The following is a 112232-nucleotide window of genomic DNA, read 5'->3' on the forward strand; positions in this document are numbered from 1 at the left end:
TGTCCGGTTTTTTTATTCTTCCTTTCAGTTATGCCGACTGAATGGCAGCGAACTTTTCTTCCATTCCCTGTGCAGGAATCGCTCCTTCGACACGGGAGCCATCAGCAAAATAAATGGTCGGGGTAGCCCTGACCTTCAGCTCCGCCCCCAGCTCCAGAATCTTGTCATTCGGAAAAACGCATTCGGCAGACGGCGCATCCGGACGTTCCTTTCTCAGCATCCAGTTTTCCCATGCCTTGGCCGGATCGGGTGAACACCAGATAGCATGCGACAAATGCATCGAATCAACCGACAGAATGTTATAGGGAAAAACATAAACCGTAACATTGTTCACATCTTCCAGATTCTTTTCGAACTGCTGGCAGTAATGACAGTTCGGATCGGCAAAAAGCGCAATGACTCTTTTACCGTCTCCCTTGACAATTTTGATAGCCAGTTCTTTTGGCAAACCGATTTTTTCCATATCCATCCTCTTTCTCGACAGTATTTAACATGAACCCGAAACAGGATAGCCGACACGAGCGGCTTATTCCGGAAAGACCTGCGAAACTCTTTCAGACTACCGGGAAAGCCGAATAGAACGCTGATATGACACAAAAATAACCTTAAAATACGCAAATTGCTTTTTGGGAAGCATAAAAACCATTGCGGTCGGCCACTTCGCAAAGCGTCCCGTTTTTTAAACAGCCGTGCCTGTTATAACAGACAGGAAAGAAACCGCCATTTCAACTGAAAATCAAAGCGACCGGACTTTTTGAATACTCCAGGTTTGACTAGAATAGCAGCTTACGATCCCAAACTGTAAACCACGGACACCATGCCCACTTCCACCAACAAGCGTTCCGCTCCGCCAGAAAACGGTACCCCCCGCCGCACTCTTCGCTTGCGTGAAGCCGTCACCCTGATTGTCGGGCTTGTTATCGGAGCGGGTATCTTCAAAACGCCCGCCATCGTTGCGGGTATGACAGGCAACACGACCATCATGTTCGGCGTCTGGATTTTAGGCGGTATCATTTCGCTGATCGGCGCGCTTTGTTATGCCGAACTTGCCACAGCCTACCCCGATGCAGGCGGCGATTACCATTTTCTCCAGCGCGCCTATGGCCGATCGGTTTCTTTTCTTTTCGGATGGGCACGTCTTTCCGTTATCACGACCGGTTCCATTGCATTGCTGGGCTTTGTTTTCGGAGACTACATGAACCGGATCTTTCCCCTGGATTTTTTCGGGACCGGCTCAGGCCCCTTCCTCTATGCCGTTTCGATCATTCTCATCCTGTCCTGGCTCAACCTGAAAAATATCCGTACCGGCATGAAAACGCAGACCCTTTTTACGGGGCTTCAGATCCTTTGTCTTCTGACAATCGTCGGAACAGCGGCTTATCTGTTTTTCTCGGGAACAGCCGCGAATCCGGTTCAGCCTGTGACAACAAGTCCATCCATCCCGCTTTCGTCCGGCTTCGGTCTTGCGATGGTATTCGTTCTCCTGACTTTCGGCGGGTGGAATGAAGCGGCCTACATCAGCGCGGAACTGAAAGACGGTCACCGTAATATGGTGAAAGCCCTCGTTTTTTCGATTGCCGTCATCACATCACTTTATCTGCTCGTGACCTGGGCGTATTGGGAAGGGCTCGGATTTGTCGGTATGACGTTCTCGCAGACCATTGCGGCCGACCTGATGCATATGGCCTTCGGTGAAGCCGCCCAAAAAATTATTTCTCTGATGATCGCCATCTCCGCATTGACTTCGATAAACGCCACGATCATCGTGGGGGCGCGGACCAGTTACGCGATGGGAAGAGATTGGCCGGCGCTGCGAAAACTCGGCGTCTGGGACACAGCCCGTGACACACCGGTCAATGCCTTGTGGGTTCAATGCATCGCGTCTCTTTTTCTCGTCACGCTGGGCACATTGATCGGAGGCGGCTTCAAATCCATGGTCGAATTTACCGCTCCGGTATTCTGGCTGTTTTTTCTTCTGGCCGGTATTTCCCTGTTCATCCTGCGTCATCGCGAACCGTCGGCGCCCAGACCGTTCAAAGTCCCCTTCTATCCGATACTGCCTTTGATCTTCTGCCTGACATGCGCCGGTATGCTGTGGTCTAGCCTGTCGTACGTTTACGATCAGTCTCTGGGAGGAATAAATGCCGCCTGGATAGGTGTAGCCGTATTGTTGCTCGGTGTCCTTCTTCTGTGGATAATTAACCGCATCCATCCGGAACGGAAACACCCTGCCCCTTCTGTCGATACTTTATAGAGACCGCTTCATGAGTTCAAAAAAAAATAGACTGACCATCGCCGCCTTCCTGTTCGTTGCTGTCTTAATTCCCGTTTTCATCGTTATTTCCGCAAAATCCCAGTTCGGCCTGGACGAAATGATGGGGCCCGAACTTGACGCCGGATTCATCACGACCTGGCCTGAAACAGTCGACGGCATGCTTAAAGTGGCCGAAGTCACCAAAGACGATCTTGTTTACGACCTGGGTTGCGGTGACGGCCGTATCGTGATTGCCGCTGCCCAAAAATATGGCGCAAAAGGAGTGGGAATCGACCTGAATCCGAAACGTATCGAAGAAGCGAACGCCAATGCCAGAGCCGCCAAGGTCGAAAATCTCGTGCAATTCAGGCTGGGCAATTTTTACAAGGTGGATTTTTCGGACGCCACCGTTGTCGCGCTTTATCTGCCTCAAACGATCAATTACGAACTGCGCCCGATTTTATGGAAACAACTGAAAGTCGGTTCCCGCGTAGTTTCCAACGAATCGGACATGGGGCCTGAATGGCCGGCTGAAAAAATCGAACAAGTCGGGACGAAAACCGTTTATATGTGGACAATCACTGAAGAAGAAAAACGAAAAGCGGCATTGATACCGGATCGGGACGATACCTGAACAGAAAACACAAAAGACCGCTCAAAAAACGGATAGAAGAAACTGTCCACTATTTACGGGCTCGCTGCGCTCTTTATGAATTTCGACAACTGTGCTGTGTCCAGAATGAATCCCGATAATTCCTGCGGACAACAAACCGCATCAAATGGTGAAACGACTGGAACAGTCCAATCCCGCAACTGGCGGATTGATGTGTTCAGATTGATGTGTTGTGTCTCTTGCCGATAACGGTTTCATCCACGCGCAAAGAAGCGACTACAGTCTGCCGGGATTGGCAGTCCCAGATCTAAACCTGTAAAAACATTCAACGAAGAACAGCGGTCTTCAACCCTGTCTTTTTCGGTGAAGGATGTCGAACAAAACCTGTTTCGGAATTAAGGCCTCAACATCAGAGGGCGACAATTCATCCATTCGATACACAATCCGTCCCTGTCCCTTTCCGTTCTTGTCGTAAATATACTTTCTGATACACAAGCCATTCTGGCGAATCATCCCTAGGGAAGCATACTTTTTGAGCATGTCCTGACATTTTTCCCGATCCTGCGATACACCGTTCCGGTCAATTGCCTGCTCGACCCGATTCACAACCTCTTCCTGCATCAGGGTACCCTGGCTGTTAAAAGCAGCCGTGTTATAACGATATGTCCACCTTTCGTCTTCCCATCCAGCTGCAGCATTACAGATACTCTGATAATGATTGACGAACTCGTCTTTGGTCATAGCCCGCCTTGAAGCCTCGTTCGCTCTTCTTTCCTCATTGTCCAGACCGTCGCCAAATTCCCAGACGCGCCGATCGGCATCGGCGGTAAAAACATAACCGTCAACATAAATATTGACATAATTTTCAAACCGTTCCTCGACTATCATTTTTACGTCTCCCATTTCCGATATCAGTCACAGCTTCCTTTTCCCCACTGTTAAAAATATCATGAAAATTATTCACTTAACGAAATTTTCCAAGACAAATGTGAAAAACGATAAATTGAATAATTGAAAACTGCCCGTACAGTATCCACCATCATGCCTGTCTTGCAGACATAAAAACCGCTGATTTTCTGAAACGGATGTATCTCCACCTTCTCCCCTATACATTTCATTTCTAAAGACCCATTTTTCTCCCAATCAATTAAACACTCATAAACAAATTCGGGGCTTTAGCATCGCTCGCCCTTTTTGTTCCCTCCGAATCCTGACGACCCAAGAGCGAAGTGATCCTCATGGCACAAGCCCTCTCATCACACCGAAATGGTAGTGTTTGGATTCGCTGTTATACACCGTTTTTACGGCTCAAACCGAGAAGCCGGAAACAGCGCAACAATATACCTGTTTTCCATTTATGTTCTCTGTCTCAAACGCTGTCTTTTAGCAGCCTGCCGGAAAGCAAGAAAATGTTTGACTCGACATCCTACAAACAGGGGCCATGATGTGTGCCAAAAACCGTTCTTGCCAGTAGCGCGAACTGCGTGAAAAGATATGTGTTTCACATTAAAGAAGAGAGGTCGAAAATGACGAAAACGCCTCCACGAAATCCTGCTTCCCATTATGCCGGCAACGACCGGCTGACAACCGAAGGGCGTGGCGAATTGACCGATTCAGAATTCGGTATCCCTGAAAAACGGGCATTTCCCATGCCCGATGCCAAACATGTTCGTGCCGCCGAATCGCGCTTTCACCTGGCCGCCGATGATGGCACACCGGAACTGGCCCGACAAATCCTGATGAAAGCAAATGAATTTGGCTTAGACGTGAAAAGCACGAATGTACTCGAATGGGCAAGAAAATGACTTTATTGCCTGGTGAAACACGGAAAACAGAAACAGTGGATATCCAGAGTCGGCAGAAGACCCTATTTAATGCTGTAGACTTTTTCAAACCCATGAACCCACGCACGGCAGAAGCATGTACGTGTCAATCTGGACAAAGTCAAATTCGGTTACGTTACAGCTGCGTTCGGAGAAAAATGAGAAGGAAATAATGACGTAAGCAACTGATTTGAATGGCCTGCCCTAGTGGATTCGAACCACTGACCTACGGCTTAGAAGCATCAGAGGCAACATTAAAAAACATATAATTCAATAACTTATTGCATCGGCAAGCAAACTTAACGTGCCATCAATGGACACATCCTGATGTAATACTGTCACAGTAAGTCACAATTTTGGCACACACAAATATTTCTAACTTCTTATTTTTGATCATAAGATGGATAATCACTTAAAATCCTAAAGCAATCTCATCAATAATCTAACAATTCATTTATGTCTGATTCTCCATGGACTTCAGAACACATTAAATGGCTCGTGGACACCGGCGAAAGAATTTCGACGGTTGATGGCAAAAAGGTCAAGGTCTTGGAGTTATGTCATAAAAAAGACGAGGTAGTGCTCTCCGCATGGGCAAGGCACTTTCGAAATCACTACTGTCTTGACTCCGAAATTGATTATTGGCGAAGAGGATATAAATACTCTCCACAAGAATATCTCAACACCATAAAGTTCCCCAGCCCAAAAGATGCACCAGGACCCAGTATCCGTTCTGGCGACTTTGGAGAAGTGCTCGTTGCCGATTATCTTGAATACCTGCTTGGCTACTGGGTTCCACGCACTCGCTATGGTGACAAAACCATTCGGAACGAGTCGACAAAAGGTAGCGATATCATCGGCTTTCATATCGTCAAGGATGGTAAAGCTTCTTTAAAGGATAGGCTGGCAATCTTTGAAGCAAAGGCGCAATTCTCAGGGAATAAGGCTAAAGCGAGACTTCAAGATGCTGTAGATGGCTCGGCTAAAGACATTGCACGGAAGGCAGAGTCTTTAAATGCGATCAAGCAAAAGCTATATGGTCGCAATGAGCTTGATAATGCTGAAAAAATTGAACGTTTCCAAAACGAAGTTGATCACCCATATAAAGAAGTTTATGGGGCTGTCGCGCTTTTTGAGAATCCACTTTTTGACGGCCACCTGATATCCTTGACCAATGCATCATCTCATCCACGTTCAAGTGACCTTGCGTTAGTAGTTATCAAAGGGGATCAAATGATGGACCTTGTCCATGAGCTCTACAGGAGGGCTGCGGATGAGGCCTGAAAGAAAATCCCATCGTCTTTTGGGCGTTACTCGATCAAAAGCTAAGATGATCGAGTACAATGTACCTGAAGAATATCAGGATATTGATTTATCAGTACATCCAAATAAACTTTTCACCCTTACGATTGGCCTGCTGGGTGACCTTGCCGTCGCTATCAACCGCGAGGAGCCGGATTCAGACTCCCTGTCTAAGCTGAGAACCAATCTGCTTTTCTCTGCCCGTTTTTTCGACTCCTACCTCCAATCAAAGCTGAATGAGACACTTGATCCATACCTAGTGCTTCTTGGGTCGGCCTCCTATTATCTGTGCGATCTTCCCGGGAGTGCTTCAGTATTGGCGAAACGCATCGATGGCAAGTGTCCGAATCTGGATAGCGATGGTTTGGAAGATTTGTTGCTCTGGTTACTGCAGGCCGATCTGAAAACCTATTTCAATGGAACTAAGGGCCCCTTCAGCAAATTCATCGATGGGATTTCAAAAGGGATTCTCCAGTTTTTCAGGAATGGTAATGGCGAAGATAACCTTCTTAACTTAGCCACAAAACTGAGAAACACCGTTTATGAATTCTGCACACCGAGGCAACTTCTGTTTGGTGATGTGATCGCGGCAGTTCTACGGAAAAAATTGCAGAATTCAACCTGGAAAGCTCTGCCGTCATATTCAGGTTTACCCCGAGAAAAATGGCTCCACGCACTGCAAAAAGATTCTTTTATCAAGGAACTATGGCCTGCACAACACCTGTTGGGCCAAGCGGAGGTTCTCAAAGGCAAGTCTGCCATTGTTCAAATGCCTACCAGTGCTGGAAAAACGAAGGCAACGGAACTGATCATTCGAAGTGCATTTCTAGCCGAACGTGTGTCGCTGGCCATTATCGTCGCACCGTTCCGGGCGCTCTGTCATGAGATCAAGAACAGTCTCGTCGAAGCATTCCACAATGAACACACCAAGGTAGATGAATTATCCGATGCGTTACAGACCGACTTCGAGATTGACGATCTTTTGGGAGAGCACCAACAGATTCTGGTCATAACGCCAGAGAAACTTGTATATATCCTTCGGCATGAACCGAGTCTGGCCAACCAGGTGGGATTACTGATCTTTGATGAAGGGCACCAATTTGACAACGGTATTCGAGGCATCACATACGAGCTACTCCTGACATCGTTACGTTTCATGATTCCAGAAAAAACCCAGAAAGTGCTAATTTCAGCAGTTATCACCAACGCTGAGTTTGTCGGAGAATGGCTGAACAGCAATCCCAATGTCGTTAAAGGCACAACCCTTATTCCGACTTTCAGGTCGGTCGGGTTCGCGAGCTGGCTCGATCAGTTGGGAAGGATCGAATATGTCGACAACCGTGACGTTGAACAAAGCGAGTTTTTCGTTCCCCGAGTAATTGAAAGATTCAATCTCGGGAGAAGAGGCAGAGAGCAGAAAGATCGCCACTTCCCAGAAAGAAATGATGGCCAGGCCATTGCACTTTATCTCGGTATAAAACTGGTTCCTAACGGAAGCATCGCCATCTTCTGTGGCAAAAAATCAACAGCGACAAGCATTTGTGAAAAAGCGGTGGAATTCATTAATCATGGTATTCCGCTTCCACTCCCACAAGTATTCTCAGACCGAAGGGAGGTTGAACGGCTCTATTACCTCCATGTTGCGAATCTTGGAACTGATGCATCGGCCTCAATGATTGCCGAGCATGGCATATTTTCTCATCATGGCAATACACCGCATGGAATCCGCCTTTCAGTGGAACACGCTATGCGTGAGAACCTCGTTCGGTTCGTTGTTTGCACCTCCACACTAGCGCAAGGCGTAAATCTTCCAATCCGGTATCTCATTGTTACCAGTGTCTACCAAGGCATGGAGCGCATCAAAGTTCGGGATTTTCATAACCTCATCGGCCGAGCGGGTCGCGCCGGGATGCATACTGAAGGCAGCATTTTGTTTGCAGACCCTATTGTATATGACAAGAGACGCAACCGAAAAGACGGCTGGCGGTGGGATATAGTCAAGGAGCTGCTTGATCCAGCCAAGTCAGAGGAATGCGCAAGCAGCCTCTTTCAATTGATCCCTCTGGTTATCCGGAATGACCGTACCAAGTCAAAAGACAAAAAGAATCATACGCTGACATGGGACATCCTGTCTTTTGCCGCAGCTCATATAGCTGGATGGGATTCTCTGAATGAAATTATCAGCAAGATTGCTAAACAAAACGGTGGAAACGGTTTCACGGTCGATGTGGTGAAACCACAATTCGAATTTTTCAGCCTGACTCTCGCCTCCATCGAAGGCTTTCTTCTCTCCAATTGGGATGCTGTTGATAATGGGCTGACGGAGGCAGACATTGCTGATCTCGCGGAACAGACATTGGCGTACTTCTTGGCTGATGATGAGAAACGGGAGCAGATTCAAGAATTATTCAAGCTTCTGGCGGAAAACATATCAAAGAACATTACTGACGTTAATCGGCGGAAAGCATTTGGCAAAACACTCTATGGGGTCAACGATGCTAAGGTGATTGAGGGATGGGTTCAAGATAACGCTGATGAACTTATCGCCGCTCAAGTGGGAAATGAAGTTCTTGACCTCGTGTGGCCGTTAATAATGGGGCATGTACACAACAAAGCTTTCAATAAGTTCGACAAGAAGGACGTCCTGAAAGAAATTACGAAGAAGTGGATTTCAGGAACTCCATTTAATCAGCTTTTCCAAATTGCCGACAATAACAAATGCAAGCTCGGTAGAGGAAAGAGGCCTAGGAAAGTCAAGATCGAAAATATTATTGATATCTGCGAGGGCGGGCTTGCCTATGATGGGGCTCTTCTTGTGAGTGCATTGTGTGAATTTCTAGAAATGCTGGATCGCGAAGGAACAGGTGATCCGATCAGTCGTCTCCAGATTTTCCAAAAGCGGATGAAATATGGTTTGCCCACCGAAACCACCATTGCCCTTTACGAGCTTGGCTTTTCGGATCGCGTCATCGCTCAGGATCTTGCCGCATCCCTAAACCTGGCAGCGCCCCAAAAGAAGGATCTCGTAAAGGCGCTGAAAAAAGATCAGGCTGGAGCCAAGGCGGTGATGGAGAAATATCCAAGGTATTTCCAAACGCGATTGTCTGAACTACTTAGACAGTAATATATCTTGAAATTTTTTATCACCAGATTAAGAATATTCCTGCAATGAGCTAAAAAACCATTATATCCATTCCAAGTTTTGATGAAAATTTGAAACCACTCGGGAAAATGGTAATTTTAGTAATATCAGAATATAGAGATATAAAACTTATTGTTTTTAAATGCAATATTAACAATTAATTAAAGGTAATTATTTAGTAATATTTGGGTAATCAGATTACCGTTTTTATTAATTGCGAATGGTAATTTTCATGATTTAAAGAAGCATTTAAAATCATATACTTATACAAATATTACTTTTTTATTACCTTAAATTACTAATAAAAGGTAACCAAAAATACTATTTACAATCAAATATTTATATATCATATTTTTGATGTGTAACGGATATTACCTTTTTCCCGACTCTGTTTTGAAATTTATTGTTTTACCTCCCTCTTCAAATGATAAATTTTCATTTAAATTGAAAAAAAACATCAATCACACCACTGCGTCATATCGCATCATTCCCTGAAATCCAAAACGGCCCTGAAGGGCTTGTATTCTGGCATCTTCCAAAAATTCCCAAAATGTCAAAAAAGCCAAATTAAGTTTCATCGCAGGCGGGCGGGGAACTGCGAAAAATGCCTCTTGAAAAACTTTTCTTCATCCACAACATTTCGCCAAACCCTATCGTTGATATTCCAAATCGGCAAAGAAAAAGCCGCTTACGCGGCCTTTGAATAAATGATAGAAGTTCTGTCAGTTCTCTTGCTTATCGTTCTCAACATTGTATTGAATGAAGTTGACAACATCCTCCCCTATCCAGTCATTGATCAATCTGAATTTGTCCTGCAACGGTTTCAGTTCATTGCGTGCAAACACTCTGGCTGCTTTTTCGATATCGCCGAAGCCGCCTGTGTTGTTCGGGATGATGCCCAGCAGCTGGGGCGGTACCCGGTGAGCGGCCAGCACATCGTCCCGGGTTACGCCCTTGATATTGAAAAACTCATCCTTGGCAGCAACTTCCGAAACCGGTATCAACTGAATGCCGTCTTTCTTGCCATTCGGTGCATAGATGAAAATATTCCGGAAATTGCCAGGCCCCTTGCTTTCCCGTAACGACTGTCTCAGATCATCAATGTCCTGCTGGCTATGGGAAGCATCCGTCATATACATGATGAATCCGGCATGGGAACCGTTCTGGTAATATTTTCTCCGGAACAGGGTAGCAGCCTCATTGAGCCAGGCGGATTGAAGCGCACTGAGATATTCCGGCAATCCGTATACTTCCTGATTGATATCGGATTCCATCAGTTGAAAGACGCTTCCCTTTTCAAACTCATATTCCTGCTTCCACCCATAAACAAAATAATAACTATCCGGCTTCACACCCCGGCGCGTATATTTGGCCAGAGAATGCCGGAGCGCCAGCACCTTGCCAAACCGGTTCGTTTTCTTTTCCAGATAGGCATTCCCGAAAATCAGGAAATCCAGTGCCACTTTGTTGAACGTGTCCAGCGGGAATTTCGGATGCGGAATGAAAGTGGACGCCAGAATATTGCGCTTGGCATAGATGGCCGAGCTGTGATGCACATTGGCCCGCAGCGATTTGGCCAGACCGTCCGGACTGACCGGCATTTCATACCAGCGGCCATTGGACCAGCATTCGATGTAATCGAGTATTTCCCGGCGGTCAAGCATGGAAACCGGTTCTCCAAACGAAAAAACGACTGCATTTTCCTGTTTTTCCAGCCTCTGTTCCTGTGTTTCGTTCATTGGAATGTCTCCATAAATGATTGTCTGTTTTCCGTATTGCCTGCCAATGGTTCATGATCCAGCGCGTGCATGACCGCCCAGGCCAGATCGGCATGACCGGTTGTCTCGGAACGGCCGGCATCGTATGTCACCTGCTGTCCGCTGACAGTCAGCGTCTTCCTGATCGACATGAAGGACTGCGCAATGTCGGTACTGCCGGCATCGAATTCAAGCCGGCCGTTCCGGATCACATCCTGCGCTTTCAATACCATGCGGCCCTTGCTTTCCGGGTTGTACAGAATCTTGGTCACAGCCGGATAAAACTGCCGGACAATTTCATAAACGCCCAGTCCCATCCCCGTAGCGTCGATGCCGATATATTCGACGTTATATTTCTGCGTGATCTGCCGGATCTGTTCAGCCTGTGCAGCGAAATCCATGCCCCGGTACTGGTGTTTTTCGATGATCCGGAACTTCCCGGGAAACGTCAGCGGCGGCGCCATCACGACACAACCGGCACTGTCACCCGAACGGGACGGATCGTAACCGACCCAGACAGGACGGTTGCCGAACGGCCGTGCCGTAAACGGTTTGTAATCGTTCCATGCTTCCCATGAATCGACCATGCAGCGTTGCAGTTCCGACAGCGGGAAAACGGATGCCGTATCGTCAATGAAATTGCACATCAGCAGGTTGTCGAACTGGTCCGGGCTGTATTCGTAATTCCGCAGTTCATCAATGTCGAAAAGATCGCAACCGCCCTTTTCCGCATCTTCAATGGTGACAATCTGCCGCCAGATCCTGTCTTCACACAATCGCCCTTCCGCCAGCCATTTGTGACTGACATCGATCCGGACCTGCTCTTCTTTTCTGCGCCGTTTGTTAAACGCATCGCCCGTCCAGAACGGATAGGCTTCATGACTCATGGCCGATGGTGTAGAAAAATAGGTTTTCCGCCAGCGTTTGTGCAGCGCCATGCCGGAAGCGACCTTGTTGAGCTCCTCGAACTTGAATGTCCAGAAGAATTCATCAAAGTAAAAGTTACCGTGATAACCCTGAGCTGTCCGGGCATTGGTGCCGAGAAAATACAGATGCGCGCCATTTGACAGCACAATCGGGTCGCCTTTCAGTTCAACCCCTGTGGCTTCTTTTGCGAATTGCACGATGTATTGCCGGAAAACATAAGCCTGTGCCCGGGAAGCGGAAAGAAATATCTGGTTTCCGCCAGTCAGTACGGCATCCATCAGGGCTTCACGTGCGAAATACCAGGTTGCGCCGATCTGTCTGGACTTCAAAATGGCCCGTGTCCGGCTGTTGCGACTGTTCCACCACTCTTTCTGGTAATCGAACAGCGAATCCAGAAAGGCTGTTCTCAGCTTTTCAACCTGCTCTTCGGTGAAATGGTTTTTCGCTTTCTGCCGCTTGCCCTCTGCATTCCGGTTCGCAATGTTTGGATTGAGATCCGTTTCATTGCCGCCTGGCGCTTCATAACGCCGGATTCTGGCCAGACGTTCCAGCTGCCGTCCCAACAGGTCGATTTCCTTGTAATCGGAACCGGTTTTCACATCCTTGGCAATCAGCTGGACCAGCCGGGCTTCAAGCGACGTTTCCACCCGTTCGATAACAGGCGCCTTGTCCCACTTGTCCCGCTGCCGCCAGGAATCCACAGTCGTGCGCGGGATGGCGAGATGTTCCGATATGGACGTGACCGTCCATCCCTGCCAGTACAGGCTGCGGGCTCTTCGTCGGAAATCGGTCGGTGCGCTTGTTTGCATGCAGCAAGCGTATGCGTGTTATCCCTGCATTTCTCTTGTCTCAGGGTTACTTGCGCGCCAATCAACCTGAAAAGCATTGAGAGCCTTGACGTTGTCGTTAAACATGAGCGGTAACCTGCAATTGACAACAACCTCTCAGTGAGTCGGGATCATGTTAAAAACACTTTCCAAATTTTTCCGTGTTGCGCTGGAAGGCGCAACGACCGATGGACGGAACATCGAGCGCGACCAGATTATCCAGATGGCCAGAAACTTCAATCCGGCGAAATATGGCGCCCGTATCTGGCTTGAGCATATCCGCGGCGTTCTTCCGGAAGGCCCTTTTCAGGCATATGGCGATGTCGTCGCTCTGAAGTCCGAAGAAGTGGACATTGATGGCGTCAGAAAAATGGCCCTTTTCGCCCAGGTTGAGCCGACACCGGAACTGATTGCCATGAACCGGAAAAAACAGAAGATGTACACCAGCATCGAACTCGACCCAAAATTTGCCGACACGGGTGAAGCCTATCTGGTCGGCCTTGCCATTACAGACAGTCCCGCCAGTCTGGGAACGGAAATGCTCTGCTTCGCCGCCCAGAAAACGCCTGAAGAAAACCCGTTCAGTACGCGGAAACAGCGTCCGGAAAACCTGTTCAGCGAAGCCATTGAAGTCGAACTGGAATTTGAAGAAGTACAGAACTATAGCCAGCCATTGCTGGATAAAGTCAAGGCACTCATCAAGAAATTTTCCGGCAAGGAAGCGTCAGACGAATCCCGCTTCAACGACATCCATGCTGCCACCACACTCCTGCTCAACCACATTGAAAATCAGTCGGAAAAACTGGAACAGGCTTCTGACCGTATGGATGAAATGCAAAAACAGCTGCAAGCCCAGGAATCCGCGTTCAGCGCACTGAAGCAACAGCTTGATAATGAACAGACCCAATCTGACAGGCCCATAGCCACCGGCAGTGCCGGAGAGTTGCAAACAGATTGCTGACTTACGAAACCAGCCAAAAACACCCATACGACTTTCAAATATCCGTCCCGGAGACAAACATGTTAAAAGAAACCCGTATTGCATTTAACAAATATGCGGCGCAAGTAGCGAAGCTCAACGGCATCCCGGATGCAACGGAAAAATTCGCTGTCGAACCCGGTGTCCAGCAGACACTGGAAACGAAGATCCAGGAATCCAGCGAGTTCCTTAACCGGATCAATGTCATTGGCGTCAAAGAGAAAAATGGCGCCAAGCTCGGCCTCGGTATTTCCGGCCCTTCCGCTGGCCGTACCGACACCACGACAAAAACACGCCAGACCCGTGACCTGTCCACACTCGATGAAAACGGCTACAACTGTGTGCAGACCAACTTCGACACGCATATCCGTTATGAAAAACTGGATGCCTGGGCCAAGTTCCCGGATTTCCAGACCCGTATTCGCGATCTGATCATCCGGCGTCAGGCGCTAGACCGTATCATGATCGGCTTCAATGGCACCAGCGCTGCTGCCGATACCGATATCACGGCCAATCCGCTGCTTCAGGACGTCAATAAAGGCTGGCTCCAACACTATCGGGAAAACGCTGACGAACGTGTCATGACCGGCGGAAAGACGGACAGTGAAATCCAGATCGGAACAGGTGGTGATTACAATAATCTGGATGCACTGGTTTTCGACCTCATTAATACCATGGTTGATCCCTGGTACCGTGATGATCCCAATCTTGTTGTCCTGCTCGGCCGTGGTTTGCTGGCGGACAAGTATTTCCCGCTGGTCAATACAAACAATCCGCCTACCGAAATGATGGCAGCCGATATCGTCATCAGCCAGAAACGCGTCGGCGGGCGACAAGCGGTTTCCGTTCCCTATTTTCAGGAAAATGCTGTTTTGGTCACGACATTCGACAATCTGTCCCTCTACTGGCAGGAAAGCGCCCGCCGCCGCCATCTGAAAGACGTGCCGGAACGTGACCGGATCGAAAACTATGAATCCTCAAACGATGCTTACGTTGTTGAAGATTACGGTCGCGGTGCCATGGCCGAGAACATCGTCCTGATCTGATTTTCAGCCCGTGCACTGAAAAACGGTGTACTGGCTGAAAATGCCCCGACACACGGAAAGGAAACCGATCCATGCCCCGAATGACACCAGCGCAACACCATTACGAAAAAGCCATGGCGAAAAAGTCCGAAAAACGGAATGCCGCAGGCAATCTGAAGAAAGGCTCGGCCTACGAACTGATGATGGCCAAACTGCACTCCGACATCCAGCGCCTGAAGGACATCCAGTCCATCGAAAGCAAGGTCAGGGTCAAAGAAGCCATCCTGCCCGACTATCAGGCATGGGTGGATGGCGTACTGGAAAGCGGACAGGGAGCGCAAGACGAAGTACTCATGACGATTCTGGTCTGGAACATTGATGCCGGCCATTATGAAGAAGCGCTTCGTATCGCCGCTTATGCCCTGAAACACAATCTTGTCATGCCTGACCAGTACAGCCGGAATCTGGCTACCGTTCTGCTTGACGAAATTCCGCCTGCATTGCTGAAGAAAAAACCGGAAACCCCGGAAGACCTTGAAAAGGCATTGTCCATCCTGAAACAGACAGAAACCCTGACTGCCGCCCATGATGCACCTGATCAGGCCACAGCCAAACTGTGCAAGGCACTGGCACTGACACTGCTCAAAAAAACCGGCGAAGGTGACATCACGCCCGAAACCAGACCGGACGCCCTGAATGCGAAAACGTATCTGGAACGTGCCTGTGAACTGGATGAACGGTCCGGTGTGAAGTCCGAACTTAAACGCCTTGAGAAACGTCTGGAACAGGTTTCCCAAGGATAACGAGCGCCCCGCGCCTCGACGGCTCAGGTCAATAGTGCCCTGCCCATCTTCCTGACGCACGATTTGACCTGACCACCGTCGAACTTCTTACGGAAGCAACCATGAACGGCCTGATTGCCCTCGAACCTTTTGAAAACGATGATCCGGAAACATCCGGTACCGAATTCATCGTGGCCAACGATGGCTGGTTTCCTGACATCAACCTGAAAGATCTGCGTGATGCCATGCGGCTGGATGGTACCGTCACCTACACACGGCTGAAACAGGCTGTTGTGGCCGCCATCCTTTATGTCAATGCCGAACTGCAATCCTGGAAGAACACATCCGGTGATGGATACAGGAACATGGAAAGCCTTCCCGCCGCCGTTATTAACAACGAAAGCATCCTGATCATCAGCTACAGACGGGCCGTGTACTGCATGGCCAAAGCGGATCTGATCGAACGGTACCGCGATTACGATACGACAGGGGAAGGCAACAAAAAAGCGGAATGGCTGGAATCCTCTCCGGATGAACAGCGCCGGAACGCCCACTGGGCGATTGCCGACATCACCCGGCGCCGTCATCTGACTGTGGAGCTCATCTGATGCAGGTACGGACACAACAGAATGACACGCTGGACCTGATTTGCTGGCGGTATCTCGGTACGACAGCCGGTGTTGTGGAAGCGGCACTGGCACTCAATCCCGGTCTTGCCAGTTACGGTCCCATCCTGCCACAAGGCATCATTATCGAACTGCCTGATCCGGAAACCATTACCGGAATGAACACCACTGAAACGGTGCAACTATGGGACTGAAGGAAAAAACATGGCCGTTACACTTCTGATCATTATCCTGATCGCATTGCCTATTCTGGCCTATGCGGCCACACGGTCACCGGAAACGTACCAGTTCGACACCTATCTCTGGGTACTCATCCTGTCGGTCATGGGCGGCATTGTGTCGCATAAGGAAAAACGGAAAGGCCGCTTCCGGATTTTCAGGACAGAAAACCGTTATCTGGATATTGCCGCTTTCATTCTGGTCAATCTGGCGTCATTCGTCCTCGACATCTTCACTTCTGCCTTTTCGGGAATCCTGACCTTTTACATTTGTGAATCCGCCAACATGGATAGGCTGATTACGGCTGCTTTTGTCGGAATCTCCGGCTTTGCCGGCGGACGCATGCTGAATTTCCTGCTGAATCTCGCCCGTGCCGTTCTGGAAAAGAAATTCGAGGTCAATGTTATGGAAAGGAACAACAGTGAAACTAACTGAACACTTTACATTGCAGGAATTCCTTTATTCCGATACTGCCGGCAGGCATGGCATCAACAATGTTCCGCCGGACAACTCGCCAGTTTATGCCAATCTCCGGAAACTGGCTGAAACGCTGGAACAGGTGCGCACGCTTTTCGGCCTGCCAGTCCATATCAATTCCGGATACCGCTGCCCTGCTCTGAACAAAGCCGTTGGCGGCGTCAGGAATTCAGCCCATCTGGCCGGACTGGCTGCCGATATCCGGATTGACGGTATCGCCCCGCACGACGTCACCCGACGCATTACCGCCTCGGATCTGGCTTTTGACCAGTGCATTGACGAAGGAACCTGGACGCATCTTTCCATTGATCCACGGATGCGCCGGCAGGTTTTCAGGGCTGGATCATGATGGACTGGATCAGAAAAACCGCTTTGGCCCTGCTGGCTGGTCTGGTCATCGGAGCCGGAGGAATGTACTTCATTCTTTCCGGATGCGAAGCCAGAAAAGAAAATGACGTACTGAAAAAACAGGCACAAGACAAAAGCGACAGAGAAGCCATCACTGCCCATGTCGTATCCGGTAATGAACAGACCCGCAGGAGTATTCAGAAAACCATGAAAGTAATCCATGCGAACACGGAAAACTATATTCGAGAGAGTGACAATTTCATCATGCCTGCTGGTGCTGTCCGCCTGCACGACGACGCCGTGTTACAGCGGGTTTCCGGCTCCTCCAGAATCATTGATGCAAAAACCCCGCGAACTGAAACCGGTTCTCGAAAATGACATTCGACGTCCGGTTACCCTCCGGCAATTTGTCCGGCAGGTAAATGAAAACTACGAAACCTGCCATCTCAATGCAGAAGATTTCCGTGCCCTTCAGGAATGGGTACGCAAACAACAGGAAAAATAAACCATGTATAAAGCCGACAGCCTTCGCAGGCATCTTTCGGGCGCAAACCGGATACTGAAACGGAATCCGGAAAGGTTTCATATTTTTGTCGATGAAGGCAATGTCGTGGCAACCGGTACCGGTTCGCTGTCGCATGAATACCAGTACAGACTGAACATTCACATTGAAGACTATGCAGGCCCGATTGAAGCGGTCACAGTTCCAATATTGGCATGGGTACAAATCCATCAGTCAGAACTTCTGAACAACCCTGAAAAGAGAAGAACCGGAATCAGCTTTGACGTGGATTTCAATAATAACGACACCATTGATATGCTGATCCGGCTGACCCTGACCGAAAAATCCATCGTGACAAAAGACGGGAAAGGGCGAATCGATATCAAACATCAGGAAGAACCTCTTCTGACTCCACCTTACGATAACGAATTCTGGAAATTATACGAAGGCGATAATCTGATTGCCGAATGGAACATCAAGAACAATGGATAACGAGCTGCAGCGGATAGAAGACTGGGCAGGTGGACTGCTTGCCAAAGTTTCGCCGGTTGAAAGACGCAGGCTAAGCCGGAAAATCGGCCTGGATCTACGGCGAAGTCAATCTGCCCGGATCGCTTCGCAACGCAACCCCGATGGCACTGGCTTTACCCCCCGGAAAAACCGGAAACGCATCCGAAACAGCACAGGCCGCCTGAAACGAATGCGGTCTGAAATGTTCCCGCGACTGAAAATGGTCAGCCGGATGAATCTTAAAAGCGATCAGGACCAGATCAGCATTTCATTTCTCGATAAAGTGGCACGCATTGCAAACGTTCACCATTTCGGTCTTAAAGATCGTGTTTCAAAGAATGGACCGGACGCACAGTATCCGGCCCGTCGATTACTCGGATTCAGCCAGACAGATGAGCAATTGATCCGTGATTCTGTTTTACGTCACCTGAAAGACTGACCACATTACCTGTCACGCATGATCTTTTCACGCAATATCGAATTGACCGTACTCTGCCAGCCTCGTCCTGTAGCCCTTAATGCCTCGAGCAGATCTGCATCAAGACGGATCGATGTACTTACTTTTGGCTGATCAGCATGAGGACGGCCACGCGGCCGTTTTTCTTTCAATGCCGCAAATTGTTCCGGCGTAAAAAATTCACTGGCCAATTTTGCATTTTTGAACGCGTCATCACTCATTTCCGGATTATCCGGATCGGCCATAATACCTTCATTGATAACTTTGTCTTCCTCCGGAGTCGGCATGATGATTGCACGACCCGATTTTGTTTTAACTGTTTTCGGCATAAATCTTAACCTCCCTTCTGTTGGCTTTTCGCAAGCTGATAACCCTGATCGTCTGGCTATCCGGCATACAAAACACCAGCATGTGCAGCCTTTCCTCTATCAAACCCAGCGCCTGATAACGACGTTCGGGATAAGCCTTTCTGGTATCTTCCAGAATATAGGCCGTCTCCCATTCGAGCCATTGTGCATCCTCAAGCGAAAGGCCATGCTTGATGATGTTGCTCGCGTTCTTTACTGGATCGAATTCATATTTCATGTATTTATTGTATATACAATAAATAATAAGGTCAAGTATTTTTTGTATATGCAATAAATATTTATTCAGGTTATTTGTCCGTCAATCAACCCGCAAACTGATGCATGATTTTTCATGACTGGACATCATTCGGAAATGGACGCTGAATTATCTGAACATCGCCGATTGATTGGAAACATAATCCGGTTCGGAACCATCTCCGGGATCGATTATGCGAATACTGCCGTGCGCGTAAAAACGGGAGAAATAGAAACTGACTGGCTTCAGTGGGGAACCCGACGCGCAGGTAACGTAAAAGAATGGGATCCGCCAAGCATTGGCGAACAAGTCGTGATCGTTTCGCCTGGAGGCAATCTGGCTGCCGGCATCGTTTACCCTGCACTTTATTCTGATGACAATCCGGCACCTTCTTCCAGTCCAACCTTGCACAAGCGCGTTTACCCTGATGGTGCGGTTATTGAATATGACTTCGCAAGTCATCGCCTGCTTGCTTCATTACCTGGCGGCACCGCAACCGTCAAAGCTGATCAGGTCACATCCGATTCCCCACTGACACAATGTACAGGTGATCTGATTGTTGCAGGCAATGTGATTATCGGGAAGACGTTATCTGTACGTGGAACAGACAGTTCCGGAGCCAGCACATCTCTTGCCGGAAAACTGTCTGTTTCCGAAGACGTTGTCGTGAAAGGGATCAGTTACATCCTCCACCGCCATCTTGTTACCGGTATTGGCGCATTGACGGAGAAACCGGAATGAAGGGCATGTGCGCAAAAACAGGCAAGGTTCTGGAAGGAATCGCTCATCTTCAGCAGTCTGTTTCAGACATTCTCCGCACTCCGGTTGGTACCCGAATCGAACGCCGATCCTACGGTTCTGACGTGCCGGAACTGATTGACCAGCCTGATACACCCTATACCCGTATTCGTGTCTTTTCGGCTGCTGCCCATGCACTTGGTCTGTGGGAACCAAGACTGCGCATCACTGAAATAAAGATGATTTCCATGGCGACTGACTCGAAAGGAAAGGCCATGCTGCAAATAGATGGCCAGACAACCGATAACGCTGTTTCCCTTTCTGTTTCCTTCGGAGGTAATGCATGAGCTGGGACGTCATCGATCTTTCACAACTGCCGCCACCCAATATTATTGAAGAACCGGATTTTGAAACCATCCTGAAAAACTGGGTGGCCAAATTCAGTGGACTGGCCCCCGAATTGGTAGCATCCCTGTTGGAAAGCGATCCGGCAATGCGGAACATGCAGACGGGAAGTTACCGGGAACTCCTGCTCAGGCAGCGTATCAACGAAGCCTGCAAAAACCTGATGCTGGCTTATGCCACAGGCGAAGACCTCGACCATATTGCGGCCAATCGTGGCGTGAAACGGCATCTGATCAACCCGGGTGATCCGGACGCCCTGCCTCCTGTCGAACCGGTATATGAAGATGATGAAAGTCTGCGCCGGCGTGCTCAAATGGCGCCGGAAGGCTATTCGACGGCCGGACCGGACGGCGCCTATATCTTTCATACCCTGAATGCCCATCCCGATATACTGGATGCCAGCGTTGATGCTCCGCAATTCGCCCTGCATGAACCTTCGGAAGAAGTCCGTGCATTGTTGCCGGAAAAGGCTATTGTCCTTGTTGTCACACATAATGCCGGACTTGAAAATCCAATGCCCGGCGACGTGACCGTCAATATTCTTTCCCGAACCGGAGAAGGCGTACCGTCTGAAGAAATACTGGCTGCTGTCGACGGGAGTCTGAACTCAGAAGAAATCGTTCCCCTGACCGATCATCCTCATCCATGCGCTGCCGAAATCATTTCCTACGAAATTGAAGCCGAACTAATCTTTTATCCGGGGCCATCTGCTGACGTATGCCTTGAAGCCGCAGAAAAAAGCGCACGTGAATATGCAGCTGCAACGCACAAGATGGGTTACGACGTCACGATATCAGGTATTCACGCTGCCCTGCATCAGCCTGGTGTCCAGAACGTCCGGCTGATTTCGCCAACCACTGATATCCCCATTGAGAAACACCAGGCCAGTTACTGCACTGGTATCACGATCCATAAAGGAGGCACAGATGTTTAAGTCGCTTCTGCCCCCCAATACGACAAAGCTGGAACGTGCGCTGGAAGAAACGGCGGCCCTGATTTCAGATGTTCCGGTACCGATCAGCCGTTATATCGACCCGGCGACCTGTCCTGCCGGATTATTGCCTTGGCTTGCCTGGGAACTGTCTGTCGACTGGTGGGATGAAAACTGGACTGAAGCACAAAAACGGGCGGCCATTGCCGCATCTCCTTACGTTCACATGAAAAAGGGAACGCCTTCGGCTATCCGGCAGGCAATCAAGGCGCTTGGTTACACGATAAAAATATACACCAGCTGGCAAGAAAGACTGGCTCCGCATGCTTTTCGTGTGGAAATTGGTGTTTCTTCGCAGGGCATCAATGAATTTTTAATAAATGAGATTAACCGCCTGGTTCAGGCAAATAAAAACACCCGATCCTATCTCTCGCGTCTGTCACTGGTCGGCGAAACACATGGAAATCTATACCTTGGATCAGCAATCATGAGCGGACTCGAAACCACCATCTATCCATACATTCCAGAAGATTTGACCAGCTACGGATTCGTTTGTCATGCCGGCACCGAACAGTCTGTCGACCGGATTTGTATTTACCCGCTTTCGTAAAGGAACTTTATGGCAAACACCTATTACACTCTCCTGACCACCATCGGACAGGCCAGTATCGCCAATGCCATTGCGTTAAACCAGACAGTCAGTCTGACGCACATGGCTGTTGGTGACGGCAACGGCGTTCCGACTGTGCCGAAAGAATCACAAACCGAACTGGTCAACGAAGTCTATCGAGCCCAGATCAATCAGTTAACGACCGACCTGGATAATCCCAATTACCTGATTGCCGAAATGATTGTCCCCACCAATGTCGGCGGCTGGTCAGTACGCGAAGTCGGGCTGTTTGACGAAGAAGGCTACCTGATCGCGATTGCGAATTTTCCGGAAACGTACAAACCGAAACTGGAAGAAGGTTCCGGCCGGGATCTGGTTATTCGGATTATTTTGCAAGTCAGCAATACCGATGTTGTCACGCTGAAAGTTGATCCGACTGTTATTCTGGCCAGTCAGGCATGGGTTATTGATAACTTCAGTAAAAGCAAACTGTTTCCCGGCGGAGCCAAAGATCAGGTACTGACAAAACTGTCGGACAACAGCGGAGACATGGGGTGGAAATATCCGTCCGGTGTCCCGATCGGAACAGTCGAATATTTTGCAATGGCTACGCCGCCGGCGGGTTATCTGAAAGCGGACGGTGCGGCAGTGGGAAGAGCCACCTATCCTGATCTGTTTGCGGCGATTGGGACGACGTTCGGAGCCGGAGACGGGGAAACCACCTTCAACCTGCCGGACATGATCGGGCGGTTTGCCGAGGGCAGCGCGACACCGGGAACGGTGAAAGAAGCCGGGTTGCCAAACATCACGGGAGAAATTAACGGTCACTTTGGTTCGAGCGTGGCGTTCGGCACCGGATCGTTGTTCACATCAATCGGCGGTTCCCGGTATCGTGCAACGCCAGATGGTACAGGCGGCGAAGCATTTTTTGCGGCATTTATTAGTGCATCGCGTTCCAGCCCCATCTACGGCAATTCCGACACCGTCCAGCCTCCGGCATTGACGCTTTTGCCCTGTATCAAAGCTTTTGACGCGGCAGTGAATCCCGGGCTGATCGACGTAACGGAACTGGCAAACGAAATGGCAGGAAAAGTCGATAGAGTTATCAATGGAAAAAACATTGCCTATATCGTGGACAGCTATAACGATATGCGTGGCAACTGGTGGCGTGAATGGTCTGATGGATGGCTGGAGCAAGGCGGACTGAAAAGAGGAAATGGCGTATATGCAAAGGTGACGATTAATCTTTTACGTCCATTTTCGGGTCCGGACTACACACTGACAACAGGCTCGACCATTGGTGGAGATGCCTGGTATACGCATACTGCTTCGACTGCCGGTCAGGCTGCGACATCGGATCTGGCGGGCTGTTTTACTGATAAAACCATCAACAGTTTCCAGATCCAGGGATTCAGCGATCACTTGTGGTATGCCTGCGGGGCGAAAGGATAAATATGATTGGCAAACAAATCACAAAACCCGTATCCGACTGGGGAGACTACACACAAACCGCCATCTGGTGCAATGACAACAGAGCGGTCATTGAAGACAAGGGTGACTGGTACGAAGTCGTTGCCTTGCCCGAACCACCGAAACCGACACTGGACGAAGCGAGAGCCGGAAAGCTGGTCGAACTGAACGCCGCCTTTGCGACTGCCTCGGCTAATGCCCACTGCCGCTCTTCCCTCGGCTTTGAAATCAATGCCGACGAAATCGCCAACCGCAACATCGAAGGGCTGACACTTGTTCTGCAACCGGGTGAAAGCACGCTGTTCCGTGCATACGACAACACTTTTCATGAAGTCACGAGAGAACAACTCGAGACCATGCGCAAGGAAATCGTGGTCAACAGCCAGAAACTCTATCAGGCAAAGTGGACACTTGAGGCGGCTATTACGGCGGCGGAAACGGTCGAGGCATTGGACACTATTGCCCTTTCGGCGGAAGCGCTGGGCGAACTGGCGAGGGGTTTAAAAGAAACCACAGCAGGAGAAACCGATGGGCAGACGGAGTAGGCAAATCCCGATAGCGGTCGATCAGCTCATCAATACCTTCTTCGGAGGCTGGGCGGACGAGACGATATCGAGTGCAGCATGGCGCAAGCGGTGTGAAAGCAAAGGCTGGGCGCTGTTGCGCAAGATGATCGACGCCCTGTTTTTCTGGCAGACCGATCACTGCAAAACGGCTTATGAATCTGAACTGAAAAGGCGCCAGCTTCCTGAAGAATTAAGATAATTAAAAACGGTGCGACCTCTGAAAGTGCGCCAACACTTTCAGAAGCCACCGCCCGCAGCCGCAACTGCGTTAAGCCGAGGCACCATGCCGTCTAGACAGTGGTATGCAGGCTATCATAACGACTACAAAAATGGAAATCATCCGATGCGGAAACTGCAATAGAAAACTGGCAGAAGCGACATATTTCTGCCTCAAAATAAAATGCCCCAGATGTGGGACATTGAATCAGTTGAAGGCCCCGAGCTTCTTACCCGAATGCCAAAGAGCATCATATGGAGAAGAAAATGGGCCTTTTCAAACGAACTCCTCCTCTTTTATCCCCTGCAATTAAAGCAAAACCGATCATCGCCTGGATGGGTGGCAAACGTCGTCTTGCCAGGCATATCTTGCCTCTTTTTCCAGAACATACCTGTTACGTTGAACCATTTGCTGGCGGCGCGGCACTTTTTTTCATGAAAAAGCCATCCCAAGTTGAAGTGTTAAATGACATCAATGGCGAACTGATTAACCTGTATCGGGTTGTGCAACATCATTTTGAAGAACTCGTCCGACAATTCAGATGGTCACTGGCAAGCCGGGAAATGTTCGCCTGGCTAAAAACTACCACACTGGAAAATCTGACTGATATTCAACGTGCCGCCCGTTTTTACTACCTCCAGAAAATGGCTTTTGGTGGAAAAGCATTCAGCCAAACGTTCGGTACCGCCATTACCTCTCCAGCAAAACTAAACCATTTCCGGATGGGTAACGATCTGTCTGCCGCTCACCGCCGTCTTTGCCGCACCTACGTTGAACATCTGGACTGGAAGGAATGCATCCGGCGTTATGACAGTCCAGGGACACTCTTTTATCTGGATCCACCCTATTACGGAACAACTGGCTACGGGAATGATTTCGCACTTGATGAATATCCAAAAATTGCCGATCTGGCCAAAAGCATTCAGGGAAAAATGATTGTTTCCGTCAATGACATCCCGGAAATGCATGAGGCTTTTTCAGGGCTACCGATGAAACAACTTGAAATCCGCTATACAGTCGGTGGCGTCAAGTGCAGCAAAACCCGTTCATCCGAACTTCTGATCTGTAACTTCGCCTGATCCTGCTGCCGGCGGGTTACTTGCCCGCCAATCAACCCCTCTTTTGATGCGCCTGCATGCGGTAACGGACATCATGCAAAAAACCTCTCATCAAATATCGCTACAGGAGTAGACATGGCTGGTTCTGATTTCCATCATGGTATCCGCGTTGACGAAATCAACGAAGGAACCATTCCCATCCGGACGGTTTCCACGGCCGTTATTGGCATGCTTGCAACCGCTGATGATGCGGATCCCGACGTTTTTCCGGAAAACACCCCCGTCCTTATCACCAATGTCAATGGTGTTCTGGGCAATGCAGGCGATAAAGGCACACTTGCCCGCTCGCTTGAAGCCATCTCGCAGCAGACGAAACCCTATACCATCGTCGTGCGTGTTCCGGAAGGAGAAACCGAAGAGGAAACCACTTCCAACGTCATCGGAACATCAGTGAGCGGCAAATACACCGGCAGCAAGGCTCTTCTCGCCTCCCAAGCCCGTTTCGGAATGAAACCGCGCATTCTGGGCGCTCCCGGTCTGGATAACCAAGCTGTTACAAATGCCCTGGTATCCATTGGCCAACAGGTTCGCGGCTTCGTTTATGCCTCCTGCTGGAACTGCGAAAGCAAGGAAGATGCCGTTGCTTACCGTGACGAGTTCGGACAGCGCGAACTGATGCTGATCTGGCCGGATTTCCAGAACTGGGATCTGGTTGCCAACAAAACCGCAGACATGTTTGCCACGGCCTATGCCCTTGGTCTGCGTGCCAAAATTGACGAACAGACCGGCTGGCAAAAAACGCTTTCCAATATCGTGGTAAACGGTCCAACTGGCATTTCCAAAGATGTGTTCTGGGATCTGCAGGATCCGGCCACTGATGCAGGTTATCTGAACCAGAACGAAGTCACGACTTTGATCAACAATGGCGGATACCGCTTCTGGGGCAACCGGACCGCAGAAAAAGGCGGTTACTTCTATTTTGAAAATTACACGCGGACGGCCCAGATACTGGCAGACACGATTGCTGAAGCCCATTTCTATTTCAATGACAAGGACCTCCACCCTTCGCTGGTCAAGGACATCATCGAAAGCGTCCAGTCCAAATTCGACACCTTCAAAACGGAAAAACGCCTGCTGGGAGGAAGCGTCTGGTTTGACGAGAAATACAACAGCAAGGAAAACCTGAAAAACGGCAAGCTCGTTGTTGACTATGACTACACGCCAGTTCCGCCCCTTGAAAACCTGCTGTTCCAGCAACGCATTACCGATCGTTACCTGCTTGATTTCAGCCAGCAGGTCAATAGCTGACCATGGAACAGATCATCAATACCTTACCGGAGTGAACAATGGGATTACCGCGCAAACTCAAAAACTTCAATCTCTTCAATGACGGCCAGTCCTATATCGGAGAAATACCTTCCCTCACGCTACCCAAACTCTCGCGCAAAATGGAAGAGTATCTCGCTGCCGGCATGAACGGACCGGTGGAAGTCGATTTCGGCAACGAAAAACTGGAAATGGAATGGACTGCCGGCGGCCTGCTAGAAAGTGCCCTGACACAATATGGCGCGACATCACACAACGCGACTGTCCTGCGTTTCGCTGGCGCTTACCAGAATGATGACACCGGCGACGTCTCAGCCGTGGAAATCGTCGTCCGTGGCCGGCATCGCGAAATCGACATGGGTGACGCCAAGGTCGGCGAAGATACCGAACACAAATACACCACGACCTGCAGTTACTACAAACTGGTCGTCGACAATGAAACCCTGATCGAACTGGACTTTGTCAACGCTGTTGAAAACATCGGCGGTAACGACAGGCTGTCCGGCATTCGCTCCGCTCTGGGAATCTGAAACCATCAGGACTACCCCAGCGGCAGGTGGGGCCAATAACCGCCGCAGTACAGGCCTGCGCCTCCTTTCGGAAGTACCCCAAAAAGCAGGTGACTGTGCGGACAGCCGGGAAAGCACCGGAACTGGCGTTGCAGCGGATTGGTCACGCGATCCGCCCCGCCGGGCCTTTTAATCACTTTATCAAAGGAACGGACATGGAAAACCACACGCACATAGACAGCACGCCGGCAGACAAGACAGTTGAAACGGTCACCGGAAATGACCAGAACACTGTCACACTGGACGAACCCATACAGCGAGGCCAGACGATTATCAAAGAAGTGACTCTGCGCAAACCGGTTTCCGGCGAATTGCGCGGCATTACCTTGCAAGCATTGGCTGATCTGGATGTGATTGCCTTGCAGAAGGTTCTGCCGCGTATCACGTATCCGGTACTGACTGCACCGGAAATCGCGCGGATGGCGCCATCCGATCTGATGCAACTGGGCGTTAAGGTGGCTGTTTTTTTGCTACCGAAAGCCGACAGGGCAATGGTCTCCCCCGGCGAGTAGAAGAAGCCATGGCCGACATTGCCGCTATCTTTCACTGGACGCCATCGGCCATGGATGTGTTGTCGCCCAGTGAACTGATGGAATGGCGTGAACGTGCCAGGGTAAGAAGCGGAGCGGAATAATGGCTAATAAGCTTGAACTGAAACTCGTCCTGTCAGCCCTGGACAAGATTACTGCTCCGCTGAAAAAAATCCGGAGTGGATCTGATTCAACCAGCAAATCACTGAAAGAAATGAATCAGAAACTCAAGGATATCACCCAGCAACAAAAAACGCTGGGAGAGTTCCGCGAGCTACATCGTGGACTGCAAAACACCCAGCAAAAACTGAAGGAAGCACAAGGTCGCGTTGCGGCACTGGCCGGTCAGATGAAACAGGCTGAAAACCCGTCTCGTACTTTGGCAAGGCAATTTGAAACTGCAAAACGGTCTGCTGCAAGCCTCAGTAACAGCGTAACCCAGCAAATGGTCAAATTGCAGGGGCTACGTGACAAGCTGAGTGCTGCCGGCATCAGCACAAAGAGCCTTATTTCACATGAACAAAGTCTTAGATCAGAAATAAATTCCACTACTGCCGCTATCTCCCAGCAATCACACAAGCTGGCTCAGATAGCCCAGCGTGATGCAAAACTGCAGCACGTCCGATCGCGTTATGACAGGGGGATGCAATCCACGGCCATGCTTGCCGGCAGTGGCATGGCCGCGCGTGCAACCGGCATGAAAACAGCCAGCGGACTTGGCAGGTTGCTTCATGTTGGTTATGAATTCGACGCGATAATGTCCGAGACACAAGGTGTCACCCGGATCAAGGATAAAAATGATCCGAGGATGAGAGCATTACGCGAGCAGGCCCGAACATTGCCTTTGCAAAGCAAATTCACCGATAGTGAAGTGGCAGAAGGTCAATTTTTCCTTGGTCGTACTGGTTATACACCCGAACAGATTCTGAAAGCGATGCCAGGGATGCTTGACCTTGCTGCGGCTGGAAAACTTGATCTCGGTACTACAGCCGATATTGCTTCCAATATCCAGACGGCCATGCGTATCCCCGCGGAACAGATGGACAAAGTAGCCGATGTCATGACTGCTGCCTTTACACGCAACAATGTCGACATCCGCATGCTGGGTGAATCCATGAAATACAGTGCCGGCGTTGGGCGTTCCTATAACCAGAGCCTTGAGACGATCACAACAGCCACTGCCCTGCTTGGAGGCGCGGGCATTCAGGGCAGTCAGGCAGGGACGACCATGCGAGCCATTCTCTCGCGTATCGGTACCGCTCCTGCCATGAAAAAGCTTGGGATCAGTACAAAAGACAAAGATGGCAACATGCGCGATCTTTCGCTGATTTTTGACGATCTCTACGAGAAAACGAAAAAACTGGGATCCGTCCAGCGCGGTGAAATCTTTACAAAGATTGCCGGTCGTAATGCTGTCAGCGGCTTCATGGAACTGATGAAGGCAGTCGAAGAAGGCAAATTCCGGGAAATGCGTGCCAGCCTCGACAATTCGAAAGGTGAAGCAAGACAGGTCGCTGCAACCATGCTCGATAATCTCAAAGGCGATGTAACCATGTTGCATGCTGGTCTGGAAAACATTTCTGTCGAACTTTTCGAGAAAAACAGTCCATGGTTACGCGAACTGGCAAAAGACCTGCAGCATTTCCTGCATGGCATAGCAGATTTCCTGAAATCTCATCCGACCCTGAGCAAGGCAATCGTGATTCTTCTGGCCGGATTTGCGGCCATTGCCACCATTGCCGGTACAGTAATGATTGCCGTGGCCGGGATGCTGGGTCCGATGATTGCGACACGGTTCATGCTTGCCCAGATCGGGATCAGATTACCTGGCGTAATCGGTCCTTTGTGGAATCTTGGCAGGAACATATTACCCATGCTTGGAAGAGGATTCCTGCTCATCGGACGGGTTTTGCTGACAAATCCGATTATTGCGGCCATTGCAGGCATCGCTCTGGCTGCCTTGCTGATTTACAAATACTGGGAACCTATAACGGCATTTTTCGCCTCATTGCCTGACAAATTCCGCAAATATGGTTCCTTGATCGTCACTGGTCTTATTGAAGGTATTCTTTCCATGACCAAATGGATGATGGAAAAAGTGAAAACGTTCGCAGTGAATATTGCCGAAACGTTTCAGGCCAGTATGGGTATTCACAGCCCAAGCCGTCTTTTTTCGGAATACGGCGGTTATCTCACCGAAGGCCTTGCCATAGGCATCGATCACGGACAGAACCAACCACTGCAACAGTTAAAAACGCTGACTGAAAACATAGGCAAGATCTCGTCCGGCATCTTGTTCGATAAATCGGTCACAGAAGGCATCCGTATCGACAAAAGACCACCCGCTTTTTCCGGTGCGGCACTGGCAGCGGCCGGTACTGGAGAAACCAGAATCGAAATCACGATCAACCCTGCCCCGGGCATGGATCCCAATGCCATTGCCCACGCCGTTGCGCGGGAACTGGACCGCCGTGAACGGGAAAAAGCCATCCGTCAGCGGGGCCGTTATATTGATTATTAGGAGACAGACTCATGATGATGTGCCTCGGCATGTTCGTTTTTTCGCTCTCCACCCTCGCCTACCAGAATTTCCAGCGGCAAACGGAGTGGAAATTCGCCAGCAACAGCCGGGTAGGCGCCCGCAATGCATACCAGTTCACCGGCAAGGGGGACGACACCATCACTCTTTCCGGATGGTTCGCTCCGGAATTCAACGGCTCGCCTCTTGCACTGAACCTCTTGCGTGGCATGGGCGATACCGGTAATGCCTGGATGCTGGTGGAAGGCACCGGACGGATTTACGGAAAATGGATCATTACCGGCATCAGCGAAGGCCGCTCTTATATCGGTAGCAACGGCACCGGGAAACGGATCGAATTCACAGTTAACCTGAAATGCGTCGATGACGATCCAAATGCGGTGCTGGGCAATTTGCGGGACGTGCTGAACCGGTATCTGCCGGACGGATTCAGCTTGCCCGACATTCCCAGAATTCCTGACATGGCGAGCCTGTTCTGATGGATACGGTACCGAGACCTGCCTTTAAAATCACAATCGACGGCAAGGACATTTCCCCTGTCCTGCGCCCACGCCTTGTCAGCCTCAGCCTGTCGGAAAACGGAGAGGATGAAGCTGACCAGCTGGATATCACGCTGGATGATACTGACGGCAGACTGGAATTGCCTGGCATCGGTGTGAGTGTCCAGGTTGCCATCGGCTGGAAAAACGGCCCGATGTATGACAAGGGAACCTTTACTGTTTCCGGCCTCAGCCATAGCGGCGCGCCGGACACGCTGACCCTGCATGCCCGAACGGCAAATCTGACCGACAGCCTGAAAGAACTGCAGGAACGCAGTTACCACAATACTACGCTGGGCGCGGTCATTGACCAGATCGCCAGACGAAACGATCTGAAATCGGGCATTGCCTCCAACCTGCGCAACCGGAAAATAAAACACATCGATCAGACCGGAGAGAGTGACGCTGCCTTCCTGCGACGATTGGGCAAACAGTTTGACGCTGCGGCCACTATCAAGAACAACACTCTGCTTTTCATACTGAAGTCACAGAGCAAAACCGTTTCCGGAAAAGACCTGCCACCGATTACCATTGAACGGAAAGATGGCGATTCCCATACATTCACCGTGGACAAACGGGATGAATACACCGGCGCCAGAGCCTATTGGCATAACCCGAAAAAAGCCCAGCGCCAGAGCGTCGTGGCCGGCTTGACAAAACGATGCAAAAACCTGAAAAACACCTATGCCAGCAGGGAAGAAGCCGAAGAAGCGGCCAGAGCGGAGTGGCAGCGGATCCAGCGAGGTGAATACCGGTTCAGTGTGACGCTGGCCATTGGTCGGCCTGAGCTGGTTCCCCAGTCACCTGTCCGGGTAAGCGGGTACAAGAAGCTGATTGATGGGACGGAGTGGACAGTCAAAAAAATAAATCATCAAATAGGAAAAACAGGATTTATTTCAATAATAGAATGTGAAATAAACATCATTAAGCCGAACAAACAGATTTTTGGTGAATAAGCACATACTCTTTATTCATTGAAGGAACTGCCTTATTATTAACACTAGATGTAACGTTTGGAATACGTTTATTTAATATTTTTCTATTTAAAACAAATTCATTCTTAAATCCATTTTCAACCAAGTAATTCTGAGTAATATCTTTTAGATTAATTTGAACTCCATCTACCGTTCTATTTCCAAGCGTCAAAACTATATATTTTTTTGTAATTCGACAAATTTCATCTAAAAATTTAAAATAATCGTCAAAAAAAATTAATTACTTTCTTTTGTTTACGCAAATCAATTTTTCTTAAATATGGATCAAGCAAATTAATCCCATAATAACTAATATTATTTTTTCGCCTACTTTTACCTAAACTATTAGAATCGATTGCAGAATAACTATTCAATTCCCAACCATCCAACTCTAAATCATTCGGATCAATCCAATAAAGAGATAATGAAGAAAATTGACCATAAGTAACAGTAGTTAAATTATCTCCATATGGCGGAGATGAAATCAATAAATCTATTGAATTATCATTAAATTTCAAAAAATTCTCTAATACATCTTCTTTATAGAGATACGGATCTTTATTAACACATTTAAACATAGGCGCATAGTATCGCAATGTACTCAAAAAATTTTCAATTAAATTATTCTTAATACGCGAAATAGATTCATCTTTCTTTATATGCAATTTAAACGTTTCATTCCTTGTATTACTGTATTTTCTTATAAAACTTGATAAAATACACCAAAAAAATAGCCTATCTTTATTTTCCTTAATTCTAATAATAGCAAATCGAATCTTAGTCAGTATTCTTTTTATATCTGCCCTAAACCATTTATCAATATTACGAAAACCAAATTCCTCAATATTATCATTTGATATATACTTTTCAAGCAAGGAGATATTTTCAAATATATAATCAGATACACCTTTTAACTTTACCTTTGTTATTAAGTTTGCTAAAGGATTAATATCACACCCATACAATTCAATATTATTATCAAGACTAGCAGCTTCATAAAGAGCTGTTCCAGAACCATGAAAGGGATCAAATATAGAATTAATATCTGCATGTTCAAAAAGATACTTTAATACTTTTTTTTGAACTGGCGCCACCATTGTAGCAGGGTACAAGGCTACCCCATGTATATCATCTTTCTTATAATCACTAAATGCAATATCACTTAACATTTTTTGTTTTATACAACATAAATTAATTCATTAACTATCGCCACAAAATAGCTTGCTTTATCTGCAATATCATCTATATCCTTGTCAGTTATATGCTTGGTCGATTTATGCGCACCCATATGAGATTTTCTAACAGCATTGCAAAAATCCATTTCCACTAACTTATTTTTTAAACTGTCAAAGTCTGAACCCATATTGCCCTTAATTTTTTCAATAATATGATTATTACTACGCACGTAATATATTATAGACTTTACACAATCAATAAGTTCTTTCTTATTTTTCAAATCATCATATAACGATTTATGTTTATCATTTTGAGATAAAAAATCACGCAACTCAAATACACTTATATCAAATAATGCCCTTAAAGAACATGCTATTACTTCTCTATAATCGCCTCCAAACTCTGCCAATTTATTTATTTGAGTGATTAAACTTGGCAAAAATTGAATTTTTATCAAATAAGTTTTATTTGGCAAACAAATGAGTGACCTTAACCGATCATCTCCTTTTATTTCTTTTTTGTCTTCGTAAAAATTAAGTATTAAATTTTTTATACATTTACCAGTTTCTACGTCATTATAACGATATTGAACATCTAATCTACACGGAACATTTATACTTTCCAATATACTTTTAGTTCTTTCCTGATTATCAATAAAAATACGAATATCTTCATGAGCTATTTTCTCACCTTTACTATTTATTGCAGATACAATAAATTTATATAAATCAAGCTGAGGAGATGGAACTGGATATCGATAAAAATTTTCAGCAAGATCAATAGAAGCCGGCTTTATCCTAGGTTTGCTACCATCATCTTCATCTTCATCTTCATCTTTTCCGTCGTCATCATCATCTTTTTTTTCTTCTTCAAGTTCATTAATATATTTATCCTTTAACTCAGAACCAACATCTTGTATTGAAATATTTAGTTTTCTTAAATCCTTCTTTATTTTATCTGTTAATTCATTATTTACCAAATTCGTTCTATCAGAATTAAAATCAATATCTTCACTGTCACTTTCAATATTTATATAGCCAATCATTTGAGGTAGCATTTTTGAAGACTTAACACTTCTCATCACATCAGGATCAAATAATTCATAATTACTAAATAAATTAGCATTTATATAAACCAATGGCGTTAAACTATCATCTTTTTCCCGACAAAATAAATCTGATATCTTAGATTTGTCACTCCTTTTATATTTAAAAGTATATATATTCAAATTAATATCAAGATGATATTCTCCAGTTAAAATAAACTCCACCTCTTTAATTTTCTTTCCTCGAAAAAAGAATTTGATTATTTTTTCTGCAGAAGAATATTTAATTTTATATAGAATACTATTAGCAGAAGCCTTCAAGAAGGACTCTTTATTTTTTGTTTCTTTTTTTGCACCAAATTCAAGTTTTATTTTGAAACTCTCATCGTAAAATGAATTCACAATTTTTAATGCATTTTTATCTTGTTTTAAATATTCCAATAAACTTCTTATAGCATACGAAGAAATATCCACATCAATTTCAATTTTTGTTCCTTTATATTCTACTTCTTTTCTTTCTAATGAGACTTCATATTCAGAGATATCTTTTAATTTTACAATATCATCTTTATTTGCAGAAAAGGTCAATTCAATACCATTTTTTGCTGTTATCCATTTTACTTTACTTCCAAATTTGAAAACCGATAGAAATCCCAGACCTTTTGATCCTTGTATTCTTCTATTTATCTTTAAATCTGAATCAAAAACTAATTTCCCATACTGTTTTTTACTTTTAGAAAGATGAAAAAGATTCTCAACATCTTCTTCATTCATTCCTTTTCCATTATCTCTTATTATTAATTTACCATTACTAAGATCTAGAAAAATACTTACCTCAGTTGCAAACGCATCATACGCATTTTTAATAAGTTCATTCAATGCAACTATTTGCGTCGGAATTTTTTCTGAAAGTTCGCTAATAATATTACCTGCCACTTTCACACCTATTATTTTCGGTTCCATATAAATTTCTCTATTATTTTAAATTGCTATGAATGAATATTTATAATTACAATTAAACAAACTCAATACTCAACTCAATTGCGTTCATTTGTTCTCTTAAAAATTTTCATCTACATCACTCATCGAACACATCTCACGAAAAACTTTCTCTGAAACAACCTGTATCCCAAGATCTATGGCTTGCTGTACTTTTTTTGGACCGGCATTGTAACCAGCGACAACAATATCGACTGTTTGGGATACTGACTTTCGAACATGCCAACCGATTTGAGGAACCATCGCTTCCAGTTCAGCACGATCAGCAGCTTTGAAACCAGTGAAAAGTACGCCTTTACCTGACTGAACAGGTCGTCCGAAAAATGTTTTTTTCTGAGTTGAAACAGGTTTACGAGATTTTCTTTTTCTGACAAAGAATTCGGCATATTCAGAAGCATTATCTGGCGAGATTTCTTCCGCCGGAGGCTTATTCTTAGGGGCACTGCCCTGTGATGTGACATACAAGGAAGGATTATCCAATACCCGTTTTAACCACTCTTCAAGTTCTATGATCTCACCTGTTTCAAGATCAGTAATAGTGTCAATAATCCGATCAACCCGGAATGTTCGTATTTGCCAGGCTTGATGGCAAAAGCCTGTCAGATACAAATAACCGTTTTCATGAGGTTCAACACGACGAAACTTGACTACGCGTTCACTTACATCGCCTTCAGAATCTTCGTAAGTGAATCTGATCATGTAAGAAGCATTATCATCTTTCGACATTTCTCCTCCTATTCAGGCACTTTTCTTCCCATCCGTACTGGATTTCGCGAGCGCATCAAGAACTCTGTGTGCAGCCCTCTTTCCACTGTCATCAGCATTCCGATAGTTATCCAGTAATGCCTGCTCTTCTGGTGTTATCTCTTTTGAAACCGTCCTAATGCCCGTTAATAAATAAAGAACGTCTATGCCATTCTTGATTAGATTCATCAGATAGTCTGTATCTGGTGTTCTATGATCATTTTCATAGTTGAATTGTGCGGTCTTCCCGACACCGCCAAGCGCACCAAATTCGCTCTGACTCAGATCTAATCGTTTCCGCTCACTACTTAAGCGGACTGAAAAATCACTCATTTTTCTTTTTGTTTATTCTTTACCATGTATGCTTTTGCATCTTCATGTATAGCTAACGAAGAAAAATGGATATCTGTACCTTTCGACGCCTGAACCATTCCTTTGATAAGACTTATAACTCCTGCCTTTCCTACAAGATCAAGCGCATTAAATCCCTTGATCAGGTCTTTTTCCTCATCAGTAAGTGTCTTATAAGTACGTTGTCCTGTCAGCACATATAAAACATCAACACCTTCTCCAGCGACTGCGACCAGAAACTCCACATTGGGTACGAACTTTCCCTGTTCCCAGTCAATCTGGGAACGCCTCGATGCCCCACCTATCGCAGCAAAATCTTCCTGACTTAGCCCCAAACGCTCACGTTCTTCCCGCAAGCGAACTCCAATTAGTTCACGCAAAATCTCACTCAAATGCTTTACAAGTGCGGAATTTCGCACTATCATTAATAAAAGTTCACAACTGATATAAATAATACCCCATGAAAACACTTGAAACAGTCAATTCACGGGCGCTCTCATCCGTTAAATCGCAATCTGTTGGTTTCCGGTTACGCAGCGAAGACGTGGCCTTGCTTGATCATTACGCCCAACTCGAAGACCGGCCTCGCGCCTACATGCTCAAGAAGCTGTTTTTGAACGGCATGAGGGCATACGAACGTGAAAAAGGTCTTGCTCCCTGAGGAGGATTCCGCCATGTATCCCGATCCGAAACGCATCCGCAACAACCGCCTGACCATTCGTCTGGATGATTACGAACACGAACTTATCCAAGCACTGGCCAACTACACCGGCGAACAACCTTCCACCCTGTTGCGCCAGATGGCCCTGATGCAGGCCGAAGAAACCCTTTGTCTTTCGCACCCTTCCAGCTTATCAACGAAGGCTGCCTGAACGAAGGGTGCAAAAAGCGGATTTTGAGCAGACGAAAACATGCCCGACTATCAGATCGATGTGAGCGATGAAGAAAAGAAGATTTTGGAAACAGTCCGGATCCGGCAAGATCTGGACAGTATCGAAGAAGCGGCAGAGTGGCTTGCCAAGCAGCGGCTGCTCCGCCAAACCAGAAACCTCAGCGGTCGGGGGCGGGCGCTGCAACTTGTCAACAAGAGGAAAAAATGAGCCAGCCCAGTTTTACTTGCCCACATTGCAAATCCCATGCCATCGCTGTCAAATCCCGGCCAATGGGAATTCTGATGAAAGAAACGACTTACCGCTGCAAGAATCTCGAATGCGGCCATGTTTTTGTTTGTACCGTCGAAGTGTCAAGAACGCTTTCCCCTTCCGGCATGCCCGATCCGGATATTCACATTCCCCTGTCCCAACACATGCGTCCGTCCCAAAAACTGGCGGCTTCCTGAGGAGAGAATCATGAGTTACGACTATTTCGCTTTCTGTACTGCCATAAGCTTTATCCGGAACCATATCGGCCAGTTTCTGGCCGGCAGGGAAGAAAAACTGATTGCCTTGTGCGCCGACAGTCTGAAAATACAGTATGACCTGACAGCACGATCGGCAGAACGGATCAGCATCCGTGCTCTGGGAGAAGTACAGGCCGGACGGAAAACTCCCAATCTGGAAATCGCCGACGGGCAGGTCGTTTATGTCCGTGATCCGGAAAAGCGGGAAATCTATGCACTGACCGCTTCCATGCTCCGGAGAATCGCTCCGAAATATGGCGTAACGCTTCAACATCCGTAATCCTTTTTCAATTCTTCTTTTCCGGCGCTGGATATTCCAGTGTAAAGGATAGCCCTACGCCGGAATCGGACTTTTTCAGGAATTTCTGGCATGGACTCATCTCTGCACAGCGACATAACCCTTCGGCTTGCTGAATTCAATTTCAAGCCGAAAGGCAAATGGCTCCGGGAAGGTGTCTGTCCGGGATGTGGCCAGAAAGAGCTTTACACTCATGCAGAATCACCCTGGCTTTTAAAGTGTGGACGCCTGAACAACTGCGGCTATGAAGCGCATGTCAAAGAGCTTTATCCTGATCTGTTCGATAACTGGAGCAATCGATACCCTGCTCTGCCAGCAAAAAATCCGAATGCAACGGCTGATGCATACATGCAGCATGCTCGCGGCTTTGACCTGAAAAAGGTATCGAGCTGGTACACACAGGAAAGCCATTTCGACCAAAGAAAAAATATCGGTAGCGCTACGGTCCGCTTTCCTGTCGGCACCGGCTACTGGGAACGCCTGATCGATCAGCCCCATCGTTTCGGCAGCCAGAAAGCGAAGTTCAAACCGGGCATGACGTATCAGGGTGAATGGTGGACGCCGCCAACCGGCGGGCTGGCCCGGGCAAAAGAAATCTGGCTGGTAGAGGGAATATTCGATGCGATTGCGCTCTACCATCACGACATTACCGCGGTAGCCCTGCTGTCCTGCACAAATTATCCGGACAAGGCGCTGGCCAATCTGATGCGAACACAGGAAGGCCAAAACTGCAAACTGATCTGGGCGCTTGATAGCGATCATGCCGGCAGAGCTTATACCTTGCGGTGGATTGAAAGGGCAACAGAGGAAGGCTGGACTTGCGAAGCCCGACAGATCCCCCAGAAGAAAAAGCACAAGCTGGACTGGAACGACATGCACCAGCGTGACCGGCTTTTTGAAAAGGATCTGGAAACCTATCGTTTCCATGGCGCCATGCTGACAGCGAAGACGCCGGCAGAAAAAGCACTTCTCATCTATGAATATGACGGTAAAAAGTCAGAATTCCATTTCGATTTCAAAAACCGTCTGTATTGGTTCAAACTGGATATTGATGCCTATAGCAAAGCGCGCAATATGCAAGACGACAGCCATGATGCCGACAATATGACAGAAGAGCAAAAACGGCATGCTGCACTGATGGCTTCACATAATGTGCGTCCCATCGCCAACTGCCTTCCAAAGCCTCTTTATTTTCAGGAAAACCGGATTACGGATGAAAGCTGGTATTACTTCCGTGTCGAATTCCCGCACGATGGAATTGCTGTAAAAAACACGTTCACCAGTGCTCATATCGCCAGTGCCGCCGAATTCAAGAAACGGCTTCTGGCCATTGCTCCCGGGGCCATGTATTCAGGCACGAATGCCATGCTTGACCGGATCATGGAAGATGAACTTTACAATATCCGGCGAGTTGAAACAGTCGATTTTATCGGTTACAGCATCGAACACGGCTGTTACGTCCTGGGCGATGTCGCCGTAAAGGACGGCTGTTTTTATGAACTGAACAATGAAGATTTCTTCGATATTGGAAAATTGTCGCTGAAATCCCTGAACAAGTCTGTATCCCTGAGAATCAACCGCAAGGCTGATGAATACCGGCGCGACTGGCTCGATCTGCTCTGGACGGCCTTCGGAGCAAAAGGTCTGGCCGCGCTTACTTTCTGGTTCGGTTCTTTATTCGCAGAACAAATCCGCGCTCTACACAGTTCTTATCCATTTCTTGAGATCATCGGGGAAGCGGGCGCCGGCAAATCCACCTTGATTGAATTTCTATGGAAGCTTTTCGGACGTGGCGGTTATGAAGGCTTCGATCCAAGTAAATCTTCCCTGGCCGCCCGTGCCCGAAACTTTGCCCAGGTATCCGGTCTCCCTGTTGTACTGATCGAATCGGACCGGGAACGTGCAGAAGGGAATAATCCTCATGTCCGTTCATTCGATTGGGACGAGCTGAAAACCGCTTATAACGGGCGCAGTGTCCGCGCACGCGGTATGGCCACAGGCGGCAATGAAACCTATGAACCGCCCTTTCGCGGTTCTGTGGTCATTTCACAAAACAATGCTGTCAACGCTTCTGAAGCCATTCTTTCACGGATTGTTCATCTGAATTTTGACCGGTCGGAGCAGACAAAAGCAACCGGGGAGGCAGCCGACGCACTCAAGTTCATGGAGGTGGATGAAGTATCCGGATTTGTTCTGGCCGCGGCCAAACGTGAGGCTGAAGTCATGGAAACGGTCAAGGAACGGACTCCTGTTTATATCGATGAGTTGCGTCAGGAGGGTACGATCCGGTTTCCCCGCCTGATTGAAAACCACGCTCAAATGTTGGCGCTGGCGGATGCCCTTGAAAAAGTGGTTCGCCTCACTCCGGAACAGAAAAAATCACTTGATACGCAGTTACGACGGATGGCCGTGGAACGTCAACAGGTGATCAATTCCGATCATCCTCTGGTTCAGGAATTCTGGGAAGCGTTCGATTATCTGGACGGAACGGACATGCCAAAGATGAACCATTCCCGTGATCTTTCCCTGATTGCCGTGAATCTGAATCACTTCGTGCAGGAAGCCGCGGAAAAACGGCAACAGGTTCCTCCACTCCGTGAATTGAAGAAATTACTCAAGACAAGCCGCAACCGGAAATATCTGGGCCAGCGCCCAGTCAACAGCAACATCTGGGGCAAGGATGGCGCAGGCAAGACTGTCAAATGCTGGATTTTTGAGAACACGAGATGAAAACACCAAAAACACCTGACCTATCAGACATGAATCCCGGTACTTCAAACAGAGCTGATCCGGTACCACTTGCTTTTCAGACGCTGAATGTCCGGCAGGCCGCTGATTTTCTGAAATGCTGTCCTCAGACGGTAATAAAACTGGTGCGTGAAGGCAAGCTCGCAGGCAGAAAGGTGGGACGGGCATGGGTGTTTCTGATAGATGATCTTGTCATGTTGATACGCAGCGGCAATAATATTGAATGCTTGCCGGTGCCTTGCAGAAAGGAAATAACGCAATGGCATTGTACAAACGTGGAAAAACGTACTGGATCAGTTTTACAGCACCAGACGGAAAAAGAATTAGATGCTCTGCTGGAACCAGCAACCGGCAGAAAGCGCAACAGCTCTTCGACAAACTGAAACATGAAGCCTGGAACCGGAAATATCTGGGAATACCGGAGCGCCATACGTGGGATGAAGCTGCCCTGCTGTGGATCAGGGAAAAAACGGACAAGAAGAGCCTGAAAGACGATGTCAGCATGCTGCGCTGGCTGACACCATTTCTGAGAAGCCGGTATCTTGATGAGATCACCCGCCCCATGATCGCGCGGATTGGCGAGATCAAGAAAGCCGAAAGTACGCCGGCACGCGCCAATCGCTATCTGTCCTTATTGCGCGCCATATTCAACCGGGCAGTAAAGATATGGGAGTGGTTGCCAAAAGCGCCGACAATTACTTTATACCGGGAACCCAAACTGCGTGTCCGATACCTTACACCGGAAGAAATCAGACGGGTATTCGATGAGTTGCCGGACCATCAGAAACCCATCTTTACGTTCTCGATCATGACAGGTTTAAGACGCAGCAATGTCCTTAATCTTCGCTGGGATCAGGTCGATTTCATGCAAGACGCCATTATCATTTCAGGTAATGAGATGAAAGCTGGCAAAACACACGTGGTTCCGATGTCGGCTACAGTCAAGCAGATCCTGATGGATCAGGTTGGCAAACATCCCCAGTACGTTTTTACGTATCGCGGGAGACGGATTGGTGACATCAAAACGGCATTCAGGAAGGCTCTCAAACGTACTGGCATCACGGATTATCGCTGGCACGACAACCGGCATACATGGGCATCCATCCTGATCCAGAATGGCGTTCCGTTGAATGAGCTGCAGGAGATGGGTGCCTGGAACAGTGCCGAGATGGTGAAGCGGTACGCGCATCTGTCGCCACAAAAGCTTAAAGAGAATGCACAGGTCGTGGACAACATTCTGGCCTCTGCTGTCACAACTTTGTCACAGCCAACCCGTACACTCAAAGGAAGGAATTATGAAAATTCTTTTGAATCAGGAAGTTAGTGGCCTGCCCTAGTGGATTCGAACCACTGACCTACGGCTTAGAAGAACTTGGTATAAAAAATAAAATTGTTATAAATCAACGTCTTGTGCGCGCAATACTGATTATATATACAGTTTAACGTTAAGCTACGTTATGTAACATAATTGGTGCGTAGCTACGATTTGGCTACATCACACATCTGGCTTTTTCATTTCAATTCATTGTACTTGTCGATGCACAGGTTCAGTTCCCGGATTGCGGCATCTCCGTCGCTGGCGATACTGATAAGATCGTTAGCAGTCTCCGGGTCAAGTTCGGCTCTCGTTTCTCCAGTCCCAGTTCCGGTATTTTCGGACACTGCACAGCCACGGGCGGGGACTGACAGGCGCACAGTGCCAGCGCTAATGCGACCGCGCAGCCGGTTGATTTCAGTTTTCGCATTCTCTTTTTCCTTTTCGTATTTTTTTGCCAAAGCGTCATGTGCCGCCTGCCATGCCTGTTCTTTGGCTCTGGCCACCTGTTCAGCTTTTTGGAGCGCTTGCGCGTGTTCGGCTTCGGTGGCTTCGATTTGCGCATTGAGCCGCCAGCCGTTGACCATCCAGCCAGCGACAAACCCGACAACAAACAAGGCCACAAGGTTGATGATTTTTTCTTTCATTTTTCATCCATTTATCAACAACTATTCGGAATTTCCGAATAGTTATCAATTCAGTTAGTAAGTTTTTCTTACATACTGTTTATGTTTCTCCCATGCACATCCGATATTCCGCCTCTCTCCTCTTGACCAGTCCGGGCAGCACTTTCCCGCCTGCCTTATTCCAGCGTCTGATTTCTTCGCACGCCCCGGCATAATCTTTGGCATTCAGTTTTTTCACCAGCGTGGAACGGCAGAAGTTGCCCGCCCCGATGTTGTAGGCCAGACTGACGTAAGCATCGAATTCATGCTGATGGAGCGGGACATGGATGCATGGGCGAATCGCATCGGCATGCCGGTTGGCGCTGGATAAAAGCGTCACCAGCGCCCGCTCCGGCGTGGTTCGGTCTCCCATCTTGACCCCGACTGTCTCCCCGTATCCGACGGTCGGCACGCCGACGGCATCCTGATACGCGTCTTCCCGGTAGCCTTCGTGGAGGGCGATGGAAACGAGTACGGTCGCGCTGATGCCCAGTGCGCCGATGCCGAGACGGAGGTTTTTTCCTGCCATGTCAGCCTCCCCTGTGCGGCCAGTTGATGATGGCGTACCAGAGGGCATAGAGGGCGGACGAGAGACTCCCGACCCAGATCAGGAGTTTTCCGAACCATTTGATGGTTTTGAGCGTTCCGTCCCCGGCACGGAAAATTTCGACCAGGGTGGCGGTGTTTTTTTCGATTCTTTCCAGCCGTTCGTCCTGTTTCCGGTTACCTGCAATCAAACTGTTGATGGCAGCCGTATGTTCGTTCAGTTTTTGCTTGAGCAATGCATGTGCCGCTTCCGGTTCGTGCGGCAAGTCTTTCAGTGTCATGGCTACCCCCTCAGTTCCGGCGGACACTGCAAGCGGTTTTTCTCCGATTCCCAAGCCGACCGGCAATGGTTGTCCTGCCAGAAAAACAGCGTGTCGATCAGTTTGCGCAATTTGGCAAACTTTCCGCTTTTCCCCTGCATCCGGTATGCCCTGCTACTGATTGTTTCATCCGCCCAGCCTCCACAGATCGTGTTCACGAGCTGGTCAATGGCGATAGGAATTTGGTCAAGTCGTCTGCTCATAGGGTTTTGTCCACAGTTCGGTTTGTTTCTGCCCGGCCAAAAGCAGGGCTTTGGCAAGCTGGTTGACTGTCACCTGCGCCACGGTGTTGTCTGCCAGTACCCATTCTGTCGTTGTATCTGGCGGCAAGCCGGAACTGGTGAACATGGTGATGGCTCGAGCCATGCGGTCTTGTGCGGTCTCATCGCCGTCAAATACCATACCGTCCACTACAACGGTGATGCGGGAGACAGCGTCAGCGCGATCCGTTTTGGCTTCGGTCATGGCGACTTCTGCCGCCTTGTCTTCGTCCAGTACCCATTGCCCGGAGACGGCCTTGTATGCTGGCCCCGGCTGTTTGCCGGTCATTTCAACCGTACCTTCGGGCGGCCAGTAACCGAAATTCCCGTCACGATCGAATGTCTTTCTGACCTCGATGGCCTCAAACGATCCTTCTTCCGCATAGGTTTTGATGGGATATTTTTCGTCGATTTCCGTCTGTTCCATCCGGATAAATTCGTTATCGGTCTCATTGATCTTGTGGCCTTCCGGCAGTTCAGTAACGCCTTCCGATATCTGTTGCGACAGTGGTTTCAACCCGGAGAGATCGTCTTTCAGCGCATCCCGTTTCAGGCCGACATAACCGGCAAATCCGTCTGGTACGGCAACCGCTCCATCCGGTTTTGATGCGCCACACTTATGCGCGGTAATGAGGCCGTTTTCTATGATGATGTATTCCATTTGTTCTCTCCTTTATGCCGTGCGTTTCCAGATGCGGATGGTGCTGTTGACGGGGCGGAATTCGGGTAATTGGTATTTCGCGTTAGAATTTGCTGCGGAAAATCCGAGAGTGGGGCTGTTCCAGTCACTGCTATCTCCAAAACCGGCATTATGGTTTGCGCCATTGTAAAAACAGCCTTCCCACCAGCCGCCATTGGGGCCATTCCGGTACTGTACATCACCGGTGCGCCCGACAATGTTCGGTGCCCCATCGCCCTGCGTGCTCCCAAACGCCGCAGCAGCTCCGCCTTCGGCACGGAAAAACAGGCCGGCGTAAGAAGCTGACACGTTTTCCCACGTGCCGCCGAAAAGTGTGGTCGGGTCTGTTTGACCGGAAAATTGGACGTAAATTGCCCCAACCGGCATGGTTGACGGGATGACGATGTTGATACCGGTCGCCGGGTTTTGGAGCACCCATTTGTTCCAGGTCGCGCTGTATTGCAACAGAACAAGATAACCTCCGCCACCGATATCTCCGGCCGCCAGTGGCAAATCAGCTCCCTTTACGATCGTCAATGCTCCCAAGTCAGATGCGTTGAACGAGGGGTTTGTGCTTGTGTTGGCAGCCGTCGCACGAAACGAGACCAACAACCCGTCTGTCAGTTCGGTCAATCCTTCAAATGCCGCTGTAATGATTTCGGACGTTCCGCCAGCGGTACCGCCGAATAATATTCCAGATCCAGATGATGCCCCTTCACCTGCCCATGGAAGCCAGCTTGTCCCGATGGATGATGGGTCAATATTAAAGTCCGTGGTGTTGTTGTCCACAATACTGACATACGAGGATTTTCCGTCGTTGGATTGCAAGACGGCACCCAGAGGATAACCGCCAATTTTCGATGCGAATGCCGCATCAAACCAATATTGGCCACCAGCATTGAGATAGGTGAGATGAGTCGTCACATCATACAGGATGCCGTTAAGATCCATGCCTTCAGGTGCGATGCCACCAGCCTCAATCGGTATCATGGTAACCGGTGGAAAACCGATATTGAAAGACGCAAAATTCGTTTTTCCAGGTGTAGTATTTGGCTCGATAGGAATTATATTTTTTGCGCCTGTCTTACAAAAAGGAATAGGTAAAAGATCTGGTTTCTCAATACTCATATTTACTCCACAGACAACAGGTTTAACCCTGCTCCGATTTAAAAAATGTTCCTTGATTAAACGGTGCGAATCCAGGACCGGCTTCGTGAAATCCAAAAACGTTGGGTTGTGGAATTTCAAGAATTTCCCGCCTTACGCCGGACGGCCTAGGGAGAACATTCGAATAAATAATTGCTTTTTCGTATGGCTGGAGATAGAAAGAAAACACATATCGCATCGCCATATTTCCTAAGTCAAGCACATAACACCGACGACCATCAAACAGGTACTGCAACATCCGATTGATTGTCGGTGCATTCGGTCTGACAATATTTGAAAATGCCTTGGTTAAAATCAGTTTTCGATAAGCCTCATCATTCAACCGATAAGTTGTTGTAGTCGGTTCTCCATTTCGAAAAGGAGCAACATTAAATGGTGTAAATGAATTGTTTGCTGTATGGAAGCCAAAATTTTTATCTTGTCTCTTGATGGTCAGATACCGCCCGATACCGACGATTCGTCCCCAAATATCAAGGCCATAACTGTTCGCCGTGTCGATATTCCATATCTGGTCATAAAATGTATCAATCGCCACTTTAGGATCAAAATATGCTTCCAAGTTGGCTACAAGTACTTGTAGCACTGGACTATTGGCATATTGTTTCATTGCAGATTCACTGTGATATTTTCTGCCGAAATGGTGGGATATTGGTCAATCCCCATTTCAACCGTATTCGCCGTAGCTTCGGATATACCAATCAGAACAGACACAATATTCAGCAAATTGCTGATCCCAGAGATAACACCATAGTATGTAGATGCAAAAATACTTGATGCCATACGTTCGCGGTCTATCCCCTGCATTTCGCCGTTGAATGCTGTGATAATCGCCTGCTGTATCTGCTTGGTGATGTCGGACGGTAAAAGATTGTTATTCTGTATCGTTACAGCAAACAGGATCGGTACAGCAGTCGGTCGGTTGAATGTAATGACATACTGAGGATAGGGCGCAGATAAAGCAGAATCGTCATACACCGTTACTGTAGTGTTGCCATTCATATTGCAACCCAAGTCTTTTCTTTCCCAGATCGTTTCAGCAATTTGCATCTCATCTCCACCTACCACACCAACATAAACGGAATGAGGTAAAAGATTATAGTTGGTACTGCCCACTTTTACTGATTCATCTTCTGGATTGTCTATAACATAGCAGTCTGTAACACCAGGAAGATCAAAAACATTCGCTAGAATCGCCTCATTCGTTCCTGTCGCGTTTTTCGCAACCGACTGGTATCGACGGTTCTCGAAGTCTTCGCGGTTCTCTACCGCTGCACCGGGAATACCTGGAACAAGATTCGTGATCGCATCCCATCCCGGGACCGCAATCATGATCTGTGTCAAAGATGAAATTCCACATGGTATCGGACCGGGTATATTGCAAGCAAAAGTGATCGTCGCTTGTCCGGTCTTATCGAACGTTCCGGCAGAAACAGAACTGTAAATATTTCCGTTGGTATCTCTTGCCTGACTTCCGGCAGGAAGAGTTATGCCCGGAGAACCAGTACATAATGCTGAAACAGTTGTTTTCGTTGCCGCTTTCCTAGTAATGAAATAAATACGTGCAATTGCATCCTGCATTCTCCCGGAGGCATATGCTGGATCAACACTGGAAAACAGTTCCGCAATTGCGGCATTAAGCGCTGTGATATTCGCGGTTGTTTCTTGTGCAAGATAACCTTGCGGCGTCGCGACGTTGGAAATGTTCAGATTTCCACCAAATGCCGCGTTATAGTCCTGCAGCACACCAGCAAGAATAGCGGATGTTTCAGGAACCGAGACACCTGTATCGGTAATCTCAATAGATGGTACATTTGTTATCTCAGCCATGATCAAACCACAGAAATAGATATTTCCTCCCCGTTATCTCGGGTAATTTGCAACTGCCCTGCTAAAGTGCTGTGTTGTCTGTCAAGGTACAATACCGGTAAAACACTCCCTACTTCCGGAACAGTTTCTGCCTCATTTTCGAACCACCGGTTTAACATGGACATGGGAGGCATTTGGCCCAAAATAGATTGTTCATAAGGCATCCCCCGTGTCGTGTCATATCTTGCTTCCCCTTTCCATAAACGACATGCTGAGGCGACATCCTGTGCGATAGCATACGAATCTGACGCCATGGCGATATTTCCATCAACATCAACGACCAAATCCCACGTATCAGGATTTAAAAACATGGTATTCATTAAAAATTCTTTTTACATCTGCTCGTTTGGTGTTCCGGTTACGCTTTGCGTTTCATCATGCGTATGGCTGTTATATGTGCTCCTCATGCCAGCCATCGACTTCTGTCCACCTTGATCCATGATGTTGCCGCCAGCCATAACATCGGTCGATGCCGACAGCATGGGAGACTGGACACTCATTGAGACGAGTCGTTAATCGTCACGTTCTGTGCTGTCATCGTGATGCTATTCTCCGCTTCCATCAGGATTTCGGGAGCTGTGCAGGTGATTTTGGTCGGCGAATAAACCTCAATTCCGGATCCGTCAAACTTGATATATTGCTCCGGTGTACCGTTCAAACAGGTATTGACGAAAATAGCATCAGACATCGAGAAAACACGGTGAGAACCAGGTGGCGATGTTTTCTTGCTACGTTTGATTGATGAAATGTCACGCTGACAAAAAACGGCAATACCGATATCATCCGGTTCTGGATCGATAATGACAGCATTTTTCCCGCCCTGAACACGGCAATATGGCACATTCGATATTTTGGGATTGGAAACCGTTTCATTGTTTCCTGTAACTTGAGAAACCAATATTTCAATGGAGACAAACCCGACAGGAGCCAATCCACCCCCGGATACCGTCAGTACTTTCGCGGGAAGAGAAGTATTCTGCTGCATCAGACAGCGACGAATGAAAAATTGCAAATCGTTCCATTCGCTGCCGTTCTCCGCCTTGTATAAGGCACCGTAATTTGTTTTATCCACTGATTTCGTATCCCTCAGGGTTGTATAACAAAAGAAATCTTTCACCCCATTGTCGCCAATCCGGATTGGCTTCACCGTATCGGTCAATTACGATCAGATCACCGATAAATCCTGTATAAGCTGCACGGACAATGGCAGAACGATCTACCAGCAAGACATTCTGGCAAATCGGAACGCCATTTTGTGAAAGAGACAGATAGAGATTTTCGCCAAGGAGCCGGATCACGATAACGCACGGCTGCTCGGAAAGGACACAAGAGACGGACTGATTGGGAACCTTTTGTAACGGTATCTGATAATCAGCCATTCAATACTCCTGAAAGTCCCGATTTCAGTTTCTCGTATTTCCCAACGACATCATTTACTTTGTTCATAACAGATTCCGCAGTATTCTTCGCGTTATAAACAACCGTATCAACATAACTGTTGCCGGATGTTGGCAAATCCTGTGGATCTTCCGCGTTGCTTGTATCCGCCTTCTGCTCGCCATCCTTGTAATAAACAACAGGAGTTTCCCGTATTTCCCTGAAACGGCAATCGGCAATGATTCTGGACACCGTCCCTTGCCTGACTTCTCTTATCGATCCGTATTCAACAAGCGTGACGTTCTGATAGGTTTTTTCGGGGAAAACCGCATCAAAAACTGTCGGATTTTCCTGGTTTGTTTCAACCCATTTCAAAAATGCTTCTTTTTGATCTCTTGATACTGCCAACGTGAAACTGAAATCCCGTGGCATCGCCACCTTGTTGTAAGACGAAAAAGCCCCAGGCATAACACGGTAATCCGAAACTGCCGCCGTAGAGCGGGCAGATGCACCCAGAACGGAATCAATCTCTATCGCTATTTCCCCATCCTTGTAAATGCCCCATTGCGGCTGTAGCGACAAAATATTCCATAATGCTGATTCCGCCTCTCCAAGCAGACCGGTAACAACAGAAGAGGCAGAGATTCCTGCCACGTTAGGAAAACCTGATAATCCAGCCATGATTTATCCATGCGCTCTGTCAAGCCATACTGCCTTGATTTGAGAAAACCAACGACCACCCGGTTGTTCGCTATCCAAGGAATGATTTAATTCCTGAATGAGAAAATTTCCTTCGATAAACGGTATTTCCGGAAAGATCATCCTGATCATTCGTAACGGTGCAAATTCAGGTGAAAAAAGGTGCGTAAACGTAATATACGTGTCTCCCGGAATCGGAGCCCCTACCAGCCCTGTTTCCGCAGAAACGACCAATTCCGGCAGTTGATTCTGGACTACACCATGAGGGCTAATAATGAGCTGATTGTTCGAAACATACGAGATGATATTGGCGTCTCTCGCTACCCGATCAATCATATCCTGCACACTGCCGTTCAATGTCTCATTTTCAAGAGTTGTCGTTACGCCGTAATTGATCAATGTATATCCTGCCAACCCTGCCAACTTTCGCATGATGGATTCAACAGGAACCACGCCTTCAAAACATAAACCGCCCGGTACACTCATCTGGGCTCCCAGCGTTGACAGGCTTTCTATAATCAAGGGTACTTGCGGCATGGTGTTGTAATCCACAATGGCCGACCAGATGCCCCCATGAAACAGTGTATGTACCGTGTTGTCTGTATATTTCAGTGTGACCGTATTGCTGTCGACAATATTGCCCTGTCGCCTGATTTTCAACGTCAACAACCGCTTGATGACATCTTGTGACAACCCGAAAATCTGCATATGGGCCTGCGTCAGATTTTTCGGGAAGCATTGGATATTGGCAATAATGCGTAGACCTTTTATTGATACTTCATCTGCGCCATTTCCAAAAACCCCTGAAGTCAGCCTGAAGACTGCTTCGATTTCACGTTTCTTGAACGTTTCCATTATGCAGCAATCCCTGAATTTGCACGACTGCCAAGCGTTTGTTTTGGAAGCTGCCTTGCCACTTCCGCTGCTTCTTTGGTTGACGATACTTTGATGTTATTGGTGACGTTATTGGTCGTCGTGTTCTGGTTATTGACGATCTTTGTTGCCTGCATATCCTGGTAGGCGGATGCCATGTCATAAGTCGCTTTCCGACGATTGACCAATCCAGGAATGAACTTCCCGCCAGAATAGTTGTAAAGTTTTGTATAGTCCGAACGGGATATTTCTCCCTGTTCAGCCAATTTTGCAAACTGTGTTCCTTTTTGTATCGCTTTCAATCCAGCGTTATAAGCCAGATCAGCTGCAAGCATACGCGTTTTTTCACTGGATCCGGCATACATTTTCAGCGCAACATCAACATGATCCTTCATGTCCTGTTCCAGCAATTTGGCGGCCTGATCTTTCGTGATAGTCATACCGGGCTTGACACCCTTTGTATGGCCGTAACCGATTGTCCACAGGCCCTTGCTGTCCTGATACGCTTTCAGCCGTACCCCTTCCCGTTCCATCAGGTTTTCACGGATCGTATCCCGCAACGTTCCACCTGTCATTTTGATGTTTCCTGATGATGTCGGAACTGACTGAATGGACGATGGCACTGCGCTAATTTTTGTTTCGGGAACGCTTGCTTTCGCTTCGGGAACAACCGTTTTCGCACCATCCTTAAATAGATCGGTCAACCAATCGGTTATTCCGTATCCGTCCTCATACCCACCCGGCGGTGCTTTTTTCGCTGGCGGCTCGCTTCTCCCGGGAACAGAAAGAAATGTGGATATAGCTTCCAGTACCGGATTGATAATTTCCAGAAAACCTCCGAAAACAACCTTGGCCGTTTCTTTCAGACGCTGCAACGATTCGATAGCTTTGCGGGATGATTCAACGGTTTTTTCGTTGATGACCGCCTCTTTTTGTGCCAGATCCCATCGTTTTTGGAAGTTTTCCTGTGTTACCAGAATTGCCTGGGCTTCAGTCAAGCCGAGCTGTTTCAGGGTACCTATTGCATCCTGTAACGTTCCTCCCCGCCTCTTTTCGTAATCAAGAACCGATTCTCCCAAAGTTGAAATGATTTCTTCGGCAGTCCGGAAATCTCCTCGAAGCTTGTCGTAAACGTCAACCCCGTAAGCTTGCAATTGAAACAATGATTCCGGACTTCCGTTTCTGGCCGCATCAACTCTTGATCTCACATTCCGGAAAAGATTATCTCCTTCAGATTCGTCAAATCCTGCACGAGCCGCCATATTGCGCAAGCCCGCAACTTTTCGGACATCTTCACCGGCTATCAGGGCGGTATTTCCAATGCCGATATTCTCCCGATTGAGATTCATCAGCTTATCGAAAGCGATAGCGCCCAATCCCATGGCGAAAACAGAACGCAGCGACATAAAAGTATCACGCACGCCCTTGATGGATTTTTGAAACTCTTTGAACTTTTTCGAGTTCGCATCTATTTCCTTGGACGCCCCGGAAATTCCTTTTCCGGCTTTGGCCGCATCTTCACCGATTTTCTTGGATGCATCCGCAACATCTTTTCCGGCATCCTTGATCGCCTTAGCTTTCGCCTTCAGCTGGTTGAGTTCCTTATCTATCTGCTCCAGCTTCTGCGGTGCATTGCCATCATCGACACGAATGTTTATGACAAGTTCTTCGACATCCATTCGTTTGCCTTTTGTTCGTTATATTGATCAACAGCGATGATTTCAAGGAGGTTCGCCGCATCCTCGCTGTCATAAACGGTTTTCAGTTCATGTAATGTTGCTTTGCCGGTTGAGATAAGTACGGCCATTTCAAGCGGGACGTTCACATAATTTTTCAGGCCAGGAATCGAGTGCGGTCTTACGTCGAGATTGACCCGCCGCCGCCGATGAAATGGGAAATCATCAAAGAAAACGCTTCGGTTTTCAGCCTGAAAATCGTCAATGCTTCTTCAATATCTTCCGGGAAAATTTCTCGTGTATCGCCTTTTGCGTTATAGACCAGTCGGCAACAGTCCAACAATTGACGTCCGAGGTCTTCGCGCTCCGAGCGTTCGATTCTGGCAAGATGCAACATCCCGATATCGGCGAGTGCGGCAACAGAAGGTGCTTTCTCGATTTCGCCAAGAATATCCACTCCCGCATTCACCATACCTGAAATGGCACGTTCCGCCCATACCGCCGCATCCCATGCACTCATCCGCATAATACGAAACTTCTTTCCTCTATCGAGATTTTTTGCCTCAATAACAATATCTTTGCTTTTCATCAGATCACCGCCGGAGAAACATCATCAAACGTGATGGTATAAGCCTGTGGACCAAGCACTCTGGCACCGTCAGGCGCTGTTTTTGCCCGGGTACATACTCCCTTCGACAAAGTGAAAACCTTGTCCAAAGAAGGAACCGACAGAACGCCAGAAATGATGAACGGTTTTCGGGCAGCTTTCTGCGCCTGAAGCAACGCCATCATTTGTGCGTTGAATGGACTATCCGGAGAAAAGTTGATCCGCATATTATTTAAAACAGGTACCCATCCCGCAGACATTTTTCCATCGACACCTTTTTGTGCTACAACATGTTCGGTTTCTTCAAACGACCATGCATCGTCTACAGCGAAGCCTTCGACAGAAACGCTGGCCAGCGCGAAATCGGCACATGACAAAACCAGCGTAGCATTTGCTGAAGTGATATCCATTCGTTATCTCCTTATTCGATCATGATAGAAGCAATCGTGATTTGCTCAATAGAACTGCCATCGCAATAGAAGAAATTGATGGACGGCGAACCACCTTGCGCACGAACGTTTGCAGGGGCATCAACAATCTGCAAATACCAACCCTGCGAATACAACTCATTGGATATGTCAAAGCCGACCTTGGCAATAATCTGTTCTTTCTGCGACCCGGAAAGTGAAATACCTCGCCTGATAACACCATTGTTCAGTCCTGCATCAACAGGACCGTCATCCCCCGAAATGGCATTGCGCAGTCTCGTGTATCCCTCATCATTGTATGGAAACGAATTGAGCGCCAGCATCAGATCAATGACGGTTAGCTTGATCTTGTTGTTCAACCAGACCTGATTGATGAACTTCCCGAGCCGGGAATAGCTCCCCGGCATATTGCCGTTGTAAAAGAAGTTATAGGTGTTGTCCTTCCCGCGGCCACCAACAGCGCCGTAATACGAGTAACCGTTGTCCAGAATGTTCTGTGCGGTTTGTCCGTCCCGACAGGTAGGCGCGAGGCCACTCTGCCGTCTGTAAGCAGCATCGACACGACCGTTCAATGCGTTCCAATCCACAGATGCACACATACCAAGTACAAAAGCCTTCAGTGTCGGATTTTCATTGGCATCGTATACTGCCGCTACACCTTCATATTTCATGTCTCGGGCAAGGAAACCAAAACAGGTTTCGTTATTGGCTATTTCGGCATTGGGGTCATTATCTGACATGATGAAACCCCATCCCTTGTTCTGGTTGTTGGCCCATATAGCCATCTCGGTATTTTCATCCTGCTCAGGCTGCTCTACAGTCGAAAAAAGCGCCCAGTTCAGATTCTGTTTTTTGGCGAAGTTCAGAATGTCTGTTAGCGTATTGACTGCTGCACCTTGTGACAGGACAGCGGATGCCAGTCCGAGCGATTTCGCTGCTGTACCGGTTACTTGCGTGATGGTCGCTTCTGCACCGGTTGCCGTACTGGTAATCGTAAACCGGCTGGATAAAGCATCCCACGTTACCGTACCGGCAGAACTCAAACCAAGATCGGATGTCAAGGCCGTAGCCGCATCAGTAAAACTGGTAACAGCAGACAGATTGATCGCTTCCGTCTTATATTCTGTCCCACCAATAGTCACAGCAAGGCCACCAGTAATTGTTTTCAATGTGGCAAGTGTCATCCCTTTCAGTGACGATCCGCGAGCCCATGCTGCACGTGCTGCAGTGATGTATGGGACAAAATACAGCGCAGACGGGAATTTGGTACAGTTCGTAAAACCGTTGAAATACACGTTTGCCAGCGTGGTTTCGTATGCGTCGGAGCCGAACCAATCACTGACGGCGTCCGCACTATTGAATTCCGTTACCTGTCCAGCCGGAATCAAATTGTTTTTCCCGATAAAAAGGCCGTTAATACCTAAATCACTACTTCCTGCACCGATAACGCTCGGATTGACGGTAACATACAGGTCAACAGGTATGTATGACACCATTTTTTATTCCTCCAAAGGAACAGGTATCAGAGAGATGGAGACACGATCGAAAAACTCCATTGGTGTACTGATAACTGGGTTAAATTGAATTTTTACTTCCGTTTTCCAACGTTCCAGAAATTGCTTTTCGCCAGTAATGAGCGGTAATTGAACAGGATCGGTAACATAGAGAGGCCGAATATTTTTCGGAAAGACATCGCTCCCTGTGTAATCAAAAAAAAGAGCGCAGAATACTTGCGCTCTTTCTCCGGATTGCTTGCCGTAGAAATCTACCTGTATGGTATATTCTGTCGGCATGACAGTATTTTGCGTTTTTTGTTCTTCCGTATTTGTGTACGTTCTCCAGTTTGTCGCCAATCTCCGCTTTCCGACATTGTTCATCGCGATAAACGCGCCTTTCGGCGGAGGATTCCTGTTCTGTTGAGATTGGATTATTTCTACATTCGGGAACAAATACTGCAAAAAAGAACGAAGCGCCGTAAAAACGTCGGAATCAGATATGCTAGGATTCATCATTTTGTAGCACGACAATAACATGCGCCCAGTCGGGCCATGTTTCAACTACTGTAACAACTTTCCAAGTCTGTATTGGCTTATCCGGAGTTTGTGGAAACAGCAATAAATCTCCACCCCGTTCGTCGGAACGCACGACTCCCTGTACGTTCCCGTACATATATACAGAACGCATGACGCCCTGTATATTCAATCCTTCAATGAACGCCAGCGTATCGCCGGAAACGGCTTGAGGATTGATTTCAACAGTCGAATCCTCGTAAACTGGTTCTTGCGTTCCGTCCTCCTTGACCGTATATCCGATAGATTTACGCCATGTCGCCGGAATATTTGGATTGATATTACGGGTATAAATATTCGCTATTTTTCGCAGATTCATTTCTTCACCGCCAATCCGGTTAACGTGGCGATCATATAGCCGGTATCGTTCAAAGGCTGCGTCGATACACCTTCCGCCCGTTCACCACGATGCACGGCCCGAGCCGCTTCCCCGACCGTCCTGCCGGTAATTTCTTTCCCTTCTTTTCTCCACTGCCTCAGTAACAGAGTAATGGGAGACAAGGGGGGAGAATCCACCCGCGAGATGGTCTGCCGGATATCAGCCGCTGCCTTTTGGGCGATAACAGTCATCCCCTGTTCGGCATTGATTTGGCCGGACAGAACGCCTTTTATGACCTGTGCCGCATCTTTTGTCCATTCCTCTTTTTTTTCCGCGATTGTGGGACGTAAAAAAGGACGGGGCGGAATGCTCCGTTCCGGAACACCATATTCCTGCCAGAGGGCGACTTTTGCGACAGGCGTTCCGTCATCATATCGTGCAGACTCGAACCAGCCGGCTCGCGCCTCGACGTTCTCCAGCTCTCCCAGACGTTTAATGACTTCTTTCAGCTTCAAAATATCCCCCCGACATCCCGTATGGCGGATCCTTCCGGTTTACCCCCAAAATAAAATCCGCCGACCGTCAACATCTCGAACAAGGCAAGCAATTCCTGTCCATAGGGCGTTTTCATGAGCCAATACTGCCAGGCATTTTTCAACTGAAAAACCGCCATCGAAACGGAGACACTCCCTTCTGCGGCACTTTGCACCATACCCCCGCCCGGATCATCTCCGATTGCCGACTGTTGGCCGAGTCTGGCGAGATGAGCCGTCATGAGATTAAGTACATATTGCAGACGTTCTCCACATAAAAACCAGTTGTCATAGGGACAAATGCGCAAGGTCGCCCAGTCCCAGTACCGGGAGAGTGTTTCATCCGGATACTTGTCCGTATCAGCAAATTCAGGAAAAAGCTGGCGGAAAGCTGTCACATCAAAGACGTGTTCAGTCATTATCGTCTTCCGGCTTGCCTACTTTTGGCGGATTGGCAAAGTCCAAAGGCGTTTTCTGGGCGGACGCATCCTTTTTTTCCATATCGGACACCACCTTTTCCGGATCCGACTTTTTCTTTTCTACCTTAATGAATCCGGCTTTGACGTGATCGACGAATGCCGTACATTTCTGGAGGGCATCCAGTTCTTCATCCGTCACTTCGGTAACCACGCCCAAGGGGGTGACGAGATTTTTTCCCATTCTCCCGTGACCACCCTTGATCTGTACTTTTTTGATAGCCACATTCGGCTTGCCCTCCTCTTTGGAAGGACGCCACAAAGTGTATATCTGATCGTTTGTCAACGTGGAATAAACGTATGCCATAACCTCTCCTTAAATCCCAGAACCACGATAAACCAGCGTCGGGCGCTTGCAAAGCACACCCGCGCAAGCGTTCGAATAGGCCTCTTCATAGCCTTTTGTCAGTTGCTGGACACCCAACGTCATGAATTTCATCGGCACCAACTGATCGATGGTGTTGCCATTGTCCGTGCTGTCACCCTGATAGTTCGGCGCGAACAGATAGAAGACATTCGCGCTGCCGTTGGCCGCATCCAGTTCAGGTGCAGAATCCAGCGTGACATTCGGATAATTTTTCTGTAACCAGTCATTGGCCGAATAACCCAGTTCCGTTGGCGTGGACAGATAGTCGATACACGAAAGAGCAACGTGCAGTCTAAGCGGCGTTTTTTTGACGTCAATGTTGCCTTGCGCCTGAACACGCAAGCTCTGGAAGGCGGTCAACAAATCGGCGATGATCTCCAGGGTGGTTTTGTCTGCCCATTTGGTCGAACTGCCCGCCCCTGTCGCCACATTCTCGTAGGCCGGCAAGTTCGGATCGTTGAGATAACCATACGTGCGCCCGGTTCCGTCGTTATAACCGTAAAAGCCGATATAGTTACGGTTGATTTCTAACGAAGTGGTCGCCCCCATCCGACGGTTTTCCACGTCCGAATAGTTCATTTTGGCAGCACGCTTTTCACCAAGGCGACCGATACGCATGCCGGATTCGAACCGGACAATCGTGCGCCGCTCGTAGTTCGTGTTCCACGATCCCAGCGGGGTATTGGTTTCATCCCCATACGGCTGTGCAAAGCCGGTGCGTTCCGAAAAGCCCTGGACGATTTCTTCATCTTCCCAATCGCCCAATGTCGTAATACCGATCAGGTCGTCGATCTTTCTGGCCCAGGTCATAAACTGGACAAACCCTGGCATCCATGCTTGCAGGAACTGGATAGCGACCGGAATGGAGGGAGTAGACAACGGAGCGACGATATCGGCATCCAGGGCCATGCCGGCAGACTGCATACGCCGGAACGCCTGATACATGTTGAGGATATCTTCGCTATCTAATGCGATACCGATTTTTTCCAGATCCCGGATATCCTGCATGGAATCGACGCTAAATCCTTCAAGAGGACGCACCTTGCCGGCGGGAATGAACGAATGAATTTTTGATGGTTGCATGTAATAAATCCTTTACTCAGTCAGTTCGACGATCGCTTCGCCAGCCCCGGATGTATTGAAACGTACAATTTTCGAATTTGGGATCAGTGTGTAACCTTCTGATGCGGTTCCCGTGGAATTGGCTTGCAACGTGCCATCAGTCTGGGAAAACTCGATCTTGTTACCGATTGCGGCTGCGCCTTTGAGGTTGACCAGAATACCGCTTGTCAGCGTAACGCCCTGGACTACCGTATTGTTGGGCAGTGCCATGGTCGGCTCCAGTGTCCCGGCAGTCGTCCCGTTTAGCGCGTACAATTTCGAATTGGACAAAATTCCCGCGAAAGCGCCGGTCCCTCCGATCGTGAACTTGCCGTTTTCGCCGGCAACATGTGTCATGGCGCTTCCCACGACGTTCAGGGCTGCATTGGTTGTATTTAGCATGCCTGCCTGTGCCCGGACCGGGCCGGAAAGCACGATATCTCCGACAATACCGGTCGTCTGAAATTGTCTGATTGTTTTCTGGACTGCCATGTTTACCTCAATTCGTAAAATTTGTTGACCTGGTTGATGCGTTTTTTCCCCGGTTCGCTGTCCATTGCCATCGCACGAGAGGATGGAACAGGACGGTTGTGCAAATAGGCTTCCACTGCTGTCACGACTTGTCCCGCATCGGCTTTCAGCCCGAGTTTTCTTGCCGCATACCGGGCGACATCGATGGTCGTCATGGAATCGAACGCGAAAGTACCGATAAACGGCATCACTTTCTCGGCCAGCCGGTTACGCCGGGACAATTCCTCCAGGCTGTTTCGGGTGATTCTGTCCACCAGCTCGGCACTGTCCATGGCATGACGGGCGCCTTCCGATTCATGGAGACGGTCAAGATGTTCCCGTTCGGTTCTCATCTTTTCTTCTCCGTATTTCACGCCTTCGGCGAATGCTCGCTGGAATTCGGGACTTTCCGCATCCAGTCCGCAAGCATCCATCGCTTTTTTCATTCCTTCCGATTCATGTTCACGATCCAGCTTTCTGCGTTCATAGTTTTCGCCAGCCTTGACCGCTTCCCGGACACTCATGGGATCCGCGTCTTTTCCACCCGGTTCTTCCTTGCGCTCGATTCTGTCGCGCTCGACGTTTTCACCGTATTTGAACGCTTCTTTTGCGTTGAAATCATCGTCACCGGTTGGCTTGCTATAGGCCAGATCGGTCAATTCGTCTTTCAGCTTGCCGATCAATTCTTCCGGAACATATTGTGCTAATACATCCAGCAAGCGACCGATCGCCGCATTTTTGTCTTCATCTTGCGTCATGTCTTTGATTTCTCCTGTTTCAGGGTCTTGGATATGGACGCCCGCAATCAGGGACGCCAGTTCTTTGATGGCTTCGGCCGCGGTGACTTCCACAGCCTCTATGTTGGATTCATTCATAAATGCCTCCGGTTCCGCATCAGCAACGATTACATCTGGGCCGGAACGGCCTTTCCGGACCAGTGCTATGTGGTTTCCTTTGATATTTCTGATGATGAAGTCGTACCGAGTCCCGTTGAACTCGCCCGCCGTGAAGTCAGGGTCGTACCGGTATGCGGCGGATATCTGGCGATAGGTGCCGTTCTCAATACCCTCTATTCCCATCCTGTCGGTGATGATGAGGGAATTTTCCAGATACGGCGCCGACCATTCGGCATCCGTACCTGTGTGTCCGACCTGATAATCCTTTGCTGGCGTATCAGGCGTGACAACATGGTGATTCAGCATGACAGGCAACCCGTTGAAGGTGCTGGCAGCCTTTTCGATTTCCTCCGCTGGTCGGTATCCCCAGTATTCCTTCTGAGGGTCTAAGCCGTGTTCTTTCCATCTGGGAATTTCGATGCCGAGATAGTGAACGACCTGCTCTTTGGTGATCGGTGTCAGGTCAACGTGCAAAAAACCGTTCGCGTCGTAGTGACGAGCGGAAGATGCGTCAAGCGCAAACAAGACATCTTCCAAATTGTTTTCACCATCTTTCATGATCTCATCAGAAAACCGGATATTTACAACCTCGTATTTCTTGGGTATAGTGTTATTCAAGCGTTCGGAATCGGACGCGAGCAAGGTCTGTGACCCGGTGCTTATTCGCCGGTTAAGAGCAGACTGAGAAAAACCAGCATCTTCTGCTGGCTTGGAAACTCCCCCCGCTGGGCTTTCACCTGGATTGGCTGGGAGTTTCTTTTTATCCCGATATTCAAATTTCGAACTGCCTTCCCTTGTTACGCTATACGCCGCCGGGTTCGGTGCGCTTCTATTTCTATCCAGTACGTCAACCATTGCAAGCCTCAATCCTTCATTGGTCTCAATGGATTTTCTGAAAGTAAAAACTTCTTTTGTATTGTCGTTTCTGGCGTGATACAGCGGTTCCGCCGTGCATTTTCCCGTTGCAATAATGTCGGGAATATGGACGAGCAATTCGCTTTTAATCGGGTCATTTTTCAATCCCCCTTTGATCTCACGCCATGTACCACCCGTGAAGAAAACAGGACACCTCTCTCCGTCAATCGTCGCAATGACCGCTTTACCCTGTAAAGACTGTTTGAAGAACTCACGTGTTGTCCGGTAATGATCGCCGCTATTGGCCGCCAGCATCTTCTGGTATTCACTGGTTTTAGGTGAAGTATCTTTCAGGATATGCACATCATTTGTGCCATCCAGATCATGTAACCCCTTACCTTGCAAGACCTTTGGGCCGTCAACAATCGTTCCATCTTCAATCCGACAATGAACCCCGTTAGGCAATGTGATCCAACGTTCTTTTTCTTTACCGTTCATGAAAACTTAACAATAGGAATAAACGTGCACCGGCAAAAAGGCTCTTGCGACGGAAAGACATATCCCCCGTCATCCCCTACCGGGGCACCTTTCGCCAGATCAAATTCTTTTCCATTGAACGCTTTGTGTTTGTGTCTGGGGTGCACCGTTCCACCGGTATGAACCCATATGCCTTTTTGGATCCCTGCGTTATCCAGCATTTGCCGGTTGAAGCTCTGGTATGCCTTTCTGGTCTGATCCAGTGCGATATTGTTCGCCCGGCGATAGCTCATTTCACCGTATTTCGCCAGATTCCTTGATAACTCTTTCAGACTGCTCGTCGGTGTGGTGATTGTCCGCATGACATCGCCGGAAATACGCTCGAAATACTGCGACGGGATGGATTTGATCAGATCCACTCCCTGATTGACGGATGCCTGGAAAATTTCTTTCATCTGCGGCGTCATGGCATCCATTTTGATGGTCACTTCATCAAACAACGGCTTGACGGCACTCGTACACGACGCTTTCGATTCTCGCAACAACCGATTGATCAGGGACTGGACTTTCTCACGGGCAACCATATCGAAAAACGCGTTCCATTGCCCCTTTTTGATATCCAGGATGGATTGTGCCGCCTGCGCGATTCCCCCGGTTTCCAGAAAATCTTTTCGTCTTCCGGTGTCGTCGAAAAGGGAAAGGACAGCATCCCTGCTGTCCTTTGTCATGTCCCGAACCAGTCGCCGTAATTCACGACTGTAACGGCGCTCCACCGAAACCTGATAGTTCAGCGCCTTGCCCTTCTTCTTCCGCATAGAAATCGCTTTCCGGATTTACAGAATCAAATCCGCTCATCGGGTCACTCTCCAATGCCTGCGCAATGTCATCGCCCGATATGGCCCCGGTATCCCGTAGCGTCGAATAGTATTGGCCCGTTTTCAGTCGAATATCGGCCACTTCGCTTTCTGTCGGCTCATCGGTCGGGTTCCATAAAATCGTGAATTCCGGCACCACGCCGAATTCCGGCTCGACGTATGATTTCCCCATCAACAGGTAATGGCGTCTCAACAGGGCTTCCATTTCGTGCTTCCGCACACTTCGCAAGGTCTTGTCATAAGAGCGTTTCTCGAACTCACCGGTTGCATTAAATCCTTTCGGGGTCGTTTCCAACAGTTCGGTACTCGGAACCCCTGAAACCGACGAAACCAGCTGATACTGTGTCATGATGACGGCATCCAGATCGGCCAGGGATATTTCGTGTTGTTCGTATTCGTCATCTTGTCCGATCAGGAGCTGACCATAGTTGTCCCGATAATAGGACTGCGCCTCTATCGCCCGGCGGGTCCGCTCCGGATCCCCTACGACTTTGCTCAAATCCGTTTTGCGGACATTGAGGCGCTTGGTCATCGCCAGTTGAGGGGCTTCGTTGGCAGTGCGCTCTGCGCAGTACACACGCTCGTAGATCATTTGCGTCAGCGGGATACCGCCATAGAAATAAGCCGGCTTTAATATATCTGGCACTTCAGCATACCGTGTGATGATCAGATGCGAGTGGTGGTATTTTCTGCCGCCAATCATCCAGTATTCGGGGTCGTAAAAATGCCGGTTGGCTGGACAATAGACGTCTTCTCCTGTAAGCAGAGGTGCACACCAGTAAGGATCGACCTGTGATATCCCTTTGTACGATCCGGGCGTCACGCCGTCGATATTGAATGGATTTTCATAGTACTTTGGATCTTCGCTATCCACGTCAAAAACAGCGATCCTCACGCCGAAAATGCGCAAAAACTGGGAATATTCGATAAGGTTTTCCGTTACTCGGAAGTCCGTATCTTTGGCGGTCAGCGCTTTTATTATATCTTCCGCTTTTTCTCCTTCGACCGACAGTTCCCAGCCGTTTCGTGTCGCATCCTTGCCGGGAGTGACACAAACCTTGTTGATCAACCAGTGTTGGGACAACAAGGCACATGTCTGATATCCGATAAAGCCTTGCATGGCATACCATGACAGCAAGGTGTTCGATACCGGCGAGTTGGCAATCGAGAATATGCCTTTGGTCGGGATCGGATTGTTTCCCGAATCCATTGCCATTTCGGCATCCGGGAAAACAGGTTCCAAGAAAACACGCCGGTCGATTTCCGCCCGTGACATTTCCGGTATGTTGTGCGTGGAGAAAGCGAAAAGTCCGTTGACCGACTTTTTCTTTTTTTTCTTTTCTTCGCGCACGGGTTCTTCCCCGCGTACCCAGTCAAAAAAGCTCATACCAAATCAAACCAGTCTGCGCCCTTGCGCTTGATATATCCATCCAGCGAGTAACGTAATGCATCCCAAAGATGGTTGTTCTTGTCCTCGATCACCGGCAATATGTCGTTGGTGCGTTTGTCTATCTTGTACCGGTACAATCTGGCTTCTTCCGCCATGTGTTTGCAACGGTCATGGATGATGATTTTCCGAAACCCTTTCAGGTGCGCGATACCATCCTCGACGCTGCCTTGCCACTTGTCCGCTGCGGAAATGTTGAATCCGTGTTCTTTGTGAAGGTAGCTGATCGTTTCCGGTCTGGCGCTATCGGCCTTGATCGGCCACTTGCGCGCTCCAGGAACGGAATCGTACAACTGGGGCAGTTCGGTGATTTCTACCCCCACTCCATATGCCTCATAGTCGATATAAAGACAATCACCAAAAATGAAACACCGCACCAGCGCGGACGGGTCTCGGGCAAAGCCGAAGTCCGCACCGAAAAACAGTCTGTCCGCTTTTTCCCAGAGATCATCCGGGAACGTTTCGACGGTATATTTTCCGGCGAAGATAACGGCGTCGCTGACCGTCAGCGGTTTGCCGAGCCAGACATGCTCATAGGCGGCATAGTCTGTCGCCTTGAGATACTCCATTTCCTTGCGGAGAACGTCAGGAAACCACGGGTTGTCATAATAATTGACTTCTGCGTTGTAACAGTCCGGCGGTGGTGCTGTCACGAAACGCTTGTATGTCGGGCCGTCTTCATCAATCGGGTTCCAGCTGATCCAGATTTCCGAGTTTTCCTTGCGAATGGTCGGTATCAGGATGGACCAGGATTCTTCGCTGACAGTCTGCCCTTCCTCAACCCAGCATATGTCTATTCCTTCCGTTGACTTGATGCCCTGCGGATCGTATTTGAGCCCTTTGAAAATGAACTCCGAGCCCACAGAACTTTTGATGCTGCTATCGGTAATGCGAAACCATGGAGCCAACCCCAAAGCGCTGATTTGATCGCCTATCAGTTTGTGTACGGAATCCCGAATGGTATTCTGCACTTCGCGGCAACACAAAACACGTACTGGCCTGCTGTAACTGATTACCGTCAGCGCCCGGGCGAAATGCACGGATTTTCCGGATCCGCGCCCTCCTCTTGCCGACTTGTAACGATATGGCCGAAACAGAAAATCAAACGCAGGGGCAAATTCAACAGTCTTTGAAGATGACATTGATGCTGGGCGGTACAAGTGGTTCGCCGGCTGGCCCAGAGACGGTATTTACCGGCTTTTCGCCGACACTGTCCCGGATTGCTTCAAATGCACGCACATCGCCGGACAACGCTTTTTCAAGGAGTGCTGTCACAATAGCATCCCGTCTTGTCGCTCCGTCCGGCATTTGGCCGGCCAGCATCATTTCCAATGTTTCACGGATTGTTTTTTTCCTACGCCTTGCTTCACCGGATGCAATACCGCCTTTTTGGCCCCTTTCCCTTGCTTCGTCCTTGCTTCGTGGCGGTTTCAGGTTCTCGTGTCCTTTGGGCATTTTTCTATTTTTCACATAAAAAAAGCCCTTCAATTCGAAGGGCTTTTCTTTAAACAAAGAAATCCAGCATATTAAATTTATATGCAAATATATCCTAAAAAGTTCGGCCTTAAAATATTTATTTTTTGAATAATTGATTTACATCAATCATTCATCCTGTTGCTGATGCATGTCGCAGCCAATTCTCCGGTCCCTTTTTTCGCTAATTCCTGAAATTGCTTGTCCGTATATACTCTCTCAATCAGTTTGATTTTATCCGCATCAGACATAACTCCTTCGCACATTTTTGCCGCTGGTTCATTGTTGAATTTGGCCAAGCAATTTTCTTTTGTTTGTTTTGTGACCGAACAAATATAGGAATAAGACATTACGGTAACACCGCAATTACATTCCTTTTCAATCCGTTCTTTTTTAACATCCGATTGCGAATCAGTCATTACTGGAACCGGCGATTTTTTTGAGAAGAAATCCGGATTATTATCAGAAGCAAGCGAATATCCTTCTCTGGAGAAAACAATGTTATCCCCATTAAACTTTTCAACAGAACAGGTTTGAACAGCGTCCTTACCGATGCCAGCCGTCCACGATATTTGAGCAATATCATTCTTTCGGGCAGCTGAAATAAAATATAATCCTTCTTGATGGTTTTCCTCTATTGTCTCCCATTCTTTTTGGGCCGACTTGGATGGCGTTAACAATGATATAGCCTGTAAAAAACAGGATTTTGACCGCACATCGCCAATCATTGAAACCGCTTCAAGAAAAGCAGGATTTTGTTCTGCGCGAACAGGTTCCGGTTTAGGCGAAACCGGATTCTCTTCTGAACTGGAAGATGTCGCTGTAAATATCAAAACAAGAACAAAAACGACAAAACAAAAAATCCCAATGAAAAGAAGCGTTTGTCGTAGTTTTCCTGTAACGCTCTTTTTTGCCTCATCAATCAAGGGAGGATATTGAGATTCAAAATCGTGTTTTTCAAAACCCAGAATACTCTTTGCCTCAAACTCCCCATATTCCTGCTTAATGACATTTTGTAAAATGGCCCATGCAGCTTCTTTTTTCAGTCCTTTCCCAAAAAATATAAGGCGCGGTTTCTGTTTTCCGTCCTCAGAAATGGAAATAGCATCTCTCCATTCTTCCGTCTGGAATATTTTCCGTATGGGAATAGTCAACAATCGATTGCCGTGAAAAATGCACCGCATGTTTGTAATATAGAAGGTGCCTTCATCAACCGGTACTATTCCCTTTTCCGATACAATTCTTCCTCTGGATGATCCAACGCGATAACTCACTCCTTTGGCTAACCGTACACTTATTCCATGACTTCCGCCTTCATATCGGCTGTCTATAACCTTCTCTTCAAGCAATTCTGCAGATTCGGCAAAAAAGATAAGCTCTTTTTCCTTTAATCGGATTCCTTCAGGTGGCGCATAAATTACTGGTTTGCCTGCTGCCGATTTGTTTTTCATTTCAGCGTATTTCATGGCACGCGGCAAATTTACATCTTCCAAATCCTTGGGCGTAACTCGAAAGAATTGGATCGCACGAAGAATTTCAGTCTCAACAACATCCCATTCTACAAATTCATGGAAAAGAAAGAGCGCGACAACTTTTGATAAAAATTCTTTTCGTTCATTCCACGTAAAACTGAGAATGTCTCCAGTTGTATCTTTCAACGCCTGTTCGAGAATGGCGTTGATATTTCCAGCATGTGAAACATTAAGCAGTTCAACGATCTTCTTGAATACGAGTTTCTCCCGCTCTTTAGCTGAGAAGATAGACATCTTGGGATCCTTTTCTGATTGCGAGTGCTTTTTATGTTACCTGTCAGACACTAAAAAATCATCCTGAAAGTTTCGATATTGTTGCGTCAGGAATACCGAGCGCCCGGAATCCCTGGCGCATACGATCAGAAAATCCAGTAGGCCCCTATGCTGATTAGAACCAGAAGCCAGCCGACGCAATCAAAAATACGGTCTATCATTTTGCACCTCGCATCTTGCCGATAACGGCCTTCCGCTGCTGTGCACGATAGGCCAGCGCCTTAACGCACGCCTCACCGATCTCCTGGATGATTTCGTCCTTCAAGCCGGTGTTGCCCTGATCGGCGATTGCCTCCGCAAGGCCTTCATACGGGCTTTTGTTCGGTATTGGGTCAACGTGCAGCTGCCCCGCATAGTCCACGAAAAGACGGAAGTTCTGTCGGCTCAACTGCTGGGCGATGATTCCCGCCAGAACGTCATCCGGTATGGTCAAGGTCGGGTTGACATCTTCGCCTTTGTGAACGCGTGACCAGTCGTCGATGAACTTGTTGGCGATATCCCGTACCTTTGCGAAATAATCCCTGTCCAGAAGATTAGGAACCGACGGAAGCGCCGTTCTGTCGTCCTGCATGGTCTTGATGTATTCGCAAGCCTCCCCGAAACGGTTTGCAGGCAAGTCTTTGTAACTGGCCAGCCTGAAATGGTTGTTGAAGCGTGACCATGCGTAAGGGCGGTCTTTGCCGGATGGAAAGCGCTCGGCGATCAAGGTGGCTAATTCGCCTTGTTGGATTTTATTGATGGAGACAGAGTACGAACCTGTTTTCCGGATAGCTGGTAGGACTTCTTCCATAACCCACGTCTCGAACTTTTCCGCTTCCGGTTTCTTGGAACGGATAATCAGGCGGTACAGGTTGGGTTCGTTGATGAAGATTACTTCTCGGTTTTGGCCGCCGGAGCTGATGTAACGTTTCGTTACACCGGATGCTTTACAGTGGTCGGCGATTACTTTTCTGGAGTTCGTGTACCCCAACACCGAACAAACGTCAGCAGCACAGAACCAGACTTCACCGTCAATGGCGACGGTACGCACGGTATTGGATTGGAATTGAAATTCGACGGGCGCGGGTGCGCACAAAGATACATTAGACATGACATGTCTCCTTCTATTCGGGTTTCCCACTTGCCACCCCCTGCCAAAGGGGTGAGCAAGAACTTGCAGGTTGGCAGACCGGCTAGAAGGTACCGGCGCATCCGAAGATGCCCCGCAAGTCCCGCTCATAAACGGAGACATGCAGACAAAAAAAGACCGCGCAAACGGCGGCTGTCCGCCTTCTAGATTCGAGCTGCCAAGCCCGACTGCATTTTTCTTTGCAGTTTTTTTAGTATATCACTTTTCATTTTTGATTCCATACATCCATTCCCTCGCCACAATACTTGCCGCTCTGTTCAACCGGTCGTAATACTGTGTTTTGCCAATGCCTATTACCTTCGCCCCACCGTCACGGGTTCTTGCTCTCTTCATTTTGCCTTGTACAGCCGCACACCCGACATAATGTAGTACAAATGCTTCCCTGTACTGTTTTGGCAATTTGACAACGATACGCTCCATCCTTATCGCGGCTTGATGATTGATTGGCTCTTTCTGCTCTTCCGGATCCGCTTCACGATTTTTTGGGCGATATCTCGCGCCAAGAATGTTTCCCCATGACAGCGGTAACCAGTCACGTATGTTTCCCCACCGTCTCCAGTTTTCGATGATAGGGAAAAATTCCGCCTCAAATGCTTTCAGTTTTACTTTGTCGTTTTCAATCATTTCAAAGTACCAATCCAAAAATCAGAAACGCTCCACATTCCATCCCAGCCCCTCACGTCTTGTTTTCTTCCTGACCGCCATAAACGCAATCGGATACTGGTCCGCAGCGACCTTGATCTTCACTTTTGCATCATCCCGCCAAAACCCCTTGACCTCATGCATCTCAAGATGGCCGTCCGAGCGCATCACCGCAAAATCCGGCGTGTAGAACGTGTTATTCGCCAAACGAAATTTCATGCACTCGAAGCGGTACCAGGCGATTATTCCTGTACGTTTCAGTAATTCAAGATGCTCTGCATACTCCGCTTCTGTCTTGTTCATCTGGCCTGTCTTCAATCGGCCAAGCGCAAGGATTGACGGTTTCATTTCAACTCACTTTCTTCAATAAATGCGGTTGCAGCGTGACAAGATTTTCCTGATCGTTTTCGACACCATCGTATTGGCATATCACCCTTTCAAACCCGTCTTTCTTGCTGCATCCCGACAAAATCAGCTTTACAGTTGCCAGCCGTCCTGATGGCGTAATCACCTTTTGCCCTGTTTTCAAATCGCACATAGATCCCCCTTTCATGCCGGTTTGTAAGTCCCCATCAATCGGTTCAGGACGATCTCCAAAAACTCGATTTCTGATTTTCCGTACATCGCTGCAAATTCATTTCGCCCCATGCTATGCACGCCCGTTTTTCCGGTGTGATGCTCCGGACACAGTGGGATGATCGCCTTGTGGCTCGATCTTCCCCACCCGTGGCGGGCACGAACATGATGGATTTGTGCTGGCGTTCCTGGATACCCCTATGCGCTCACACACGATGCAGCCCATTTCGGCGACCTGTCGCATGATTATTTTTTCTTCTGCCGTTTTCGTGCGTTTCATGCGAACATCTCCTCTCTCACACCGAACTGCACGCCATGTTGTGCGCCGAATGCATATATCTTTTCCAGATAAACCGCAAAGCCCTTTTTAGTAAGTTGTGTGGTCGATCCTTTCAGGTACCGGTTCCCGTTCGGCAGGAAATCCCACTTCACATATCCATCCACGGTTTCATCCGATGCTTCTTCCGGCAGGAACTTCTGCTTGAAATATTCGTGCCAGGTATCCGCGCTGTACTGCACACCATCCGGCCAGACCTGAGCGGCAATGTCTTTAATGGCGCTGGACCACATCAGGGCGTTCTGGTTAAGGCCTCGATGTTTTTTCCGTTCCCGGATGACGACTTCCTTTTCATCGGAAATATCCACCTCCTGTACTTTTTGCAAGGCGATTTCCTTTGTCCGATGATCCGTTATGGCAATCACAACATCTGCCTGCGTTCCCATTCCATCAACCTCATGTAGTGGTTTTGTTTTGCCGGGAAGTATCCCTGCCGGTAGGCGCTTGCCAGTCGTGACCAGTATTCTTGCATTTCAGGATTGTCTTTCGTGGCAAGCCAGATTTCCTTTTTGTCTTCAATCCCCCAGCCGTAAATATCGGACAGGTATTTCAGATCGTTTTTCAGGTCATCCATCGTGTTCAGCCGACCGCGTTATTGAGCCTTTCTTTCAACCGTTCTATTCGTCTCGCCGTGCGTGTCATCCGACCATTGACGAAAGAAGCCAAAACACTCCGAACATGATGCCGGTCCTCAAGCAAACCACTTTCCGGCTTGCCGCGAAGCAGCCAAACTGCCGCCGCGTTCGTCATGCCGAGCGATTGCCATTCGTCGTACAACCCGCGTTCTTTCATGAACCGGTTCAACTGACCTTGCGTGAAATTTTTCCGGTTTTGGCTGTCTCTTGCTTCGTTACCCATTTTTTCAGCGTCTTCCTTTTTTCTTTATCTCTATCTATTTATTTATCTTTTAAGGTGATTTCCTAGATTCGGAGGGTTAAAACGGCGTAACCCCTCCCTAGGGACGCGAAAAAGCGTCCTTCGGTGGGGCACGTGATTTCCTGAGTTCCTCGGGCCGTCACATGCGTTTGGCAGACTATAAAAATCGTTCCGATGCTTCCGCGATCTTCCCTGCGCCAGCTTCTACCACTTCCACCCCTGCTGTTTGGCCATGCGCTCCTTCTTGCCGTTTGGGACATTGCAGCCGTCGGCGGTTTACCCTCTCCTCTCTGCAATGCCGTCTGTCTATGTCACCATCTTTAAATTCCTTGTGACTTCCGCTCTGATGCGTGTATAGGCTCTCTCGCCCCACTCCTGTCGGGCGTCGTCCCAGTCCGTTCCGCATATGCCTTCCGGATACGCCAGACCGCATTTCAGTATCTCAGCCGCTTCTTTTCCTTTCGTGATTCCAGGGTTGTGTGTCGTTTCGTGATCGTTGTCGGCGCAAATGACGGCCATGCCTGCCGTTTTTCTGGTTTTCGCTACGTCCACGAGGTTGGACGAATTGAAGCACACGACCACGGAAGCGGTCGGAATGCTTTGGTAAAGGGTCAGGCCGGTCGCGAAACCCTCGCAGAAACACGTCATAAGGCCTCGCGCCCGACGCAATTCGTAACTTGCCCCCTTGATCGGGCAGCGGTAGCGGAATTTCTTCTCCCCCTCTATGGAAATCGTCTGGACGCTCATCAACCGTCCGTTGGCGAACATCGGTATTACCAGCAAATCGCCGTCCCGTTTCAGGTGTTCGCAGCCGCGCATGGACAGCCCTTTGCGATCCAGATAGGGATGTTCTCCCCGGAGCGAAGGCAGTTTCCCAAAGTAGCGCCGACATGACGCCACGGCCTCGATACGCGCCCTCAGTTCGTTTTTTCGGCGCTCGGCAGCCTCTTGCTCCCTCTTGACTATTTCGGCGCGTGAGAGCGGTTTTGAAGGCTTGTCGTCCTGCCAGAACGCAGGCTCTGTCATGAGCGCGTGGTTTTGGGCAAATCCATACGTTCCGAAGTACCGGACAGCTCCGTTGAGCTTTCTCGGCTTGTCGTCCGTCGGGTATCGTTTCCATACGCCCACGGGGGGAACCGTGTCAATGCGTATACCAAGCCCGCGGCAGAAGTGCAGAAAGTCGCTCATGCGGCCCTCCTTTTCTGCATCGCCTTGGCATACCGGATATTCAAGTGCTTGATTTTCCGGCCGACCTGATCGGTGACTTCGGGCGCTGGCTCGGTGTCGTAAAACTTTTTGAGCGGCCACGTTCCGGTGATGTTCCGGAACATCGCCAGCGCGAATTTTTCGGCTTTCGCTGCGTCTTTATGCAACAGCGCATAGCGGACTATCTGCGGCCACAGCTCGACAGTCAATTCCTGCCTTGCGCCGGACGCAATCAGTTCCTGAAGTGTTCCTGCCCTGTGAACAACGTCCGACTTCCGTTTCGGGTATTCGTGGCCGCAGTTCGGGCAGAATGGCGAGGCAGCGTGCAACGCCTTGCAGGTCGGACATGTCATGTATTTGTCTTCGATGTCTTCGGGATTTTTCTTCTTCCGGGTTTTCTGCTTGCCGTCGTCCAGCTCAGTTGCTCCGCTTTGGAAGAATCCCTGCATCTCATCCATGAAGCGCAGACAATTGCCTGAATGATCGAGAACGATGCACTCTTTTTTGTCCGGATGAATCCTAAGCCCGCGCCCGAAGAGCTGTATGTGCTCTGCCAGCGAATTGCGCAGGGGGCGGGCCATGATAATGCACTCAACGTCTGGCACGTCAAAACCTTTGGTCGCGGCAGTCACGGTGATTAGCCCGCGATAAACGCTTTCCGGCTTCCGGAACTCCTCGACGATTTCCCGACGCTCCTCATCGGACGTTTTGTATGTATAGTTTGCACACAAGATACCGGCGGCCATGAACTGGCGCTGCAGCTCTTCCGCGTGTGCCGTGTTGACACCTGCACAAATGAATTTCTTGCCGTTGCAGTGCTCGAGATACTCCTTGACGCAATCGCCTACGACTTCAAGCGCCCGTTTCGATGTTTCCTTTTCTTCCCATTCGCCCGCCACTACGCGGACACCTTCCATATCCGGTTCCTTGCAAGCATATATCCGGTATCCGGACAAAAAGCCCTCGTCGATTAATGCCTGCGTAGAGGTGACATTGACAAGGTTGTCATACAACTTGCCAAGACCTTTGGTAAAAGGCGTGGCGGTCAATCCGACAACGTTAGAGTTTCGATTTGAAATGCGCTTTTTAACGGTTTCGGAAATCGTGTGACATTCGTCGATGATGATAAGGTCGGCGTCCGGCCATTGCCGCCGCGCCAACGTCTGTGCGCTTGCGATCTGGATAGGTTCATACAGGCGCGTCCGCCAGTGATTGCCCTGGATCACGCCGTGGTCTATCCCGTATTCGTCGAAACGCAATGACGTCTGATCGATCAGGTTGATTCTGTCACAGACGAAAACCGCCCGTTTTCCCTTGTTTCGGCATTCTTGTATCAGACTGGCCCCTATAAGGGTCTTTCCGGCTCCGGTAGGAGCACACAGAATTTGGTTTTTGAACCCCCCACGCACCCCGTCGCGCAATCTTTCGATTGCGTCGAGCTGGTATGGACGGAGTTCGATAGGCCTCATTTTCCAAGTGCCTTTCTGACCGTTTCGACAATCGTGCTGAAATCCCTGTTGCCGACCATGTCACCAATTTCCAGAAGCCTACTGGTGGCATACCGCGCAGACTTTTCCGCCTGTCCTTTTATTGCCGTCAGTGTGTCGATCTGACGGGAAAGTGTGGCGTTCAGCTCTTGCAGACGGGCGATTTCGGCGTCCTTATCGTCTTTTGTCAGTGATTCGATTTTTCTGTGCAGCAGATCGTTTTCGCGTTGGGTTTCGTCGATCAGCTCTTCCAGCGTCGGGCCGTCCGACATAGCTTCCTCTATGAACGCCCGATCCTTTTCCGCTTGCGTCTGCGGCTCGGCTTCCGGCTTCTTCGCCGGTTTGACGGTCTGATAGGCCTGATTGATCGAGATTTCACCGGAACGCGCCTTTTCAATGATTTCCGGTTCTGCTTTCTCGAGAATTTTCTCGACGCGCTGGATCGTGTCTTTGCCCACCTGCGCTTTTTTTGCGAGTATCTCGACAGTTTTCAGCCCTTTTTCCCGAGGTGCCGAATTCAGCACCTCGGTATTCGTAGATATTTTTTGACTTTCAGTAAAATTCTGGGCGTTTCCTGCGTTCTGCTTGAGATTTTGCCGGGAACGTTCTTTCGCCCGTTCCTCGATGTACGGTTTGACCTTCAGGGCCATTTCTGCACGCGCGAACGGTTCGAGATTGCGTCGGCCAAGCTGGTTTTCGTACATCCAAATGAAGGCTTCGGCGCGGGTGCGCACAGAGGAGACCTCGACCGTGGCGAATGGGATGTTGTTCTCGGTGCATATCCGATACCGGTTATGCCCGTCGAGTATGGTGCCATTCCAGACGGAAATCGGTTCCCTGCATCCGTCCGCGAGGATGTTTGCTTTCAGGCGTGCATAGTCCATCGCGTCCAGAGGCGGGATGAAGGCTTCAAATTCCTGATCAATCGTCAGATTCATTCCCCTTCCTCCTCCGTCCGTTCACGGGCTTCTTTTTCCATGAATTCGATGTCTCGAGCAGTCCAATAATTCATCCAGCTATCCGGAAACATCTTTTTCAGAGAAACAGCACCATGCGTTGCGTCGAAAATCCGCCTGCCATATCCCTCAGGAAGACGGCTTTTCCCCTCCTTGATTTGCCAAGCAAAAGACACGGGCATGTCTATCGCTCTAGAGAGCTTCGTCAGTCCACCGCAAATCTGTATTGCCTTATTGAATTCTTCAATCATACAGAGAGTATAGCGCGACTATATTAAAAATGGAAGTCAAACTATACTTTTTTTATTTTAGCATTACTATATGAGCAAAGAAAAAATGGAAGATGCCGCTCGTTTGAGAAAGCTTTTCGAGACGGTAAAAAACAGAGCAAAATTCGCAAGAGATTATGATGTTCCTGGCGGATCAGCGATGATCTACCAACACATCAACGGCATTACGCCTATCGGGTTGGATGCTGCTTTGGCTTATATGCGAGGATTTGGCTGCCGAATGGAAGATATAAGTCCGTCCCTTGCAAAAAAAGCAAAGCTTTTTTCTGATACCCCCAAAGAACCACAATCACCCTCAGAAGATGAATATTTCCTTGTCCCGATTCTCGATGTACACGCTGCGTGCGGGAACGGACATTTCAACGATCAGGTGCTTGTGGAAGGCGGTTTTGCCCTGCCGAAGGTCATGCTGCATGACCTAGGCGTGCCAGAGGGAGAGGGACGCATTATCCATGCGAAGGGTAACAGCATGGCTCCAACGATTCAGGACGGTGCAGTAGTCCTAATCAATCTGGCAGACAGGGAACCGATGATGAGCAAAGTGTATGCCGTTTGCTTGCCGCATGAAGGTCTCGTCCTGAAACGCCTGACTTATGAATATAACGAGGCTGCGGGGACGTCCGTATGGATGATGAAGAGCGACAGTCCAGACAAGCACCAGCATCCGGACAGGCGTTTGCCGCCTGATGAATCGACGATCATCGTTGGGCGGGCGGTATGGTATGGCAACAGGCTATAATTGACCATTCGCAATAGCGACTATATACTGCGACATATAATGATTGAAATATATGAAGGCGATTACTTCGAGGCCGATCTATCCGGACTAAGCGAGTGTGACCTTATCAATGCATTTCTTGATGAACTGGAAAATTCTCCAAAAGTACTGGACGAATTGACAAAATGGAGTGCTGAACATAACAGTAATCCCATGTTCAATGTAAAAGCCATTGTCGCATTTCAAAACAAAGGGTTCAACCTGTACCGAATAAGGCCATTAGCAAAAAGAATAAACAAATACAGAATCATATACGCATACAATGGTCAAAGAGATGAAATATATCTTTTGGCCATAGTAAAAAAAGAGGAATACAACTATGAACCCGACGACCCAATTTCGCAGCGTATTTTTGACGAATACGATGAGCTTGAGCTTCCCAAATATCATTGAAAAACGCGAATCTACATCTGAAAGCGTTTTTTTGAGAAGTGAAGATATCGTTGTTATGAAAAAAATGCCGCGGCGCCTTAAAAGGCAATGGCTGGAAGCGAACGACCCATCATATAAAAGGAGAATGGAAAAAGCGCGCCGTGAGCTTTCCGAAAGCCTGGAAGAAATAACCCTCCAGAAATTGAGATTATCAAAAGGACTGTCCCAAACACAATTGGCAAAACTTGTCGGCACCACGCAACCACACTTGGCAAAAATCGAAGCCAGACAAGTTTCTATATATGGCGAAACATTGAAGAGACTGGCCGACGTACTGGATGTGGAAATGGAAACGATTTACGAATTGACAAGAAAAGCAGAAACGATCGACACAAAAGAATCAGAAGACAACACTAATTATTTCAGCTTTTAATCATGAAAAATATCGTCTGCATTTTTTCTGATGATTTCCGGCGCGAGCTTGGTGGAAAACATTCATTAATAGGTATCTACGGCGACACCCTTAATATTAATAGCAATCAACAGGTGTTGCCAAAATTAAGCGCTACTGTCTATTTCCGGACCGATGTTTCTGATATGGACGGAGTTAATCATTTATCCATTAATATAAAATTAAACGGAAACGTCATCGCAAAAAATGAATTGCCAGAAAAATACTTAAAAGAATCTATTGAAAAAACTAAAGAAAATTTTGGGAATATATTTTCCGGGGTGTATAACTGCAATCTTCTCCTCATCCCCATTCCAGAAGAGCTCAATACTATTGAGGCTGAAGTAATGTTGAACCATGAAGTAGCATACGTTCAAAAGCTGACTGTTAACATTACAAAAAAATAGTAAAAAATGGAACCACTATTAGAAAGATTTAAATGAAGCCCTGAAATAAAAGGGATTGAGACCACAATTACCGTCAAGATTCACGAGAATACCCTTGCTCAACTGATTTTCGCCATAAATCAGAATCAAAACATGGGTCAGTCTCTGAAAGACAAGCTAATTTCTGATTTGAAATCACTTCCGGGTAAGACCATAGTGTCCCTCTCAACACAGCTAATTGCTGCGGCACTTTCTCAGCCGGAGAAATTAACTTCCTTGCTTCAAAGTGTTTCCCATCTCCGTTAAATATAATATAGCCGACCGTTTCCCCCATAGATGTGCCCAACTGGACAGCAAATTCCTTGAGGCCAAGATCGCAGTTCAGTTGGAACAAAACATTGTTCTTGACTGCGATATCCGGGATCAACTCCACTTTCGTCACCCGTTCTGTTGACAAATCACGCTTCGATAACATCACTTCCTCCTCCACAATACAGATCGTATTCGCAGGCGATTACTGTCATTTACCCTACTCCTCAAAATTGACCTATATCAATTTTATCAAAAATAGTAGTAAAACTTTAAATTATATGTAGTTTCACTATTGCATATTTAATATAGTAAAACTATAATTACTCCATCAGCTAAACGAAATGATGGAGCAAGGAAATGATCGGAGAAAGCGTCTATGACTATGTCGACTACGGCGACGAAGACCTTTTTTCAGGTGCTTATGTGTCCGCGCACATTGAGGCGCGGGCGGAATACATAAGAGACTTCCCGGGGATTGTCGCAGAAGAAGTCGCGGTTGATCGCTCTGACATGTTCCGGGATTTGCTTGAAGAAACCATGATCGGACGAAAAGAATCCCTACCGGTGTTGCGTGATGCGATGCTCGCTGATATGGGCACCACTGAAATATTTAATTGCGTCAAAAATGCATATCTCTCCGAAATATCCGCCTTTCTGAAAACTAAAGATTGTGACAGCGCTTTTACCGTTGTCTCTGGATTGATTACAAAAGCCGCTTATAACGCGGCAGAAAAAGAGCTGGAAGCAGATGCGGACGAAATGCTGAAAGAACTTGAGAACTGATTTCCTTTTGTGCGTTGGTTCCAGTTTCCGGGTCTGGGGAAAACCGGTTTCTTAGGGAAATGAAATGAGCGAAGAAAACAAAAAATACGAACTCCTGCAAGACGATACGGTTACGACGCCATCGGGAGAAACGCTGTATCGAATTAAGGCGCTTGTCGCAATAGGGCTGTTAGTTTCTCCGGGAGAGCTCGGAGGCTATGTTGAGAGTACACAAAACCTTGATATATACGGCAATGCGTGGGTGGCCGGCAATGCGTGGGTGTCCGGCAATGCGCGGGTGTTCGGCAATGCGCGGGTGTACGGCGATGCGTGGGTGTTCGGCAATGCGTGGGTGTTCGGCAATGCGCGGGTGTACGGCGATGCGCGGGTGTACGGCGATGCGTGGGTGTTCGGCAATGCGCGGGTGTACGGCGATGCGTGGGTGTTCGGCAATGCGTGGGTGTTCGGCAATGCGCGGGTGTCCGGCAATGCGCGGGTGTACGGCGATGCGTGGGTGTTCGGCAATGCGCGGGTGTACGGCGATGCGTGGGTGTTCGGCAATGCGTGGGTGTTCGGCAATGCGCGGGTGTCCGGCAATGCGCGGGTGTTCGGCAATGCGCGGATGTTTCTTCGGAACACTGGAACAATTCCGGGCGGCGGTAAAAGAAAAACATGGCCGAAATAAATACGGCAGACACTACCTAAGGATAATCAGAACAGCGGAAATCTGGTTTGAGGAAGAAGATGAGTAAAACCAAAGAACTGATGTGGGGAATTGGTTGGGGACTATTCATCGGCCTGTTCTGGGTTGCCGCGGAAATCATCAGAGGAGCAATAGCATGACACTTGCACAAGCTAAAAACTATCTCGGCGACACTTACATCCTGTCGCCCGAATATCGACGGGAAGACAATCCGGCGCATGACTACAGGGAAGGGGCCTATTGGCTTCAGCCGGAAAACGTTGACGTGGCCCGACTGATCGCCTGCGAAAAAGGAGGTGCGGCATGACGATTCAAATCAGGAGGGCCGTCCGCAAGAAAGCGAAGCTGCGCCTTGGCATGGCAGGCCCCAGCGGATCGGGCAAAACCTATTCCGCTCTCCTGCTGGCGTTCGGCCTTGGAGGCAAGATCGGCATGATCGACACCGAGCATGGCTCCGGTGATCTGTATGCCGATCTGGGCGACTACGACATTATTAATGTCGATGCTCCCTACACGGTCAAAAAATACCGGGATGCTATTAGGGCGTTTGAAGATGCCGGGTACGACGTAATCATTATCGACAGTCTGTCGCATGCGTGGGCCGGTGATGGCGGTTTGCTGGACAAACAGGGCAAAATCGCCGATTCCGGAAAACCCGGCATGAACAGTTATTCCGCCTGGAGGACGATCACACCGGAGCATAACGGCCTTGTCGAAGCCATGTTGACCAGTCCCTGTCACATCATTGCGACGATGCGCTCAAAGCAGGAATACGTACAGGAGAAGAACGACAACGGCAAGACGGTGATTAAAAAGGTTGGCATGTCTCCGATACAGCGTGACGGCATGGAGTATGAGTTCACGGTCATGTTCGATATTGATACCCAACATGTGGCGTCCACGTCCAAAGACCGTACCCGCCTGTTTGACGGGCAATATTTCACGATTACCAAAGAACACGGAACAAGGATACTCGACTGGCTCGAAAGAGGCGAGGAAGCGGCGCAACCTATCTCCATCTCGCAACGCGAAGAGTTGCTGCGTTTGCTGGACGAAGTGGGCTTAAACGCCATGAAATTCTGTGAAAAGTTTGGTATTGCGCATGTCGGCGCCCTGCCTGCATCTCAATTTGCCGAAGCAAAAAAATCCATCGAAGAGTACCGGCAGAAAAAGCTGGAAAAAATTGCGGCGATGAAGGCGCAAGAACCGGAAGAAGACAGGGATTGGGAATGAAACTGAAAGACTGGCTGATGGATCAGCCCCCAGATGAACCGATGAGCGAGGAAGAGCAATAAATACTCTTCAGCCCCAGCGGTTTGTGGGTAAAAACTGCCGCAGAGGTGACAGGTGGAGTTTTGTAAATGACTAAAACAAAAATCGAATGGTGCGATTACACCTTCAATCCGTGGATCGGTTGTCAGCCGGTCAGCCCCGCTTGCGATAACTGTTATGCGGAACGCTTATGCAAACGGTTCGGCAAAGACTGTTTCGGAACCGGAAAAGAGAGAATCAGGACAGGCGCGAAGAACTGGGAGTTTCCGGTCAAATTGAACAGAAAGGCGGGAAACAAAATTTACAATCACACAGCAGACGGCTTTATAAGAAAAGATTGGGGGGATGATCATAAACGGCTTTTGGCTTCTTTTCGTCCAAAAGTCTTTTGCGGCTCCATGTGTGACGTGTTCGACAACGCAGTACCGGACGAATGGAGAAAAGACCTGTTCCGGCTTATCGCTGACACTCCATATATTGACTGGCTGTTATTGACCAAGCGTATTGGTAATGCACCTGCCATGATCGAAGGCGCTATGAGTGGATACGACAGCGGATTTTGTGGGCTGCCTGATAACGTTTGGTTGGGTATCACGGTTTGCAATCAGCAAGAAGCCGAAAGGGATATCCCGAAATTACTGGACGTTCCCGCCAAAAAACACTTTCTGAGCATGGAGCCGCTTCTCGGCCCCGTCGATCTGGAAAAGGCTCTGGCATGGCAATCTGATGTCGTAGGGATTGACTGGGTGATCGTTGGCGGGGAATCCGGGCCAAATGCCCGTCCGATGCACCCGGACTGGGTACGGCGCATTCGGGACGACTGTGAAATGTTTGCCACGCCGTTTTTCTTCAAGCAATGGGGCGAGTGGTACGGCATGGAGAGGATTGGGAAAAGAGCCGCTGGTCGTATGCTGGACGGCAGAACATGGGATGAGGTGCCGGAATGATCTCCCCCGCACTCCGTTATCACGGCGGGAAATACCGTCTCGCTCCCTGGATTATGGGATTTTTCCCGGTACATGCGTGTTACGTAGAACCGTTCGGGGGTGCAGCAGGTGTTCTGCTCCGAAAACCACGCTCTTACGCCGAGGTTTATAACGATCTGGATAGCGATATTGTCAATTTCTTCCGTGTTCTCCGGGATCCGGAAACACGAGAAAAGCTGACGGAAGCACTCGTCTTGACTCCCTACTCCCGCAATGATTTTACGATTGCTTTTGAATCTACGGATGATCCGGTCGAACGGGCAAGACGGACAGCCATACGCGCACATATGGGATTTGGTTCTTCCGGTGCCACCAAAGGCATGACCGGATTCAGGATTGACACGAAAAGAGAATATGCGACAGCCCAGCATCTCTGGGAGAGATACCCGGACACGATACGTACCATCGGAGAACGCTTTGCGGGTGTACTGATTGAAAACCGTCCGGCTGTCCGCGTCATGCTGCAGCACGATACACCGGCAACCTTGCATTACGTTGATCCGCCATACGTCCACTCGACAAGAGACAAGAGTGCATCGTCCAGGAATTATTACAGACACGAAATGACGGATGAAGAACACGTCAAATTGCTGGATACGCTGAAAGAATGCTCATGTACGGTAAAGAAGCAAGCAACCGAAAACAATAGATAGACCGCCAGCACTACACTATTCCGAACCAAAGACCAAAAGATAAGCATTTTGAGAAAATCTAAACTTTTGGATTTTCCTACAATGCCGACTACGGCGGAATCCCTCCCACTCCTTATATATTTCTTTCTGTATACATTGAATTTGTATTTAGTAAAATGCAGACAACACCACGGATCGGCTTTTGGCTGGACAATTCCAACCAAACACCGCAGCAGACAGTAGAAACCATTCTGAACGTTAGGAAGCCGGTATGATTGTTACATATAAGGGGAAGAAAAATTTCTTTTAGATACTTGTTTTCCTAAAACTGATGTGATATAATAATTCAATTCCAGAAAAGGAGTAAAAAATATGCGGCAAGGTATTCTTAAATAAAACTATAATCAAATAGTGGGAACAAAGGATTATGATAGTCCCTTTTGTAGGGGCTTAGTTTTTTGTACCCAATTTAAGAATACTTTTGCCTTATCAATTTTGACATATCCCCAAAAACAGCACTCACAAACAGGTGTATGCTGTATATGTGTATGTCCGCAAATTATCATCCCCAGTGGTAAAAGTATTTTACTGCTGGGGATTTTTATGCCCTTTGGGGCTGTAAAGGGAGGACAATCACATGAAAATAATCAATATTGGAATTCTTGCCCATGTAGACGCTGGAAAGACGACCTTGACGGAGAGCCTGCTATATGCCAGCGGAGCCATTTCAGAACCGGGGAGCGTCGAAAAAGGGACAACGAGGACGGACACCATGTTTTTGGAGCGGCAGCGTGGGATTACCATTCAAGCGGCAGTCACTTCCTTCCAGTGGCACAGATGTAAAGTCAACATTGTGGATACGCCCGGCCACATGGATTTTTTGGCGGAGGTGTACCGCTCTTTGGCTGTTTTAGATGGGGCCATCTTGGTGATCTCCGCTAAAGATGGCGTGCAGGCCCAGACCCGTATTCTGTTCCATGCCCTGCGGAAAATGAACATTCCCACCGTTATCTTTATCAACAAGATCGACCAGGCTGGCGTTGATTTGCAGAGCGTGGTTCAGTCTGTTCGGGATAAGCTCTCCGCCGATATTATCATCAAGCAGACGGTGTCGCTGTCCCCGGAAATAGTCCTGGAGGAAAATACCGACATAGAAGCATGGGATGCGGTCATCGAAAATAACGATAAATTATTGGAAAAGTATATCGCAGGAGAACCAATCAGCCGGGAAAAACTTGTGCGGGAGGAACAGCGGCGGGTTCAAGACGCCTCCCTGTTCCCGGTCTATTATGGCAGCGCCAAAAAGGGCCTTGGCATTCAACCGTTGATGGATGCGGTGACAGGGCTGTTCCAACCGATTGGGGAACAGGGGAGCGCCGCCCTATGCGGCAGCGTTTTCAAGGTGGAGTATACAGATTGCGGCCAGCGGCGTGTCTATCTACGGCTATACAGCGGAACGCTGCGCCTGCGGGATACGGTGGCCCTGGCCGGGAGAGAAAAGCTGAAAATCACAGAGATGCGTATTCCATCCAAAGGGGAAATTGTTCGGACAGACACCGCTTATCCGGGTGAAATTGTTATCCTTCCCAGCGACAGCGTGAGGTTAAACGATGTATTAGGGGACCCAACCCGGCTCCCTCGTAAAAGGTGGCGCGAGGACCCCCTCCCCATGCTGCGGACGTCGATTGCGCCGAAAACGGCAGCGCAAAGAGAACGGCTGCTGGACGCTCTTACGCAACTTGCGGATACTGACCCGCTTTTGCGCTGCGAAGTGGATTCCATCACCCATGAGATCATTCTTTCTTTTTTGGGCCGGGTGCAGTTGGAGGTCGTTTCCGCTTTGCTGTCGGAAAAATACAAGATTGAAACAGTGGTAAAGGAACCCACCGTCATTTATATGGAGCGGCCGCTCAAAGCAGCCAGCCACACCATCCATATCGAGGTGCCGCCCAACCCGTTTTGGGCATCTATCGGACTGTCTGTTACACCACTCCCGCTTGGCTCCGGCGTACAATACGAGAGCCGGGTTTCGCTGGGATACTTGAACCAGAGTTTTCAAAACGCTGTCAGGGATGGTATCCGTTACGGGCTGGAGCAGGGCTTGTTCGGCTGGAACGTAACGGACTGTAAGATTTGCTTTGAATACGGGCTTTATTACAGTCCAGTCAGCACGCCGGCGGACTTCCGCTCATTGGCCCCGATTGTATTGGAACAGGCATTGAAGGAATCGGGGACGCAGCTGCTGGAACCTTATCTCTCCTTCACCCTCTATGCGCCCCAGGAATACCTTTCCAGGGCTTATCATGATGCACCGAAATACTGTGCCACCATCGAAACGGCCCAGGTAAAAAAGGATGAAGTTGTCTTTACTGGCGAGATTCCCGCCCGCTGTATACAGGCATACCGTACTGATCTGGCCTTTTACACCAACGGGCAGAGCGTATGCCTTACAGAGCTAAAAGGGTATCAGGCCGCTGTCGGCCAGCCGGTCATCCAGCCCCGCCGTCCAAACAACCGCCTGGACAAGGTGCGCCATATGTTTCAGAAGGTAATGTAAAGATACATAATCGTCAAGACGGCAACAATCAGAAGTTATGGAGGGTAACAATGGAATATCGTAAGGAAGATTTAATGGAAGCAAAAAAGCAAATTTTGGGAGTGGGAGAGAACATGGGAACAGAGGAAAGTAAAAAAATCTGGGAGGAGAACGCACAATTTTGGGATAATGCAATGGGTGACGAATCTAATGAATTTCACAGAGAGGTAGTGCGTCCCAAAGTAACGGAACTTCTATCTCCTAATCCTGCGGATTATATTTTGGATATTGCGTGTGGCAATGGAAATTATTCTTCGTATCTTGCACAAAGAGGCGCTTCGGTTGTCGCTTTTGATTACAGCAAAAAAATGATAGAATTGGCTAAAAGACGGCAATCACAATATGCAAAACAAATTGAATTTTGTGTGGCGGATGCGACCGATAGAAAAAGTATATTAGAATTAAAAAGAAATCGAGCCTTTACGAAAGCAGTTTCTAATATGGCAATTATGGATATTACGGATATTGAACCACTTCTTATGGCTGTTTATGAACTGTTGCAGGAAAGCGGAATTTTTGTCTTTGCAACGCAACACCCTTGTTTTGTCACGTTGACTGAAAAATATATGACACCGCACAGTTACTATGATATAGCGATTGAAGGGCAACCGAAAGAGCAGATTTATTATCATCGTTCCATACAAGATATTTTTAACCTTTGTTTTAGAGCTGGATTTGTCATTGATGGATTTTATGAAGAATGTTTTAAAACCAACAAAGAAATTCCTATGGTAATGATAGTAAGGCTTAAGAAGGTAAAACGTGATAGCTTAAAATAAATTCAAGTTTGTCGGGTAAATAGCAAACCCAGCCGAGCCAGTCAACGGTCAAGATGAACGGCGCATATGCGCAGCCGTTGACAGCCCCGCCCGCCTTTGCTGGTAGGCAATCAAGGGGCGACAGCAAGAAGTGCCACCGCCCCGCACTATTATTCAGAAAGGGGAATTTCCATGACCGACCAGATAGCCTATCAAGAATATATCCAGCGCAGGTACAACGCCTTTTGCAAGACTGTTATCCGCTGTGCCGCCTTGGACAAGATTTTGAAGCTTAAACGGCAATGGGAACGGCAAGTTTCCCTTGACTATCTGATGAACGAGAAGTTTGTCCAGTTTGCCGCGTCGGAGCCGGACGAGGAATACCCATTTACCGTCTGCGGTCAGACCGTCCTGCTCTGCAACGCCGCCCTTGCCGACGCGATCTCTGTTTTGCCGGAGCAGACGCGGGAAGAAATCCTGCGCTATTACTTTCTGCGCCAGCCGCAGCGCGTGATCGGCGCGTGTATTGGCCGGTCACGCAGCACAGCGGGGCGGCATATCCAGCTTGCCTTGCAGCGGCTACGCGAAGAAATGGGGGTGAGCCGGTATGAGTAGACTTCTCCCCTATGAAACAATCCTCAAAGCCCGTGAGGGCGACCCAGAAGCCGTGAACGCTGTCCTGCTCCACTACGCCGGATATATCCGCTATTTCTCAAAAGTGAACGGGCAGGTCAACGCCGAGGTGGAGGACTATGTAAAGCAGCGGTTAATTGACTGTCAATTCAAGTTCCGGCTTGACGAACCACCGGACAAGTCATAAAAACTGAATACCAGCCGCCACCGACGCGGCCAGCGAAAGCAGTAAGTCTTGAAAAAGATTTACTGCTTTTTTTGTTGTCCGGCTCCGCTCCCGGCCATTTTGCCCCCTGCCGGTTGTAGTAGTAAGCGAGGAGGGAATTTTTCTGCCCTGGTGTTTGGCATTTGGAGCATTTACCCGTAGTAGAGGGCAAAGAGAAAGGATTTCTCCAACACCGGGTAGAAACCACTGCGTCCGGTGTCATTTTAGCGAAAGCGGGCAGGAATGCCCTTTACAGGATTAGTAGTAGCAGAAAAAGAGAAACAAACTTTTGTGGTTGCAGTTTTCCAAAAAAGTGGCGGACGGAAGTGAGAGAAAGTTTGCAGTCACGGAGAGCAAGTTTCTACCACGGTGCCAAAATCCGCAATTCTGCAGTTTTGCCCCTCGCGGGAAACTTGTTGGGGAGTGCCTTCCCCAAACCCTGCTCATGCGCCCTTACGGGCGAGAAAGGAGGTCACACCATGCGAAAGAAATACAACACGCCCCACCGCAGCCGCGTTGTGAAAACCCGGCTGTCCGAAGATGAGTATGCCGACTTCACAGCGCGGCTTGCGCCCTATGGTATCAGCCAGTCCGAATTTCTCCGGCAGGCGATACGGCGGGCGACCATACGCCCGGTTGTCCATGTGTCGTCGGTCAATGACGAGTTGCTTTCCGCTGTCGGGAAGCTGACAGCCGAGTACGGCAGGATCGGCGGCAACCTCAATCAGATTGCCCGGTATCTGAACGAATACGGCGTACCCTACAACACCCTTTCCGGCGAGGTACGCGCCGCCATATCCGACCTTGCCGTCCTCAAGTATGAAGTCCTCAAGAAAGTAGGTGACGCGGTTGGCAACACTCAAGCATATCAACTCTAAAAACGCCGACTACGGAGCCGCCGAGCAATATCTTCTCTTTGAGCATGACGAGTTTACCATGAAGCCCGTCCTTGATGAAACCGGCAGGCTTATCCCCCGCGAGGACTACCGGCTGTCCACGCTGAACTGCGACGGGGAGGATTTTGCCGTTGCGTGTATGCGGGCCAATCTCCGCTATCAGAAAAACCAGCGGCGGGAAGATGTGAAAAGCCACCACTACATCATCAGCTTTGACCCGCGGGACGGGCCGGACAACGGCCTGACCGTAGACCGGGCGCAGGCGTTGGGGGAACAATTCTGTAAAGAGCATTTTCCCGGCCACCAGGCCCTTGTCTGCACCCACCCGGACGGGCATAACCACAGCGGCAACATTCATGTGCATATCGTCATAAACAGCCTGCGGATTGAGGAAGTGCCGTTCCTGCCCTACATGGACAGGCCGGCCGATACGAAAGTCGGCTGCAAGCACCGATGTACCGACGCTGCCCTGCGCTACTTCAAATCCGAAGTCATGGAGATGTGCCACCGGGAGGGGCTTTATCAAATCGACCTCTTGAACGGCAGCAAGAACCGCGTCACCGACCGGGAGTATTGGGCGCAGAAAAAGGGACAGGCCGCGCTGGACAAGCAGAACGCCCCCATGATTGCCGATAGTATCACGCCCCGGCAGACCAAGTTTGAAACGAACAAGGAGAAGCTGCGGCAGACCCTACGGAAAGCCCTTGCCACCGCCGCCAGCTTTGACGAGTTTTCCTCTCTGTTGCTGCAGGAGGGTGTGACCGTCAAGGAGAGCCGGGGGCGGCTTTCCTACCTCACGCCGGACAGGACAAAGCCAATTACCGCCCGGAAGCTGGGCGACGATTTTGACCGCGCCGCTGTCTTTGCCGTTTTAGAGCAAAACGCCGCCAGAGCAGCCGAAGCGCCAGCCAGATCCCCCGATCCCCCACGCACCATAAAAGACCGCTTGCAGGTTGCCAGAGCCGAGATAGCCGCCCCGAAACAGGACGGAGTGCAGCGGCTTGTGGACATTGAGCAGAAAATGGCCGAGGGCAAAGGCCGGGGCTATGAACGCTGGGCGAAGATACACAATCTGAAGCAGGCCGCCAAAACGCTGTCCGTCTACCAGCAATACGGCTTTACTTCCCCGGAGCAGTTAGAAGCCGCCGTTGACACCGCCTATCAGAAAATGCGCCAGACCAGCGGCGAACTGAAAGCACTGGAAACGAAGCTGCAAGGGAAAAAGAAGTTGCAGCGGCAGGTGTTGGCCTACGCCCAGACCAAGGCCGCCCGCGACGGGCTGCGGGCACAGAAATCCGAGAAAGCCCGCGCCGCATACCGGCAGGCCCATGAGAGCGATTTTATCATAGCCGACGCAGCAGCCCGGTATTTCAAGGCGCATGGCATTACCAAGCTGCCCGCCCGGAAAGCGTTGCAGGCCGAGATCGAGCAGCTTATCTCCGAGAAAGACGGCCTGTATAACACCTATCACGAACAGAAACAGCGGTTCAAGGAGTTGCAGACCGTCAAGCGGAACATCGACCAGATTTTGCGCCGGAGCGAGCCGCACCGCAGAAAGGAGCAGAGCCATGAGCGATAAGCTGCCCCGCATGGACTACCGCCAGCACCGGCGGGCGCGGCGGCTGGTGCATGAGTGCTGTAACTACGACGGGGGGAACTGCCTGCTGTTAGATGACGGGGAGCCTTGCGTGTGTGTCCAGAGCATTTCCCTTTCTCTCATGTGCCGGTGGTTCCGTGTGGCTGTCCTGCCCCTTGACGAGGAACTGGCCGCCGCCCTCTTGTATCGGGGGAGCCGGAAACGATGTGCCGTCTGCGGCGCGGCCTTTGTCCCCAAGTCAAACCGGGGAAAATACTGCCCGGACTGCGCCGGACGCATGAAGAAAATCAAAGCCGCCGAGCGAAAGCGGAAACAAAGGCATAAATGTCACGCTTTAGAGCCTTTCAAACCCGCATAAATCAAGGCTTTTTTCGTGGGTGTCAAAGGGTGCGCGATACATTTATCCTTTTCCACCGGAAACGCCGTCCTAATGCGTGACAAACTGCCAAAATCAACCCGAACACAGGGAGGTGATACTATCGCTGATTATATCATGGCAGACACGCCGCTGCCTCTCTTTCTGCCTTATCCCCGTTTCCTGCTGAAAATGGAGATTTCCCAGACCGCCAAGCTGCTGTATTCGCTTCTGTTAGACCGCTCAACCCTCTCACAGAAAAACAAGTGGCAGGACGACAAGGGCAGGATTTATATTATCTATCCCATCGCGGAGATAGCCGAAATACTGGATAAAGGCAGCACCACCATAAAGGGGGCGCTTAACGAACTGGACATGGCGGGGCTTTTGGAACGGGAACGGGGCGGCTTCTCCGCACCGAACCGGCTATATGTGAAAGTGCCACGTGTGCCACAGGTACAGTTTTCCGACCAACTGATGGCCGGAAAACCGACCCTCACAGAGCCGGAAAACCGACCTACTGATGGTCAGAAAACCGACCTTATGATGGTCGGAAAACCGTCCCCTAACCAAACTACTATAAACAACCTTACAGAGAACCAAACAATGGGAGCGAGTGGGGAGCCGCCCGCAGCTTTTGGCAGATACCAGAATATTTTCCTGTCAGAAACAGAATACGCAGAACTGAAAGAGGACTACCCCGACAGGCTGGAACGGTTCATTGAGGAATTGAGCCAGTATATCGCCGCCACCGGGAAAGATTACCGCAACTATGCCGCCGCTGTCCGTATGTGGGCAGACCGGGACAGAAAGGGAGCCGCAAAACAGGGCGTCCCCGATTACTCATTCAAGGAGGGAGAGAGCCTATGAACACCACATTTTCAGAAATGATTGACAGATTGACCGCCACCACCCCGGAGCCGGAGGACTACACCGGCGAGGACGGTTTACTGTACTGCGGCAAGTGCCATAAGCCGAAAGAAGCCTATTTTGCGCCGGACAAGGCCGCTGTCTTTGGCCGTGACCGCCACCCGGCAGAGTGCGACTGCCAGAGAGCCGCCCGTGAGGAACGGGAAGCCGCCGAGAAACGACAAAAGCACCTTGACACCGTAGAGGACTTGAAACGCCGGGGCTTTACCGACCCCGCCATGCGGGACTGGACTTTTGAGAACGACAACGGCCAGAACCCGCAGGCAATCCGGGCGCGCAACTATGTGAAGAACTGGGAACGGGCATACGCCGGGAATGTGGGCTGCCTGTTCTGGGGGAGCGTCGGCACCGGCAAGAGTTACCTTGCGGGCTGTATCGCAAACGCCCTCATGGAGAAAGAAATCCCCGTCTATATGACGAATTTTGCCCTTATCCTCAATGACCTTGCCGCCAGCTTTGAGGGCAGGAATGAATATATTTCCCGCCTTTGCCGCTATCCGCTGCTTATCCTTGACGACTTCGGCATGGAGCGCGGGACAGAATACGGGCTGGAACAGGTTTTCAATGTGATTGACAGCCGTTACCGCAGCCGCAAGCCGCTGATCGTCACGACCAACCTCACGCTTTCAGAGTTGCAGCACCCAAAAGACACCGCCCATTCCCGGATTTATGACCGGGTGCTGGAAATGTGTCCCCCGGTGTGCTGTACCGGCGGCAATTTCCGCAAAAAGGCCGCGCAGGACAAGCTGGGGCTTTTGAAAGAACTGATGAACGAGTGAAAGGAGTATTGCCTATGGCAGATAACAAGCAGCACGACACCCGCACCGCCCGCCGCCCCGACTGCGTGACGGAAATCCGCATGGGCAATTCCGTCCTTGTCGTGTCCGGCTATTTCAAAAAAGACACTACCACCACCGCCGCCGACAAAATGGCGCGGGTACTGGAAGCGGAAGCCGCTGCTACACAAAAACCGGCGATTTGACAAGCTGTAAAGAAGCAGATTTGACACTTTTGCCGCTATACAACCAGCCCTGTTCCGTGGTACAATGAAACCACGGAATAGTGGGGCTGGCTGTCGGAAACGGAGGATTTTATGTTAAGACAAGCCACCCAAAACCTCATTACCGCCCTTTATCCGAGATTGTCCCATGAGGACGAATTGCAAGGCGAGAGTAATTCCATATCGAACCAAAAAAGGATACTCGAAACCTTTGCAAAACAAAATGGCTTTACCAATCTGCGCTGGTACACCGACGACGGCTTCTCCGGCGCGAACTTTCAAAGACCCGGTTTTCAAGCCATGCTTGCAGACATTGAAGCCGGGAAAGTGGGTACGGTCATCGTCAAGGACATGAGCCGGTTAGGGCGAAACTACTTGCAGGTAGGGTTTTACACGGAAATGCTGTTCCCTCAAAAGGGAGTGCGGTTTATCGCTGTCAACGACAATGTGGATAGCGCAAACGGCGGCATGGACAACGATTTTACCCCTCTGCGAAATCTGTTCAACGAATGGCTGGTGAGAGATACGAGCAAGAAAATCAAGGCAGTAAAACGAGCAAAAGGCATGAGTGGAAAGCCTGTTACCAGCAAGCCGGTATATGGCTACCTCATGGACGAGGACGAGAACTATATCGTTGACGAGGAAACCGCGCCGGTAGTCCAGCAGATATACCAGCTTTGCCTTGCCGGGAATGGCCCGACCAAGATTGCCCGTATGCTTACGGAGCAGCAAATCCCCACGCCGGGGACGCTGGAATACCGCAGGACGGGCAGCACCCGCCGATACCACCCCGGCTATGAGTGCAAGTGGGCGACGAACACCGTCGTTCATATCCTCGAAAACCGGGAGTACACCGGCTGTCTGGTAAACTTCAAGACGGAGAAGCCCTCTTACAAGGTCAAGCACAGTGTAGAGAACCCCGTGGAGAAACAGGCTGTTTTTGAGAACCACCATGAGCCGATTATCGACACGGAAACATGGGAGCGTGTGCAGGAGTTACGCAAGCAGCGCAAACGCCCGAACCGCTATGATGAAGTGGGGCTGTTCTCCGGTATGCTGTTCTGCGCCGACTGCGGCCATGTGATGTACCAGCAGCGGTATCAGAACAAGAACCGTAAGCAGGACTGTTACATCTGCGGCAGCTACAAGAAGCGCACCCGCAACTGTACGGCACACTTTATCCGCACCGACCTGTTGACCGCCGGTGTCCTCTCCAATCTCCGGCAAGTGACGGAATACGCCGCCAAGCATGAGAGCCGCTTTGTGAAGCTGCTTATCCAGCAGAACGAGATCGGCGGCAAGAGAAAGACCGCCGTAGCCACCAAGCAGCTTGAACAGGCGCAGGAGCGTATTGCCGAAGTGAGCCGCATTATCAAGCGGCTGTATGAGGACAATGTAAACGGCAAAATCAGCGACGAGCGTTTCATGGAACTGTCGGCAGACTATGAGCAGGAGCAGCGGGAACTGAAAGACCGCGCCGCCGCTTTGCAGGCCGAACTGGACAAGTCGCAGGCCGCCACCGTCAACGCGGAAAAGTTTATGGGGATTGTCCGAAAGCACCTTGCCTTTGAGGAACTTACCCCCACCCTCTTGCGGGAAATGATTGAGAAAATCGTCGTGCATGAGTGCAGCTATGACGAGAACGGCACCCGCAGGCAGGACATTGAGATTTATTACAGCTTTGTCGGCAAGATTGACTTGCCAGAATAACTGCCCGACCTATCCGACACAATGGCCAAGTGCCGGATAGGAACGGCAAAATTTTTTACACTTCTATTACTTCTTTATCGCACATAAACATACTTTCCGGATTTGTCGTGTTGTCAGGCTACGAAAACGAGATATACAACGATCATCTCACTGAGTGGACGCAATATCAGACTATTGCCCGTATTGCGGCTCACCGGGGAACGGCAATCCGAAAAGAATGCGTCTGGCTTAATCCTGCATGTGCTGATGCTCTGAAACGGAAAAAATCGCAAATATCATTGTTTGCGGAGGCGGTATGACTTGCGGATTCGAAAGAAAGGAAAACGAAATGAAAGAAAGAAAACCGCACAAATGGGCATACGTCATTAAGTCTTGGGCTTATGGATATCCAGTGCAATATAGGTTTATAGGCAGTGATTTTTGGATTGACGAAGAATTAGGGGGCGGGTGTCCACTTTTTGACGAAAAAAATCGAGAATGGCGCGTTAAACCGGAAAACATTGTTGTTAAAACCCATATTGGTTACGAAACAGACAGTTTTGCCGGTTGGGGAGATATTTTTCAAAGCGCCTTGATAAAACCAAATATTCAGTTTGAATTTAACCCGGATACAAAAAAACTCGTTAAAGCAGAGGTGATCGAAAAATGAGTAAGGGATTGGTTGTATTCATTAAAACAAATATGCTCGGAAGTGAAGTAAAAGAATTTTATCCTTGGGATAAATTAGGAATTACTGAGCAAGAGTTTGAGGCCATGCTGCGAGAAACCCAAGAAAAATTTGCATGGAGTATCGTCAGCGAAAACCTTGACTGGGGATTTTACAAGGGGGAAGAAAATGAATAAAAGTTCTGAATTACTACCCTGCCCGTTTTGTGGTTGCAATGAAACTGGAATCCAGAAGGGATATTTTGGTCATGCTATACCGGCTTGTACAAATTGTGGGGCATCGTTACCGCTTTGTAAAAATGCCGAATTGGCTGCTGCACGCTGGAATACCCGCGCAGAAGTTTATATCGCTCATCCCATCACCGGCGAACCGATGGATAAATCCCAGTGTAAGCGGGTTATCACACAGATGGCCGATCAAATTAAATATCTGAAAGAGCAGCTTGGCATAGTCCATCGCGGCGCAAAAACGCTTACTCAGATGTCTATTGTGGAGGGCACTCATGAAAAAACCTAAATTAAAGCCCTGCCCGTTTTGCGGCGGAAAAGCACACGTCAATACAGACACTAATTGGCAATTCGATTTCGAGGCACGGGTTTTTTGTGCTAATTGCGAAAATGTTGAATTCTCTGCGATTTCGGAGGAGTCACCAGAAGACGCAGAGAATCTTGCGATAGAAACCTGGAACACCCGCGTTTACCCTACGGAAGTGCAGGCGGCGATTGATAGAACGGTTGCAGCACCGGTTAGGATTTTAAAAAATTATCCGAAATCGCTTGAAGATGTTGATTCCGGCCCTGATTTATATTGTCCGGAATGCGATGAGGAACTGGAGGGGTATGAAAACTTCTGCCCGATTTGCGGTAAAAAACTGGATTGGGAGTTTGGAAATGGCATCGATTAACAAGGTTATCATCGTCGGCAATCTCGGTCGCGATCCGGAAAACCGGTATCTGCCAAGCGGTGAACAGGTTACGGGAATTGCAGTAGCCACGACCGATCGCTGGCGTGACAAGGCGACCGGAGAACAAAAGGAAGCGACCGAATGGCATCGTGTTTCGTTTTTCGGCAAGCTCGCCGAGATTGCCGGCCAGTATCTGAAAAAGGGATCGCAGGTCTATATCGAAGGGCGCCTCAGAACGCGGAAATACACGGACAAGGAAGGCATTGACCGTTACGCGACCGAAATCATTGCCGATACCATGCAGATGTTGGGCAGCAAACAGGATAGCGGCAATGGCGGTCAGAGTGGAAATAACGGACGCAACAGCTACGCCGACGCAAAAGAGACCGGAAGAATGCCACCGGATGACGATATACCTTTTTGATTTGGGTGGAACATGGTGAAAACGCTAACCGCCGAAGAAGTTGGGGAAATACTGAAACTCACCCGGACCAGCGTAACCGTCAAGGCAAAATCTGGCGAAATACCCGGAATGAAGATCGGCAATCGCTGGATTTTCCTTGAGGTTGATTTACTTGCATACATCAGGTCACAATATAAATGCGCACAAGGCGGCAAGGAGGAAATATGTCGCTCTACAAACGTAAGGATTCGTCCTACTGGTGGATCAAAATCACGTCACCAGGTGGAAAGCGAATACAGCAAAGCACTGGGACTGAAGATAAAATGAAGGCTCAGGAATACCACGACAAAATCAAGGCAGCACTTTGGGACGAGGAGAAGCTCAATAAAAAACCGCAAAGAACATGGCAGGAAGCGACCGTTCGCTGGCTGAATGAAACGTCGGACAAACGGACGACCAGAGAGGATATTACCAAACTTCGCTGGCTGCATCCGATTCTGGGGAATCTGACACTGGACCAGATCAGTTTGCCTGTTATCGACATGATCAGGGAACGCAAGCTGAAGGAAGCCAGCAAAGCGACCGTCAACCGTTATCTCAATCTTGTCCGTGCGATTCTGAACAGGGCGAAGAACGAGTGGGAATGGATCGACGGATTTCCAAAAATCAAAATGTACAAGGAAAGCAACAACCGAAACCGTTCTCTCACACCGGAACAAGCCGACAAATTGCTGGCGGAACTGCCGGAACATCAACGGGATATTGTCCTGTTTGCATTGTACACCGGACTGAGACAACGGAACGTGCTGGATATGGAGTGGGAACATGTCGATCTTGAACTGAGACACGCATATGTTCCCAGGACTAAAAACGGAGAAGCGTTGGCGGTACCTTTGAACGATGTCGCGATGTCAATCATCACGAAGCAGATCGGCAAGCATCCGCAATTCGTTTTTTCGTATCGCGGTAAGCATATCAGATATGCCAATACGCTTGCGTGGCGAAAGGCGCTTGTCCGGGCCGGGATTACAGATTTCCGGTGGCACGACCTGCGGCACACGTGGGCAACGTGGCAACGTAAGGCAGGCACACCAACGCACGAGTTACAACATCTGGGGGGATGGAAAACTCGTGCGATGGTGGAACGATATGCACATATCGCGCCTGAAGCACTTTCCAACGCAGCGTCAAGGCTCAATAAAATCAAGCTCGGTTACGTTTTGGCTACGTTAGGAGAAAATGATGTTTGCAAAAATGACGTAAGTGCTTGATTTTATTGGCCTGCCCTAGTGGATTCGAACCACTGACCTACGGCTTAGAAGGCCGTTGCTCTATCCAGCTGAGCTAAGGGCAGACTGAAATCGACAGAATTCTTTATTGAAGAGAGATATTATAAACAATCTTTGGCTTCAATAAAAAAACGGGCTGCCAAAGACAGCCTCCGTTTTATGCATGGTCGGGGCGAGATGATTCGAACATCCGACCCACTGGTCCCAAACCAGTTGCGCTACCAGGCTGCGCTACGCCCCGAAGACCGTAATAATACCTTTCCCCCAGAGAGAGGTCAATTGTTCGTTGAATCCTTCCCTTCTTTCGTTGGCGCGAAACGACGAAACACCATCAGGCTGCTTCCGCCAGACAGCAACCGGCGATCCGCTCAGCCATTTCCTTTGCTTGCGACGCGTCTTCAGCTTCAACCATAACGCGAATCAGGGGTTCTGTACCGGAAGCGCGAATCAACACCCTGCCACGATTGCCCAGTTCTTTCTCGACTTTCTGCTTTTCCGCTTGCATGGAAGTATTTTCTTTCCAATTGAAACCGGGATCGATGCGGACATTTACCAGTGTTTGAGGGAAAAGCGTCAATTCGCTTAAAAAAGCGGGCAAGGTCGTTTTATGACGTTTTAACGCGGCCAATACCTGCAATGCGGAAATGATGCCGTCACCCGTTGTATGCTTGTCGAGACAGATCAGATGGCCCGATCCCTCTCCTCCCAATAACCACCCTTTTTCCAGCAGGGTTTCCAGAACGTAGCGGTCTCCTACATTCGCTCGCGCAAAACCGACCTGTTTTTCCCGGAAAGCGACTTCCAGCCCCATATTGGTCATCAGCGTTCCTACCACGCCCTTGACATCGCTATAGGCCAGTCTGTCTTTGGCGATCAGATACAGGAGCTGGTCGCCATTGTAAACCTGTCCTTCGGCATCGACCATGACCAATCTGTCGGCATCGCCATCCAGTGCAATGCCCAGATCGGCCCGGTTTTCAACGACAGCGGAAACAAGCGAATCGACCGAGGTTGCGCCACAGTTTTCATTGATGTTCAATCCATCCGGCTGTACACCAATGGAAACGACATCAGCGCCCAGTTCATGAAAGACGCAAGGGGCAATATGGTAAGCGGCGCCATTGGCGCAATCGACGACGATTTTCAGCCCCCGCAGGTCGAAATCGTTCGGAAAAGTGCTTTTGCAAAATTCGATATACCGTCCCTGTGCATCATCCAGCCTGCGCACCTTGCCCAGAAATTCCGGCGAAGCGCAATCCATGGGTTTTTCGATCAGGGATTCAATTTCGAACTCCATGTCGTCCGGCAATTTATTGCCCGATGCCGAAAAGAACTTGATGCCATTGTCCTGATACGGATTGTGGGAAGCCGAGATAACAATCCCTGCCGAAAGCCGCAAGGCCCGCGTCAGATACGCGACGGCAGGGGTTGGCATCGGACCGGACAACATCACATCGACGCCGGCCGCCGAAAGCCCCGCTTGCAATGACGCTTCAAGCATGTATCCGGAAATACGGGTATCCTTGCCAATCAGAACAGTCGGACTCCCCGAAGACATGCTGGTTCGCGTCAGTACCTTGCCGGCTGCATAGCCGAGTTTCATGACAAAATCGGGAGTAATCGGAGTCTTGCCAACCCGACCGCGTACTCCATCCGTACCAAAATATCGACGTTTCATTTTCATACCAGTTTTCAAGACATCATTACCGCGTTGCCAGCCAGACTTTCAGCGCATCCACGGTTTCACCCACTTCATGCACTCTCACAATGGCGGCCCCGCGTTCTACAGCAGCCAGTGCTATGGCCAGATTGCCTGCAAGCCTTTTTTCCACCGGCTTTCCCGTCAGGGCCGCCACAACCGATTTACGCGACAGACCGGCCAGAACCGGCAATTCAAGACTTTTCTGAATAAAAGACATATTTTTCAGCAAAACCAGATTATCCTCCAGAGTCTTGCCAAAACCAAACCCGGGATCGACACAAATACGATTTGCCCCAATACCGGCATTCGTCATTTTTAAAACCTGTTTATGCAGGAAAGCGACGACTTCTTCCGTGACGTTACCGTAATGAGGATTGTCCTGCATGGTTTTCGGTTCACCTTGCATATGCATGACGCAAAGACCGCAGGAATGGCCAATGACAGCCTCAAGCGAGGCTTCTGACCGGAAACCGCTAATGTCATTGATCATATCGGCGCTTTCCCCCAGGGCAGCCGACATGACTTCGGGTTTGTAGGTATCGACAGACAATGGTTTGCCACAATCCTTAAGCGCTTCGACAACCGGCATCACGCGATCCAGTTCTTCCTGAAGCGAAACGGGATCCGAACCGGGGCGAGAGGATTCTGCGCCGATATCAATAATATCGACCCCTTCTGCAATCATTTCTTCGGCACGGGTCAAGGCAGAGGACAATGAAAGAAATTTGCCGCCATCGGAAAACGAATCCGGCGTAACGTTCAGAATGCCCATAACAAGAGGACGATACTTTTCGCCTTCCAGTTCGAAACGATAACGGCCACATTGAAAATATTTCATACGGTTTGTTCAAAAAAAGGGTGAGACAGGCTCACCCTTTTAACTGGCAATGATATTCCATCAAGCTGTTGCTGTGGCATTTTCCGTGATCCCGGGACCGTCATTGTCCTGAGAAGGTCTGGAAGGCGTCGATTTTGGTGGACGGGGATCGACTCCATCCATAATATCGTTTACCTGATCGGAATCCAGCGTTTCCCATTCCAGCAACAATTTCGCCATCCTCTCGACCTTGTCCCGGTTTTCTTCCAGCAGTTTGCGGGCCAGCGCATACTGCTTGTCCAGAATGGAACGAATCTCGTTATCGACTTTTTGCTGCGTCGCTTCGGATACCGTCTTGGCCGACATGCGCCCGCCATAGAACATATCCTGTTCGGTATCCTCATAGACCATGGTACCCAGCGTTTCCGACATACCGTAACGCGTTACCATAGCCCGGGCAATTTTGGTCGCCCGTTCGAAATCGTTCGAAGCGCCTGTGGACATCTGATGCATGAACAATTCTTCCGCAATACGGCCACCGAACAGGATGGCAATCTCTTCCAGCATCTTGTCCTTGTACATATTGATACGGTCGTGTTCGGGCAACTGCCAGGTCAATCCCAGGGCATGACCACGCGGCATAATAGTGACCTTGTGAACCGGATCGGCTTTTGGCAACAGTTTGGCGACAACAGCATGTCCGGATTCGTGATAGGCGGTATTGGTCCGTTCCTCTTCACGCATGACGAAAGATTTGCGTTCCGGTCCCATCAGGATCTTGTCCTTTGCGTCTTCGAAATCCTGCATTTCGACCAGACGCTTGTTCCGCCGCGCTGCAAACAAGGCGGATTCGTTCACGAGATTCGCCAGATCGGCACCCGAAAAACCGGGCGTGCCACGCGCCAGCACGTTGGAATCGACATCCGGAGCGATCGGCACCTTGCGCATATGCACATTCAGAATCTGTTCGCGACCGCGGATATCCGGCAGACCGACAACCACCTGACGATCGAAACGACCGGGACGCAACAGGGCCTTATCCAGCACATCGGAACGGTTGGTTGCAGCTACAACGATAGTGCCCGAATTCGGTTCAAAACCGTCCATTTCGACCAGCAACTGATTCAATGTCTGTTCGCGTTCGTCGTTGCCGCCGCCCATGCCCGCGCCACGATGGCGGCCTACGGCATCGATTTCATCAATAAAGATAATGCAGGGAGAATGCTTCTTGGCCGTTTCGAACATGTCGCGGACACGAGAGGCCCCGACACCGACAAACATTTCCACAAAATCCGAACCGGAAATGGAAAAGAACGGCACCTTGGCTTCACCGGCAATGGCTCTTGCAAGAAGCGTTTTCCCGGTTCCCGGGGGCCCCACGAGCAACAGGCCGCGGGGAATCCGACCGCCCAGTTTCTGGAACTTGTTCGGATCACGCAGGAAATCCACGACTTCGTGTACTTCTTCCTTGGCTTCGTCGCAACCGGCGACATCGTTGAACGTAACCGTATTGTTTTTCTGGTCGATCATCCGCGCCTTGGATTTACCAAACGAAAAAGCGCCTCCTTTTCCGCCTCCCTGCATCTGGCGCATGAAAAAGATCCAGACGCCGACCAAGAGCAGCATGGGAAACCATGAAATCAATATCTGTGACCAGAAAGAAGGTTCTTCCGGCGGTTTGACATCGAACTGAACGCCATTATCGACCAGATCGCCGACCAGCCCGCGATCGAGATAGGTCACTCCCGTCTTGACCTTCTTTCCATCCGCAGTTGTCGCGACAATCGATCGATCCTCAATGACAACGTCCTTGATCCGTTTGGATTTGACTTCGTCAAGGAATTGCGAATAATTGATCGGTTCGACGTTCGCCGTATTGCTGCGATCCGTAAAATGTTTGAAGGTCGTAAGAAGGACAATAATAATGGCAGTCCAAATGCCTACCCTGACAAACATGTTGTTCACAAAGACTCCTCAGACGCCCAAGCGTCAATTACTGATAGATAGCTCATTTTACAATCATTTTCAGGCATCTGCCATCACGATATGACATTGTGACAGCTGCAACATTAATTAAAGTCAGCCTGCGCTATCGATCACGGATTTTTAAAAGACATTATCCGGTTAAATTCCGGAAAATAAGTATTTCTTACAAATGGAGACAAAATTCCCCAAATCAAGGATCAAGCGCAAGAATGACGCAATTGCCGTCCCAGCAAAAACATTTCCGAAGAGTAATTCCGGCTGGCTTTCGGTTTTACGGGAGTGACCGTTACAAACGTCTCCCGGAATTTTTTCAGTATTTCATTGTAGGTACTGCCGTTAAAACATTTGACCAGCAATGAACCGGACGGTTTCAGATGAGCCTGTGCAAATTCCAGCGCCAGATCCATCAGATACTCGACCCTTGCCGCATCAGCTGACGCGATACCGGACAGATTGGGCGCCATGTCGGACAACACCAGATCGACTTGTCGTCCTTCCAGCAGAGCTTCCAATTCATGCAGCACCGATTCTTCACGGAAATCCCCCTGAAGAAAATGAACGCCTTCAACCGGTTCCATCGGCAAAATATCAAGACCGACAATAGTACCGTTGACCGGATGGCCTCCCTGACCACCCAGTTTCCGCGCGATATATTGCGACCAGCTTCCGGGAGCGCACCCCAGATCGACAATGACCTGTCCGGGCCTCACAAGTTTTGCGTTCTCATCGATTTCGCTCAGTTTGTAAACAGCGCGCGCCCGATAGCCTTCCTTTTGGGCCAGTTTGACAAAAGGATCGTCGAGATGGTTTCTCATCCAGCTTTTATTGAATTTATTCTTTGACATTCGCGTAAAATACAGTTTTTCAAAGGAATATTATGTTGAAATTAACCCCTGCACAACGAAGCCTTCTGAGATCGCAGGCGCACAATCTGGATCCGGTCGTCATGATTGGCGATGCCGGACTGACCGACGCCGTCCTGAAAGAAATCGCCGTCAATCTCGACGCTCACGGTCTCATCAAAATCCGCGTTTTCGGAGACGATCGCCTGGCTCGCCTCGAAATGTTGCAATCGATCTGCCAACAGCTTGATGCCGCTCCAATCCAGCATATCGGCAAACTGCTGGTGATCTACCGCCCCAAAAAAGAAACCGTCAAACCGGCAGAACAAAACGGAAAGGGAGGGATGCGATCCGTCGTCACTTTCAAACCGGGAACCGGCGCCATCAAAAACCGGATTAAAAAAGTGCTCGTCAAAGGCAATGAACGCGTCACTCAGGGCGGTTTGATAAAACGCAAAAAGACACGTCAGGCAAGCGCCAAGAAAAAAGCGCTCACCTGAATACGGTTATCAGATAAACAATACCTCAAGAATTTCATATTCGCGAATTCCGGCGGGTGCGTTGACTTCAACGACATCGCCCGCTTCCCGGCCAATCAGGGCACGGGCCAGAGGGGACGTGATGGAAATCTTCAGCTCTTTCAGATCGGCTTCATCATTGCCGACAATCTGATAGCTGACCTTTTCCCCCGTTTCCAGATCTTCAAGCGCAACCGTTGCGGCGAATACGATACGGCCATTGGTGTTCAGGGTCGTCGGATCAATGACTTGCGCGGAACTCAGCTTGGTCTCGAGTTCCGCAATGCGGCCCTCGATAAACGCCTGACGTTCCTTGGCGGCATCGTATTCCGCATTTTCAGACAAATCGCCATGCGAGCGGGCCTCGGCAATCGCTGCAATGACTTCATAACGATCCTTGGTTTTCAAGCGGTGCAATTCTTCGCGCATCATCTGTGCGCCTCTGACGGTAACAGGTATGGAACTCATTTTTTCATCTCTCAAAAAACCTGCGAGGCTTTGCGACACGATTCCGTGTCATAAAAGCCTCGCAAACTCATTCAATGATGTGACTCAGTGCAGCAATGTATGCAAACTCTGCACATCGTAAACATTAATATTGTCCATGCAGGCAATACCTTGCACAGCCGCTTCGGCGCCTGCAATCGTCGTGATGGTGTTGATGCGTGCTGCCAGAGCCGACGTCCGTATGGTACGCGAATCGAAAATGGCGGTACGTTTTTCCTCAACCGTGTTGATCACCATAACGATCTCGTGATTCTTGATCACATCGCCGATATGCGGCCTGCCTTCGGCAACCTTGTTGACAGTTTCAACATCAATCCCCGCTTCACGAATCGTGTTGGCTGTCCCTCTGGTCGCCATAATGGTAAAGCCCAGTTTGACAAGCGCCTTGGCCACTTTGACAGCCCGCGGCTTGTCGCTGTCTTTCACCGACAGGAAAACCTTGCCCGAACGCGGCAGATTGACGCCAGCCGCCATTTGCGATTTGACGAACGCTTCGCCGAACGTTTTTCCGACCCCCATGACTTCGCCGGTCGATTTCATTTCCGGTCCTAAAATGGTATCAACGCCAGGGAATTTGACAAACGGGAACACGGCTTCCTTGACACTGAAATACGGCGGCACCGTTTCCCGACCGATACCCTGTTCATCCAGCGATTTGCCGACCATACACCGGGCCGCGATTTTGGCCAGCTGTTTGCCGGTCGCTTTCGAAACGAATGGAACGGTTCGTGAAGCGCGGGGATTGACTTCCAGCACAAACACGACATCCTGCAGTTTGCCATCCACTTCCTGATGCTGGATAGCGAACTGGACGTTCATCAGCCCGACGACGTTCAGACCCTTTGCCATTAGCGTCGTCTGGCGTTTCAGCTCTTCAATCGTTTCCTTCGACAGGGAATAAGGCGGCAGTGAACAGGCCGAATCGCCGGAATGAACGCCAGCCTGTTCGATATGTTCCATCACCCCACCGATCAAAACGCGTTTGCCGTCCGAAATACAATCGACATCGACTTCAATCGCGTCATTTAAGAAGCGGTCAAGCAACACCGGGGAATCATTGGACACTTTGACCGCTTCACGCATATAACGTTCCAGACCGGTCTGGTCGTGAACGATTTCCATGGCGCGTCCACCCAGCACATAGGAGGGACGGACAACGATGGGATACCCGATTTCCCTGGCCAGTTCCATCGCTTCCTCTTCGGTACGTGCCGTCCGATTGGGCGGCTGGCGGAGATTCAGTTCTTTCAGCAGTTTCTGGAAACGTTCACGATCTTCCGCGGCATCGATCATGTCCGGTGACGTCCCGACAATCGGCACACCGTTGGCTTCCAGATCAAGCGCCAGTTTCAGCGGCGTCTGGCCGCCATATTGAACGATAACGCCATACGGTTTTTCCTTGTCGACGATTTCCAGCACATCTTCCAGCGTCAGTGGTTCGAAATACAGGCGGTCGGAAATATCGTAATCGGTCGAAACCGTTTCCGGATTGCAGTTGACCATGATCGTCTCATAACCGTCTTCACGCATAGCCATCGCGGCATGAACACAGCAATAATCGAATTCAATGCCCTGACCGATCCGGTTCGGCCCTCCGCCCAGGACCATGATCTTCTTTTTGTCAGTCGGTTCGGCTTCGCATTCTTCATCATAAGTGGAATACATATAAGCCGTGTTGGTGGCGAATTCAGCCGCGCAGGTATCGACCCGTTTGTAAACAGGCCGGATATTCCAGCCATGGCGTTTGTCACGAATGACCTTGTCGGTCGTTTTCAGAAGCCATGCCAGACGTTTGTCGGAAAAGCCTTTCTGCTTCAGTTTGAACAGGGTATCCCTGTCCAGTTCGTCCAGCTTTTGATGGTCAAGCCACAATTCAATATCGACGATTTCCTTGATCTGGGCAAGGAACCAGGGATCGATATGGGTCAGATTGTGGACTTCTTCCAGTGTGAACCCCTGTGCAAAGGCATCACCGACGTACCAGATGCGTTCCGGTCCGGGTTCGCCCAGTTCTTCCTTGATGACTTCATGATCGGTCGTCTTCTCATTCATCCCTTCAACACCGACTTCAAGGCCGCGCAAGGCTTTCTGGAAAGATTCCTGAAAAGTGCGGCCGATCGCCATCACTTCCCCGACCGATTTCATTTGCGTGGTCAGATGCGGATCGGCAGACGGGAATTTTTCAAAGGTAAAGCGGGGCACTTTCGTGACCACGTAATCAATTGACGGTTCGAATGAGGCTGGCGTGGCGCCACCCGTAATTTCGTTTCGCAATTCATCCAGTGTAAACCCAACCGCCAGCTTGGCCGCCACTTTGGCAATCGGGAAACCGGTTGCCTTGGACGCCAGCGCCGAGGAGCGGGAAACCCGCGGATTCATTTCAATGACGATCATGCGACCGTCTTTCGGATTGACGGCAAACTGGACATTCGAACCACCGGTATCGACACCGATTTCACGCAAAATGGCAATCGAGGCATTGCGCATCAGCTGGTATTCCTTGTCGGTCAGCGTCTGCGCGGGCGCCACCGTGATCGAATCGCCGGTATGAACCCCCATCGGATCAAGATTTTCGATGGAACAGACGATAATGCAGTTGTCGGCCCGGTCGCGCACGACTTCCATTTCGTATTCTTTCCAGCCGATCAGCGATTCCTCGATCAGCAATTCGCTGGTAGGCGACGCTTCCAGTCCGCGCCGGCAAATGGCGTCGAATTCTTCCTCATTATAGGCAATGCCGCCTCCCGTTCCTCCCAGGGTGAACGACGGCCGGATAATCACCGGAAATCCCATTTTCTTCTGGACATCCCACGCTTCGTCCAATGTGTGTGCGATTCCTGAACGGGCGGAAGAAAGCCCGATCCGGGTCATGGCTTCCTTGAACTTCGACCGGTCTTCTGCCTTGTCGATGGCTTCCGGAGAAGCGCCGATCAGTTCGACATGGTATTTTTCCAGAACGCCGTTACGATACAAATCGAGGGCGCAATTCAGTGCCGTCTGACCGCCCATCGTCGGCAAAATGGCATCCGGACGTTCCTTTTCGATGATCCGCTCGACGACTTTCCAGGTAATCGGCTCGATGAAAGTCACATCCGCCATATTGGGATCGGTCATGATCGTCGCCGGATTGCTGTTGACCAGAATGACCTTGTACCCTTCTTCTCTCAAAGCCTTGCAAGCCTGAGCGCCGGAATAATCGAATTCACAGGCCTGTCCGATAATAATAGGGCCGGCGCCAATAATAAGAATGCTCTTGATGTCTGTACGTTTTGGCATATTTTCCGCAAGTTGTTTGGGTTACCGTCTTCGAAAACCGTTTGAAAACGGCGAATATTGCTTTTTCCCGCCCTGCCGGACGACAAGCGTCCGGCAGCTGGCAGTCAGTTACTTGTTCTTTCTGGCTGTTTCCATCATTCCGACAAACCGGTCGAACAGGTAATCGACATCGCCGGGGCCGGGCGAAGCCTCTGGATGTCCCTGAAAACAGAAAGCCGGTTTGTCCGTTCTGGCAAATCCCTGAAGGGAACCGTCGAAAAGCGATTTGTGCGTCACCTTGCAATTGGACGGCAATGTCGTCGCATCGACGGCAAAGCCATGATTTTGCGAAGTAATCAATACCTTGCCGGTTTCAATATCCTGAACGGGGTGATTGGCTCCATGATGGCCGAATTTCATTTTCAGGGTTTTTGCGCCGGCAGCCAGCGCCATGATCTGATGGCCCAGACAAATACCGAAAGTCGGGATACCGCGTTCGATCAAATTGCGTGCCGCTTCGATGGCATACGTGCAGGGTTCCGGGTCACCGGGGCCATTGGAGAGGAAAATCCCGTCTGGCGACAATTTCAAAACTTCTTCGGCAGACGACTGCGCCGGCAAAACCGTCACCTTGCATCCCCGATCCGTCAGCATGCGCAAAATATTGCGTTTGACGCCGAAATCGAAAGCGACGACATGATATTTGAAATCACCGAGCTGTTTGTAACCGCTACCGAGTTCCCACCCGGCTTCCGTCCACTCGTAAGACTCGCCCGTTGTCACCTCTTTGGCAAGATCCTGGCCGGAAAGACCGGAGCAACTTCTTGCAAGCGCAAGCGCCCTACTTTCATCGTCACCGACGACAATGGCCCCGCTTTGCGCCCCTTTTTCACGGAGAATCCGGGTCAGTTTGCGGGTATCGATACCGGCAATGGCGACGATATTCTGTTCTTTCAGATAATCCGGCAGAGACTGCGTCGCCCGGAAATTGGAAATGACAGGCTGGACATCCTTGACGATGAAACCGGCAGCCTGTATCCGTCTGGATTCAACGTCTTCCGGATTGACGCCCGTGTTCCCGATATGAGGATAAGTCAGGGTAACGATCTGCCCGCTGTAACTGGGATCCGTCAGGATTTCCTGATACCCTGTCATGGATGTGTTGAAAACCACTTCGCCGGCAGTTTCACCCGAAGCGCCAATGGAATAGCCGTGAAAAACAGTGCCGTCTGCAAGCGCCAGAACGGCTGGAACCTGTTGACCGAAAGGGAATTGCAAGGTAACTCCTTTTAGTGTTACCGCAACGGCTCCGCTTCATCAGGCTGCATCAATCTCCCGGACTGTCTTTTAACAAGTCCGGAACGCTGATTAATTTTAATTGGAGTCGAACGACGCAGGCGCTACGGTAATAATTGAATTCGTTAAGCTGTCCAATTATAGCCGAGAATAAATACGCCAGCAAATTGCCGCTCCATTATTTTCCGGAATATCCCAGCCCCATCGCTTCGCGGACATCGCGCATCGTTTCGCCAGCCAGTTTGCGCGCCCTCTCGCAACCGTGTTCGACGATTTCACGAACGAGCGATGGTTTGGCGACGTACTGTTGTGCCCTCTCCTGCATCGGTTCGAGTTCGCGGACAACCGCGTCGATAATGGGCTGTTTGCACTGGATGCAACCGATCCCGGCGGAACGGCATCCTTTCTGTACCCACTCCTTGGTTTCCTCATCCGAATAAACCACATGGAACAGCCAGACCGGACATTTTTCCGGATCGCCCGGGTCGGTCCGTCTGACACGCGCCGGATCGGTCTGCATGGTCCGGATTTTGCGGGTAATCGTTTCCTTGTCGTCACGCAACGCAATGGCATTGCCATAACTTTTCGACATTTTCTGACCGTCCAGACCCGGTAAACGAGACGCTTCGGTCAGTAGCGCTTTCGGTTCGGTCAGAATCTGCTTGCGGCTGCCGAGCAGATAACCGTACAGGATTTCCCTGTCGTTTGCGGACAGGCTGCCCGCTCCGTCCAGCATGGCCCTGGCTTTTTCAAGCGCCTCGACATTGCCTTTTTCCTGATACTCGGTACGCCATTCCATAAAAACCTTTGCCTGCTTGTTCCCCAATTTTTTAGCGCTTGCCTGCGCCTTTTCATCGAATCCTTTTTCACGGCCGTACATATAGTTGAAACGCCGCGCCAGTTCGCGCATGATTTCCATATGCGGTAACTGGTCTTCGCCGACCGGCACCTGATTGGCCCGGTAAACAAGCACGTCGGCCGCCATCATTAAGGGATACCCCAGAAAACCGTAGGTTGTCAGATCCTTGTGCGCCAGTTTCTGGATCTGGTCTTTATAGGTCGGAACCCGCTCCAGCCAGGAAAGCGGCGTGGACATGCTCATCAGCAAGGTCAGTTCGGCGTGCTCAAGCACTTTCGACTGAATGAAAATGGTGGCCTTTTCCGGATCAATCCCGGCAGCGAGCCAGTCGATCACCATTTCCCAGGCATTCTTTTCGATCGTTTCCACTTCATCGTAATGGGTCGTCAAAGCATGCCAGTCGGCCACGAAGAAAAGGCTTTCCACTTCCGATTGAATGCGAACCCAGTTTTTGATGGCGCCATGATAATGGCCGAGATGCAGCGCACCGGTCGGGCGCATGCCGGAAACAACACGATCAGGATACATAATGAATCACAAAGATAAAATATATAACAAAGGATAGAGAAACAGGTTGATGATCCAGCGCCCCAGTTGCATCACCGGACGCATCCAGTAAGTCGTCAGCCCCAAATAAACCAGTCCGAGCACGATGAAAAAGCCATACCGTTCAACCTGAACGAATTTGTACGCCATACTCGCCGGCAACAGACTTGTCATTATGCGGCCTCCGTCCAAAGGTGGCAATGGGAAAAGATTGAAAGCGAAGAGAACCAGATTGATCATCACGCCGGCATCGGCCATTTGCAGGAGAAATCCGCTCTGCACATGGGCCAGCAGCAGGCCGATTTTAAACAGACTCCACAATAACGCCATGACCAGATTCGAACTCGGTCCTGCCAGAGCGACCAGCGCCGCGTCCCGCCGCGGATGCCGCAATTGTCCGAAATTGACCGGTACCGGCTTGGCGTAACCGAAAATGAACGGGCTGCCGATAAGCAACAACACCGCGGGGATAATGACCGTTCCAAGCGGATCGATATGCTTGAAAGGATTCAGCGTCATCCGCCCTTCCATATAAGCGGTCGAATCGCCCAGATACCGGGCGACAAACGCGTGCGCGGCTTCATGCAGCGTGATCGCAAACAGCAGGGGAATCGCCCAGATTATGGCTGTTTCAACAATATTATCCATTCTGCGCTTTCAATAGTTTGAAACAGCCGGTCATACCGCACCCGACCGTTACCTTTTACAATCCGATCAATGCGGGACCGCCACGACCGCTACGCACCAGTTCGGGTTCTTTACCGGTCAAATCGATCACCGTTGTCGGCAACAGTCCGCACGCTCCGCCATCGATCACGGCGTCAACCAGCTTTTCCAGTCTTTCCTGAATGGCGTATCCTTCAGTCAGGGGATCTTCGTCGCCGGGAAGGATAAGGGTTGTTCCGATCAGCGGTTCTCCCAGTTCTTCCAGCAGTGCCTGATCGATACGATTGTCAGGAATACGCAAGCCAATCGTTTTGCGCGAAGGATGCGACAGGCGGCGCGGTACTTCCTTCGTCGCCTGCAAAATGAAGGTGAAAGCGCCCGGTGTGGCCGCTTTCAGCAGGCGATAGGCCGAATTGTCTACCCGTGCATAAGACCCCACTTCCTTCAAATCGCGGCACAAGAGCGTCAGCAGATGCCGTTCGTCCATCTGGCGGATCTGGCGAATCCGGTCGACAGCCGCCTTGTCATCCAGACGGCAAACAAGCGCATAACTGGAGTCGGTCGGCATCACGACGACACCGCCGCCACGCACGACATCAGCCGCCTTTTTAATCAGGCGACTCTGCGGATTGACAGGATGTATTTCCAGATAAAAACTAGCCATTTTTCAGTGTTGTACGCGAGTGCCGGACTGTCATGTCCGTCCGGTCTGAAGCGCTTCAATCCTTTTTTCAATAGGGGGATGAGTCGCGAACAGGGACATAAAACGACTGCCGCTGTTAATACCCATCGCTGTCATGTTTTTCGGCAAGTCCGTCGATTCCATATGACCGAGCCGCTGCAAGGCATGAATCATGGGCCGGCTGCTGCCAAGCAGTTTTGCCGAACCGGCGTCCGCCCTGAATTCGCGATAACGCGAAAACCACGCGACGATCATCGAAGCCAGAAAACCGAAGAGGATTTCACAGACGATAACCGTAAAAAAATAACCGATGCCGCGTCCTCCGCCATTTTCAGCGTTTCTCGACAACAGATTGTCCACAAAAAACCCGACAACCCGGGCAAGGAAAATGACGAAAGTGTTTACCACTCCCTGGATAAGGGTCAAGGTCACCATGTCGCCATTGGCGACATGCGCGATTTCATGACCGAGCACGGCTTCCACTTCCTCATGGTTCATGCTTTGCAACAAACCGGTCGATACGGCAACCAGTGCCGAATTCTTGAAAGCCCCCGTTGCAAAGGCATTCGGTTCTCCCTCGTACACAGCAACCTCAGGCATCCGGATGCCTGCTTCATTCGACAGTTTCTGAACAGTATTCAAAAGCCACTGTTCCGTTGGATTGGAAGGGGCTGTGATGACATGGGCGCCAGTCGACCACTTGGCCATCGGTTTGCTGATCAAAAGCGAAATAATGGAACCGGTAAAACCGATAACCAGGGAAAAAACAAGCAGGCTCCCCAGATCCAGACCGCTGCCGTACAAATACCGATTGATTCCCAGAAGGGACAAGACAATCGACATGACGAGAATAACTGCCAGATTGGTTGCCAGAAAAAGAAAAATTCTTTTCATGAATGGATCCTGTATTTCTGAATATGATCAAAGCGTTAAAATAAGTCCGTTTCCGGAAAATTCAAGTCCGGTTTGTGAAGCATGGCATCGAAACAGGACTCGTTTATTAATTTTTTACATAAGATGAGGGAATATAACGGCAAAACGAAAATCGCGCAGCCTTTTTTCATTTCTGTATCAAACAAACAGGATTTTGCACGCTCTCAGCGCCAGTTCTGCCAGACCGGTTCCACAGGACAGGGAAAATCGGGCAGGCAACCGACATCGACAGGCGACTCGTTCGGCGCGTGAAAATCCGAACCGACTGACGATAAAAAACCGTACCGGTTGGCCAGTCTGGCAAAATACAGATACTGATCCGGCGTATGGCTTCCGGTCACGACTTCAATGCCGGTCCCTCCCAGTTGCCGGAATTCATCGAGAAAGGCATGCAAGGCCACTTCCTTGATTTTATATCGGCCGGGATGGGCGACAATGGCAATGCCTCCCGCATTCAGTATCCACTGTACGGCTTCGGTCAGGGTTGCCCATTGATGCCGGATATAGGCAGGGCCGCCATCTTTCAGATAACGGTCGAAGGCATTTGAAATCGTCGGGCAAACGCCGGACTCGACAAGGAACCGCGCAAAATGTTTTCTGGAGATCAGATTCGGATTGGTAACATATTTCAGCGCGCCTTCGTAAGCTCCTTCAACGCCCAGTTCCGCAAACCGTTCTCCCATCCGCTTCGCCCGTTCCATACGTCCCGAACGGTTCCGGCGAAGCATATCAATCAAGACAGGATCGTTTTCATCCACGTGCAATCCGACAATATGAATGGAAGTACCGGCCCAGGTAATCGAGATTTCCACACCGGAAACCAGTTCGATTCCCGCTTCGGCAGCGGCCTTTTTGGCCTCGGTCACACCGGCGACTTCATCATGGTCAGTCAGTGCCAGCATCCTCACGCCATTGGCGCTGGCGCGTCTGACCAGTTCAGCAGGCGTCAGTACGCCATCCGATACGCGTGAATGCGAGTGGAGATCAATATTCAGCATAAGACAGATCCATCATTTTCCTAACAAAGTATTGTACGACGAGCCGGAAAAGAACGCCGAGAAGCCAAAACCGCTTTCAAACTAGAAAATCCTCGATCAGTCTGGCCACGCTCTCAGGCTGATCATGCTGGAGCATATGACCGGCTCCTTCCACCAGCGCAATCCGTACATCCCGGATATAGGAAGCGCGACGCCGGATTTCTTCTTGTGCCCTCGCCTGATCTTTCATGCGGATACCCAATAGTGAATGCTGGCCTTCCACAAAAAGGACCCTCGCCTCTATCCGGCTCCAGCAGGCGAGAATTTCATCCAGTCGGGACAACACGGGCAAGGACTTGTGTTTCGGATCGGCCATGACAATCCGTTCCCCCCTGTCATTTACTTCAGTCCAGTAATCCGCCAGAAAAAAAGCCCGCTCATAAGTCAGTCTGGGATTGTTTTTCCGCAAGCGTGCAATAACGGCTTCCTTGTCAGGATAAGCGCGCAGTCTTTCCGGCTCTTTCCGTGAATCGAGCCATCGTTCCAGCCGTTCGGGGGCCATTTCGGGCCGGTTTTCGACGATACCGTATCCTTCCAGACTGATAAGATGGGCCACGCGCGAAGGCCGGATACCGGCATAAACGCTGGTGATGTTCCCGCCCAGACTGTGCCCCAGCAACCGGACAGGCTCGTCAGGCGAATAGTGATCGAGCAAGGCTTCCAGATCGGCCAGATAATCCGGAAACCAGTAACCGCCCTGCGCCCAGTCGGAATGCCCGAAACCGCGCATATCCGGAGCGATAACATGCCACTCCTTTTCAAACGCATCCACAACGAACTGGAAAGAAGCGGAAATATCCATCCATCCGTGAACCATGAACAATTTCGGCGCATCCCTGTCGCCCCAATGGCGAACACACAAGCGCATGTCGTGAGCGTCTACAAATTCCGTGCGTGAGACTTTCATCCGTGAATACAAAATTGACTGTAAAGCGAAACATTATAAACACATGTTTTGGATAAAAACCGCTTTCAGTCCAAAATCCGTATGGCATATTTCCAATGCCTGCCGACAGCGTATCCATTTTTCATTTCAGACCGGTGACATACCGGCATCAACAGGTAAAATGGACGTCTTCCCCATCTGGAGCAAAGAATATGCCTATTTACCGCCTTGGAAACCGTATTCCGCAAATCCATCCAACCGCCTTTATTGCCGACAATGCCGTTATTATCGGCGACGTCGTGATCGAAGCGCACGCATCCGTCTGGTTCAATGTCGTCATTCGCGCCGACAACGACCGGATCACGATTGGAGAAAACAGCAATATTCAGGACGGTTCCGTCCTCCATGCCGATTCCGGCCATCCGCTGACTGTCGGCAAAAACGTTACCGTCGGACATATGGCCATGTTGCACGGCTGTACAATCGGGGACGGTAGCATGATCGGGATACGGGCAACTGTGCTGAACGGGGCGGTCGTGTCCGAAAACAGCCTTGTTGGCGCCGGAACGCTGATCGCCGAAAACAAAAGTTTTGAACCAGGCGTTGTATTGCTGGGCGCTCCTGCACGGATTGCCAGAACTATGGACGAAGAAAGAGCGGCCAGAATGCCGAGAGCGGCCAGTCATTATGTCTGGAACAAAGCGCGTTTTCATGAGACGCTTTTTGAAATAGACTGGCGCGACGCGGCGAAGCCTGCCGTTGAAGATAAATCAACGGACTGACTTTTTTACCGGTAAAAGAGCAGTTTGCGCGGTAGAATGCCCTCATGATTTTTTGTGGAATTCCCAGTATGAACGATCGACTTCAGAAATTTCTTTTCCAGCATGCCGCTGCCCGTGGCGAATTCGTCGAACTGTCGGAGGTCTGGGCACAGATACAATCGCATCACCGTTATCCTGCGCCCGTCACCCGCCTTTTGGGCGAAATGATCGGCGCAGCCGTTCTGTTAAGCGGTAATATCAAATTCGACGGTTCGCTTGTCATGCAGATACAGGGGGACGGACCGGTTCGCCTTCTCGTCGTGGAATGCGACTCGGCCATGAAAATCCGGGCTACCGCCAAACTGGATGAGACGGTTCCCCTTACCGGGAACGAAACATTTACCGATCTGATCAACGCTCACGGAAAAGGCCGTTTCGTCATTACCCTGGACCCGCATGAAAAGGCACCCGGTCAACGGCCTTATCAGGGTATCGTTTCACTTGCAGGCGACGCCATTTCGCAAGTCATCGAAAATTATATGAAACAGTCCGAACAGCTGGATACCCGCATCTGGCTGGCAGCGGATAACCATGTCATCCGCGGGCTGCTGCTGCAAAGAATGCCTCCGCCAACCGGGCCGGACGGTTTGAGCGAAAAAAACGGGGACGAAGAAAAAGCCTGGGAAAATCTTCTCGCACTGGCATTGACCTTGCGGAACAAAGAACTACTCGATACCGACATCGACACTTTGCGCCA

137 protein-coding genes, 2 tRNA genes and 1 pseudogene (1 of these 140 cut by a window edge) are annotated in these 112232 nt (G+C 49.4%); 70 read left to right on the forward strand and 70 right to left on the reverse strand.

Features of this window, described 5'->3' with window-relative positions:
• Positions 1-28: 28 nt before the first annotated feature.
• Positions 29-469, reverse strand: a complete 441-nt coding sequence (locus tag OFAG_RS10525) for a DsbC family protein (RefSeq protein WP_005876160.1) — start codon at positions 467-469, stop codon at positions 29-31.
• 348 nt (positions 470-817) lie between these two features.
• On the opposite strand from OFAG_RS10525, the gene OFAG_RS10530 reads away from it, so the two are divergent.
• Positions 818-2254, forward strand: a complete 1437-nt coding sequence (locus OFAG_RS10530) for an APC family permease (RefSeq protein WP_005876159.1) — start codon at positions 818-820, stop codon at positions 2252-2254.
• Positions 2255-2264: 10 nt separating this feature from the next.
• The gene (locus tag OFAG_RS10535) at positions 2265-2888 is read left to right on the forward strand and encodes a class I SAM-dependent methyltransferase (protein WP_005876158.1); all 624 of its coding nucleotides are present in this window, start codon (positions 2265-2267) and stop codon (positions 2886-2888) included.
• 324 nt (positions 2889-3212) lie between these two features.
• Here OFAG_RS10535 and OFAG_RS10540 read toward each other — a convergent pair whose 3' ends face one another.
• A complete protein-coding gene (locus OFAG_RS10540; RefSeq protein ID WP_005876157.1) occupies positions 3213-3770 on the reverse strand; it encodes a hypothetical protein in 558 nt (185 codons plus the stop codon).
• A 623-nt stretch (positions 3771-4393) separates the two neighbouring features.
• On the opposite strand from OFAG_RS10540, the gene OFAG_RS10545 reads away from it, so the two are divergent.
• The 3 genes from OFAG_RS10545 (at position 4394) to OFAG_RS10555 (ending at position 9116) form a co-directional block, all read left to right on the forward strand.
• Positions 4394-4672: a DUF6582 domain-containing protein gene (locus OFAG_RS10545; RefSeq protein ID WP_005876156.1), complete on the forward strand. Its 279-nt coding sequence runs from the start codon at positions 4394-4396 to the stop codon at positions 4670-4672.
• Positions 4673-5146: 474 nt separating this feature from the next.
• On the forward strand, positions 5147-5974 hold the full coding sequence (locus tag OFAG_RS10550; RefSeq protein WP_005876155.1) for a Hachiman antiphage defense system protein HamA: 828 nt from the start codon (positions 5147-5149) through the stop codon (positions 5972-5974).
• A gap of 46 nt (positions 5975-6020) precedes the next feature.
• Positions 6021-9116 carry a DEAD/DEAH box helicase gene (locus OFAG_RS10555; protein ID WP_196806237.1) on the forward strand — a complete coding sequence of 1032 codons (3096 nt, stop codon included), beginning with the start codon at positions 6021-6023 and terminating at the stop codon, positions 9114-9116.
• Positions 9117-9856: 740 nt separating this feature from the next.
• Here OFAG_RS10555 and OFAG_RS10560 read toward each other — a convergent pair.
• Complete coding sequence (locus OFAG_RS10560) at positions 9857-10873, reverse strand: phage portal protein (protein ID WP_005876153.1); 1017 nt, start codon at positions 10871-10873, stop codon at positions 9857-9859.
• Complete coding sequence (locus OFAG_RS10565) at positions 10870-12627, reverse strand: terminase ATPase subunit family protein (protein WP_005876152.1); 1758 nt, start codon at positions 12625-12627, stop codon at positions 10870-10872. The genes OFAG_RS10560 and OFAG_RS10565 overlap by 4 nt, the downstream gene beginning before the upstream one ends.
• A 151-nt stretch (positions 12628-12778) precedes the next feature.
• Here OFAG_RS10565 and OFAG_RS10570 point away from each other — a divergent pair, with 151 nt between their 5' ends.
• From OFAG_RS10570 to OFAG_RS10615, 10 genes are all read left to right on the forward strand, one after another.
• Positions 12779-13606 (forward strand): GPO family capsid scaffolding protein, encoded by an 828-nt coding sequence (locus OFAG_RS10570; protein ID WP_005876151.1) that lies wholly within the window; start codon positions 12779-12781, stop codon positions 13604-13606.
• A 59-nt stretch (positions 13607-13665) separates the two neighbouring features.
• On the forward strand, positions 13666-14670 hold the full coding sequence (locus OFAG_RS10575) for a phage major capsid protein, P2 family (RefSeq protein ID WP_005876150.1): 1005 nt from the start codon (positions 13666-13668) through the stop codon (positions 14668-14670).
• A gap of 71 nt (positions 14671-14741) precedes the next feature.
• Complete coding sequence (gene gpM / locus OFAG_RS10580; RefSeq protein ID WP_005876149.1) at positions 14742-15452, forward strand: phage terminase small subunit; 711 nt, start codon at positions 14742-14744, stop codon at positions 15450-15452.
• A 101-nt stretch (positions 15453-15553) separates the two neighbouring features.
• Positions 15554-16039, forward strand: coding sequence for a head completion/stabilization protein (locus OFAG_RS10585; protein ID WP_020995268.1), 486 nt, complete (start codon positions 15554-15556; stop codon positions 16037-16039).
• Positions 16039-16251, forward strand: coding sequence for a tail protein X (locus OFAG_RS10590; protein ID WP_005876147.1), 213 nt, complete (start codon positions 16039-16041; stop codon positions 16249-16251). Before OFAG_RS10585 ends, OFAG_RS10590 begins: the two co-directional genes overlap by 1 nt.
• Positions 16252-16261: 10 nt before the next feature.
• On the forward strand, positions 16262-16711 hold the full coding sequence (locus OFAG_RS10595; RefSeq protein ID WP_005876146.1) for a phage holin family protein: 450 nt from the start codon (positions 16262-16264) through the stop codon (positions 16709-16711).
• Entirely contained in the window at positions 16698-17102 is a 405-nt protein-coding gene (locus OFAG_RS10600; protein WP_020995269.1) for a D-Ala-D-Ala carboxypeptidase family metallohydrolase, read from the forward strand. Before OFAG_RS10595 ends, OFAG_RS10600 begins: the two co-directional genes overlap by 14 nt.
• Positions 17099-17479, forward strand: a complete 381-nt coding sequence (locus OFAG_RS10605) for a hypothetical protein (protein ID WP_005876144.1) — start codon at positions 17099-17101, stop codon at positions 17477-17479. The genes OFAG_RS10600 and OFAG_RS10605 overlap by 4 nt, the downstream gene beginning before the upstream one ends.
• Positions 17480-17609: 130 nt before the next feature.
• On the forward strand, positions 17610-18095 hold the full coding sequence (locus OFAG_RS10610) for a phage tail protein (protein ID WP_005876142.1): 486 nt from the start codon (positions 17610-17612) through the stop codon (positions 18093-18095).
• The gene (locus tag OFAG_RS10615) at positions 18088-18552 is read left to right on the forward strand and encodes a phage virion morphogenesis protein (RefSeq protein WP_005876141.1); all 465 of its coding nucleotides are present in this window, start codon (positions 18088-18090) and stop codon (positions 18550-18552) included. Before OFAG_RS10610 ends, OFAG_RS10615 begins: the two co-directional genes overlap by 8 nt.
• 5 nt (positions 18553-18557) lie before the next feature.
• Here the strand turns inward: OFAG_RS10615 and OFAG_RS10620 are convergent, their stop codons facing one another.
• Positions 18558-18899 carry a BrnA antitoxin family protein gene (locus tag OFAG_RS10620; protein ID WP_005876140.1) on the reverse strand — a complete coding sequence of 114 codons (342 nt, stop codon included), beginning with the start codon at positions 18897-18899 and terminating at the stop codon, positions 18558-18560.
• Positions 18883-19155 carry a BrnT family toxin gene (locus OFAG_RS10625; RefSeq protein ID WP_005876139.1) on the reverse strand — a complete coding sequence of 91 codons (273 nt, stop codon included), beginning with the start codon at positions 19153-19155 and terminating at the stop codon, positions 18883-18885. The genes OFAG_RS10620 and OFAG_RS10625 overlap by 17 nt, the downstream gene beginning before the upstream one ends.
• A gap of 114 nt (positions 19156-19269) precedes the next feature.
• Between OFAG_RS10625 and OFAG_RS10630 the strand changes: the two genes are divergently transcribed.
• From OFAG_RS10630 to OFAG_RS10700, 16 genes are all read left to right on the forward strand, one after another.
• Positions 19270-19914: a phage baseplate assembly protein V gene (locus tag OFAG_RS10630; protein ID WP_005876137.1), complete on the forward strand. Its 645-nt coding sequence runs from the start codon at positions 19270-19272 to the stop codon at positions 19912-19914.
• 5 nt (positions 19915-19919) lie between these two features.
• Entirely contained in the window at positions 19920-20258 is a 339-nt protein-coding gene (locus OFAG_RS10635) for a GPW/gp25 family protein (RefSeq protein ID WP_187138737.1), read from the forward strand.
• Positions 20255-21250, forward strand: a complete 996-nt coding sequence (locus OFAG_RS10640) for a baseplate assembly protein (RefSeq protein ID WP_005876133.1) — start codon at positions 20255-20257, stop codon at positions 21248-21250. The genes OFAG_RS10635 and OFAG_RS10640 overlap by 4 nt, the downstream gene beginning before the upstream one ends.
• Positions 21243-21857, forward strand: coding sequence for a phage tail protein I (locus tag OFAG_RS10645; RefSeq protein WP_005876131.1), 615 nt, complete (start codon positions 21243-21245; stop codon positions 21855-21857). Before OFAG_RS10640 ends, OFAG_RS10645 begins: the two co-directional genes overlap by 8 nt.
• 9 nt (positions 21858-21866) lie before the next feature.
• Positions 21867-23309: a phage tail protein gene (locus OFAG_RS13050; RefSeq protein WP_005876129.1), complete on the forward strand. Its 1443-nt coding sequence runs from the start codon at positions 21867-21869 to the stop codon at positions 23307-23309.
• 2 nt (positions 23310-23311) lie between these two features.
• A complete protein-coding gene (locus OFAG_RS10660) occupies positions 23312-23872 on the forward strand; it encodes a DUF4376 domain-containing protein (RefSeq protein WP_005876127.1) in 561 nt (186 codons plus the stop codon).
• Positions 23856-24092 (forward strand): hypothetical protein, encoded by a 237-nt coding sequence (locus OFAG_RS10665; protein ID WP_020995271.1) that lies wholly within the window; start codon positions 23856-23858, stop codon positions 24090-24092. Before OFAG_RS10660 ends, OFAG_RS10665 begins: the two co-directional genes overlap by 17 nt.
• Positions 24093-24222: 130 nt before the next feature.
• The gene (locus OFAG_RS13505) at positions 24223-24423 is read left to right on the forward strand and encodes a Com family DNA-binding transcriptional regulator (protein WP_081695719.1); all 201 of its coding nucleotides are present in this window, start codon (positions 24223-24225) and stop codon (positions 24421-24423) included.
• Positions 24377-25189 (forward strand): DNA adenine methylase, encoded by an 813-nt coding sequence (locus OFAG_RS10670; protein WP_005876126.1) that lies wholly within the window; start codon positions 24377-24379, stop codon positions 25187-25189. Before OFAG_RS13505 ends, OFAG_RS10670 begins: the two co-directional genes overlap by 47 nt.
• Before the next feature lie 114 nt (positions 25190-25303).
• The gene (locus OFAG_RS10675) at positions 25304-26476 is read left to right on the forward strand and encodes a phage tail sheath protein (protein ID WP_005876125.1); all 1173 of its coding nucleotides are present in this window, start codon (positions 25304-25306) and stop codon (positions 26474-26476) included.
• Between the two features lie 38 nt (positions 26477-26514).
• Positions 26515-27024 carry a phage major tail tube protein gene (locus tag OFAG_RS10680; RefSeq protein ID WP_005876124.1) on the forward strand — a complete coding sequence of 170 codons (510 nt, stop codon included), beginning with the start codon at positions 26515-26517 and terminating at the stop codon, positions 27022-27024.
• Positions 27025-27218: 194 nt separating this feature from the next.
• On the forward strand, positions 27219-27575 hold the full coding sequence (locus tag OFAG_RS10685; RefSeq protein ID WP_005876123.1) for a phage tail assembly protein: 357 nt from the start codon (positions 27219-27221) through the stop codon (positions 27573-27575).
• An 8-nt stretch (positions 27576-27583) separates the two neighbouring features.
• On the forward strand, positions 27584-27697 hold the full coding sequence (locus OFAG_RS13510; RefSeq protein ID WP_005876122.1) for a GpE family phage tail protein: 114 nt from the start codon (positions 27584-27586) through the stop codon (positions 27695-27697).
• Complete coding sequence (locus tag OFAG_RS10690; RefSeq protein ID WP_005876121.1) at positions 27697-30114, forward strand: phage tail tape measure protein; 2418 nt, start codon at positions 27697-27699, stop codon at positions 30112-30114. The genes OFAG_RS13510 and OFAG_RS10690 overlap by 1 nt, the downstream gene beginning before the upstream one ends.
• A gap of 11 nt (positions 30115-30125) precedes the next feature.
• Positions 30126-30611, forward strand: coding sequence for a phage tail protein (locus tag OFAG_RS10695; protein ID WP_020995272.1), 486 nt, complete (start codon positions 30126-30128; stop codon positions 30609-30611).
• The gene (locus tag OFAG_RS10700; RefSeq protein ID WP_005876118.1) at positions 30611-31627 is read left to right on the forward strand and encodes a contractile injection system protein, VgrG/Pvc8 family; all 1017 of its coding nucleotides are present in this window, start codon (positions 30611-30613) and stop codon (positions 31625-31627) included. Before OFAG_RS10695 ends, OFAG_RS10700 begins: the two co-directional genes overlap by 1 nt.
• Before the next feature lie 245 nt (positions 31628-31872).
• Here OFAG_RS10700 and OFAG_RS10705 read toward each other — a convergent pair whose 3' ends face one another.
• From OFAG_RS10705 to OFAG_RS10725, 5 genes and pseudogenes are all read right to left on the reverse strand, one after another.
• Positions 31873-32814: a TRM11 family methyltransferase gene (locus tag OFAG_RS10705; protein ID WP_005876115.1), complete on the reverse strand. Its 942-nt coding sequence runs from the start codon at positions 32812-32814 to the stop codon at positions 31873-31875.
• A 1541-nt stretch (positions 32815-34355) separates the two neighbouring features.
• A pseudogene (locus OFAG_RS14550) lies at positions 34356-34829 on the reverse strand (ATP-binding protein); the annotation flags it as partial.
• A gap of 96 nt (positions 34830-34925) precedes the next feature.
• Positions 34926-35591 carry a WYL domain-containing protein gene (locus OFAG_RS13520; RefSeq protein ID WP_005876108.1) on the reverse strand — a complete coding sequence of 222 codons (666 nt, stop codon included), beginning with the start codon at positions 35589-35591 and terminating at the stop codon, positions 34926-34928.
• Positions 35592-35603: 12 nt separating this feature from the next.
• Positions 35604-35942: a helix-turn-helix domain-containing protein gene (locus OFAG_RS10720; RefSeq protein WP_005876106.1), complete on the reverse strand. Its 339-nt coding sequence runs from the start codon at positions 35940-35942 to the stop codon at positions 35604-35606.
• On the reverse strand, positions 35939-36352 hold the full coding sequence (locus OFAG_RS10725; protein WP_187138736.1) for a helix-turn-helix domain-containing protein: 414 nt from the start codon (positions 36350-36352) through the stop codon (positions 35939-35941). The genes OFAG_RS10720 and OFAG_RS10725 overlap by 4 nt, the downstream gene beginning before the upstream one ends.
• A 68-nt stretch (positions 36353-36420) precedes the next feature.
• Here OFAG_RS10725 and OFAG_RS13965 point away from each other — a divergent pair, with 68 nt between their 5' ends.
• The 8 genes from OFAG_RS13965 (at position 36421) to OFAG_RS10760 (ending at position 41729) form a co-directional block, all read left to right on the forward strand.
• The gene (locus OFAG_RS13965; protein WP_005876104.1) at positions 36421-36621 is read left to right on the forward strand and encodes a hypothetical protein; all 201 of its coding nucleotides are present in this window, start codon (positions 36421-36423) and stop codon (positions 36619-36621) included.
• A gap of 13 nt (positions 36622-36634) precedes the next feature.
• Positions 36635-36832 carry a hypothetical protein gene (locus OFAG_RS10730; RefSeq protein ID WP_005876100.1) on the forward strand — a complete coding sequence of 66 codons (198 nt, stop codon included), beginning with the start codon at positions 36635-36637 and terminating at the stop codon, positions 36830-36832.
• A 39-nt stretch (positions 36833-36871) separates the two neighbouring features.
• Positions 36872-37060, forward strand: a complete 189-nt coding sequence (locus OFAG_RS10735) for a hypothetical protein (protein WP_005876098.1) — start codon at positions 36872-36874, stop codon at positions 37058-37060.
• Positions 37057-37299: an Ogr/Delta-like zinc finger protein gene (locus OFAG_RS10740; protein ID WP_005876095.1), complete on the forward strand. Its 243-nt coding sequence runs from the start codon at positions 37057-37059 to the stop codon at positions 37297-37299. Before OFAG_RS10735 ends, OFAG_RS10740 begins: the two co-directional genes overlap by 4 nt.
• Positions 37300-37309: 10 nt before the next feature.
• Positions 37310-37639 carry a hypothetical protein gene (locus OFAG_RS10745; protein WP_005876093.1) on the forward strand — a complete coding sequence of 110 codons (330 nt, stop codon included), beginning with the start codon at positions 37310-37312 and terminating at the stop codon, positions 37637-37639.
• 90 nt (positions 37640-37729) lie between these two features.
• Positions 37730-40387 carry a toprim domain-containing protein gene (locus tag OFAG_RS10750; RefSeq protein ID WP_005876091.1) on the forward strand — a complete coding sequence of 886 codons (2658 nt, stop codon included), beginning with the start codon at positions 37730-37732 and terminating at the stop codon, positions 40385-40387.
• A gap of 29 nt (positions 40388-40416) precedes the next feature.
• Positions 40417-40788, forward strand: coding sequence for a helix-turn-helix domain-containing protein (locus tag OFAG_RS14555; protein WP_418003057.1), 372 nt, complete (start codon positions 40417-40419; stop codon positions 40786-40788).
• On the forward strand, positions 40671-41729 hold the full coding sequence (locus tag OFAG_RS10760; RefSeq protein ID WP_390621829.1) for a tyrosine-type recombinase/integrase: 1059 nt from the start codon (positions 40671-40673) through the stop codon (positions 41727-41729). Before OFAG_RS14555 ends, OFAG_RS10760 begins: the two co-directional genes overlap by 118 nt.
• A gap of 188 nt (positions 41730-41917) precedes the next feature.
• Here OFAG_RS10760 and OFAG_RS10765 read toward each other — a convergent pair whose 3' ends face one another.
• From OFAG_RS10765 to OFAG_RS10965, 43 genes are all read right to left on the reverse strand, one after another.
• Positions 41918-42367 carry a lysis system i-spanin subunit Rz gene (locus OFAG_RS10765; protein ID WP_005876087.1) on the reverse strand — a complete coding sequence of 150 codons (450 nt, stop codon included), beginning with the start codon at positions 42365-42367 and terminating at the stop codon, positions 41918-41920.
• 79 nt (positions 42368-42446) lie between these two features.
• Positions 42447-42914: a lysozyme gene (locus tag OFAG_RS10770; protein WP_020995275.1), complete on the reverse strand. Its 468-nt coding sequence runs from the start codon at positions 42912-42914 to the stop codon at positions 42447-42449.
• A 1-nt stretch (position 42915) separates the two neighbouring features.
• A complete protein-coding gene (locus tag OFAG_RS10775; protein WP_020995276.1) occupies positions 42916-43212 on the reverse strand; it encodes a hypothetical protein in 297 nt (98 codons plus the stop codon).
• Positions 43213-43214: 2 nt separating this feature from the next.
• The gene (locus OFAG_RS13530; protein ID WP_020995277.1) at positions 43215-43454 is read right to left on the reverse strand and encodes a hypothetical protein; all 240 of its coding nucleotides are present in this window, start codon (positions 43452-43454) and stop codon (positions 43215-43217) included.
• Positions 43438-44172, reverse strand: coding sequence for a DUF4376 domain-containing protein (locus OFAG_RS13060; RefSeq protein WP_005876083.1), 735 nt, complete (start codon positions 44170-44172; stop codon positions 43438-43440). Before OFAG_RS13060 ends, OFAG_RS13530 begins: the two co-directional genes overlap by 17 nt.
• A 12-nt stretch (positions 44173-44184) precedes the next feature.
• Entirely contained in the window at positions 44185-45318 is a 1134-nt protein-coding gene (locus tag OFAG_RS13065; protein WP_147617630.1) for a hypothetical protein, read from the reverse strand.
• A 22-nt stretch (positions 45319-45340) separates the two neighbouring features.
• Positions 45341-45964: a DUF2612 domain-containing protein gene (locus OFAG_RS10795; RefSeq protein WP_005876081.1), complete on the reverse strand. Its 624-nt coding sequence runs from the start codon at positions 45962-45964 to the stop codon at positions 45341-45343.
• Positions 45961-47184: a baseplate J/gp47 family protein gene (locus OFAG_RS10800; RefSeq protein WP_005876080.1), complete on the reverse strand. Its 1224-nt coding sequence runs from the start codon at positions 47182-47184 to the stop codon at positions 45961-45963. The genes OFAG_RS10795 and OFAG_RS10800 overlap by 4 nt, the downstream gene beginning before the upstream one ends.
• A gap of 2 nt (positions 47185-47186) precedes the next feature.
• Positions 47187-47543, reverse strand: coding sequence for a contractile injection system sheath initiator (locus OFAG_RS10805; protein WP_005876079.1), 357 nt, complete (start codon positions 47541-47543; stop codon positions 47187-47189).
• A 12-nt stretch (positions 47544-47555) separates the two neighbouring features.
• The gene (locus OFAG_RS13970) at positions 47556-47723 is read right to left on the reverse strand and encodes a hypothetical protein (RefSeq protein WP_020995278.1); all 168 of its coding nucleotides are present in this window, start codon (positions 47721-47723) and stop codon (positions 47556-47558) included.
• Positions 47720-48340, reverse strand: coding sequence for a Gp138 family membrane-puncturing spike protein (locus tag OFAG_RS10810; RefSeq protein ID WP_147617629.1), 621 nt, complete (start codon positions 48338-48340; stop codon positions 47720-47722). Before OFAG_RS10810 ends, OFAG_RS13970 begins: the two co-directional genes overlap by 4 nt.
• Positions 48288-48602 carry a phage baseplate plug family protein gene (locus tag OFAG_RS10815; protein WP_005876077.1) on the reverse strand — a complete coding sequence of 105 codons (315 nt, stop codon included), beginning with the start codon at positions 48600-48602 and terminating at the stop codon, positions 48288-48290. The genes OFAG_RS10810 and OFAG_RS10815 overlap by 53 nt, the downstream gene beginning before the upstream one ends.
• A complete protein-coding gene (locus tag OFAG_RS10820; protein ID WP_005876075.1) occupies positions 48595-49281 on the reverse strand; it encodes a hypothetical protein in 687 nt (228 codons plus the stop codon). Before OFAG_RS10820 ends, OFAG_RS10815 begins: the two co-directional genes overlap by 8 nt.
• 3 nt (positions 49282-49284) lie before the next feature.
• On the reverse strand, positions 49285-50154 hold the full coding sequence (locus OFAG_RS10825; protein WP_005876073.1) for a baseplate hub protein: 870 nt from the start codon (positions 50152-50154) through the stop codon (positions 49285-49287).
• Positions 50154-51851, reverse strand: coding sequence for a glycoside hydrolase family protein (locus tag OFAG_RS13975; protein ID WP_005876071.1), 1698 nt, complete (start codon positions 51849-51851; stop codon positions 50154-50156). Before OFAG_RS13975 ends, OFAG_RS10825 begins: the two co-directional genes overlap by 1 nt.
• Positions 51827-51997, reverse strand: coding sequence for a hypothetical protein (locus tag OFAG_RS13980; RefSeq protein ID WP_005876069.1), 171 nt, complete (start codon positions 51995-51997; stop codon positions 51827-51829). Before OFAG_RS13980 ends, OFAG_RS13975 begins: the two co-directional genes overlap by 25 nt.
• 32 nt (positions 51998-52029) lie before the next feature.
• Positions 52030-52437 (reverse strand): hypothetical protein, encoded by a 408-nt coding sequence (locus OFAG_RS10835; RefSeq protein ID WP_005876067.1) that lies wholly within the window; start codon positions 52435-52437, stop codon positions 52030-52032.
• Positions 52437-52865, reverse strand: coding sequence for a phage tail fiber protein (locus tag OFAG_RS10840; RefSeq protein ID WP_005876066.1), 429 nt, complete (start codon positions 52863-52865; stop codon positions 52437-52439). The genes OFAG_RS10835 and OFAG_RS10840 overlap by 1 nt, the downstream gene beginning before the upstream one ends.
• Positions 52866-52876: 11 nt before the next feature.
• Positions 52877-54379: a DUF3383 family protein gene (locus OFAG_RS10845; protein ID WP_005876064.1), complete on the reverse strand. Its 1503-nt coding sequence runs from the start codon at positions 54377-54379 to the stop codon at positions 52877-52879.
• A 3-nt stretch (positions 54380-54382) separates the two neighbouring features.
• The gene (locus OFAG_RS10850) at positions 54383-54895 is read right to left on the reverse strand and encodes a phage neck terminator protein (RefSeq protein ID WP_040720340.1); all 513 of its coding nucleotides are present in this window, start codon (positions 54893-54895) and stop codon (positions 54383-54385) included.
• On the reverse strand, positions 54882-55271 hold the full coding sequence (locus OFAG_RS10855; RefSeq protein ID WP_005876060.1) for a hypothetical protein: 390 nt from the start codon (positions 55269-55271) through the stop codon (positions 54882-54884). The genes OFAG_RS10850 and OFAG_RS10855 overlap by 14 nt, the downstream gene beginning before the upstream one ends.
• Entirely contained in the window at positions 55268-55786 is a 519-nt protein-coding gene (locus OFAG_RS10860; protein ID WP_005876058.1) for a hypothetical protein, read from the reverse strand. Before OFAG_RS10860 ends, OFAG_RS10855 begins: the two co-directional genes overlap by 4 nt.
• Positions 55783-56223 carry a DUF4054 domain-containing protein gene (locus OFAG_RS10865; RefSeq protein ID WP_005876056.1) on the reverse strand — a complete coding sequence of 147 codons (441 nt, stop codon included), beginning with the start codon at positions 56221-56223 and terminating at the stop codon, positions 55783-55785. Before OFAG_RS10865 ends, OFAG_RS10860 begins: the two co-directional genes overlap by 4 nt.
• Positions 56216-56587 (reverse strand): hypothetical protein, encoded by a 372-nt coding sequence (locus OFAG_RS10870; protein ID WP_005876053.1) that lies wholly within the window; start codon positions 56585-56587, stop codon positions 56216-56218. The genes OFAG_RS10865 and OFAG_RS10870 overlap by 8 nt, the downstream gene beginning before the upstream one ends.
• Positions 56588-56596: 9 nt before the next feature.
• Complete coding sequence (locus OFAG_RS10875; RefSeq protein ID WP_005876051.1) at positions 56597-57730, reverse strand: major capsid family protein; 1134 nt, start codon at positions 57728-57730, stop codon at positions 56597-56599.
• 12 nt (positions 57731-57742) lie between these two features.
• Positions 57743-58240, reverse strand: coding sequence for a structural cement protein Gp24 (locus OFAG_RS10880; RefSeq protein WP_005876050.1), 498 nt, complete (start codon positions 58238-58240; stop codon positions 57743-57745).
• Between the two features lie 2 nt (positions 58241-58242).
• A complete protein-coding gene (locus OFAG_RS13075) occupies positions 58243-60507 on the reverse strand; it encodes a DUF2213 domain-containing protein (RefSeq protein ID WP_005876048.1) in 2265 nt (754 codons plus the stop codon).
• Positions 60504-61301: a phage head morphogenesis protein gene (locus OFAG_RS13080; RefSeq protein ID WP_005876046.1), complete on the reverse strand. Its 798-nt coding sequence runs from the start codon at positions 61299-61301 to the stop codon at positions 60504-60506. The genes OFAG_RS13075 and OFAG_RS13080 overlap by 4 nt, the downstream gene beginning before the upstream one ends.
• Positions 61237-62748 carry a phage portal protein gene (locus tag OFAG_RS10895; protein ID WP_005876044.1) on the reverse strand — a complete coding sequence of 504 codons (1512 nt, stop codon included), beginning with the start codon at positions 62746-62748 and terminating at the stop codon, positions 61237-61239. The genes OFAG_RS13080 and OFAG_RS10895 overlap by 65 nt, the downstream gene beginning before the upstream one ends.
• Complete coding sequence (locus OFAG_RS10900) at positions 62745-63950, reverse strand: PBSX family phage terminase large subunit (RefSeq protein WP_020995280.1); 1206 nt, start codon at positions 63948-63950, stop codon at positions 62745-62747. The genes OFAG_RS10895 and OFAG_RS10900 overlap by 4 nt, the downstream gene beginning before the upstream one ends.
• Positions 63928-64263, reverse strand: coding sequence for a hypothetical protein (locus tag OFAG_RS10905; RefSeq protein WP_005876040.1), 336 nt, complete (start codon positions 64261-64263; stop codon positions 63928-63930). The genes OFAG_RS10900 and OFAG_RS10905 overlap by 23 nt, the downstream gene beginning before the upstream one ends.
• A 143-nt stretch (positions 64264-64406) precedes the next feature.
• A complete protein-coding gene (locus OFAG_RS10910; RefSeq protein WP_005876038.1) occupies positions 64407-66047 on the reverse strand; it encodes a hypothetical protein in 1641 nt (546 codons plus the stop codon).
• A gap of 196 nt (positions 66048-66243) precedes the next feature.
• Positions 66244-67176: a BRO family protein gene (locus tag OFAG_RS13085; protein ID WP_020995282.1), complete on the reverse strand. Its 933-nt coding sequence runs from the start codon at positions 67174-67176 to the stop codon at positions 66244-66246.
• Between the two features lie 237 nt (positions 67177-67413).
• The gene (locus tag OFAG_RS10920) at positions 67414-67857 is read right to left on the reverse strand and encodes a hypothetical protein (RefSeq protein WP_155979205.1); all 444 of its coding nucleotides are present in this window, start codon (positions 67855-67857) and stop codon (positions 67414-67416) included.
• Between the two features lie 3 nt (positions 67858-67860).
• A complete protein-coding gene (locus OFAG_RS10925) occupies positions 67861-68205 on the reverse strand; it encodes a DUF1064 domain-containing protein (RefSeq protein WP_005876034.1) in 345 nt (114 codons plus the stop codon).
• Position 68206: 1 nt separating this feature from the next.
• On the reverse strand, positions 68207-68395 hold the full coding sequence (locus tag OFAG_RS10930) for a hypothetical protein (protein ID WP_020995284.1): 189 nt from the start codon (positions 68393-68395) through the stop codon (positions 68207-68209).
• A 314-nt stretch (positions 68396-68709) separates the two neighbouring features.
• Positions 68710-69156 (reverse strand): recombination protein NinB, encoded by a 447-nt coding sequence (locus OFAG_RS10935; protein ID WP_005876032.1) that lies wholly within the window; start codon positions 69154-69156, stop codon positions 68710-68712.
• Complete coding sequence (locus OFAG_RS10940) at positions 69132-69344, reverse strand: hypothetical protein (RefSeq protein WP_005876030.1); 213 nt, start codon at positions 69342-69344, stop codon at positions 69132-69134. The genes OFAG_RS10935 and OFAG_RS10940 overlap by 25 nt, the downstream gene beginning before the upstream one ends.
• Before the next feature lie 5 nt (positions 69345-69349).
• Positions 69350-69628, reverse strand: a complete 279-nt coding sequence (locus tag OFAG_RS10945) for a hypothetical protein (protein ID WP_020995286.1) — start codon at positions 69626-69628, stop codon at positions 69350-69352.
• A 324-nt stretch (positions 69629-69952) separates the two neighbouring features.
• Positions 69953-70834: a toprim domain-containing protein gene (locus tag OFAG_RS10950; RefSeq protein WP_020995287.1), complete on the reverse strand. Its 882-nt coding sequence runs from the start codon at positions 70832-70834 to the stop codon at positions 69953-69955.
• Positions 70831-72321 (reverse strand): DEAD/DEAH box helicase, encoded by a 1491-nt coding sequence (locus OFAG_RS10955; RefSeq protein ID WP_005876026.1) that lies wholly within the window; start codon positions 72319-72321, stop codon positions 70831-70833. The genes OFAG_RS10950 and OFAG_RS10955 overlap by 4 nt, the downstream gene beginning before the upstream one ends.
• Positions 72318-73277, reverse strand: a complete 960-nt coding sequence (locus tag OFAG_RS10960) for a ParB N-terminal domain-containing protein (RefSeq protein WP_005876023.1) — start codon at positions 73275-73277, stop codon at positions 72318-72320. The genes OFAG_RS10955 and OFAG_RS10960 overlap by 4 nt, the downstream gene beginning before the upstream one ends.
• Positions 73274-73546: a transcriptional regulator gene (locus tag OFAG_RS10965; protein ID WP_005876022.1), complete on the reverse strand. Its 273-nt coding sequence runs from the start codon at positions 73544-73546 to the stop codon at positions 73274-73276. Before OFAG_RS10965 ends, OFAG_RS10960 begins: the two co-directional genes overlap by 4 nt.
• 70 nt (positions 73547-73616) lie before the next feature.
• On the opposite strand from OFAG_RS10965, the gene OFAG_RS10970 reads away from it, so the two are divergent.
• From OFAG_RS10970 to OFAG_RS10985, 4 genes are read left to right on the forward strand one after another with little or no spacing between them, the layout of a single operon-like run.
• On the forward strand, positions 73617-74324 hold the full coding sequence (locus tag OFAG_RS10970) for a S24 family peptidase (protein WP_051347037.1): 708 nt from the start codon (positions 73617-73619) through the stop codon (positions 74322-74324).
• Between the two features lie 39 nt (positions 74325-74363).
• Positions 74364-74756, forward strand: a complete 393-nt coding sequence (locus tag OFAG_RS13985) for a type II toxin-antitoxin system RelE family toxin (RefSeq protein WP_020995289.1) — start codon at positions 74364-74366, stop codon at positions 74754-74756.
• The gene (locus OFAG_RS13090; RefSeq protein WP_081695698.1) at positions 74683-75168 is read left to right on the forward strand and encodes a helix-turn-helix domain-containing protein; all 486 of its coding nucleotides are present in this window, start codon (positions 74683-74685) and stop codon (positions 75166-75168) included. The genes OFAG_RS13985 and OFAG_RS13090 overlap by 74 nt, the downstream gene beginning before the upstream one ends.
• 2 nt (positions 75169-75170) lie before the next feature.
• Positions 75171-75593, forward strand: coding sequence for a hypothetical protein (locus OFAG_RS10985; protein ID WP_020995291.1), 423 nt, complete (start codon positions 75171-75173; stop codon positions 75591-75593).
• A gap of 73 nt (positions 75594-75666) precedes the next feature.
• Here the strand turns inward: OFAG_RS10985 and OFAG_RS10990 are convergent, their stop codons facing one another.
• A complete protein-coding gene (locus OFAG_RS10990) occupies positions 75667-76047 on the reverse strand; it encodes a hypothetical protein (protein WP_020995292.1) in 381 nt (126 codons plus the stop codon).
• A 194-nt stretch (positions 76048-76241) separates the two neighbouring features.
• Here OFAG_RS10990 and OFAG_RS10995 point away from each other — a divergent pair, with 194 nt between their 5' ends.
• The 24 genes from OFAG_RS10995 (at position 76242) to OFAG_RS11095 (ending at position 94164) form a co-directional block, all read left to right on the forward strand.
• The gene (locus OFAG_RS10995; protein ID WP_005876018.1) at positions 76242-76667 is read left to right on the forward strand and encodes a hypothetical protein; all 426 of its coding nucleotides are present in this window, start codon (positions 76242-76244) and stop codon (positions 76665-76667) included.
• Between the two features lie 64 nt (positions 76668-76731).
• Positions 76732-77331, forward strand: a complete 600-nt coding sequence (locus OFAG_RS13990; protein WP_020995293.1) for a hypothetical protein — start codon at positions 76732-76734, stop codon at positions 77329-77331.
• A gap of 154 nt (positions 77332-77485) precedes the next feature.
• Positions 77486-77656, forward strand: a complete 171-nt coding sequence (locus tag OFAG_RS13995) for a hypothetical protein (protein WP_005876015.1) — start codon at positions 77486-77488, stop codon at positions 77654-77656.
• Positions 77653-78582: an ATP-binding protein gene (locus OFAG_RS11005; RefSeq protein WP_005876014.1), complete on the forward strand. Its 930-nt coding sequence runs from the start codon at positions 77653-77655 to the stop codon at positions 78580-78582. The genes OFAG_RS13995 and OFAG_RS11005 overlap by 4 nt, the downstream gene beginning before the upstream one ends.
• Before the next feature lie 128 nt (positions 78583-78710).
• On the forward strand, positions 78711-79568 hold the full coding sequence (locus OFAG_RS11010; protein ID WP_005876012.1) for a phage Gp37/Gp68 family protein: 858 nt from the start codon (positions 78711-78713) through the stop codon (positions 79566-79568).
• Entirely contained in the window at positions 79565-80260 is a 696-nt protein-coding gene (locus OFAG_RS11015) for a DNA adenine methylase (protein ID WP_005876010.1), read from the forward strand. The genes OFAG_RS11010 and OFAG_RS11015 overlap by 4 nt, the downstream gene beginning before the upstream one ends.
• A 616-nt stretch (positions 80261-80876) precedes the next feature.
• Positions 80877-82796 (forward strand): tetracycline resistance ribosomal protection protein Tet(W), encoded by a 1920-nt coding sequence (gene tet(W) / locus OFAG_RS11020; RefSeq protein WP_005876003.1) that lies wholly within the window; start codon positions 80877-80879, stop codon positions 82794-82796.
• A 50-nt stretch (positions 82797-82846) separates the two neighbouring features.
• The gene (locus tag OFAG_RS11025) at positions 82847-83614 is read left to right on the forward strand and encodes a class I SAM-dependent methyltransferase (protein WP_005876002.1); all 768 of its coding nucleotides are present in this window, start codon (positions 82847-82849) and stop codon (positions 83612-83614) included.
• 171 nt (positions 83615-83785) lie between these two features.
• Complete coding sequence (locus tag OFAG_RS11030; protein ID WP_002586616.1) at positions 83786-84208, forward strand: sigma-70 RNA polymerase sigma factor region 4 domain-containing protein; 423 nt, start codon at positions 83786-83788, stop codon at positions 84206-84208.
• Positions 84201-84413, forward strand: a complete 213-nt coding sequence (locus tag OFAG_RS11035) for a helix-turn-helix domain-containing protein (protein ID WP_002586615.1) — start codon at positions 84201-84203, stop codon at positions 84411-84413. The genes OFAG_RS11030 and OFAG_RS11035 overlap by 8 nt, the downstream gene beginning before the upstream one ends.
• Before the next feature lie 497 nt (positions 84414-84910).
• Positions 84911-85309 carry a plasmid mobilization protein gene (locus tag OFAG_RS11040; protein ID WP_002596229.1) on the forward strand — a complete coding sequence of 133 codons (399 nt, stop codon included), beginning with the start codon at positions 84911-84913 and terminating at the stop codon, positions 85307-85309.
• Positions 85281-86906, forward strand: coding sequence for a relaxase/mobilization nuclease domain-containing protein (locus tag OFAG_RS11045; RefSeq protein WP_005875991.1), 1626 nt, complete (start codon positions 85281-85283; stop codon positions 86904-86906). The genes OFAG_RS11040 and OFAG_RS11045 overlap by 29 nt, the downstream gene beginning before the upstream one ends.
• 10 nt (positions 86907-86916) lie before the next feature.
• Entirely contained in the window at positions 86917-87282 is a 366-nt protein-coding gene (locus OFAG_RS13560; protein WP_470381946.1) for a cysteine-rich VLP domain-containing protein, read from the forward strand.
• A gap of 135 nt (positions 87283-87417) precedes the next feature.
• Positions 87418-88149, forward strand: a complete 732-nt coding sequence (locus OFAG_RS11055) for a replication initiator protein A (protein WP_231371698.1) — start codon at positions 87418-87420, stop codon at positions 88147-88149.
• The gene (locus OFAG_RS11060) at positions 88146-88988 is read left to right on the forward strand and encodes an ATP-binding protein (protein WP_005875988.1); all 843 of its coding nucleotides are present in this window, start codon (positions 88146-88148) and stop codon (positions 88986-88988) included. Before OFAG_RS11055 ends, OFAG_RS11060 begins: the two co-directional genes overlap by 4 nt.
• A gap of 14 nt (positions 88989-89002) precedes the next feature.
• Positions 89003-89191: a transposon-encoded TnpW family protein gene (locus tag OFAG_RS11065; RefSeq protein ID WP_020995296.1), complete on the forward strand. Its 189-nt coding sequence runs from the start codon at positions 89003-89005 to the stop codon at positions 89189-89191.
• Positions 89192-89302: 111 nt separating this feature from the next.
• Entirely contained in the window at positions 89303-90919 is a 1617-nt protein-coding gene (locus OFAG_RS11070; RefSeq protein ID WP_005875986.1) for a recombinase family protein, read from the forward strand.
• Positions 90920-91247: 328 nt separating this feature from the next.
• On the forward strand, positions 91248-91568 hold the full coding sequence (locus OFAG_RS11075; RefSeq protein ID WP_147617628.1) for a hypothetical protein: 321 nt from the start codon (positions 91248-91250) through the stop codon (positions 91566-91568).
• Positions 91565-91762, forward strand: coding sequence for a hypothetical protein (locus OFAG_RS14005; RefSeq protein WP_005875985.1), 198 nt, complete (start codon positions 91565-91567; stop codon positions 91760-91762). The genes OFAG_RS11075 and OFAG_RS14005 overlap by 4 nt, the downstream gene beginning before the upstream one ends.
• Complete coding sequence (locus tag OFAG_RS13570) at positions 91755-92102, forward strand: Lar family restriction alleviation protein (protein WP_020995298.1); 348 nt, start codon at positions 91755-91757, stop codon at positions 92100-92102. Before OFAG_RS14005 ends, OFAG_RS13570 begins: the two co-directional genes overlap by 8 nt.
• Positions 92089-92490 (forward strand): Lar family restriction alleviation protein, encoded by a 402-nt coding sequence (locus OFAG_RS13575; RefSeq protein WP_005875983.1) that lies wholly within the window; start codon positions 92089-92091, stop codon positions 92488-92490. Before OFAG_RS13570 ends, OFAG_RS13575 begins: the two co-directional genes overlap by 14 nt.
• Positions 92477-92914 (forward strand): single-stranded DNA-binding protein, encoded by a 438-nt coding sequence (gene ssb / locus OFAG_RS11085; RefSeq protein WP_020995299.1) that lies wholly within the window; start codon positions 92477-92479, stop codon positions 92912-92914. The genes OFAG_RS13575 and ssb overlap by 14 nt, the downstream gene beginning before the upstream one ends.
• Positions 92915-92926: 12 nt before the next feature.
• Positions 92927-93220 carry a helix-turn-helix domain-containing protein gene (locus tag OFAG_RS11090; RefSeq protein WP_081695722.1) on the forward strand — a complete coding sequence of 98 codons (294 nt, stop codon included), beginning with the start codon at positions 92927-92929 and terminating at the stop codon, positions 93218-93220.
• A complete protein-coding gene (locus OFAG_RS11095) occupies positions 93217-94164 on the forward strand; it encodes a tyrosine-type recombinase/integrase (protein WP_231371699.1) in 948 nt (315 codons plus the stop codon). Before OFAG_RS11090 ends, OFAG_RS11095 begins: the two co-directional genes overlap by 4 nt.
• 6 nt (positions 94165-94170) lie before the next feature.
• Here OFAG_RS11095 and OFAG_RS11100 read toward each other — a convergent pair.
• From OFAG_RS11100 to OFAG_RS11125, 6 genes are all read right to left on the reverse strand, one after another.
• Positions 94171-94247: transfer RNA gene (locus OFAG_RS11100), tRNA-Arg, on the reverse strand.
• Between the two features lie 99 nt (positions 94248-94346).
• Positions 94347-94423: transfer RNA gene (locus OFAG_RS11105), tRNA-Pro, on the reverse strand.
• Positions 94424-94513: 90 nt separating this feature from the next.
• Positions 94514-95860 carry a phosphoglucosamine mutase gene (glmM, locus tag OFAG_RS11110; protein WP_005875979.1) on the reverse strand — a complete coding sequence of 449 codons (1347 nt, stop codon included), beginning with the start codon at positions 95858-95860 and terminating at the stop codon, positions 94514-94516.
• A 25-nt stretch (positions 95861-95885) separates the two neighbouring features.
• Entirely contained in the window at positions 95886-96722 is an 837-nt protein-coding gene (folP, locus tag OFAG_RS11115) for a dihydropteroate synthase (RefSeq protein ID WP_005875977.1), read from the reverse strand.
• 60 nt (positions 96723-96782) lie between these two features.
• Complete coding sequence (ftsH, locus tag OFAG_RS11120) at positions 96783-98666, reverse strand: ATP-dependent zinc metalloprotease FtsH (RefSeq protein ID WP_005875975.1); 1884 nt, start codon at positions 98664-98666, stop codon at positions 96783-96785.
• A 218-nt stretch (positions 98667-98884) separates the two neighbouring features.
• Entirely contained in the window at positions 98885-99532 is a 648-nt protein-coding gene (locus tag OFAG_RS11125) for an RlmE family RNA methyltransferase (RefSeq protein ID WP_005875974.1), read from the reverse strand.
• Positions 99533-99564: 32 nt separating this feature from the next.
• Between OFAG_RS11125 and OFAG_RS11130 the strand changes: the two genes are divergently transcribed.
• Positions 99565-100029: a YhbY family RNA-binding protein gene (locus OFAG_RS11130; RefSeq protein ID WP_005875972.1), complete on the forward strand. Its 465-nt coding sequence runs from the start codon at positions 99565-99567 to the stop codon at positions 100027-100029.
• A gap of 9 nt (positions 100030-100038) precedes the next feature.
• On the opposite strand, the gene greA is transcribed toward OFAG_RS11130, so the two are convergent.
• The 9 genes from greA to OFAG_RS11175 form a co-directional block, all read right to left on the reverse strand.
• Positions 100039-100515 (reverse strand): transcription elongation factor GreA, encoded by a 477-nt coding sequence (gene greA / locus OFAG_RS11135; RefSeq protein ID WP_005875970.1) that lies wholly within the window; start codon positions 100513-100515, stop codon positions 100039-100041.
• An 84-nt stretch (positions 100516-100599) separates the two neighbouring features.
• On the reverse strand, positions 100600-103830 hold the full coding sequence (gene carB, locus OFAG_RS11140; protein ID WP_005875968.1) for a carbamoyl-phosphate synthase large subunit: 3231 nt from the start codon (positions 103828-103830) through the stop codon (positions 100600-100602).
• Between the two features lie 108 nt (positions 103831-103938).
• Positions 103939-105087 carry a glutamine-hydrolyzing carbamoyl-phosphate synthase small subunit gene (gene carA, locus OFAG_RS11145; protein WP_005875966.1) on the reverse strand — a complete coding sequence of 383 codons (1149 nt, stop codon included), beginning with the start codon at positions 105085-105087 and terminating at the stop codon, positions 103939-103941.
• Positions 105088-105283: 196 nt separating this feature from the next.
• Entirely contained in the window at positions 105284-106492 is a 1209-nt protein-coding gene (locus OFAG_RS11150) for a tryptophan--tRNA ligase (protein ID WP_005875964.1), read from the reverse strand.
• Between the two features lie 6 nt (positions 106493-106498).
• A complete protein-coding gene (locus OFAG_RS11155; RefSeq protein ID WP_005875962.1) occupies positions 106499-107158 on the reverse strand; it encodes a site-2 protease family protein in 660 nt (219 codons plus the stop codon).
• A 55-nt stretch (positions 107159-107213) separates the two neighbouring features.
• Positions 107214-107840, reverse strand: a complete 627-nt coding sequence (locus tag OFAG_RS11160) for an L-threonylcarbamoyladenylate synthase (RefSeq protein WP_005875960.1) — start codon at positions 107838-107840, stop codon at positions 107214-107216.
• Between the two features lie 30 nt (positions 107841-107870).
• Positions 107871-108752: a protease HtpX gene (gene htpX / locus OFAG_RS11165; protein ID WP_005875958.1), complete on the reverse strand. Its 882-nt coding sequence runs from the start codon at positions 108750-108752 to the stop codon at positions 107871-107873.
• Between the two features lie 203 nt (positions 108753-108955).
• A complete protein-coding gene (locus tag OFAG_RS11170) occupies positions 108956-109789 on the reverse strand; it encodes a 3',5'-nucleoside bisphosphate phosphatase (RefSeq protein WP_005875954.1) in 834 nt (277 codons plus the stop codon).
• 76 nt (positions 109790-109865) lie between these two features.
• Positions 109866-110735, reverse strand: coding sequence for an alpha/beta fold hydrolase (locus OFAG_RS11175; protein ID WP_005875952.1), 870 nt, complete (start codon positions 110733-110735; stop codon positions 109866-109868).
• 191 nt (positions 110736-110926) lie between these two features.
• Here OFAG_RS11175 and OFAG_RS11180 point away from each other — a divergent pair, with 191 nt between their 5' ends.
• On the forward strand, positions 110927-111496 hold the full coding sequence (locus OFAG_RS11180) for a gamma carbonic anhydrase family protein (RefSeq protein WP_005875950.1): 570 nt from the start codon (positions 110927-110929) through the stop codon (positions 111494-111496).
• 68 nt (positions 111497-111564) lie between these two features.
• Positions 111565-112232, forward strand: the 5' portion of a protein-coding gene (gene hslO / locus OFAG_RS11185) for an Hsp33 family molecular chaperone HslO (RefSeq protein ID WP_005875948.1). 259 nt of this gene lie beyond the right edge of the window; 668 of the gene's 927 nt are visible here — the first part of the coding sequence; its start codon is at positions 111565-111567; its stop codon lies off the right edge, out of view.

Source organism: Oxalobacter paraformigenes, assembly GCF_000158475.2.
Taxonomy (GTDB): Bacteria; Pseudomonadota; Gammaproteobacteria; order Burkholderiales; family Burkholderiaceae_D; genus Oxalobacter; species Oxalobacter paraformigenes.

Coding starts and splice junctions, on each gene's coding strand:
- OFAG_RS10530 (WP_005876159.1), top strand. CDS start 818: ATGCCCACTTCCACCAACAAGCGTTCCGCTCCGCCAGAAAACGGTACC.
- OFAG_RS10730 (WP_005876100.1), top strand. CDS start 36,635: ATGTATCCCGATCCGAAACGCATCCGCAACAACCGCCTGACCATTCGT.
- greA (WP_005875970.1), bottom strand. CDS start 100,515: ATGAGTTCCATACCTGTTACCGTCAGAGGCGCACAGATGATGCGCGAA.
- OFAG_RS11090 (WP_081695722.1), top strand. CDS start 92,927: ATGGTGAAAACGCTAACCGCCGAAGAAGTTGGGGAAATACTGAAACTC.
- OFAG_RS10895 (WP_005876044.1), bottom strand. CDS start 62,748: ATGAGCTTTTTTGACTGGGTACGCGGGGAAGAACCCGTGCGCGAAGAA.
- OFAG_RS13575 (WP_005875983.1), top strand. CDS start 92,089: ATGAAAAAACCTAAATTAAAGCCCTGCCCGTTTTGCGGCGGAAAAGCA.
- OFAG_RS11060 (WP_005875988.1), top strand. CDS start 88,146: ATGAACACCACATTTTCAGAAATGATTGACAGATTGACCGCCACCACC.
- OFAG_RS13080 (WP_005876046.1), bottom strand. CDS start 61,301: ATGCGGAAGAAGAAGGGCAAGGCGCTGAACTATCAGGTTTCGGTGGAG.
- OFAG_RS13995 (WP_005876015.1), top strand. CDS start 77,486: ATGACACTTGCACAAGCTAAAAACTATCTCGGCGACACTTACATCCTG.
- OFAG_RS10795 (WP_005876081.1), bottom strand. CDS start 45,964: ATGAAACAATATGCCAATAGTCCAGTGCTACAAGTACTTGTAGCCAAC.
- OFAG_RS13985 (WP_020995289.1), top strand. CDS start 74,364: ATGATTGAAATATATGAAGGCGATTACTTCGAGGCCGATCTATCCGGA.
- OFAG_RS13990 (WP_020995293.1), top strand. CDS start 76,732: ATGAGCGAAGAAAACAAAAAATACGAACTCCTGCAAGACGATACGGTT.
- OFAG_RS10630 (WP_005876137.1), top strand. CDS start 19,270: ATGACTGGACATCATTCGGAAATGGACGCTGAATTATCTGAACATCGC.
- OFAG_RS10550 (WP_005876155.1), top strand. CDS start 5,147: ATGTCTGATTCTCCATGGACTTCAGAACACATTAAATGGCTCGTGGAC.
- OFAG_RS10540 (WP_005876157.1), bottom strand. CDS start 3,770: ATGGGAGACGTAAAAATGATAGTCGAGGAACGGTTTGAAAATTATGTC.
- OFAG_RS10935 (WP_005876032.1), bottom strand. CDS start 69,156: ATGGGAACGCAGGCAGATGTTGTGATTGCCATAACGGATCATCGGACA.
- OFAG_RS10700 (WP_005876118.1), top strand. CDS start 30,611: ATGGATACGGTACCGAGACCTGCCTTTAAAATCACAATCGACGGCAAG.
- OFAG_RS10990 (WP_020995292.1), bottom strand. CDS start 76,047: ATGTTATCGAAGCGTGATTTGTCAACAGAACGGGTGACGAAAGTGGAG.
- OFAG_RS13965 (WP_005876104.1), top strand. CDS start 36,421: ATGAAAACACTTGAAACAGTCAATTCACGGGCGCTCTCATCCGTTAAA.
- OFAG_RS10850 (WP_040720340.1), bottom strand. CDS start 54,895: ATGATGAATCCTAGCATATCTGATTCCGACGTTTTTACGGCGCTTCGT.
- OFAG_RS10870 (WP_005876053.1), bottom strand. CDS start 56,587: ATGGCATACGTTTATTCCACGTTGACAAACGATCAGATATACACTTTG.
- OFAG_RS10740 (WP_005876095.1), top strand. CDS start 37,057: ATGAGCCAGCCCAGTTTTACTTGCCCACATTGCAAATCCCATGCCATC.
- OFAG_RS10565 (WP_005876152.1), bottom strand. CDS start 12,627: ATGCAAACAAGCGCACCGACCGATTTCCGACGAAGAGCCCGCAGCCTG.
- OFAG_RS10840 (WP_005876066.1), bottom strand. CDS start 52,865: ATGGATATCACTTCAGCAAATGCTACGCTGGTTTTGTCATGTGCCGAT.
- OFAG_RS10875 (WP_005876051.1), bottom strand. CDS start 57,730: ATGCAACCATCAAAAATTCATTCGTTCATTCCCGCCGGCAAGGTGCGT.
- OFAG_RS10615 (WP_005876141.1), top strand. CDS start 18,088: ATGGATAACGAGCTGCAGCGGATAGAAGACTGGGCAGGTGGACTGCTT.
- OFAG_RS10815 (WP_005876077.1), bottom strand. CDS start 48,602: ATGGCTGATTATCAGATACCGTTACAAAAGGTTCCCAATCAGTCCGTC.
- OFAG_RS11125 (WP_005875974.1), bottom strand. CDS start 99,532: ATGTCAAAGAATAAATTCAATAAAAGCTGGATGAGAAACCATCTCGAC.
- OFAG_RS11095 (WP_231371699.1), top strand. CDS start 93,217: ATGAAGGCTCAGGAATACCACGACAAAATCAAGGCAGCACTTTGGGAC.
- OFAG_RS10735 (WP_005876098.1), top strand. CDS start 36,872: ATGCCCGACTATCAGATCGATGTGAGCGATGAAGAAAAGAAGATTTTG.
- OFAG_RS10825 (WP_005876073.1), bottom strand. CDS start 50,154: ATGGAAACGTTCAAGAAACGTGAAATCGAAGCAGTCTTCAGGCTGACT.
- OFAG_RS13975 (WP_005876071.1), bottom strand. CDS start 51,851: ATGGATGTCGAAGAACTTGTCATAAACATTCGTGTCGATGATGGCAAT.
- OFAG_RS10750 (WP_005876091.1), top strand. CDS start 37,730: ATGGACTCATCTCTGCACAGCGACATAACCCTTCGGCTTGCTGAATTC.
- OFAG_RS10905 (WP_005876040.1), bottom strand. CDS start 64,263: ATGCCCAAAGGACACGAGAACCTGAAACCGCCACGAAGCAAGGACGAA.
- OFAG_RS10995 (WP_005876018.1), top strand. CDS start 76,242: ATGATCGGAGAAAGCGTCTATGACTATGTCGACTACGGCGACGAAGAC.
- OFAG_RS10675 (WP_005876125.1), top strand. CDS start 25,304: ATGGCTGGTTCTGATTTCCATCATGGTATCCGCGTTGACGAAATCAAC.
- OFAG_RS11055 (WP_231371698.1), top strand. CDS start 87,418: ATGGCAGACACGCCGCTGCCTCTCTTTCTGCCTTATCCCCGTTTCCTG.
- OFAG_RS10930 (WP_020995284.1), bottom strand. CDS start 68,395: ATGTGCGATTTGAAAACAGGGCAAAAGGTGATTACGCCATCAGGACGG.
- gpM (WP_005876149.1), top strand. CDS start 14,742: ATGCCCCGAATGACACCAGCGCAACACCATTACGAAAAAGCCATGGCG.
- OFAG_RS11180 (WP_005875950.1), top strand. CDS start 110,927: ATGCCTATTTACCGCCTTGGAAACCGTATTCCGCAAATCCATCCAACC.
- OFAG_RS13065 (WP_147617630.1), bottom strand. CDS start 45,318: ATGAGTATTGAGAAACCAGATCTTTTACCTATTCCTTTTTGTAAGACA.
- OFAG_RS11170 (WP_005875954.1), bottom strand. CDS start 109,789: ATGCTGAATATTGATCTCCACTCGCATTCACGCGTATCGGATGGCGTA.
- OFAG_RS10985 (WP_020995291.1), top strand. CDS start 75,171: ATGAAAAATATCGTCTGCATTTTTTCTGATGATTTCCGGCGCGAGCTT.
- OFAG_RS10645 (WP_005876131.1), top strand. CDS start 21,243: ATGTTTAAGTCGCTTCTGCCCCCCAATACGACAAAGCTGGAACGTGCG.
- OFAG_RS10585 (WP_020995268.1), top strand. CDS start 15,554: ATGAACGGCCTGATTGCCCTCGAACCTTTTGAAAACGATGATCCGGAA.
- OFAG_RS11065 (WP_020995296.1), top strand. CDS start 89,003: ATGGCAGATAACAAGCAGCACGACACCCGCACCGCCCGCCGCCCCGAC.
- OFAG_RS11160 (WP_005875960.1), bottom strand. CDS start 107,840: ATGGCTAGTTTTTATCTGGAAATACATCCTGTCAATCCGCAGAGTCGC.
- OFAG_RS11015 (WP_005876010.1), top strand. CDS start 79,565: ATGATCTCCCCCGCACTCCGTTATCACGGCGGGAAATACCGTCTCGCT.
- OFAG_RS10660 (WP_005876127.1), top strand. CDS start 23,312: ATGATTGGCAAACAAATCACAAAACCCGTATCCGACTGGGGAGACTAC.
- OFAG_RS11005 (WP_005876014.1), top strand. CDS start 77,653: ATGACGATTCAAATCAGGAGGGCCGTCCGCAAGAAAGCGAAGCTGCGC.
- OFAG_RS13510 (WP_005876122.1), top strand. CDS start 27,584: ATGGCCGACATTGCCGCTATCTTTCACTGGACGCCATCGGCCATGGAT.
- OFAG_RS10690 (WP_005876121.1), top strand. CDS start 27,697: ATGGCTAATAAGCTTGAACTGAAACTCGTCCTGTCAGCCCTGGACAAG.
- OFAG_RS11155 (WP_005875962.1), bottom strand. CDS start 107,158: ATGGATAATATTGTTGAAACAGCCATAATCTGGGCGATTCCCCTGCTG.
- OFAG_RS10925 (WP_005876034.1), bottom strand. CDS start 68,205: ATGAAACCGTCAATCCTTGCGCTTGGCCGATTGAAGACAGGCCAGATG.
- OFAG_RS11175 (WP_005875952.1), bottom strand. CDS start 110,735: ATGAAAGTCTCACGCACGGAATTTGTAGACGCTCACGACATGCGCTTG.
- OFAG_RS10525 (WP_005876160.1), bottom strand. CDS start 469: ATGGATATGGAAAAAATCGGTTTGCCAAAAGAACTGGCTATCAAAATT.
- OFAG_RS10535 (WP_005876158.1), top strand. CDS start 2,265: ATGAGTTCAAAAAAAAATAGACTGACCATCGCCGCCTTCCTGTTCGTT.
- OFAG_RS10575 (WP_005876150.1), top strand. CDS start 13,666: ATGTTAAAAGAAACCCGTATTGCATTTAACAAATATGCGGCGCAAGTA.
- OFAG_RS10865 (WP_005876056.1), bottom strand. CDS start 56,223: ATGACTGAACACGTCTTTGATGTGACAGCTTTCCGCCAGCTTTTTCCT.
- OFAG_RS10670 (WP_005876126.1), top strand. CDS start 24,377: ATGGGCCTTTTCAAACGAACTCCTCCTCTTTTATCCCCTGCAATTAAA.
- carB (WP_005875968.1), bottom strand. CDS start 103,830: ATGCCAAAACGTACAGACATCAAGAGCATTCTTATTATTGGCGCCGGC.
- OFAG_RS14555 (WP_418003057.1), top strand. CDS start 40,417: ATGAATCCCGGTACTTCAAACAGAGCTGATCCGGTACCACTTGCTTTT.
- OFAG_RS10855 (WP_005876060.1), bottom strand. CDS start 55,271: ATGAATCTGCGAAAAATAGCGAATATTTATACCCGTAATATCAATCCA.
- OFAG_RS10720 (WP_005876106.1), bottom strand. CDS start 35,942: ATGAGTGATTTTTCAGTCCGCTTAAGTAGTGAGCGGAAACGATTAGAT.
- OFAG_RS10745 (WP_005876093.1), top strand. CDS start 37,310: ATGAGTTACGACTATTTCGCTTTCTGTACTGCCATAAGCTTTATCCGG.
- OFAG_RS13050 (WP_005876129.1), top strand. CDS start 21,867: ATGGCAAACACCTATTACACTCTCCTGACCACCATCGGACAGGCCAGT.
- OFAG_RS10705 (WP_005876115.1), bottom strand. CDS start 32,814: ATGTTAAGTGATATTGCATTTAGTGATTATAAGAAAGATGATATACAT.
- OFAG_RS10955 (WP_005876026.1), bottom strand. CDS start 72,321: ATGAGGCCTATCGAACTCCGTCCATACCAGCTCGACGCAATCGAAAGA.
- OFAG_RS11075 (WP_147617628.1), top strand. CDS start 91,248: ATGAAAGAAAGAAAACCGCACAAATGGGCATACGTCATTAAGTCTTGG.
- OFAG_RS11025 (WP_005876002.1), top strand. CDS start 82,847: ATGGAATATCGTAAGGAAGATTTAATGGAAGCAAAAAAGCAAATTTTG.
- OFAG_RS11035 (WP_002586615.1), top strand. CDS start 84,201: ATGAGTAGACTTCTCCCCTATGAAACAATCCTCAAAGCCCGTGAGGGC.
- OFAG_RS10900 (WP_020995280.1), bottom strand. CDS start 63,950: ATGTCATCTTCAAAGACTGTTGAATTTGCCCCTGCGTTTGATTTTCTG.
- OFAG_RS10940 (WP_005876030.1), bottom strand. CDS start 69,344: ATGGATGACCTGAAAAACGATCTGAAATACCTGTCCGATATTTACGGC.
- OFAG_RS10965 (WP_005876022.1), bottom strand. CDS start 73,546: ATGATTGAAGAATTCAATAAGGCAATACAGATTTGCGGTGGACTGACG.
- OFAG_RS10970 (WP_051347037.1), top strand. CDS start 73,617: ATGAGCAAAGAAAAAATGGAAGATGCCGCTCGTTTGAGAAAGCTTTTC.
- OFAG_RS10800 (WP_005876080.1), bottom strand. CDS start 47,184: ATGGCTGAGATAACAAATGTACCATCTATTGAGATTACCGATACAGGT.
- OFAG_RS13530 (WP_020995277.1), bottom strand. CDS start 43,454: ATGAGCAGACGACTTGACCAAATTCCTATCGCCATTGACCAGCTCGTG.
- OFAG_RS13085 (WP_020995282.1), bottom strand. CDS start 67,176: ATGTCTAATGTATCTTTGTGCGCACCCGCGCCCGTCGAATTTCAATTC.
- OFAG_RS10640 (WP_005876133.1), top strand. CDS start 20,255: ATGAGCTGGGACGTCATCGATCTTTCACAACTGCCGCCACCCAATATT.
- OFAG_RS11130 (WP_005875972.1), top strand. CDS start 99,565: ATGTTGAAATTAACCCCTGCACAACGAAGCCTTCTGAGATCGCAGGCG.
- OFAG_RS11010 (WP_005876012.1), top strand. CDS start 78,711: ATGACTAAAACAAAAATCGAATGGTGCGATTACACCTTCAATCCGTGG.
- OFAG_RS10610 (WP_005876142.1), top strand. CDS start 17,610: ATGTATAAAGCCGACAGCCTTCGCAGGCATCTTTCGGGCGCAAACCGG.
- OFAG_RS13090 (WP_081695698.1), top strand. CDS start 74,683: ATGAACCCGACGACCCAATTTCGCAGCGTATTTTTGACGAATACGATG.
- OFAG_RS10595 (WP_005876146.1), top strand. CDS start 16,262: ATGGCCGTTACACTTCTGATCATTATCCTGATCGCATTGCCTATTCTG.
- OFAG_RS10770 (WP_020995275.1), bottom strand. CDS start 42,914: ATGGCAGGAAAAAACCTCCGTCTCGGCATCGGCGCACTGGGCATCAGC.
- OFAG_RS10685 (WP_005876123.1), top strand. CDS start 27,219: ATGGAAAACCACACGCACATAGACAGCACGCCGGCAGACAAGACAGTT.
- OFAG_RS10845 (WP_005876064.1), bottom strand. CDS start 54,379: ATGGTGTCATACATACCTGTTGACCTGTATGTTACCGTCAATCCGAGC.
- OFAG_RS13520 (WP_005876108.1), bottom strand. CDS start 35,591: ATGTCGAAAGATGATAATGCTTCTTACATGATCAGATTCACTTACGAA.
- ssb (WP_020995299.1), top strand. CDS start 92,477: ATGGCATCGATTAACAAGGTTATCATCGTCGGCAATCTCGGTCGCGAT.
- OFAG_RS10835 (WP_005876067.1), bottom strand. CDS start 52,437: ATGAAAAGCAAAGATATTGTTATTGAGGCAAAAAATCTCGATAGAGGA.
- OFAG_RS10555 (WP_196806237.1), top strand. CDS start 6,021: ATGATCGAGTACAATGTACCTGAAGAATATCAGGATATTGATTTATCA.
- OFAG_RS10665 (WP_020995271.1), top strand. CDS start 23,856: ATGGGCAGACGGAGTAGGCAAATCCCGATAGCGGTCGATCAGCTCATC.
- OFAG_RS14005 (WP_005875985.1), top strand. CDS start 91,565: ATGAGTAAGGGATTGGTTGTATTCATTAAAACAAATATGCTCGGAAGT.
- OFAG_RS13560 (WP_470381946.1), top strand. CDS start 86,917: ATGGACTACCGCCAGCACCGGCGGGCGCGGCGGCTGGTGCATGAGTGC.
- OFAG_RS10775 (WP_020995276.1), bottom strand. CDS start 43,212: ATGACACTGAAAGACTTGCCGCACGAACCGGAAGCGGCACATGCATTG.
- OFAG_RS11030 (WP_002586616.1), top strand. CDS start 83,786: ATGACCGACCAGATAGCCTATCAAGAATATATCCAGCGCAGGTACAAC.
- OFAG_RS10960 (WP_005876023.1), bottom strand. CDS start 73,277: ATGAATCTGACGATTGATCAGGAATTTGAAGCCTTCATCCCGCCTCTG.
- OFAG_RS10945 (WP_020995286.1), bottom strand. CDS start 69,628: ATGGGTAACGAAGCAAGAGACAGCCAAAACCGGAAAAATTTCACGCAA.
- OFAG_RS10910 (WP_005876038.1), bottom strand. CDS start 66,047: ATGTCTATCTTCTCAGCTAAAGAGCGGGAGAAACTCGTATTCAAGAAG.
- OFAG_RS10545 (WP_005876156.1), top strand. CDS start 4,394: ATGACGAAAACGCCTCCACGAAATCCTGCTTCCCATTATGCCGGCAAC.
- OFAG_RS10805 (WP_005876079.1), bottom strand. CDS start 47,543: ATGAATACCATGTTTTTAAATCCTGATACGTGGGATTTGGTCGTTGAT.
- OFAG_RS13060 (WP_005876083.1), bottom strand. CDS start 44,172: ATGGAATACATCATCATAGAAAACGGCCTCATTACCGCGCATAAGTGT.
- OFAG_RS10820 (WP_005876075.1), bottom strand. CDS start 49,281: ATGGCTGGATTATCAGGTTTTCCTAACGTGGCAGGAATCTCTGCCTCT.
- OFAG_RS13075 (WP_005876048.1), bottom strand. CDS start 60,507: ATGAACGGTAAAGAAAAAGAACGTTGGATCACATTGCCTAACGGGGTT.
- OFAG_RS10880 (WP_005876050.1), bottom strand. CDS start 58,240: ATGGCAGTCCAGAAAACAATCAGACAATTTCAGACGACCGGTATTGTC.
- OFAG_RS10635 (WP_187138737.1), top strand. CDS start 19,920: ATGTGCGCAAAAACAGGCAAGGTTCTGGAAGGAATCGCTCATCTTCAG.
- htpX (WP_005875958.1), bottom strand. CDS start 108,752: ATGAAAAGAATTTTTCTTTTTCTGGCAACCAATCTGGCAGTTATTCTC.
- OFAG_RS11040 (WP_002596229.1), top strand. CDS start 84,911: ATGCGAAAGAAATACAACACGCCCCACCGCAGCCGCGTTGTGAAAACC.
- glmM (WP_005875979.1), bottom strand. CDS start 95,860: ATGAAACGTCGATATTTTGGTACGGATGGAGTACGCGGTCGGGTTGGC.
- OFAG_RS13505 (WP_081695719.1), top strand. CDS start 24,223: ATGGAAATCATCCGATGCGGAAACTGCAATAGAAAACTGGCAGAAGCG.
- OFAG_RS10560 (WP_005876153.1), bottom strand. CDS start 10,873: ATGAACGAAACACAGGAACAGAGGCTGGAAAAACAGGAAAATGCAGTC.
- OFAG_RS13970 (WP_020995278.1), bottom strand. CDS start 47,723: ATGAGTGTCCAGTCTCCCATGCTGTCGGCATCGACCGATGTTATGGCT.
- OFAG_RS10570 (WP_005876151.1), top strand. CDS start 12,779: ATGTTAAAAACACTTTCCAAATTTTTCCGTGTTGCGCTGGAAGGCGCA.
- OFAG_RS13570 (WP_020995298.1), top strand. CDS start 91,755: ATGAATAAAAGTTCTGAATTACTACCCTGCCCGTTTTGTGGTTGCAAT.
- OFAG_RS11070 (WP_005875986.1), top strand. CDS start 89,303: ATGTTAAGACAAGCCACCCAAAACCTCATTACCGCCCTTTATCCGAGA.
- OFAG_RS10625 (WP_005876139.1), bottom strand. CDS start 19,155: ATGAAATATGAATTCGATCCAGTAAAGAACGCGAGCAACATCATCAAG.
- OFAG_RS10605 (WP_005876144.1), top strand. CDS start 17,099: ATGATGGACTGGATCAGAAAAACCGCTTTGGCCCTGCTGGCTGGTCTG.
- OFAG_RS11150 (WP_005875964.1), bottom strand. CDS start 106,492: ATGTATCCTGATCGTGTTGTTTCCGGCATGCGCCCGACCGGTGCGCTG.
- OFAG_RS10590 (WP_005876147.1), top strand. CDS start 16,039: ATGCAGGTACGGACACAACAGAATGACACGCTGGACCTGATTTGCTGG.
- OFAG_RS10680 (WP_005876124.1), top strand. CDS start 26,515: ATGGGATTACCGCGCAAACTCAAAAACTTCAATCTCTTCAATGACGGC.
- OFAG_RS10765 (WP_005876087.1), bottom strand. CDS start 42,367: ATGAAAGAAAAAATCATCAACCTTGTGGCCTTGTTTGTTGTCGGGTTT.
- OFAG_RS10950 (WP_020995287.1), bottom strand. CDS start 70,834: ATGAGCGACTTTCTGCACTTCTGCCGCGGGCTTGGTATACGCATTGAC.
- OFAG_RS10620 (WP_005876140.1), bottom strand. CDS start 18,899: ATGCCGAAAACAGTTAAAACAAAATCGGGTCGTGCAATCATCATGCCG.
- OFAG_RS10695 (WP_020995272.1), top strand. CDS start 30,126: ATGATGATGTGCCTCGGCATGTTCGTTTTTTCGCTCTCCACCCTCGCC.
- folP (WP_005875977.1), bottom strand. CDS start 96,722: ATGAAATATTTTCAATGTGGCCGTTATCGTTTCGAACTGGAAGGCGAA.